Genomic DNA, 100,307 nt, shown 5'->3' with positions numbered 1-100,307 from the left:
ACGCCACGTATTTTGCGCAGTACGGGCCCCATCGAGTGTTCTTTGGGAATCCTTTCATTGGAGAGGTAGTTGGCTTTGAAGAGATATCTGATCGGCATTGTCGTCTTTACTTTGCGGATGCAATTCTTGGAATTTTGGATTTGTATACGAGTAAAGTGTTGAAATACCAGAGGCTATTGTATAGAATTGACTAGTAAAAGTGTAACCCATGTGAGTGATCTAAAGTGTTACCGATGTGCCTTTTCATACAGAAATGGTTCCCGTTATGCGGGACAGATTGCCTATTATGGGAATCCAATAGGCTTAAAGGCGACTATATTTTTCGCGAAAAATCGAAAAAAATGAGGGTTAAATTTTGTTGAGACATAAGGAGACCAAGCCTCTGGAAAGGGCTTTTTTAGGAGTAAGAGTTGTATCGAAGCGATCGGGAAAACTACGTCCTTCTAAAATGCGTCTGGTGGATCTCGAGATCGTTTTTGGTAAAAATATCCATCAATCAAGGTGTATTTCTTTTTCAGTTCTTTCTCTTTGTTAGATGCCTGGAAAGAATAAATAATTTTCGAAATCATTCCGTTTTTACACACTGGACAGGCGAGAGGGTCCTTTACATCAAACGAAGATTTGATGGCTTCTGCCCAAGTTGATTTTTGAACTTGGGATTCGACTTTGATCTTTCGTGCTGGTCGCACGTAAATTCCATAATAGCGAACTGATTTTTCGTGTTTGTTGGGCAAAAAGAATAACATGCGAGCAAGAAATTCATCGATTGGCATCGTTAGACTTTGATACGACTTTTCTTTGGTGATGGATTCGACGCTACTTTTATAACGAAACGTTAAAGTTTGTTTTTTGGAATCCACTGTTTGGATTTGACTATTATGAAAGAGTCCAAAGGCGATGTACTCAGCGATCCGAAAAATTGAATCGCTTTTATCAATATTGATCTTTTCAAAATAGACATGGAATCCTCGCGGATAACTTTTTATAAAAAATGAATATTCATCTTTACTTAGAATTTTTTTCTTAAGCAAGTATTTACAAACCGTCTTTTGCCAGTCGAAACGCATTGTTTTATAAGGTAAAAAGAATATCTGTTTGATTTCGTCAGACTTAGGGTTAACAAGGTCTCTGGTGGCAATCGCATGAATATGAGGATTGAAGTTTAAGTGATTTCCAGCTTCGTGAAGTGTGCTTAGAATTCCTGGTTTGAAATTTTTATCTGCCTTGCTAATCACTTGAAGTCGTTTGGTATATATCTTTGCCGCGAGGCCATTTAAAAATCTTGGATTGACAAGTCTTTGAAATAAAAATTCATTCAGCCTCCGAGGTAAGGTAAAGACAATATGATAATGCGGAAGTTCTGCATTCAGAATTCTGGAAAGGTGGATCGACCAACCAAATATTTTTTTGCGATAGCAAGAAAGACATAATCGACTTTTGCACGAAAAGGGAACAGCTAAAACGATTTTGCAATCATGACATTCATTCCATACAAAGCCTCGGTTGAATCTACCACAGGTGAGAAGTTTTTCCGCCTCAGCCAATTTCCAATTCGGAATTTTGCCAAATTTGGATTCGAATCTTTCGGAGTAACTGGCAATAAAACTATTAAAATGTTTTTGCCAGAGTGCCTTATATTCTGATTCACGAGTGAGAGCTGGTGTATAGGATCGCTTTGCTTTTTTGGAAGAAATGAAAATTGGAAACCTCAGAGAGAAGATTCGCTCTCTTATGAGGAAGGGTTGAAAATAAGAGTTATTTCCAAAAAAATAAATTAAAAAGTGCTTAAAATTTCTATTTGATGAGTCCCGTTAAACTTGAGGGGCGTTTTACAGTAATATTAGGGTCTTCAGTTGCCTGCGAGAGGGATAGTAAGGGCGCGTTAGCGGTCGCTTTGCGACCGAAGCCCTGGATAGCCCGACCCTTATTTTTTAATCTAATGTTTTGTGAATTCGAATAAATTCAAAGAAGAGAATCGAATTTTAAGGGACTCGCCCCGAAGAGGTTGTCCTTAACCGCAAGGGGAGGCACTTCTAAGGTGAAACTCGTGAAGAGGGTGAAGTCGTAACAAGGTAGCCACAGAATATTTTCCGTAAGAAAATATTCTAGCAGTTTGTAGTGAAATAAGCGTCCTCCTCCTTTTATAAAGGAAACCAATTACCTTTCGTTAGAATTGTTGTCACGCTACGTTGTATTTTGTAAAAGTTAAGGTTGGAAACAACCTAGGTCTTTAACCATTGTTCACTCATAAACCTCGCAATTACTTGCGGGGTTTTTTTATGTCTGAGGAGAGGTGGCGTAACCAAAAAGAATAAACTTTAACCAAAATCTGATTATATTTAAATTAGAGAGGTGAATTTAACGGGTTTGGTTTATACAAATATAAAATTATCGAATCAAGTATTTACGCTTCATACAAAGATCATTTGTTCTGCATTAGTTGAAAGCGGAACTTCAGTCTGATTCATTCCAGATCGTTGCTTAACCGAATTCAATTTGAAAATCGCAATGCTTTGGAGTGAATCCAGAAAACGCCAATATTCCCATGGCCAAGTTTAAGTGAGAACATTAGCAATTCCTAAAGCATTTTCCAATATAAGATGAAATCAATGATCCTTATTAGAATGGATTCCAAATGAAAAACGGATTCGGTGATCAACTGGGAAGAAGTTTCCTCTTATTTATTGGGAAGGTTACGACAAGAAGCCAGACTGGGAAAAAGGGAAAATTTCGAATTGTATAAAAAGATTTCCTCCTTTTTACCTAAAGATCAAACTGAGTTTGTTCCGAAAGAAAATTTACCTCATCCTCGTAGACTGAATGATTCCTCCTACTCGAGACACATTCCCCTCATCGGAAAATTCAGCAGAATCTTCTTTGAATGAGATTCCTAACACGATTTCATCCTTTGAAAATCAAGATGGAATATCGGATCAATGAATGACTAGAGACATTTCTCAATGTCCTCCACCCCCATGACCACCTCCGCTTGAACCACCACTTCCACCGCCTGAAGACGAATTACCTCCACCAGAAGAGGAACGACCACCACCTCCAGATCGATTACCCGACCGAGAAGAATTACGGTTTGAAGATGAATGATTGTCTGAATCACATTTCGAATGACAACCAATGTAAAGGATTGGACAGGTTAGATTCACTTGACTTGAATTTGTAGAACTAGGTTGCAAAGTGATTAGATAACAAAGCGCTTGGTCTGAGTCGCATTTCCTTTTACAGCTTTCTGATGAATGATTAGTAAACGTGTTGGAACAATTTAAAAATAACAATAGAAATCCTAAAGAAATGAATAACTTAGTTGAGAAATTTAGAGTCTTCATTTTGCACCTTTTTCTATCAATAACCGAACAATCTCTTCCTTTTCTGAAAGGAGAATTTCAGATAAAGCGGTATGACCTTCATTTGTGGCTAAATTAGGATTTGCTCCTGCATCAAGTAATATCTTTACAATTCTAGGATAACGATTATAGGCTGCCATCATTAATGCGGTATGCCCGTTTCTCGTTTTTGCATTTAAATCTACATTCACGTAGACTAATAGTGATACAATTTCAGTGTGACCTTCTTTTGAAGCAATCATAAGAGGTGTTAGTCTTTCAAACGTATCTTCAGGTGAGTTAATATCGTAACCTTGTTTGATAAGTTGTCTGACTCTTTCCGTATTTCCAATCGCAACCTGGTAATACAAATTCTGAAATCGATCTTCTGACCTGGTTTGTATATTAGCACATTGAATTGTCAAAACGAGAAAACTGAGTGCAAGGTAAATTGTTCGTTTCATGTTTGCATTTTCACATGATAGAAACCAATTTCAAATAGTGGTTTTCCGCAAATGTGGGGAACTACTAAGTGTCCCTTGAACGGATGGATATTCTTTTCGTTTTCTACTACAGATTCCGATCGATCATGATTCCATTGCATGAAATCAAAAGTTTAGCCAATTTAGGATTCGAATTTTTCGCGGTAAATGGCAATAAAATTTCTAATTAACTTGAGGGTGCGGTAGCGGTCGCAAGGCAACCGGGGCACTGGATAAACCGACCTCAATTGACTGAAATAGTTCCGCATAAGGCTCGTTACAAGTTCGAATCGTGTGGGTTTCTTGGGGGTTCGCCCTTATTTTGGAACATTCACTTCCTTTTTAAAGTTAAATGTATATTCTGCGTAGGTGTTACGTGATCTGTCAGGTGGGGGAGGAAATTCCCACGAACTGATTTCTTTTTGGATACAATTCAATAGTAATTCTGATGAGAAATCGGATTGGATGAGCTCTACTTTTGTTGCGTCACCATCTGGTTCGATCTGCCAATCGAATTGTGCTTTGCCTTCCTCGATTTTTGGTTTTGTTTCTAGATATAAATTATAACAGATTTGAATCTGTCGTTTGTGTTTTGTAATGGTTAAGTTCACTTCTCGTTTGTGGTAAGGAGAGAGTCCTCGTTTATCCACTTCATTGGAAATTTGTGCGTATTCGTTTCCGTTTGAGATAGGACGAAGGAAAATGAGATACACAAAACTTAAGACAATAGTTGTCATCGAGACTAGAAAAATTTCTTTTTGGTATGGAATTAGTTCTTTCATTTATTTTCTAATAAAAACATAGCCTGCACCAGAATTAGTAGCTAAGTTATTTGTACTCGCAGTAGGTCCATTTGTAATTGTGTTTTGATTGCTGTCCTCTTGGTTCGCTGACACAATCATGGTATCACCTGAAATGGCAACAGCATAGCCAAACTGATCGTCTAGACCTGGATTCGGTGGTTTGATGTAGGCTCGGTGGAACCAGTTGGACCCAGATCGTTGGAAAACATAAACAGCACCTGCATTGGTGATAGAGTTATCTTCACTTGCAGTTTGTCCATTCGTAACCGTTGTCTGGTTACTATCTTCAAAAATGGCTCCGACCAAAATTGTATCACCCTCAATCGCAAGTGAGATACCAAAACGATCATCTGACCCTGTATTGGGGGCCTTGAGGTAGGCTTGGTGTGTCCATGTAGAACCGATTCTTTGGAAAACATAAGCAGCGCCAGATAGGGCAGCTGAGTTATCCGTACTTGCAGTTTGTCCATTTGTAATCGTTGTTTGGTTACTTGATTCAGCAAATGACCCGACCACAATCGTATCCTTTGAAATGGCGACACGCTGACCGAATTGATCGTTTGCTTCTCCATTGGGTGCTTTTAAGTAAGCTTGCGTTGCCCAAGTCGAACCCGTCCTTTGGAATACATAGGCGGCACCCGAAATGGATGCAGAGTTATCGCTACTTGCACCACCTCCGTTTGTAATTGTTGTTTGGTTGCTATCCTCTAAATTTGCACCTACTACAATCGAATCTCCTGAGATGGCAACAGAAATTCCAAATCGATCCTCTGTTTGCGCATTTGGAGCTTTGAGATAGGCTTGTTCTGCCCAAGTTGTGCCAGTTCGTTGAAAAACATAAGCGGCCCCTGCATTGAGAGCTAAGTTATCGATAGTAGCAGACGAACCATTCGTGATAGTTGTTTGGTTGCTATCCTCGAGAAATGCCCCGACAACAATCGTATCTCCAGAGATGGCGACAGAAATTCCGAACTGATCATCCAATCCCGCATTGGAAGGTTTGAGGTAAGCCTGTTGTGTCCAAGTGGATCCGGACCTTTGGAAAACATATGCGGCACCCGAATTTGATTGGCTGTTATCGATACTCGCACTACTTCCGTTCGTAATTGTAATCTGATTGCTATCTTCATAAATAGAGCCAACAACAATCGTATCTCCTGAGATAGCTACGGAGGCTCCAAATCGATCATCTAATTCTGCGTTTGGTGCTTTTAGATAGGCTTCCTGAAGCCAATTGGAACCCGTCCTATGAAAGACATAAGCCGCTCCAACAAAACTTGATGAGTTGTCGGAACTAGCAGTAGATCCATTCGTAATCGTCGTCTGATTACTTGCCTCTCCAGAGGCTCCAACGACGATCGTATCACCTGAAATGGCAACAGAAGTTCCGAAGAAATCACCTGGATCTGCATTGGATGCTTTGAGATAGGCCTGGGCTTCCCAAAGTTTTGGTGCATTACTGACACGGAATCCGCAAAAGGGAATTGGAGTTTCCGAAAGGGAGGATAATAAAAGGGTTGCCATATAACTCTTTGATTTTTGATCACAGGGGTTATTCAATGTTAATTGCTTGCAACCACCGTAAGCTAAAAAAATCAATAAGCCTACGGTCCATCTGACCAAGGAACTACGAACTGCGAATGGCCCTTTCCCCATCAAATTACTCAAATTTTTTTCCCTTAAATAAAATTCCTAACATACGTTAGAAAAATCCAATAACTATTATCAGGTCAAGCAAGTTTTTTACCTGCTATCACTAAATTGGTTACCAATTTTTCAAAATTTTGTCAGGTTCTTAAAATTTTCAAATTCAAACCTATCAACTTCAAAGCGAAACTGTTTTTTTAATACTAGTTGCAGGAGAGTATCGGAGGTGAGACTGTTTCACCTCCGTTTATAGCGGAAACCAATTACCTTTCGTTTTAGATTGTTGTCACGCTACATTGTATATTGTAAAAGTTCCCTTCGACAAACTCAGGAGCCGCTAACTAGATTTCCGATGCCATTTGGCATTAGACCAATCCCAAGAGGATTTTTGTAAGGGTTGTCTACGATCAAGCCCCAATTCCAGAAACGATTCCCTGATAATGCTTATTACCTTTTTTGGAGTTAGCCTGATACTTACCTTCAGAGAACCTTGCTATAACTTCGCTACATAAGAAAATCGGGTATCCTCTACCCGAATTGTCTCAACTAGAAGAACGCATAATCTCTTTTTTTGTGAGGTAGAGACAAAATACGCCTAATGCCAATTCAACGGTCATTGCCAATAGTAACGAGTAAGCAGGAAGCCCATCTAACAGGATGCTAAAGAAACGAGAAATCCCATATCCTACCAATAAAATTCCGGCACTTGTCAATGAGGCCTTTACGATTTGAGTTATGTAAAAACTTAAAAATAAAGCAATTCCCGAAAGAATGAATACTCCTCCGGGAGCTCTGATTTCACTTAGTAGATTCGGATTTTTATTCAAGTGAATCATATTCATTTCAAACAAAATTTCTGGAATGAACAAAATCGTTCCTCCGATGGAAATGAGAAGGATTCCGATTGCTGTTATTAATAATTTATAAAAATTAAATTTACTCATAAAACTCTCCAGTTAGTATTTTGTTTTTACCTTTCATTTGATATCCAGGTAACTTCTCGATTGTATTGGTTCGAGTTGATTTGTTTTAGTATGAAATCAACTAGGTCTGCTTTTGAAATTTTGTAAGCTAATTTATATTTTGGTATATCTTCCGTTCGGCCATGTAGGTATTGATTCGTCAATGGACCATCAAAAAAATTTCCGGGTCTTATGATCGTGAAATCGAGTCCACTTTCGGTGATTAATTTTTCTTGGCCTAAATGGTCTTTGAATAGATTTCGTAGGAGTATTGGTCCAAGAACCCATCGATATAAAAAAGGTAAAAATGGAAATGAAGATCCTACACCAAATGAAGATAAACATAAAATTCTTTTTACACCTGTTTCTTTCATGGCTTTGACAATGTTATTAGTTCCGATTGTTCGAATGAGGCTTTTATCCTGAAGGGGTGCCCCTAAAAGACAAATCACTAAATCATGATTCTGAATTCCTTCCTTCACATCTAAGTAATTGGTTACATTTCCATGTTTATTTTGGATATGATTGTTTGGATGCAATGATTCTAGATTTCTGCTAAACCTTGTTACCTGGTGATCACCCGTTGAAAGTAAAGGGAGAAGGAGTTTTCCAATCCCTCCAGTGGCTCCAAATACGATTATTTTCATGAACTGCTCCTAAGCTAAAATTGATAGAGTCAATTCTAACTTAAGAACCTCTTTAAAAATTGGACAAATCCGACAGAGTTTACTTTTTTCTCTAAATTCCATGATAGCGAACTAACTTTTCGCGCACTGAGTCTATCGAAGTGAGTTTGATGGGAAGAAAAAAACATACGGGCTAGAAATTCATTAATGGTCATTCATAGGCTTTGCTATGACTTTCTACAAATGAATTTCTAGCGACCAGGAAAGATCAAATAAGATCTATTTTTAAATCTTGGATTAGACCCGACTGGAGTTTAATTTGATACTCAAAATGCAAAGGACTACCTTTGAAATTCCCTGTGGCTTTTACTTTCATCGTGATTTTGTCTGAAGTTTCCTCAATATGCGTTGGCTCCGTATGAACCTCATACTTCATCTCTCTGAAATTCTTTTCGATGGCTTTTTTCCCAACGACAGTTTCCTTTTCACCAATGTCCGCATAGATGGCGTTCTGTGTGAAGCAGGATAGATACATTTCCACATCCCTCTCGTTAGACGCCTGAATCAAAGTCTCTGCTATTTTCGGAATTTTCATTTTATATATGCTCCTTTTATAAATTCTTTAAACCGTCGGGACTGTCCCGCCATCGATGACGTATTCGGCTCCATTTATGGATCCCGCTTTGGCCGACGAGAGAAATGCGATCAGTTCAGCTACTTCTTCTTGTTTGGCGGGTCGTCCGATCGGTATGCCGCCCAAAGCATCCATCACACTTTGTTTAGCTTCTTCGACGGTGATTTTGTTTGTGTTCGCAATTTCCTCAAGCCAAACGTTTGAGGCATCGGTTCCGATCCAACCAGGAGACACTACATTTACGCGAATCCCTTTGGGACTAATTTCCTTAGACAAACTTTTGCTGTAATTTGTAAGGGCAGCCTTCGCAGCAGCGTAAGGAATTGTTGATTCATATAAGGGAAGGATTCTTTGAATACTGCTGACGTGAACGATGGATCCGCGGCCCTGCTTCAACATTTCTGGCACAAGCAATCGATTCAGACGGACCGCGGGGAAGAGATTGAGATTAAGGGATTTTTGCCAGTCTTCATCAGATAATTTGCTGAACCCACCCGCAGGAGAACTTGAGCCGCCGACAACATGCGCGATGATGTCGATGCCGCCTAATTGTGAGAGCACCTCTTTTGCGATGAGATTTGTTCCTTCGGCAGTAGCGAGATCTGATTTTACGAATATCACACCTTTGGGTAGCTGATCCGTTGTATCACGCGCAGTTGTCAAAACATTCGCTCCAGCTAGTGCGAAACGCTTAACAGTGGCAAGGCCGACTCCGGCGGTGCCTCCTGTGACTAAAACTCTTTTACCTTCAAACTCGGACGATCTCACTTCGTATGGGTAATTCATATACCCTCCTGGTTGTTTGATTCACCTGAATCAAGTTTTTAATATAGATCAATATCAAAACCCACATTAATTACTGGTCGCTTTGTGTAAATTATTTAATATCGATCTATATCATAAAAACTCATCCGTTGAGGATTTTTAGTTTTTCGATGATACGGGAAGACAGCAAGAGGTCCACATGAAGACAAAAAAAGGTGAAAAAGATAAGTTACGCGTGGCCATTCTTGACAGTGCAATACGCTATTTTAAAGAAAACGGAAGTGGTGCTTCTGGTATTTCAGGAATCATGAATCATGCCGGTCTCACTACGGGGGCACTCTACAGTCATTTCAGCTCCAAGGATGAACTCTTTGGCGAAACTATTTGCCGCGAACTTGAGAAGCTCGAATTTCAGCTTTCTCAGACTTTCAAAAAAGAAAAAAAGAACGCACTTAAAGTGATGATTGAAACCTACTTTGAGGAGGAGCGCTTAGTTGAGGTCGGCGACGGTTGTGTTTATACTGCCTTAGGCAGTGATATGCACAGGAGCCAGGCCAGCTACCGCGCACGTTATGAAAAGTATACGGAAAAAGTTTTTCAACTTTTCGCCGACTGCATTCAGCTTCAATTCCCCAAGGAAAGTGCTGAAGCCTGCTATGAGAAGGCAATGGTTCTTTACAGTGGCATGGTCGGCGCAATGACTATGGCTCGCACAACAAAAAATTTGAAAGTTGCTCATGCGATCCTCGCTGCTGAGAAAAAACATCTGATACAAAGTTTCGTTGCCAAAGAGAAATGAATTGCTAAAACGATTTTGCATTCATAGCATTCGTTCCATACAAAGCCTCGGTGAGTTTCCAAATTGGGATCTTCCCGAATTTGGATTCGAATTTCAACGTATCATTCGAGATAATTGAATCAATCTGATTTTTCCCAAGGGATTTATATTACGATTCGCGAGTAAGGGCAGCTTATTTTTTGTCCAAACTATCCTCGGAAATCTATAGCTCCTTTTGCGAGAGGGATAGTAAGGGCGCGTTAGCGGTCGCGGTTAGCGACCGAAGCCCTGGATAGCCCGACCCCAAATTCCTGATAAAATGATATCTGACCAGAAATCATTTTTGATGATGAATCAAATCTTTGGGGACTCGCCCAAAATCACCGCATAACCTAATGGAGGCACATCTAAGATGAAACTTTTGAAGAGAGAGAATTCGTAACAAGGTAGTAACGGAATATTTTTCAAAGAAAATTTTCAGTAAAAAAAATATTCTAGCAGTTTGTTGTGAGACCTGGAGTGTCTCCTTTTATAAAGGAAACCGTAACTTTCGGTTGAGATTGTTGTCACGCTACGTTGTATTTTGCGAAAGTTAATCGGAAAAATTAAAAACATTAACTGTTGTTAACTCTCTAATCTCGCGTCAGCATGCGGTTTTTTTATGTCTATAGGTATAAAGTGGGGAATGTTTATGTTACAAGCGCGAGTCCACCAAACGACTGCTCTTTCGGAAGCGACCAAATCGGGTCATACTGAGATTGTGAAGTTGTTACTCGCAGCTGGAGCAGAGGAGCCTTCTCGTTAGGTTCCTTGTTTAATAGGTGGTGGGCTCGCCCATAAAGATTGGGAACGAATGACGGAGGCACGGGTGGATCTTCGTCGGTTTTGTTCGGTTTTTTAGTGGAGGTTATGATTGCGATGAGACATAATGCATGCGGGAATCTACAAACCCCCACCCGAGTTAGGGTGGAGGGGAGTGGCTCGTGGGATGTCCGAAATTTCCCTATAACGCTAATCCTTTATTTCTGATACAAACTTTCCGATTTACAAAAATTTATTCCAAAAGAGTTCGCTTTTTCTATCTAGATTGGTTCCAGAAAGATCGGTAACAATGGTGAAACTTCTGTTCCCGTGTTTTTTAAATTTTCAATGTTTAGAGATAAAAAGAGAATACCATTTATCATTTGTTCATGATAGAAGGAGTGAAATTTATGGGTTTAGCCGTTAGTTGAGACCAAGGTAAAGGTATAAATGAAACAATCATTAGTTGAAGAGATTTTGATAACAAGAGAGATGAAAAACGAAAAGACAGTGGCTCTTGTTCGATTTGTTTTATTTTCGGTCACATCCATGATGGATTTTTTATCTTATCTTGGATGGATCAACTATACAATTGTGACTCCCAATTTGATAACAGTTACATTAGATTTTGTATTTCTAATGTTTGCTGGTATCGTCTTATACTTTGTAAATTTTTTACCTTATCAACCATACTTAAAATTTTTCACTATTACTTTAGATTATTTTATTATTGGGCTTATGATCTTTTTGGATCCAACAATTCAGAAAGCCAATGGTCTGATATACTTTATTGCTATGACTAGCGCAATTTTTATTTACCAGTTCAATCAATTGAGACATTCAAAAACAGGCACAATCTATGGAGCTTTTTTGGCTTTTGTTTATTTTTTGGTAATATCCATCGGGTTAGGGGAAGGATACCCATTCGATATTGTTCCAATGATGATTGGACTCGGAATGATCCTTGGAGTCGGTTATGTGACAACTGTTTCGAATATTGAAATGGTGAAAGAGGCCAATGCAAAACAAATGATGGAAAGATACCTACCATCCCAACTCGTTAGTGAATTTTATAAAAATAAAGCTCAGCTAGAACCAGGTGGAGAAAATAAGGAAGTGACCATTCTTTTTTCTGATATACGATCTTTTACTAAATTTTCAGAACAAAGGTCTGCAGAAGAAGTCGTTCAATTTTTAAATGAATATTTGTCTCGAATGACAGATGTCATTTTTAAATTTAATGGGACCATTGATAAGTTTATCGGTGATGCGATTATGACTGTATTTGGAGCTCCTTTTAAAAATGAGGATGATGCGCTTCGAGCAGTCAAAACAGCCGTGGAAATGATTCGTGAATTGGCAAAGTTGAATCGTAAGATGGATCTTGGCAGTGATAATTTACTACAAGTTGGCATTGGAATCCACACGGGAGAGGCAATTGTAGGAAACATCGGTTCCGATCGAAGATTGGATTACACTGTGATAGGTGACAATGTGAATTTAGCCTCTAGAATTGAAGGATTGACGAAACATTACGGCTGTTCGATTCTTATATCAGAAACAACATTCAAACAAATCGAAGGTAAATATGCAAGTCAAGATGGTTTTGAGGTCCGAGAAATTGATCGAGTGATAGTGAAAGGAAAATCAAAGGCAATTTTAGTATATGAGGTTGTTGTTTTGTAAATGAATAAGTCAGTGGATACGTAATTGCCAATAGGGGTAATGCCACTTCACTCTGGATAGTTTAGACTCATGAAGAGTTTTTTAATTCATCATTGTAATTCAAATCATCGAAATATTTTTAGAAGTTGGAAATTTTTTATTCTATTATTTTAAAAAAAATGTTTCGATCGTATGTTGAATTTTTGGAATAGAATCCAGATTTTTGGGGACTCACCCAAAATCACCACATAACTTCAGGAGAGGTACTTCTAAGGTGAAACTCGTGAAGAGGGATGTAGAACCTGGCTGCATGAAGAAACGGACTCATTGAAACTTTCTACTTAATTCAGTCTTTTAACACGGGATAAACTCTATATGCAGGGAAGATTCTCTGATATACGAGAGAAACTATACAACTAATGGAATTCCGTGATTGGTATCATCCGTTAAAATTTCAAATGCAGCACGTGAGGATGTAGTCAACACATCTTCAATTATTTTTCCATCTGAGTTTTTGAACTTCACTTTGATATTGCAAGAAGCAATTTTTGAATTCAAACAATTCTTAATTCCCCCCGGTGGGTTATAATATTTCAAACCAACAAAATCATTTTCATTTGCTTTTATCCAACCCGTTATCTCAACATCCTTTGTTGATGAATTGAAATGCCAATTAAAATAGTTGAAATCTGCTTTTGCTTTCAATGCTTGCGAAATACCGTTCAATTTAAACTCTTGTCCTTTATGTCTAAATACCATAACAGTCATAAACGGAGTCCAAATGGGGCCAAACTTTAATCTCGCGGTAGCAACCTCTAAAAAACTTTCAGGAGAATTATCAAATCCTGCAACCTGTCCCCAAGCATAATGGTCGGTATGTTTTACACCCCAATTATGATTCTGGCTTCCAACCCAATTGTTAATTTCAAAAACTTCGTTGTTTACTTCTACTGTTCCTGTAAACACATCCAAAGGTTTTCCAACTAATAATTTTGCTTTAGGTAGTGAGGTTTGATACAAATTTTCAGGAAGAACTAGTAATGGTTTTTCACCTCCACTGTAATTCAAATTCCATTTAATTTTTCCAGAAGCAGTTTCAACAACACCGCTTAAGGCTGTCTCTGTTAAGATGGAGTCGTCAATCGAAACATTCAATTCATCCGTAGAAAAATGTGCCTTTGAATAGGGAATTTCCTTCTTTACCGCAACATGTTTTTGGGTTATCCCATCAAACCATATGACCCAAAGCTCAGCTATTGCTTTTGTAGCATCTCCTTTCGGGGAAAAGATTGTGTATCGGATCCAAAACGCCTTTTTCTCGATAGGATGGTTTGCCCTTACAAAATAACTTTCATAGTGGCCATTTAAACCATTCGAGTTATAACGGATTGTGTTTACTTCATTCATCTGCAACTAACGATAAAATGAACCACTTAGGAAACTGAAAAGAATTTAAAACGATATGGACACCAAATTCAGGGAAGATTTTCGATATTCGCAACACAATTCCCATTAAGGAATCCAGCGGATAGAAGTGGTGGACAAATCTGCAAAAGACGATGAAATTCAAATAGAAAAGAAGATTTTTATGAATAAAATTAAAATAGCTTGGTGGTTCAGTCTTTTTGTCCTTAGTGCTGTCTGGATTGTTACCGACCCTGGCATTTTCACTACTAGGGAAGTCATTCCTCTAAGAAATCTTTTGGTTCAGTATAGCGGAATTTTGGCAGTGGGCTGGATGAGCCTTGCCATTTGTTTGTCGGTAAGGCCTAAGTTTTCTGAAACCTGGTTCGGCGGTCTTGATAAGATGTATCGCCTTCACAAGTGGCTAGGAATCAGTGTCGTAGTAGTAAGCTTCTTCCATTGGTGTATGAGTAAAGCTCCGAGGTGGGCTACAGAACTTGGACTGCTTGTGCATCGTAAAAGAGGTCCGAGACCCCACGCTACCAATCAGTTCGGAGATTGGCTCTCAAGTCATCGCGGTTTGGCGGAGACTGTTGGTGAATGGATGTTTTACGGGACTCTCATCCTCATCGGGATTGCGCTGTTTAAAAAAATATCATACAGATCTTTTTATAAAACTCATCGACTTTTTGCTCTGATCTATCTTGGACTTGTTTTTCATACCATAATCCTGACAAAAATTTCCTACTGGATTTCGCCAGTGGGCCTAGTCATATTCCCTCTGTTGGTGGGAGGTGTCGTCTCCGCTTTCCTATCGCTCTTTAAGAAAATCGGGGTTCTTCGGCAAGGTTATGGCAAAATCGAAAACATCGAATATTTTCCAGGTGTCAAAGCACTCGAAGTTGTGATCAAAGATATTCGGGGATGGGGTGGGCACAAACCTGGTCAATTTGCTTACGTGACCTCTCAAATTGAAGAGGGACACCACCCCTTTACAATCGCTTCCTCTTGGAAAGAAAACGATGCCAAGATTACTTTCATCATAAAGGAGTTAGGTGACTACACAGGAAGTCTCAAAGAATCGCTTCATGTGGGTCAAACAATGTGGATAGAGGGACCTTACGGTTGTTTTACTTTCGATGACAATTGTCCCATTCAAGTCTGGCTCTCAGGAGGTGTCGGAATCACCCCATTTATTGCAAGGATGAAATATCTCTCCGAAACCAAAACCTCTACTACACAAACCATTTACCTTTTTCATTCGGCTGCCCAAGCAGATGAAGGTGCATTTGCAAAGCTGACGGCCGATGCAAAATCGGCTGGGGTTCACCTGCATATCTTCGTAGATGTCCAGGGTGATCGTCTGAGCGGAGAAAAAATCCGCGAATTGGTAAAAGACTGGCGGGAGTCTAGTTTCTGGTTCTGTGGACCTCTTGGACTTGGAAATGCGTTGAAGGCAGATTTTGCAAAAAAAGGAGAGCCCATTAATCAACGGTTCCGCCAGGAACTCTTCGACATGCGTTAGTCGCTTAATGCAAGGCAATGTCTCCTCGGATGATTGCCAGATGATTTTAATTTTGGGAATTTAACTCGGGATGTATCCAATCGATTGAAATTTAATTTTGATTCGAAAGTAAAAAACAAGTAATGCAGTTATGCATTGTCCATCTTTGTGACAGCATCGTAAAGAGGTGCGTTCATTTCTGGATCAATGATGTAAATGATCCTTTGTGTACTCGAAGTATGGCCTGCGAGGTCAATTACCGCTCGGCGTTTGTCCATACGAATTTCGTTGATATCAAAATCGGCAATTCTGTATTTAATCCCTTTTTTAAACAAAGGTTTGATGGTGCAGATCCTTTGGATCTTTGGTCGAGTTTGGAAGCGATCGACTTCTAGTATTTTGCATATATCAAAATGAACTTGTTTTTCCGAATCAATAGAGGCAGTGATGACGTAATTACCTACGTTGATGATATTTTGATTATTGGTTAAGCTTGCGCCGACATAATCAAGTAAGTGACGAATGTTTCGATTGCTGTAGGAAAAAAACGAATCATTAACAATCATTTTCAAAGCTGTTGCAGAACTGAATGCTGGACGCCAAGGTTGGTTGGTTGTTAAACTTGCATATTCACTAGCAAGGGACAAAATTGCGATATCTTCTTCAAAATTGACAGAGTTTACATTCGATTCTTGGATTCGAAGTTGTGCATCAATATCTGCCACAATCATTTTTTTACTTGGATCTTTGATGAACTTATCCCTGATTACCATAAGTTTTCTAAAAACAGTATTATTGTCAGGGAAGTTATTGTTAATTGCATTCCCTCGAAACGGTCGATGGTGGTTCAAAACAAGCGTTCGAATCTCTTGTGTAATTTCTGGTGCTGCAAGAGTCATTAAATAACTGATAATTGGATGTTGTTGGATTGTATTGTATTCTTCTTTGGTCAAATTAGGTTTGTCTGGAAGTAATATTTTTGAATAACCAATATCTGCCAGAAAACTAGCTGTCATTACAGAAAGATGGTCTTTTTTATTAGGTTTGTTATCATTACCTACACCAATCTTTTTGGTTCGGACTTTCATACCCATAGCAACAATCGTTCGTTTGGTCATTAACTCAGATTCCACTGGTACACCAGCATGATTCAAAATTTCTAATATATTAAAAAGTCCTGATTCAAAATCTGGATTGTTTGTGAAGTCATCTAAAACTTTTCCGATTGATTTGTGAACTCGGATTGCATGATCCGAGTTGAACGCTTCTTTTTTTAATTCTAAAATCAGTGATTCGGTCTGTTTTGCAAATTCAGTTGTTTTGTCTGGATCAAAGAGTTTTGTGTTGCGAGGGTCTGTGGTATCTCCCGATGTGACTCGCAATTGTTTTGAGTCAGAGGTAAGGCAATAGGCTCCTTGCAACTCAATCTTTAGAAGTTTACCAAAATCATCTTCCGTTGCATTTTTCTTTTTTGCCATGATGAGTTTGCCAGTTCGATCATAAAGATCGAGTGGGATTTGTTTGCTCTTACGATAACTACTTAAAAGATCATCATTGAATTCAAATTTAGCAAGTTGGTCAGTGGTAATTAAAGGAGTATCGCTCAAATTATATAGTCCAAATACAGTGTGATTATCTGATAATATGAGACGAATATAATTGGAATAGGCTAACGTTTTGCTCCTTTTTATCGATTTAAAAATAGCTCTATTACTAATCAAAACTTCGCTTTTTCATGAAAATTGGTGTTGGGAAAAAGGAATTTTCATGGTTGGAGTTAACTTCTTGTTTAAGGATTGAAAAAATCAAACGAATGATAATCACTCCATTAGATTTACTACTTTCCTAATGGTAGATTAATGTTTGATCTATTGAAAAGCTAAACTGTTTTCAAAACAACTGGGAATTAATTATTAAACAAAAAAAATGAATCACCTTAGATTTAAAATGACAGACGCAAGTTCTATTCTATCATCACAAGATTGAAAGTAGATTTCTTAGACGTTCTAATTCTTTCCTCGCGTCCAGTAATACCTCATTGCACCGATGAAGGCAAAGAATCCGCAGACAAAAACTCCTGTTGTAGAAAAAATCCCAACTATATCTTTTGCACTAAAAACGTCGTTTGGATGCGTGCCCAGTTGCGAAAGTAACGGATTTAGTATCCCAACCCAGAGTACAAATACAAACATGAATGCTGCGCCGCGGCCTGCCCAGCGGCGTATGATTGCAGGATCGCTTGGTTCGATTTTTCCTCGGACTACTAGATAGTCGAATAAAAGGCCTAAGGTCGCACCTAAGAATAACCCTTTGATTAGTCCCAGTATTCCAGAGGTAGTGAGTAAGGAAATAAATGATAACACGATGAGAAACAGGAATACTAGAACGATTGTCAGTAAGAATGGTCCTCCCACTCGCGCACCTGGCAGTGCCCCCGATCCTATTTCTATTGAAGAAAAGGCACTGGCAAATCCGCCAAGCCCTGCGATGACTTCTGCTCCTAACGAAAAAAGAATACTGAGAATAAGTACAAAAATCCAGAGTTTCCGGCTCATTCGCTGATTTCATGACTTGGATATAATTTCGCAAGCACTTTCATAGTATTGACAGAAGTCACAATTTAGTTGATTACACTTTCAATTAATCAAATTGCTTTCTCCAATGAGAATCTTTTCAAATTAAACAGGGAAGCTTCTAGGATAACTTTCCATTAAGGAGTTGAATTTATGATTTATATTGTGTGTTTGTGAAAATTTTAGTTTTTTAACAAACTAAGCTTTAATTTCTTAGGATCATTCTGATTCGTTGGAAAGATCTTTTTCTTTCTAAATCGATCTCAGAAAGTTTAATCGAATTGCCGAATTAATTGAATGTGTTATGATCCTTCAATACAAGTATTGAACTGGCTAAAATTATGAAAAAAATGATTCTCTTATTGTTTTCGGTCTTTCTTATTTCAAATTTATCTCTCCGTAGTGAAACGATTCTACTCAAGTCCGGAGAAAAATGGGAAGGTTCCATCCTTGCTCAAGACAAAGATTCTGTGACGATCAAACTCGCAGACGGTAGCAAAAAAGTATTTTCAAAGTCTGTAATTCGAAAAGTGTCCTTTGCAAAGAAACCCGATTCCTCAGCTCTTAAAATCGAACCTCAGATTTCGGAAAAGGAAAAGAAAATCAAAGAAGAAAAGGAACTCGCAGAAAAACAAAAACAGGAAGAAGAAAATCTCAAAACAAAAGTAGAATTACATAAAAAAAGGGAGGAACAACTTTCTAATGCAAAACGACATTATCTGGAAGGTTCCTTGGGAGTTGGAAGTGGCGAGAGCCAATCAGAGCTCCGCCCTTTTTTCCAAACCATTCAGGTAGCGGGCCTTCTTTTTAGCAGCGGTGGTCAAGCCGAGTTGCAATCCACTCCATACAAAACTAAAAACCACAGCGGAACGGCACGATTGTTTTATGCTTGGGACCGGTTCACCATCGAGATACGTGGTACGGAAGCCAAAGGGAAGTTCGATGTCGGTGGCTTTCAGACGCTTGCTTACGGAAGTGGGAATGGCTCTTCTTCCACTTCAGACAAAACTACCAATGTTCTTCTCGGAAACGGCGATACAAAGTTTCAAAAACTTTCTTCTAGGATCGGATTTACTCCTTATCCGCATCCGGTTTTAGATCTTCAAATATTGGGAGGTTTGGAAAGAATTTGGACAAAAACCAACCAAGAAGTTGATAGTCTCGGAGGGATTACCGCCACAGGAATCAACCCCAATCGAGTGAGTTATCGTGATACTAGCAATTCACTTAAAGGTTATAGTTTAGGAATTGGATTCGAATGGAAATTTTTAGAAAGATTTACTCTGCAAGGGCAGATTTTGCATTTGGATATGCAAGGCCCATCCTCGTTTCGGAGCAACGAATTTCGATTGGATTCCGCACCTTTTCGATACAATCCGTACGGCCTAGACTATCAATGGAAATCTACAGGAACCGAAGTGAATGTGAAATTCGTAACGAAGGTCAAAGGTGATTTCAGTTTATTCGTGGAAGCGAGTAACATGACCTTAAATAACAAATTACAATCTGGTTATATCACGGAAAACGAAGGTGGGGGAAATACGGATCCGTCCCAAATCTTACTAAAAGTGTATGGGCCTCAAATATTAATTCCGATGTTCTATGATTCGAAGACAATATTGAGTTATGTTCAAGTTGGCGCAAATTATCGTTTTAATTTTTAGAATCACAAACTTGTTTGAAATAGTATGTAAATCCAAACTAGGAATCAAACTATTTCAAATATTTTCACTCATTGCGGAATCCTATTGGATATGAATTTGGTCACCTTTTTCCTGTTAATTGGAAAAAGATTCCTTTTCGACTCTCCATTTTTCTGAGGCTTTTAAAATTTCTTCAGCAAGCATTGCAAGTCCAGGTCCTGATTTTTTACGATAACATAGATAGAATTTCCTTTCTGCATTCCATTCTTCGAATTTAATTTTCCGCAGTTTTGAGCCAATGGAATACTCTGATAAAAAACCGATCCCCAGTCCCGCTTCCAATGATTTGATCACGGATTCAACACTTCTCAGTTCCATCGCTATCTTAGAACCAAATTCTTTTGAAAAAGATTTTATCTTTTTCTCCACTGCTTTTCTAAGAGCCGAACCTGGGTGGAAAAATACAAAGGATTGTTTTTTTAAGTCCTCGATTCTAATTTTCTTTTTTAGAAAAATAGGATGGTCTTTTGCTGCGCAAGGAACGATTTGATCAGATAAAAATTCTAGAACATTCAAACTAGGTTCTGTTATGGGGCCAGTCAAAATCCCAAGATCTACTTCTCCCTTTAATACGGCGTCTTTGGTTTCCCTATCATCTCCCTCTCTTACGGAAAGAGAAAGTTCTGGTCTTTTTTTTAGGATTTCCTTTAAGATTTGAGGTAGGATCCAAGCAGAGACGGTCCCACCAGCCGAAATAGAATAGGTTCCTTTTAGTTCTTTTTCCTTAGAAAAGCCGTTTTTTATTTCTTCCCATAATTCCTTCATGCGAACAGAATATTGATAGAATCTTTCACCTTCGTGTGTTAGTCGAACTGACCTTCCTCCTCTTTCTAAGACAGTGACTCCTAATTCCTTTTCTAATAGAAAAATCTGTCTAGAGAGTGCTGGTTGTGTTAATCCTAGTCGAGATGCTGCCTTTTGGAATGTGCCTGATTCTGCGATTTCTAGAAAGTAAATGACCTGTCTGAATTCCATACGACATATAACTTTTAGTTATACATTTTATAAAACCAATTTATTTGCATTATATCAATTAATTTGATACCTTATTTACCAAGAGGGAAATATGGGACAAACTCTATATGACAAAATTTGGGAAAGTCATCGGATCTTTGATAATTCAGACTCTGAATCTATTTTATATGTGGATCGTCATATCTTACATGAAGTGACTTCTGCCCAAGCATTCGAAGGACTAAGAACTAAGAAGAGGGATGTAAGAAGGAAGGATCTCACTTTTGGAGTTGTGGATCATAATGTTTCCACAAGAGATCGTAAAAACAGAGATGCAGCAGGACCTGTCTCACGTTTGCAGATTGATACAATGGAGAAAAACTGCAAAGATTTTGGAATCCGTTTGTTTGGTCCGGAAGATCCCGATCAAGGAATTGTGCATGTAATCGGTCCTGAGTTAGGATTCACAACTCCTGGATCAGTGATTGTATGTGGAGATTCTCATACAGCAACACATGGAGCATTCGGTGCTTTGGCTTTTGGAATCGGAACTAGTGAAGTAGAACATGTACTTGCGACACAAACCTTAAAACAGGCGAAAACAAAATCAATGTCTGTTCGTTTTGTTGGAAAACCTGGATTTGGAATCACTGCAAAAGATGTAGTTCTTGCACTCATTGGGAAGTTGGGAACCTCAAGGGGAAGAGGATACACTTTAGAATATTCTGGTGAATGGATTCGTTCTCTTTCTATGGAAGGGAGGATGACTCTTTGTAATATGAGTATTGAAGCAGGAGCCAGGGCAAGTCTTGTCGCACCAGACCAAATCACATTTGAGTATTTGAAAGATAGAAAGTTAGTTCCTAAGGGAGAAAGTTTTAAGGAAGCTATCGAATATTGGAAAACATTTTTCACAGATGAAGATGCTTTTTTTGATGAGAAAATTGAATTAGATATTTCTAATATAGAGCCCCAAGTCACATGGGGAACCAATCCATCTCAGACTTTATCCATTTTGGGAGTTGTTCCTAATCCAAATGAATTTCAAGAGAGTCGGGCTCGAGAGACAGCAGAGAAAGCCTTGGAGTATATGGATTTAAAACCTGGAACTCCAATTTCGGAGATCAGAATTGATAAGGTATTCATAGGCTCTTGTACAAATGCACGGATAGAGGACTTACGATTAGCTGCAGAAGTTGCGAAAGGAAAAAAAGTCCATCCAAGAGTGCAAGCTTTGGTAGTCCCTGGTTCAGGTTCTGTCAAACGTCAGGCGGAAGCAGAAGGTTTAGATCAAATTTTCAAAGAAGCTGGATTTGAGTGGAGAGAGCCTGGCTGTTCCCTTTGTCTTGCGATGAATGACGATGTATTAAAGCCGGGCGAAAGATGTGCATCCACTTCTAACCGCAACTTCGAAGGAAGACAAGGGCGAGGAGGAAGAACGCATTTAGTCAGTCCTTCGATGGCAGCCGCCGCAGCAGTGAACGGAAAATTTGTAGATGTGAGGACATTGACATGAACGTAAACAATTGGACAATCCATACAGGAGTGGCGGTATCAATCCCAAGAGAGGATATTGATACGGACCAAATACTTCCTAAACAATTTATGAAACTCATCGATAAAAAAGGTTTTGGAAAACATTTATTTTTTGATTGGAGGTATTTAGATTCAGAAGGAAAAATTCTAAGTCCTGAATTTGTTTTGAACCAGGAAAGATTTAAGAATGCGAGTGTACTCATCGCTGGAAAAAATTTCGGCTGTGGTTCGAGTCGAGAACATGCACCTTGGGCTCTTTCTGATTTTGGATTCCGAGCCATTTTGGCTCCCTCCTTTGCCGATATATTTTCCATTAATTCGGCAAAGAATGGAATCGCTCTTATTCGTTTGAAAAAAGAAGAAATCCATTCTATAACTGAATGGATTTTAACAAATCCTGGATCTCAAATTAGGATCAATTTGGAAAATTTAGAAGTACAAGTGGGAGAGAAAACATTCTTTTTCCATTTGGATTCTGCATCAGTCAACCGGATCCGGAATGGTTGGGATGATATTGAAAGCACTTTAAAAAATGAAAGAGCTATCTTAGAATTCGAACGGAAACGAAAAACGGAAAAATCATTTTTGGACGTGTATTGGTAAACATCTCTTAGAAATATTTTAGCAGTTTGTAGTGAGGGTGGAGCGATTTTTGAATATAGCCCGTAAAACAATGCCGAATACAGTAAGCTGAATGGGTATAAATATCATGTCCCATTGAATTTGCGTTAAACTGCTGACATAGGGACCCTTGGGTTCGAACGGGGGCAAAATCGGATACCATGTAAGCACCGTTAGAGTTGTGACCACGAGTGTGTCCGCAAAACCAAAATAATAGTGGAGAAAGTAGCGTTTTTTGTGCAAGTGATAGAGGACAAACATGAGGATAAGACTCAAGGGTTCAAGGAGCAGGTATTGTAGGCTATCAAAGGTTGGAAGTGATAGGAGTGCTAAGCGATAAGCAGCGTGACAATAGACCCATTGTAATGGTGAGGACCGAAAGATAAAAAAACCGCGATCAAACAGAGTTGTCTGGAAACGTTCTTTTGCCATTTCCTGAAGTAACCAGACAAGTAGACCAAGACATACAAAACGACTAAGAAACCCGCGATAGGTGCCGCCATCGGGAGAAAAAACCATGGCAAAGATATTCGCCACCACAGCAAAGTTGATATAACGAGAAAACCAAACTAGGAACCTTTGTTGTTTATCTTCGGAAAAACTTGCAAAGACAAGCACGGCGCCCAAGCCAAGGGGCAGAAGCAACATAAGCTTGATAAAACCCATGATTTTGATCGGATTTTGATGAGTGTCATAGGTAAATTGAATACCAGCTAACAGAGAAATGGTCATCACAAGCAAAAAAAGAATGGATTGGCGATAACTTGCCAAGTAACAAACAAGTGCTACAGCTAGAATGGCAATTGAGCTGTTCCAAAGGAGTAAAGTGAGATGTATTCCCAGTTCGCTATTCATAATTTAAAAATTTTGGCCTGACTGATTCTTGAGGTCGATAATAAATGGACCCAATTTTTCTTTGCGAACATAAGATACTTCCAGTGTATGGATTGTTTGCCAGTTGCTGAATGCTGATAATTCCGGAGCTGATTTTTTCCACCCTGCCATTGATTCAATTTTGTTTCCTAATACATCAGAATTTTATCGGTATGTTTTTTCATTTTTACCTTGACTTAATCCAAAGATTAGTTATTGATTGATCAATAAATGATGAAATCGAAAGAAACTGAGAGAAATACGACACAAACCAGAAAGACGGAAATTCTCACGGCTGCCGTAAAGGTGTTCTCCTCCTTAGGTTTTTATAAAGCGACAACGGCAGATATAGCGGAAGCTGCTTCTATTTCGCAACCGTATATTTTTAAATTTTTCAAATCAAAAGAGGAACTTTATTTAGCGGCTTTGGAGGAGGCATTCAGAAGGATTCACTCCGCCTTTGAGAATATCCCAATTCTAAGGATAGGTTTGGACCTGCAAGGGGAGATGATTGTTGCTTATGAACAATTGATGGCAAACTTTCCAGAAGAAATCCATCTGCAAATGCAAGCCTTTGGGATTTCCGAACCCTCTATCCGAGAGAAAACAACGGAATCCTTTGCGAAATTGTACGAACTCGTCGTGAAAAAATTTCAGAAAGCTGAAATTCCCGACCCTGAGTTCACAGCAAAAGTATTTCTCGCCAAAGGAATCTTTTGTAATCTCACTTTGGTTTTGAATTTACCTGAGATAAAGTTCTGATTTTTTTTAAAATTTTTGTGATTGATTGATCAATAAATATTGGAGATGGAAATGGAAAAAGCGTTGGTATTAGGAGCAACAGGGGGAACGGGAAAAGCGCTCGTTCAGGAATTACTCGCAAGAGGGATTGGAACCATAGCCTTCGGCAGAAATCAAGGTGCCTTGGAGTCTTTGGCAAATGAATTGGGGAATCCAGAAAAGCTGGAATTGGCATTAGGTGATGTTTTTCAGTGGGAATCGGTTCGAGAAGCAGCAAAAACAGCGGATATCATTTTTCAAACAGCAAACGTTCCTTATCATGAGATGGCCGACAAATCTTTATTACTAGCCGAGTCCGTAATGAAAGCGGCACAGGCAAATTTCCAAAAGATTGTTTTTGTCGACGGAATCTATGTTTATGGACCAAATCCTGGTTATGTGGTTGAGGAATCATACCTAAGAAAGCCGAACTCAAAAAAAGGAAAAATTCGAATAGAGATGGAAAAACTAATTTTTTCCTCCAGCTGGTTACAAAGTAAACCTCTCATTGTTCGATTACCGGATTATTATGGACCTACAAGTAAAAATGCTTATTTGAATCCTACTTTAGAAGGTTTAGCTTTTGGAAAACCCTCTTTGTTTATTGGGGAAACAGGTGTTAAACGAGAATATATCTACCTTCCGGATGCAGCCAAAATGATAGTGAATGTAGCATCCAAAGAATCCTCTTATCGAAGAAATTGGAACTTACCCGGACAAACCATTTCTGGAAAGGAAATCCTTAAAATTGCTAAACAAATTACAGGTAAAAAAACATTTTTGATCCCTATTGGAAAAAAAACTTTAATGATCGCAGGTATCTTTGATTCTTTTTTAAGAGAAGTAGTGGAAATGATGTATCTAACTAAAGATCCATTGGTTTTGAGTGGAGTCCAGTATGAAAGAGAAATTGGTACCATACCACAAACTCCTTTTGAAAAAGGACTTAAAGAAACATTTGATTTCATTCGATCCAACAAAAAATAAATAAAAGTTGGTCCGGTTTGTTCCTAGATAAACAAATCGGATTTTTTCTTCATTCTTGATTCTTCGAAATACCTAAAAAACTGATTTGAAAAGTAGAAAGTATCTGCCTGCCATTTGGCGTTTTTCTTAAAAAATCCGATCTAAAAACAAAAAAAAACTCATTTTTGTAACATTTTAGAAAATCGGAGTAATTCCAAAGAGTAATATAAGAATTCCTCTCTATGTTTTTGTTTTCTGCGCTAATCCGAGAGAAGTAAAAAGATTCCGAGAGTATGAAAAGGATGGATATTAATGAATGAACTGGCGTTAGCTTTAAGTACTCTGAAGGAAATTAAAATAGAGGAAAGTTTTAATATACAAGAGGGAGAAAGGAAACGGTATAAATATGCTGAAGGAAAGGGGTGGGAAATTTTACTAATGGTATGGGGGAATAATTCCCAAACACCCATTCATGACCACAATGGAAGTAAAGGTTGGATTAGGATAATAAAAGGAAATTTAGTTGAGCGATGTTTTGATAAAAATCCAATTTATCAAATCGAAAAACTTTTAGGACTTGGTACTGATTCTTATATAGATGATAGTATAGGAACACACCAAATTGTGAATCCTTTTCAGTCCGTTGCGGTGAGTTTACATCTTTACTCACCTTCAATTTGTAATTGTAATGTATATGATGAAAATTCTAAAAAATGGCAAATACAAAATTTAGTTAACCATTCATTTGAGGGAAATTTTGTAAAATGAAAAGTGACTCAACAGTGTTACCGGATGTTTTTCGAATTTGTTTTGAGCACTATAATAAGGCTAAAAATTTACCTACAGGAAAAATAAAAAATCCGAATGAGATTTTAAGAGAATTCGATTTTGAGATAAAAAAAAATCCGGCGGATGCAGCTGAACTATTTAAGGATATGCAATTATATCTTAAGTTAACTCCCAACACACTAACACCAAATTTTCAGAATCAGCTTTTTTCAGGATTAAACCAGTATGCATTGGCAGGAGATTGGCTTACTTCCGTGACAAATACAACAATGGCTACCTTTGAAGTTTCGCCGATGGGAACTTTGGTCGAAAAAAAATTGATAGAACATATGAATCGTTTGGTCGGATGGGAAAATGGGGATGGGACTATGGCGACAGGTGGATCCAATGCAAATATGATTTCTCTGTTAGTCGCAAGAAACAAAATGTTTCCTGAAATCAAAAAAGAAGGCCAATTAAATAAAAGGTTAATTATATTTGTGTCAGAAGATGCGCATTATTCTTTTGAAAAAGCCGCAAACATTCTTGGTATAGGACTAGACCAAGTTAAAAAAATAAAAACAAATCCAAATGGAGAAATGGAGCCGAGTCATTTGGAAGAAATGGCCAGGGTAAGTCTTTCAGTAGGAGAGTGTCCATTTTTTGTCGCAGCAACTGCGGGAACCACAGTGCTTGGATCATTCGATCCAATCGATCGTATCCACGAAATATCAAAAAAATTTAATTTATGGCTTCATGTGGACGGGGCTTGGGGAGGGAGCGTTCTTCTTTCTTCAAGACATCGCCACCATTTAAAAGGAATTGAAAATGTAGATAGTATGACCTGGGACACACATAAGATGATTGGCACCGGGCTCATGAGTTCCTTTTTTCTTACAAAACATAACGGTATTCTGCGTTCGTCACATAATCATGGTGGTGAAGATTATATTTTTCATGAATCAGAAATTGCGGAATGGGATAGTGGACCATCTTCTTTGCAATGCGGTCGGAGAAGTGATGCTTTAAAAGTATGGTTAACATGGCGTTCGTTAGGTGACATTGGGATAGAAATACAAATTGATAATTTATTCGCAATGGCTATAAAAGCGAAGGAAATGATTTTGGAATATAAAGAGTTAGAGCTAATGTATGAACCTTCTTCATTGAATATCTGTTTTCGATATCGATCTGTAAGTGATGTAAATACTTTAAATAAAAAAATTCGACACCGACTGTTAGAGGAGGGAATTTTTTTTATTAATATTGCAACTAGAAAGAAAGAAACTTTTTTTCGCCTTATCATTGTTCATCCAGATTTGAATGAAACTCACCTTTATAAACTGTTTTCAGACATCATCCGGCTAGGTAATAAAATTAAAGAAGAAACTGAATTTTGTATGCTCAAAACATAACGAGAAGGAGGGTCACAATTAAATGAATTTATTCGTGAAGTATTTTGTTTTGGTTTGTTTTTGCACACCGTTATTGGCAGAGGAAATAAACACTACTTTTATTGGAAAATTAGCAGTAGATGGGTATGATGTTGTTGCCTATTTTAAAGAAGAAAAACCCGTTAAGGGAAATTCTAAATATCAATTCCTATGGAGAAATGCAGTTTGGAAATTCTCAACTGAAGAGAATTTGAATTTGTTTAAACAAACTCCAGAGAAATTTGCCCCGCAATACGGTGGATACTGTGCATTTGCAATGAGCGAAGGTGAAAAATATGATATTTCACCAGAGGTTTGGGATATTACTGAGGGAAAACTTTATTTAAATTATAATAAAGAAATTCAGGAACAGTGGATCAAAAATAAAAAGGAATTAATCATCAAAGCTGATCGTTATTGGAGAAAAGATGGTAAATAAAGTGATAATTATTTTGAAAACCATAATTTCTATGATTTTCTTACAGACACTATTCTTTAAGTTCAGTGCTGCACCTGAATCGGTTTATATATTTTCTTTGATTGGGATGGAGCCATACGGAAGAATCGGGTCTGGGGTTGCAGAATTTTTAGTAGTATTATTATTGGTTTGGCCACAAACCACTGTGATTGGAGCCTTCGCCTCCCTTTTCATTATATCAGTAGCACTATATTTTCATATCACAATACTCGGAATTGTTGTATTGGATGATTATGGATTGTTGTTTTTTTTGGCTCTTGTTGTGTTCATTTCATCAATTTTGATTTTATATTTTAAAAAAGATGAAGTAGTTACTTCGGTAAATCGTATATGGAAGAGGAATGGAAAACGATGAATTTTTTTTGTTTCGGATGTTTAGCTAAATTAAAAAGGGCTTCCTTCTAAGTAAGATGGCGTATGTATTTTTTACTTTATTTGAATAATGCTGATACTATTGATAGTATGCATCTTATGACACAAGAAAAGGAAACATACTCTCGCTTGATGGTGGAGGCGCAAGCTGGCAATTCTGAAGCATATCATAATTTGCTGAGTAAAATTAGCGATATTCTTTCTGGTTTTCTAGCCCGTAGAATTTATTCATTTGATGATAGGGAAGATGTTTTGCAGGAAATTCTTATTGCTATCCACAGGTCTAGACATACTTACCTTCCCACAAAACCGTTTCATCCTTGGATGTATGCAATTGCAAAAAATATACTTTATAAATATTATAAAAAAGTAAATCAACAATACTCCAGGTTTGTTGAAATCGAAATGAACCAATTGGTTAGTAATAAAGAAATCCAACCAAATGAAAAAGAAAAGGCAGATAAGATTTTGCTTTTGATTCAGGAATTACCTAAGAAGCAGAGAGATATTATCTCAATGTTGAAAATCCAGGGATTAGCAGTAAAAGAAGTTTCTTTAAAACTTCGGATGTCGGAGGCCAATGTTCGGGTCATTGCTCATAGAGGATACCAAACTATAAGGATAAAGATTAATGATGAAAACTGATGTTTTAATTGATAGACTTAGTGCAAATTTGGCACCTGTTAGGCGAGTTTTTCCGATTTCGGTAGCATATTGTTTATGGATTGGCAGTTCGTTACTTATATTAATTTCATATATTTGGTGGCGTTCTGATTTTTTCCGAATGATTCACATCCCCATATATATATACGAATTAATTCCGGCCTTCTTGGTTTTATTAATATCTGCTTATAATGCAATTCATACAAGTATTCCCGGAAATAGGAAAATCCAATATTTGTCTCTTGCCCCCATTTCGTTTTTAGTATTATGGATGTGTTTGTTGCTTTTTAGATTTTTTACTGGGATAACCTCAGATATACCAATATATAATTATCATACATGTATCAGAGATTTTCTGCTTATGAATTTGCCAACTTCGATCGGTTTGATTTATATCATACGAAGACGATACCCAATGTCCAAAAAAAATATAGGTTTTTGGATATTTACTGCGAGTGCAACAATGAGTGCTCTCGGAGAGGCATTTCTTTGCCCAAATGAAGCAGCTTCACACTTGATTCTAATACATTTGTTTCCTGTTTTCGGTTTAAGTTTATTGGGGATTTGGATCGGTAATTTTGTCTTTCATCGCGAGTTGGACTCTACGTTCTAGAAGTTAATCGTATGAACATACTTTTTTGTAGGTGGGAGTGTAAACAGGGAGCGAATAATGGAATATTGTAATACAGATAGGAAACTAGGATTAAGTCGTAAACTTGTGGTTAGACTTGCAAAAAATCAAAGTGAAATAGAAAACACTTTGGCCCTACGATATAATGTTTTTAATTTGGAGTTGGGGGAAGGTCTTTCTGAATCTCGAGAAACTCAGAAAGACCAAGATGAATATGATTATTTTTGTGATCATTTAATAGTAGAAGACCAAAATAATAATAATTCGATCGTTGGGACATATAGAATATTAAGAAGTTCTGTTGCAAAAAAAACAATTGGGTTCTATTCTGAAAATGAATTTGATTTGAGCAATTTATATCTTTTAAAAGAAGAAATTGCCGAAGTTGGTAGGAGCTGTGTTCGTAAAGATTATAGGGATGGGTCTGTAATATCTCTTCTTTGGTCAGGATTTGGCCAGTATATGAATAAACATAATATCCGTTATCTTTTTGGGTGTGGTTCGATTCATTCTATTGATCCAATTTTAGTTTCTCAAGTTTATGCTTTTTTACGTGAAAATGGCGCTCTCGTTCAGAAAGAATTAACAGTTTATCCCTCCCCAAACCATCAATTGCCTGGATTTGACTCCAATTATCATATCAATAATTTCGATTCAATTCGAAAACAGATACCCCCTTTGATTAAGGGATATGTTCGGTTAGGTGCCAAAATTTGTGGATATCCTGCTTTGGACAAAGGATTTGGAACCACCGATTTTTTTGTCCTTTTTGATAAAAATACAATCGATTATAGATATGGAACACATTATCTACGTTCAATGGAATTATAAATTGGCCAATAGAAGTTACATTAATAAACATTTATTTGTATGACATTCTCACATAAATTTCCCGTTCTATCCGAATCGAATGGCGAGCCAAAAATTCAGGCATAACAAATCCTTGTTTTTGGTATTCTGCAAAAACCAATGCTTTGGCATTATCTAAGCTGGTTTGGTCTTTCCAAGTGGCTACGGTAACGAATTGGATGTTTCCGTTTTTTTCACAAATGTAGGCTTCATCTCCCAAAAATCCATCTATGGTTTTGATAAAGTCGCGATTGACTTTCACTCGTTCTAAAAAAACTTCTTTTGCTTCTTTAGGTAAATCGAATCGATCGATAAGAATTTGATTCATTGTATCCTCTTAAGCTTTTTAGCTTCTAAAGTTTGGTTATCGAATAGGATACAATAACCGCGGGATTAAAAATTGTAAAAAATCAGAAAAAGAGGTCTTCTTACCAGTTTTGTGGGTGTTGGAAAAAAAACTTTGGTGAATCGCCCGTATAGAGTTTGAATTCTTTGTTGAAATGGGATTGGTCAAAGTAACCAGCACCGTAAGCTAGATCTGTTAAGTTGGTTTGTTCCGAATAAGCCGATATCACTGAACGAATTCTCAAAAGATTTGAATAGTGTTTCAGAGTCGTTCCTATCGAATCTTTAAATTTCTTTTCTAAGGAATCTAAACTAATCGGTAACCCTTGTTTTAAATCTCTGATTTTAATATTTCCATTTGATTTCTGAATTTTCAAAAGAGTTTGTCGGAGGATCGGATCTACCATTCTTTCCTTTTGATTTTGAAGTAAAAAATTCTCGATTAAGGAAATTCGCCCAATGTCGGATTTACAACTAAACAGTTGTTCTTCGGTATTTCGTAGTATCTGTTTTGGAATTAATTCTTCTAAACTAAGTGTTTTTCCATAGAAGTCTGAAATTGGTTCCTTAAAAAATGCACAAGCACCAATTTCTGTAAGGATGACAAGTAGGGCGGAGGAGTTTTTGGAATAAATGATCTTTCTTGCTGATTTTCTAAATCCCGCAATGCCAGCCCGAGGTAAATCATAAAGGTTATTTGATTCGAAGGAACGGAGAGTTCCTTTTAATTGAAATGATAATACAAGATGGGGGTTTGGTAGAATCCGGTTTTCGATTCCATTTTCCGATTCGATAATTAGGTATTTTTGCACGTAAGGGAGTAGTTCTGGGGAGGGGAAATAACTCAGGATTTTCATTGGCAAAGGCTGTTTTCTGAACTGACGCTGTTCAAAATATATTCAATTCAAATACAACAGCAACTAGTTTTTTCTAGGCATATACTTTGCATCCGAAACCAAGATGAAAGTGGATCTAACAACATATCTTAATGGATGGATTCCAATCCTTAGTAAATTTCTTTCGTTTGACAAATTATAGGTTTATCTCTATTCTCATTTGTGGAAAGAGAAAGAGTTAAGCGGATTGAAGCACTATCTTACGCAAGTTTTATTTGTATCCTTATTTTTTGTTAGCAGTCTGATTGTATCCTGCAAGTTTCCGAACTTAGAAAGTGGCTGTGATCCGAAATCGGACTCTTTTCGGGATTTTTACCTAGCACGGATTCTCGTGGATGATGATCGGGAGTATTGCGGTTCCGTTGCCCCTAATCGTTCTATTTGCGAAATGGACATGCTTGCAATCATCCAACCAAGGCGTTGGAAGTATGTCTCGTCGGAAATAAAAAAACAGGCCTTACTCGGATCCAACGGAGTCAGTTTCACGACTTTTACTCCTTCCTATACAGGCGCAGCAAAATGGTTAGGTGGTATCCTAACTAATGACCAAAAAATCTTCTCCATGCCTTATAACCAGTCTGATATTCTCGTCATTGATCCAGACACACATACTGCCTCAGGTTTCCCTACTGGGGTCAGCGGGTTGGCACAATGGGAAGGTGCTGTGCTCGCACCGAATGGCAAAATTTATTCCATTCCAAGAGATGCTGACCAAATCCTTGTAATCAATCCGGAAGCAAATCAAAGTTATATGATCCCATCTCCGGAAACTGGAGCTAATAAATGGCGAGGAGGGGTGCTTGCACCCAATGGTTTGATCTATGGGATCCCCAATAGCTCTAACAAAATTCTTGTGATCGACCCACAAACGGACAAAGTAAGAACCATCCCATCTCCTCTGGGACTTGGGAATATGTGGGAAGGCGGTGTTCTTGCACCTAACGGTAAGATTTATGCTTTTCCTGTTGATATTGATTATATTTTTGTCCTAGATCCTTTTTCAGAAAGAAGTTACGTGATCCCTTCTCCAATAACGGGTTTAGGGAAGTGGAGGCATGGAGTCGTTGCACCTAACGGTAAAATCTTTGCCATTCCTTCCAATGCCGCAGAATTTTTGATTATAGATCCCAATACCGATTCGATGAATTTGTGGGTATCACCCGTTGTTAATGCTGCAAAATGGCGTGGTGGTATGTTAGCTGCTGATGGTAAAATTTATACAATCCCTGCAGATATCAATGAATTCATCTCTTTTGACCCAGACACTCTAACATCTACCACATACAACTCTGGTATTTCAGGCGGAAACAAATGGGGAGATGGAGTTTTGGCACCTAACGGGAAGATATATACAATCCCTCATACAACTGATCAAATATTAGTCATCGATCCCGGTACTAATGGTAAGATCTGTGGCAATTTATTACGAAGTAGTTACTGGAATGTTTATTAATAGTATCAAAATTGATTCTTTCTAAAATTCAATTGACACTCCCCCTAAATCACATACAAAATCAGTATGCGATGGAAGGCATCTGAATTTTGGAAAAATGCATCTCCTAATGAATTATTAGATTTCTTCCAGTCTATCGAACAAGGATCAGATCTGAAATCTTTGGCTGACCATATGTTAGCGGAAGAAGAGTTTTGTGATTTGGTATTCGAGTATTTATGGCTTCTTCGCTCAGAAGAAGGTTCAAAACGGTTTTTGAATGATGATAACTTAACACCGGAACTTCTTATGAAGTTTATCTATTTTGGATATGGTAAACAGTTTTTATCAGGTAACTTCGATTCTAACGCCTATTTTTTACAAATCAGATCTTTATTTGATTCCGCACAGAGTTTGCGGATATTGTCTCTCGCTGAAGAAATGGACCGCGATCCTACACTAAAGATCCATCTTTTATCAAATTTAGATCCACAGACTTGGGAAGCTTACTTCGATATATTAGAAGGAAAGAATATGACAATGCAGGCCTTACTTGGAATTTTTTCGAATCTTCGCGAAAATGAAATTCGTAAAATACTTTTGAACAGCCATACTCTGTATTATTATTTACGTATGATGATGGTTTCAGGAATCAAAAAAGGTGTGGATCAAACCGAAAAAGAAATGGAAAATCGAGTTCGATTGGAATCAATTTTGGATTCGATACATGTATGGGAAACATTCTGTCAAGGATTGGGAGAAAGATTCGATTTTAAATCTGAAGCAACTTTATCACCTAACAAAAGAAATCCGGATCGGTTGTCGTTAGTATTGCGAGAATTAAAAAAACTTCCAGCTCAAGACAGAGGAGATGTTTTGGTATACATGCGTGGGAATGGGGCCGTATTAGATGTGTGGGAGGAAACAACGATTCTGTCCGCACTGGGTAATTTTGACCGGGTGGGTAAATACTTCTAAAATCCTTTAATTTTTAGGTTTTTCTTTCGTACTTGCCCTTGTGTTTTTTCGCTATCGCTGTTTTTTCTATAATTTTACATCTAATTCGAAATACAATTTTGCATAATCTATCGTTTCTTTCGTCTTCTCCTAAGTGTTGAGGATCGCAAATGCAAGTATTGGTTTATGAGTTTTGGAAAAAAAGTTCACCTCAACATGCCAAAGATTCTTTTGAGTTTCTTTTAACGGACCCTAATCTTCAAGACTATTTAGAAATTCTTTTCGAGGTGGAAGAGCTTGTTGAGTATTTCTGCAGTTATTGTTGGATACTTAGAGAGGAAGATGTTTTAAAAGAGTTAATCAACCACAAATTTATGCCTTCGAATCTAATCTGTAAGGCTGTCTATTATGGTTTTGGAAAATATATCAAAACAGGAAATATCACTCCTGATTATTATTTTTCGATATGGGCCAAAATTATTAATTCAGAGAAAAGTTTAGAGTTATTGCTTTCCGAACCTCTCGTGGGAAAGGATGTCACTTTTCAATTAAATTTACTTAGTAATTTGAATGCAAAACAATGGGAGGAGTATTTTGAATCTTCGGGAACAACGGAACAAAATACGGATTCTTTCCTTCGTATATTTGAGAAAATTGATTCTATTCATTGTAAACGATTGTTATATCGAAATCCAAATTTGTATCAATACTTGCGAATGTTAGTTGTGTTTGATCAAAAAGAGTCTGTTCCTGGTTTTTTATTTCAATTGGAAAGTAATCTAAAAACAATTCATCGATGGGAGGAGTATGCAAATAAAAAACTTAAAGAATTTTCTCCCAAAGACGAAAGAGAAAAATCGCCAAGTCGTCGGAATGTCAATCGGTTGGCAGATATTCTAAGAGATGGCCTTTTTATTGCCGATGTTTCCGATCGATTGGACTTTATCGAATACTTAATGATTCGTGAAGTCATTGTTGATGAACAAGAAATGGACATTATTCGCCAATTTGTAGGGTTATCAGAGACAAATTCAAATTTTGAAACAAAATTTTCCTCTATCTTGTATTGTTCCCTGGATTTACCTAAAACAAAAATTGTTGGTACTTTGGAAGGTCACAGTTCCAAAGTGAACCCAACATTGATTTGACGGAACGGACCAGGTTGTATTCCAGTTGGTAGTCTTCCGGAAACATATTGTTTGTCCTGGATGTTTTTTGCGTTAATAAATACTGACCATTTATCAGGGGATCGATATCCTAAACTAGTATTCCATAGTTCCACTTTCGGTATGATCCCTTTATTGCCATCTTCTGATTCGTCTTTTGTGTTTAATAAATCAGAATATTGTTTTCCAATGTATTGGTATTCCAATCGACCATAATATCCTTGTGGGGAAGAGACACTTACGGCTGTTGTAATTGTTTCTTTTGGTACGTAAGGTAGATAATTTCCTGTTGTATCGGTGGGTAAATACTGATAGTTATTTACCGTATATGCAGGTAAAAACTCTACAATCTCTTTTCCGTCACTAGTTTGTGATACAGGAAATGGATTGAAACTTCTGGTTTTTGCTTCAATGCGAGAGTATATTAGTTCGATGGGGACTCGCCACTCTGATTTTTGCATTTTTGCAGGATCCCAAACAATAACAGATTCTCCTCCAGTATGTGTCGAATAACCAGTATTTGCTGGTCTAATTCCATATTCTCCGCCCACTTCATTTACGTTAATGATTTGGTCTCGGAAATACATTTTGTATCCAACAAGTTCAGTATACAAATAGGAAGTAAGATCACCCCTGATTCCCGTTTCATAGTTTGTGGAGGTTTCTGGTTTTAGGCGGTAGTCATTACCTTGCGGACTGAATGAAGTTCCAAAAGTTGGCGGTGAAAAACCTTTGTGAACACCGGAAAACCATATAATTTTTTTTGTAATATCATAGGTGATTCCAAGTCCAGGTAGGATGATTTGAGTTCTCGATTCGCTAGAACTTCTGCGGTTAACGGATACATCATTCGGTAATACTGCACCTAATCTGTAGTCTTCGGCTGTTGCTTGCCTTCTTGTCGTAATGGCTTTTTGTCTTACTTCTTCATAACGCACTCCTGGTATCAATTTCCAGTTTTCGGAAAGTTGGATTCGGTCCTGAAAGTAGGCCGAAAATGCTTCAATTTTTCGTTCTTGTCTATTAAGATTAAAATTAGGAAGGGAAGGTTGTACTAGATTGTTTGCCAAGGAATCTTCTTGAATGATTGTTTTGGAAAGATAACCCAAAGGATCATCTGTCTTTTTTACATTGGTTTGCGTTAAATTGTTTTCCCCATGAATTCGAACACCAATGTCTGTTTCATGTTTGAGTCCAAAGGTAGAAAATTTTGATTCAAGTTTGGTTTCTATACCACCTACCATAAACGATTGATCGCGACTCGTAAAGGAATCTCTCATATAAATGGCATCACCCGGACGATTTCCGATAATACCCGGTGAATAGGTACGGAGTGTATCTAAAGGAGCATTTAGATAACCACCAGTAGTCGTTTTTCCAGATATAAAATCTTGGCGGGCCCAATTTCTTTCTGCTTGAGAAAAATAGCCACGAATGATAAGCGTATGGTCATCGGATAGTTTCCAATTATGAGAAATAATCGATTGATTTCTATTCAATTGTTTTTCATCAAATTCAGCAGGATTGATTTTCGGATCTAAACGAAATAATCCTTGAGATAAACCTAAATAAGTTGATTGTGCATTTTGGACATGATACCCTAATTTAATTGTTGTACTATGGTTTTCATTCCAATCTTGAATCCATTTGACATTTCCCTCTGTAACATCAAAGTTTTGATAATTTCGAAATCCATTTCCTTGTTTTCTCAGTAACGATACTTCGAAAGCACTTGATCCAAAACTTTTTCCATAAGAATTATAAGTGGAGAGGTAGCCGTTTTCTCCTCCTACGTTTTTTGTATAGAAGGTGGATTCAGCTGGCGGACGTTTGGTGACAAAGTTGACAATCCCTCCAATTGTATTTGGTCCATATAAAATGGATCCTGAACCTTTGATGATTTCAATCCTTTCCATTCTTTCAATGGAAGGGGAATAATAACTTTCGGGTTGGCCATAAGGAGAGAGGGATGTTAAAATTCCATCTTCTAAGATAAGAGTTTTTCTTGACTCTTCGTTACTCACCCCCCTAAAACCAATGTTTGGTGTAAGGCCAGCCGCATCTTGGAACCGAACACTAGCACCAGGAGACCTTCGAAGTGCTTCCATCGGATCTGTGGGGGAAGCTTCTTCGAGATACTTTTTGTCGATAATGTAAGCTGATCCTGGGATTTTTTTTAGGTCTTCTTTTTTATTCCCTATGACATGAATCCCTTCACTTTTTTGAGGTTTTGATTCTTGTTCTTCTGTATTGTTTTGGGCTAGGATATCTATGTTACTAGTGAACATTAGGAAGAACAGAACGAATGAGCGTAAGTTTCGAAAAATCATCGAATGAGTCCTTTTAAGGGAAAGAAGTTTATCTTGATCTTGGTTAGATCTTCGTTAGGTGAAAATAGGGGGCGAGCCGGTTTGCCATTGATAGAAACGTTTGACTGGACAAATACGGGTACATCCTTTGTTCCCGATTTTTCGTATTCCTTTTGTTGTAAGTAATTTGCAAACTGCACGATATGTTCGGGTTGGATGGTCATCATTCTATATTGGTAATCTGTTAGTATTTCTTTGGGGTCAATGGGTTTGTTTTGAATCCAGAAAACTGCGGAACCAACTTTGTCTGCAACCATCACTTGCCAAGAATATTTGATGGCTTCCTCGGTCCAAATCACTTGTCCAGGATACAGTATATGTCTAAACGGAATCGTAACCTGTAACGTAAGATAGGTGATTAAAAGATACTCTTTGAAACCAAGTATATCTTTTACTGGTCTCTTTTTGAAGTCCATTTTTGGATTTTCTGTTTCGACCTTTATCTTTTTTATTTTCTCAATGATTGTTCTCGGCCAGTCTGGTGCAAAAAATATCAAAGAAGAAAGGCTCATCACAATCGGAAATATTCCTATTGGAAACAAAAACGATGTAAAGGAATGGAAAAAAAGAACAACAAACCAAGCTGGTAACCGAAATCGTTTTGTGCAGAGTAAAATTGGAATGGATAAATCAAAAATAACTCCAATCCAAGAGAAAACAAATGCAGTAATAGGAAGACCGAGGATGGGATCAAGTAGGGGAAATTTTCCTTCCGATTGGTACAACCAAAGTTTTAGTGGAAGTGCTTCAAATAACCAGTCCGGTTGGAGTTTGGCAATCCCTCCAAAAAAATACACAAGTCCCATCTGCAAACGAAAAACATACAACCAAAGTTTTGGAATAGGATTTGTGTTTTGTATCCAATCTCGCCATCGTAAGGTTGGGTAGTTGGATTTACTGACAGGTGATAACCATAACAAAAAACCGAGAAGAGACACTAAATAATAATGATTCAAATAGATAGTTGCATCTGAAAAATGAAACCATGTAAATCCTATCGTAAATACTAATAGATTGATTCTTAAATAATATCCCAGAAAAATTCCAAAGGCAGTTATAAATAACATCCCAAATAAAAGATAAGTAAATACCGGAGGAAGTGGATGGATCCATTCCCAACCAAAATGTTTAAAGAAAAAGGTTGGTTTGATGAAGTAAGTATGAATCCACCCATAATAGAAATATCTAAAGATCAGAATCGTCGTTGCAAATCCGTATCCAATTCGGAAAAAATGGAGTGAAAGCGAAGGAACAGGTTGTAACAAATGTTTAATCGCCATCGTTCGAACTAACTCCGATGGTTCCACCTAGTGAACTGATCACTTCTGTGCTAATCAATATTCTTAGTTTTTTAAACTCAGCTAACATAAGTTCCACATCACTGTTACCAGTCGTAATTGCATTTTGGAATGTTCCATATTTTGATTTTAAAGAGGTAACAGATGCAGTTGTGACTCGGATTTGTTCTTTTAGTCTTGGAACTACTGTTTCGCTTCGGAGGCCCAGAAATTTATAAAACCCCGCTTCTCCAATTTCTGAGAAACCTTGGAGACTTTGCAAAAGAGAATCCAATGATAAGTTTGCATAAGGTGTCTCTACTTTAGTGATATCTTTTACACCTAGGTTGGTCGCTCGTAATCCGGAAGGTTCTGCAATTTTTATATCAACGATGGTATTACAAAAAAATACCATCTGGTTTGTGATTTCCGTGAGTCCGTCTTTCGTATTGGGATAGTCACGACTACCCTTTCCGGCATTCGTAAAGGAAAAATAGAAAGACGAACTTCTTGATTTATCCCATTGAAAAATCAGTAATCCCGTCTGGTTTTTTATATCTTGGATGAGTTTTGTTAAGTATGTTCTTCGATTAACATCAGCAAAAGCTGTGTTGGTTGTGGCGACATTATCTTTAAAAAGTAAATATTCAACTGCATCCAAACCATCCACTCTTAATCCATTTGGCGCTGAATTTGATGTGATTTTCGATTCAATGGATGTTGGGTCAATAGGGAAGGCTCTGGAAAAACTATCCAAGTACAAATAGACATTGTTAGGAATGTTAGCCGGTCCAAAATACGCCCACTCAATTTGTTTGTAAGCTAAATAGGTTTCGGTCCAAGTGTTTCTGACTAAAGTTAAATTAGTGGCATCAGGGTTTGCTGTATAGGTTGCGGCAGAGGTCTGTAATGATGAAACTTTATTATCTAAGTTCGTATACTTGGGAATGATTAAGTTGTTAGAAATATCTAACAACAGGTTTGATGTTGTATATGTTTTTAGATACGTATCTACCAATCCTAAAATTTGTGCTTTTTTAGAAGCATTGTCTGATGGACTTCCGCAGTTCAACAACAGAATATAGAAACCGTAAATTAGAAATTTAGTATGGAATTGTTTTGGTTTCATAAGGATTTAAGGAAACTAATTACCTTAGCCCGTGATAGTTTTGGTAACTGTTTGTATTTGTTTTTAATTTGTTCTGCTTCGCCACCATGCCATAGAATGGCTTCTTGGACACCTCTCGCTCTTCCATCATGTAACAAAAGTTCGTGGCCATTAACTCGTTCAACAAGACCAAGTCCCCAAAGTGGAGTGGTTCGCCATTCATTCCCGGTTGCTAAAAAATCGGAACGGAAGTCACTCAGTCCATCTCCCATATCGTGTAAGAGTAAATCGGTATATGGTCTGATTTCTTGGTTAGCAACTTCACTTATCGAATGGTCTCCCGTTTTAATTCTAGGAATATGGCAGGAAGAACACCCGATTTCTATAAACAGTTCTTTTCCTTTCCTTACTTCATCGTTTTTCCAATTCCTTCTACCTGGAACACTCACCAAACTTGTATAGAAAGTAACTCTTGATAAACGATCACTTGAAATTTCTGGATTAGTTCCATTCCCGGAAGGACTTGCGGTACAAACAGTTTGTCCTGTAGCGCAGTTTTCCGTTGGAAAAACGGGAGTTGTGAGTCCAATATCGCCGAGAAAGGCACTGGCATTTTGATGGTTTAAATTGGGTTGGTTTGCCTTCCATCCGAACCTTCCGATAAATGCTTTTGCTTGTGTTGTATCCCAAACAAGGTTTGGTTTTCCTGAAATTCCGTCTCCATTTGAGTCTGATACATCTGCAAAGGACCGAATGGTAGATTCGGGAATGGCTTCGAGTAACCCAAGGCCTGGAACCATTGGTGCGGTTCTTGGAGAAATAAAATAAGTGCCGGCAGCGTTAGTTGTTGGGTGGTAAGGTTGTCCCGGATTTGCCACGTTGATTTGAGTGGCACCACCTCCGACATTCCAAGTGATCGCATAACTTGGCTTACGTAGTGAGTAAGTTTCACCATCGGGAAAACTTCCCACCTCTTCGGTATAAGTGATGGTAACGGTTCCTTCTTTTGGGATCTGTGTTCCCGTTCCGTATTCTAAAATTCCTTCTGTATTCAGTTGGGTTCCAAAATTAGTCATAGCAACGGGGCCTCCCGTGGTTGGGTTTACGCCGGCGGCGCTCAAACGAATGAGCATAGAGGCAAGACTCGTTCCATCAGCCGGAGGTCTACCGCGTCCATCTTTAACATGGCAACCTTGGCAAGAGCGATTGTTAAATACTGGCCCAAGCCCTGCCACAGAAGAATTTCCAGCAGGAAGCCAAGTTCGATTGAAGTTAGCGTTTCCATCTTGGAAGTCAATGGAGCGTTTTGAATCAACCACATTTGCAGCTTCTAAATCAAAGGCAGACTCAGTGGAGTCAAAGGTGGTAGTGTCTCCACCGCTATACTGTTCACAAGGATCGTTTAAAAAATCTCCCGAAGAACAGGAGGAAGAGGATAAAATGGCAGCAAGGATAAGAGCAGTTGTCGTGTCATCGTTCGATTTTTTTTTGCAATTGAAAACGAGAAAGAGAATAGAAAATAGGATAAGGTGTTTTGACTTCATTTTTTTATATTTTTGTTTATTGGAGAACTAAACCATCGTCCCCAATGGAGAATCCAAAATTAGCAGCAGACCTTTGGAGTGCTTTTGCTATTTCTTGAACTGCTGGTTGGATGTTGTATCGGAAAATTTTATAATCGTCACTTTGTGTCGAATTGACAGTCGCAATCATTGTATCAAAACGGCTCGCAATGATGGAACTGTTACAAGTTTGGTTCAAAGAAGCAGTCTCTTGAAATTCATTCAGGCAAAATCGTTCTGCTGTGACTATCCTTTCACCGATGTAATTTGACTCACCACCCAGTAGATTTTTTAAACCATAACCGCTAATGGTTTTAGAACCAGTATAAGAACCATGAAAAAGATTTTCTAATCCTTTAGCATCATAGTAAAAATCAGCTTTGGTATTGTCGGAGAAACAAGAATGTTCTTCTTCTTGTTCACCACCAAACACTCCAGTCATCCTTTCACCTCCCCATTCTCCACCAGAAAATCTGGCAATCCCACGAATGACATTTTCAAAGGATGTGGAACTAACTTTGAACTTAGTAACATAGGTAGTGGAATGCGAAGGATCCCAAGCATTTTTCAACTGAAGGAGTTGGCTCTCCAAAATCTCTGTGGCATACAATAGATAGGCGGAACGTTTTGCAGCTGCATTTCCACTTCCATTGGCTGTAGTAAAGTTGGCTTCAGTGATCGAAGATCCTGGTGTAGCATTGCCTGCTGTATCGGGTCCCCACAGAAGGTATTCAATGGCATGCCAACCCACAGAAATATTTTTGGCTGTATCCCCATCGGGGCAAGTCCCACCAGTACAATCTCCTCCATTGGCATCAATTAATCCTTGTTTTGTGATTGTGTTGGTAAGGATCACTGTATCAATGTATCCTTCATCTAGAGGCCATGCGTTCATCAATGGCTCTAGTTCCACACCGTTTGTAAGCGCCGGGTTGTCGATGGGACCTTTGCTAAAACGAAAAACTTCCGTTTGTAAATAACTACGTCTGGCCTTTCTCCATTCCGTTTTTACGGCCGATAGGGCAGCCGCGGTTGGCGAGGCTACGGTTGTGAGGGCAGTTACCTTTTCTCGAAGGGCCACCACGTCTGTATATGCATCACTGTAGTTTTGGAAGGCAATTTGGGAGTAGGTATCTAAAAAAGCGGACTGGCTTGGAGCATTCGCCGCCAAGGCTAAGGCCGCCGCCAATAGATTTTTTTCAGAATTATCTGTTTTGGGAGTACAATCGCTCAGCAAAAGGCCGAAGGATAGTGCGGAGGTAAGAATTCGCATCGATGTCATTGGGGGAAGTTCTCCTTGCGAGTGAGATTAGTTCTCATTATTATTTAAACAACGTTCATCTAGGGGCCTTTCCGTGCAAATGGTTTTATTTGGGTTTGGGTTGATATATATCAGGAACGTTCGTTCTGATCATTCAATGAACTTTGTTCAAAAAATCTCAGTGGTTCGGAAATAAATTATTTGACACTCGTTCAAAAAGCCACAATTCTATGGCAATTGTTTAAAATATGTTAAAAATGTTTCGATTGGGAGGAAATATGAACGCAAATAAAATATTCGGACTGGCATTGTCCTTGGTTTTCGCAGGGTCTCTCTCTGCACAAACCCAAAGCCAAATGTTCCAACGTGTGGGTGCCGTAGGAGATTCCCTGAGCCAAGGTTTCTTTGGTGTTACGGTTGAGAAAAAAACACAAGATTGGGCTTACCCCGTTCTTGTCAGTAAACAAGCAGGAGCTTCCATCTCTTACAATGTTCTGAAAGGACCATTCGTAAACTTAGAAGACGTGCTCAAATGGGATTGTGGTATTTTCTGTATCGCAGAAAGTATTATCGGTGGCAATGCATCTACAGTTTCTTTACCAACGCATGCAGGGATTACCGGAGCCGAGTATACATCTTTACTCAAAACTTCTGGTAAATGTGAAGACATCAACGCCACCAAACAAGCCAAAGAATGGTATTGGGCAAAATGGTATTGGTATACTTACCGTTGGGTGACTGTTGCTGATTGTCAAGAACCAGATAAGTTCCATAGATTTGGACTAAGAGATGCTGGTACACAAGCCCAAGTAATGGAAAAAGTAAAACCAACCTTCCTATTTGGATCGGCTGGAGCAAACCATGTTCTTTGTACAGCACTTCATACATCAACAGATTGTTTGGATGAAACAAGATTCAAAAGAGACATCCGTGAGTTTTTCCGCAGAATGTCTGCTATGGGAAGTTTACAAGGTGGAGTTCTTTTTACAGTTCCAAACGTAACTGCCATTGCATTCTTAGAAAACTACAAAGATCCTAATGGTCGTGCCAATTATACAGGACTCAAAGCATTCTTTAGAAATTCCGTATCTGATCCGAATCAAGTTCTTGATGCCAATGAGATCGCTACTATTTCTACTTTCCTAAATATGTTAAATAACGAAATCAAAGCACAAGGCGCCACTATGCGTTTTGCTGTTGCTGACTTACGTGTGATTTTTGACGACCTAAAGGAAAATGGAAGGCCGATTCGTAGTGCTGATGGTTGGTCTCCAGGAAACGCAAGAGCCAATTGGCCACTTCCTAACCAACCAGGAGTTTTTGGTTTAGATGGCGTTCACCCTAACATGTATGGCCATTCTCTATTTGCAAATGAATTGATCAAAGCGATTAACACTCGTTATGGATATTCAATTCCACAAGTAAGTGAATACACTGCTTGGTATTATGATACCCTAAATAGAAATCCAGTGGATTTGAAAAAATTCCTGACAGAAAATATCTTTGGTCAGGCGATTTCTTGGGTAGTGTCAATCTTTACATAAGAGGTTAAACGATGAGTAAACGGTTTATAGGTATCATTTCGGTTTGTGGATTTCTGTTAGTATTGTTTTCATTTGTTGTATGGAAGTTTTCTTCTCATAAAACAAACAAACAGACAGATGTCGTCGATTCCGATTTCGGGAATTCAGAAAGTCACGCTAAATCGTTGTTTGACGATCCAGAGTTTGCCGAAGCTCCCAATCCAGAAGAATTGGAATTGGCGCAAGCTGAGGTACTTTGGCCGTTTGCTTTGGAGAAAAAACCAAATCGTAAGGAAGAAATTAAAGAAGAATGGAGAGAATTTGCGGCAAAATACCCGAAAAATTTCTACATTCCTCGTGAAATCAGAACCCGTATGACGGAAGCGGAAGAAAAGGAACAACTCGAAATGTTAGATTCTTTTACTGCGATGGACGCAAGTTTTTCTGCATCCATTTCCAAAGAAAAATGGTCAGACAAACCTTCAACAGAAGAGCCTGGTGCAAAGGAAAAACCCGCAGCGAAAACCCAAAGGGCTTATTTCGATTTTAAGATCAATGAGTTAGAGTCGAGAATCCAGATGGTTGAGTATTGGATGGAAAACAAACACCCCGCAGGAGAAGTAAAACAATCTGCAGAAAGTGACTTAAAAACTTGGAAACGCGAACTTACCACTTTGAAAGAAGTGAGAAACCAAGTTCCTAATTCATAGTTTTTTCCTTTTTTGCCACTCGGCCCTGGTTTCTACCAAAGAGGACAGTTTGTCCTCTTTTTTTTTGTCCATTCCCAAAACACCCTTCTCTTAGAAATTTCTCTCTGTGTTTGCCACAACACCAATTTTCCTAACGATTCCTAAATAGTGTTTATATTGGTTTAATTCATTTAAATGAGAAATATTCTATTTTTTACGTTAGTTATTTCCTCTTATGGGTGTGTGATCGCGGGAACAAACGTTTGTTCTATGAGATTTTCTTTTCCAGAAGTTAGAAACATTACATCTGTTTTCGAGTGTCCTAAAGAGAAAAAACTTTGTGATGATGGAAGTCGAAGAAAAAAAATCGATCGTTTCATTTGAATTAAAACTTGTAGGAAGATTTTTAAATTTATAAATTTGTCTGGCATGCAAAAGTATTTGTTTTTGGTTCCTTTTTTTTTCGCCCTCACTCTCATTTTGAATTGTGATCCCGTTCCCCCGAAGGAAGATTCAGGTTCTGCCGAGGAAATTGTGTCAGAAGAACAAACCACAAAAGAACTGTTGGAAAGTCTGGATTCTACTGACTCCTTCACTCGCTCTCAGGCTGCTGTCCAATTGGGGAGTCGAGAAGAAAGATCCGCCATACCCAAATTAAAAAAACTTTTATCGGATAAGGAACCTGGTGTTCGCGCAGGTGTCGCCATTGCACTCGGAGACCTAAAGGACAAATCGTCTGCTACAACAATTGCCAATTTAATGTGGTCTGATCCCGAAAATCCAAAGGATGTTTATTTGGATGCGCTCACTCGGATGAAAGATCCATCAGTGGGAAATAGAATCTATCCTTTGTTAGACGATTCAAATGCGACCCTTCGGTTACAAGTTGTAGATGCCTTGGTGCAAATAGGTGCAAATTCGGTTGGCCCTCAAATTTTGAGTTTAGCTTCAAAAAATAAAGATAGAGAAAAAGACAAAACTTATGCCATGGCCCTTGGAAAATTAAAAATTTCGGCGTCAGAGTCTTATATACTTCGACTCACCCAAATCCAAGACGAGTCCCCAACCCTTGCAGCTGCATACCTTGCACTTGGCAGAATCAAAGCAAAAAAAGCAAATGATGTACTTGTGAAAGCGCTAAACCTTCCTTATAGCAAAGGAAAAGAAAATGCATCGATGGCTCTCATTGAAATTGGAAACCCTTCTGTGGTTCCCAAAGTATTCCAAACCTTGCAGTCAGACGATGCTGAAACCAAACTTTATGCAACAGATGTTCTATGTTCTATCCCATCCAAAGAAGCGGCGCAGTTAGCCTTTGGTCTGTTAAATGGAAAGGATACAAAAAATTGGGGGAGTGCTGCAAAGATTGTTGGTCGTCAAAGGTATAAAGAAGCAAGACTTCGCATTGAGGAGTTGTTAGAAAAAGACACCACTCCCGAACGAGACAATTTTGCGGAAGCTCTCGGTTGGATTGGTGATAAAACTTCCGTTCCAGTGCTTAGAAAGATTTTATTATCGGGAGCTACCGAGGGACCTTATGGTTCTGCCTGGGCACTAGGAATTCTTGGTGCCAAAGAAGCCGTTCCCGATTTGATCAAGGCCCTGGATAAAGGAGATGCAAAACTTATGGTCTACGCATTAGAAGCCCTTGGTTCGATTGCAGATCCCTCTAGTTTGCCAAAACTAAAAGAACTACTTTCGGAAAGACCCAAAATGGCTCCGCAAATTCTTTCCACAGTGGCTTTGATTCCCACAGAAGAGGCACGTCTCATCATCGAAGAAGCAACAAAGTCTAAGGATGCGGAAGTTTACCGACCAGCTATGGAGGAAGTTGCAAAACGCAAAGATAAAAAATCCGTTCCACTTCTATTAACGTTTGTGAATGGAGATGATTCCGAAAAACGCAAACTCAGTTATTATGCACTTACTGCTGTTACAGGACAAAAGTTTCGGACCGCAAAAGAATGGAATCACTGGGCAAAAGGGAAATAAAAATTACTTTTTTTCCTTGAGTAAGTTAAGTGATCAGCATAAAATTTGTTTGAAAAAAGGGAGAAAAACATGGCAGTTGCAAAAAAGAAAACTAGTTCCCAAAAGCCAAAATCTGGTGTGAAAAAAGTGGAATATATCGGTTCTCCAACTCAAAGTATCACTCCCTTTCTTATGTTCAATGCGAACATCGAAGAAGTTGCCAAATTCTATAAATCTATCTTCAAAAAATCTAAATTCCTCATCGTAAATCCCACACAGGCAGAATTCATTTTGAATGGCCAAAAATTTTTTGCCTTTAATGGAGGGCCTGGGTTTCAATTCAGTTGGGGAGTTTCCTTTATGATTAGCGTGGAAACACAAAAGGAAGTTGATTATTATTGGAATGGTTTACTTGCCGATGGTGGTAAAGAAAGTATGTGCGGTTGGCTTCAGGACAAATTTGGTATGTGGTGGCAGGTCACACCAAAAATTCTTTTACAACTGATTTCCCACCCGGATCCAGTGAAGGCCGAACGAGCCCAAGAGGCTATGCTTAAGATGCATAAAATTGACATCGCTGCCCTTAAGGCAGCAGTCGTTTAATTGAAAGTATACTTAAATCCTAGCAGAATGTGAACCGTTTCCTTAAGTAAGACACTTACCGAAAAATCCTCTGGCCACTGCCATTGGGATCTCAGTTGGCAAGTGTAGTCGGGTATTACCCCGAAACTTCTTCTTGGTTTTCTTTCCCTTCTGATTCTGCAATCATGGCATCCCAGTCTGGAAATGGATCTTCGAGGGATTCCCAAACTTCCGGCCCTGCTTTGTATTCATCATCACTTAGCAGGCATTTGTCGAGAGAGGTTCGAAGTTTTTTTTCATCCATATCTCTACCAATGAGGACTATCTCTTGGCGTCGATCACCCCAAGGTTCTAACCAATGAGCTTTCAAATTTTCTAATACATCAGGATCATCTGGGATATCCTCATCAGGGATACTGGCCCACCAATACCCTTCCGGTTTGTAAGAGGATAGGTTTCCTGCTTGGGAATAAAGAAGAACCCAGTCCATTTTACTCGCTAGCCAAACAAATCCTTTGGCACGAACCACTCCTGATTTTTCAGAATGCAGCCATTTGTAAAAACGCTCTGGATGAAAGGGGCGTCTGTTTCCATACACAAAACTTTTGATTCCATATTCTTCGGTTTCGGGTGTATGTTCTCCACGAAGTTCCTTTAGCCATAAAGGAGACTGGCTTGCTTTATCAAAATCAAATCTGCCGGTGTTTAGAACTTTTGCCAACGGAACTTTGCTATAATCTGTGGGGATAATTTCTGCATCTGCGTTTAAGGATCTTAAAATAGTTAGGAGTCGATTCTTTTTTTCATCAGACAACAAACTGATTTTATTGACGATGATGGTATCGCTAAACTCCACTTGGTCCACAAGTAAATCCACAATATCTCTGTCATCTTCCTCTCCGGCACCTAATTCCCGTTCTCTTAAAGAATCAAGGCTTTGAAAGTCTTTTAAAAAATTTACAGCATCCACTACCGTGATCATTGAATCCAATCGGACAAAATCAGACAAACTCACACCCTTTTCATCTTCAAAGGTAAAAGTTTCGGCAATGGGAAGTGGTTCTGAAATACCAGTGGATTCAATCAGGATGGAATCATACTTTCCGTCTTTGGCGAGTTTGGTGATCTCAATAAGTAGGTCTTCGCGCAGTGTGCAACATATACAACCATTGGACATTTCGACTAATTTTTCATTGGTTCGACTTAAGCTGCCGCCGGAAGCAATAAGCTGCGCATCGATATTGATTTCGCTCATATCGTTCACGATGACGGCTACACGCAAACCCTCTCGGTTGGTGAGGATGTGATTGAGTAGGGTAGTTTTACCTGCTCCTAAAAATCCAGAGAGTACGGTTACGGGTATTTTTTCTGTCATCGGAATTTCCTTAATGCAATATAGTTGCATTTGTTTTAACCAGGAAATTCTGTCAATGATTAATGCAATTTTGTTGCGTTTGTCCTTTAGGCCTTTCCTTAGGGTACATTCCTCCTTACTTTTCGGAATTCCTTGCAATTTCGCCCCATATTAAAATTCTTTCGCTATGCAACTGGATCCGTATTACCTAAAGGCCGCCAAAATCATCAATTCCATTCGGTCTACTCTCTTTGTTCTCTTTGTTATTGGTGTTTTTGGGAGTTTTGGCTCTATCCATAAAGCGCAATTTGTTTTGATGCTGATCATCGTATTTCTTTACGGTTTAATGGCCTTAATCCAATTTCTACTTTTAAAAAAGGGTAAAGAACCCTATGCATTCTGGTTTGTTTTGATTGATATTCTGATTATTGGTTCGAATACGATAGGACAAAGTTCTATGCAATTGGATATCGTAGCTGCGGCTATGAAGGCAGGTATAAATTATTCCATTGCTTTTTATATCATTTTGTATTCCGGTTTTCTTTTTTCATCTAAACAAACATATATAATTGGTACGTTATTAACTTTAGTGCAAATTGTTTCTCTTGTTTTGGCAGGTGTTACTGGAATAGAATTTGTTGATCGAAAAGATATGCATAAATTTGCTTATTCGGTTTCTTTGCCGGTAGAAACTGTAAAAGTTTTTTATTTGGTTATGGCAACAGTTGCGGTGGCTAAAATGGTTGGGTTACTTACTTCGATTCGGGATGAAGCCATTTTAGGGAAAAAAACTTCAGAAGAACATTCGAAAGTTATGGAAACACAAAAAGGGGCTCTTGTAGAAACCGGAGAAAGTTTAAACCAATCAGTTGCTTCTCTTAAATTATTTGCTGATGATTTGAATAGCCTTGTTCAAAACCAAGCGGCTTCCATTGAAGAAATCTCTGCTTCTTTAACTGAGATTTCGCAATCCACAGAGAATTCTTTTTCCTTTGTCAAAGACCAATACAAGAGAATTGAGACATTAAATGAAGAAAGCCAAACCTTAGAAGGAATTGTAAAATCGGTTCGTGGGGAAATTGATATTATTTCGGATCAAATCAATGAGTCTTCTAAGTTTAGTAATTTAGTAACAAATTCCATGGAAAACTTAAATTCTATTTTGAGCGAAGTGAGTTCTAGCTTTCAAAAGGTAGAAGATGTAAACCAAATCATGAAAGAGATCGCTGACCAAACGAATTTACTTGCTCTCAATGCTTCGATTGAAGCAGCAAGAGCTGGGGAACATGGTCGCGGGTTTGCTGTTGTGGCCCAAGAGGTTGCCAAACTTGCAGACAATTCTGCATCAAACGCTAGTATCATTTCCAAAACCATTCTCAAATCAAAATTGGATTTATTAAAAGGAAATACTTCTGCGAAAGAAGCAAACGATCTGGCACAAAACCAACAAAAGGAAATGACAAATATCCAAAATAAGGTCATTCGTTTTAATGAGAAGTTTGTCGACTTGCAAAGATTAAATGCTAGAGTTGTAGAATCACAAAAAGAATTAAAAGACCTTTCTTCTCAACTGGAGACAATTGCCAATGAGCAGTCACTTGGAAACAGGGAAGTGATGCGGGCAGCGCAAAGTATTGAAAATGCAGTTCAAGTAGTTGCAGAGAATACAAGGGTGCTTGCCGAACATATTGAGGACATCCGAACTCTCGCCAACCGGATCCGTTAGTCCTTGTCTAACACCATTAACTTAACAGGGTTTGGTTTCGTTCAGAGGGGAAGGTGGGAAAATTATTTGTAATTCTTATCCCTAGTTTGATCTTTGAGTGAAAGTCCTGCTTAAGGAGCGACTGTATGATTTCCAATAACTATTTTAACGATAACGATGACCTTATTGATCATTTTGATTCTCTTACCCCTTGGAACGAGGTGGTAGACCAATACGAACAAGGTTTCGAAGATTTTGCAGAATACCAAAAATCGGGAAAGGAAGAACTCGCCTTTGCTCCGGGAAACTATGAAGATGCCATTGAATTTTACCGTTCCACTTTAGAAGCCGGTGGGGATATTGCCGGAAACGACATCTCTCAAATTTCCAAACAAATGGACGAAGAGGGACTCAAATACAAAGACGGGCAAGTAGGATTTCCAAAAGTTATGTTGGATGTGGTTGAAAAAATAAAATCCGCAGGCCTACTTCCTTACGGAATCCACAGACATTATGGTGGACTCGGCCTTCCTTCTGTCGTACAATCAATGTTATCCGAATGTGTCTCTCGAGGAGACGGGTCATTAGCGATCACTCTTGGCTGTATGAACTTAGCAGAAACTGTGGAACGATTTGGAACAGAAGAAATGATCCATGACTTTGTTCCGAAGATGGCAGCCGGTGAACTTTGTGGGGCAATGGCACTCACAGAACCAAACTACGGATCTGACCTTCCTAACTTACAAACCAAAGCGATCAAAGGTGAAGACGGAACTTGGAAGATCACAGGAACCAAACGTTTCATCACACATGCTTGCGGGTTTGGATCAGCACCTTCTATTATTTTGACACTCGCAAGAACAGGAACCACAACGAGTGGAGCTCGCGGACTCTCTTTCTTTTTAGTTCATTCTAAGGATGTATTTGTAGCTTCCATTGAAAAGAAAATGGGACTTCATTGTTCACCAACTTGCGAAGTGGTTTTTGAAAACAGTCCCGGAACTCTTATTGGTGAAGAAGGGAAAGGCCTTGTAAAATACTCCATGGCCATGATGAACCAAGCTCGCCTCAACATCGCTGCCCAAGCGATGGGAATTGCCACGGCTGCTTACTTCGAAGGTAAAAAGTATGCAGAAGAAAGAGTTCAATTTGGAAAAACCATAAACAACATCACGGCTGTAAAAAAGATGTTGGAAAGAATGGAACGAGAAGTGGCTGCCATGCGTTGTATTTTATACGAAGCAAGTTTTGCTGTGGATCAGTATCGTTGGAAAGAAGAACGAGGAAAGATGAAAGGCCTTACAGAGAAGGAAATCAAAAAAGATGAAACCTTCAAAAAGTGGGAAAAACTTGCCTCACTCTTCACACCACTTTCTAAATACTATATCACGGAAATGGCAAACCTTGTGGCTTATGATTCTATGCAAATCCACGGCGGATCTGGATACACAGAAGATTATGATGTAGCGCGACTTTACCGTGATGTGCGAATCACAAATATTTACGAAGGAACGACCCAACTCCAAACAGTTGCTTGTATCGGCGGAATTGTTTCTGGAATGACTGAAACGGGAATATACCGTGAATACTTAAAATCGGAAATGGCGACTTTCGCTTCGAGCCAAGGCCTAAACGACCTATTCAAACAATTTGAATCGGTTGTAGCAGAGTTTGCAGAAATTGATTCCACACCTCTCCGCGAAGAATTGGCTTTTGAAGTGGTAGAGTCTGCAGCTCGTTTCCATAACAGTTTGTTACTCGAAAGAAGTATTGGTCGATCTAAAGTAGAAAGAAGAAACTATCGTAAGTCTATCGCTGATGCCTACATTCTTGATAGTTCAGCTACCTTAGCTTCGAACCTAACAAAGATTCGTGGAAAGAAAAAAACACCAGTCACTGCATAAACATGTAGATACAAATCCTCTTCTTCCTTGTTACGCTTGTTTTATGGGAGAAGGGGAAGGTGTAGAGTCTTCTAACCAACCTGACACTAGGATCTCTTCTCCCTTTTTATGGAGGGGAGATTCTTATCCCTCCATCTTAGATTCAGAAACTCCTGACCACTTGGATCGGATTCGTGATTTAGGAATCCCTTATATTTTCGATATCCACACTCATTTTTTTCCTGAGACCGTGATGAAACTGATTTGGCGGTGGTTTGATAATGTGAACTGGGCCATCGGCTACCGACTGCCTGAAAACGAAAGAGTAGGCCGCCTCCATCACAATGGGATCAAACGTTTTACCACTCTGAACTATGCGCACAAAGTCGGAATGGCTTCTTCTTTAAATGACTGGACCTATTCCAATTATAAAAATTGGGAAGGTGCGGTTCCTTTTGGAACTTTTTTTCCAGAGCAAGGTGTCCTTGGTTATGTAAAGAAGGCTGTCGAAGTTTACGGATTCCGCGGTTTTAAACTCCATTGTGAAGTATCCAAACTCAATTTAAACCGGCCAGAGCTTGCGGATACATTCCTTTATTTGCAAGAAAAACAAATTCCCATTCTCATTCATACGGGAACTGCACCACTTCCCGGTGAGTTTACCGGCATCGAATTTTTTAAACCATTCCTGGAAACTTATCCTAAATTACGTGTGATCGTTGCCCATATGGGAGCAAGTGAGATCTCCGCCTATGCTTCGTTACTTGATGCCTATCCTAATTTGGGACTGGATACCACTATGGTGTTTGTGGACTTCCTTGCGACCGGGAAAGCCGAAGATATGGACAAGGCAGTTTCCTATTTGGAGAGGTATCAGGACCAAATTTATTTTGGATCAGACTTCCCTAATATCCCTTATAACCTAAACCATCCCATCACCCGGCTTTTGAATTTACCAATTAGCGATTTCGCCAAACAAAAAATTCTCTGTCAAAACGCAGAAAACTTATTTTTTAAATGAAACGTGGTTGCATTTGCAACAGTGTTGCAAATGATAGTCCCACAGAGGTATTTATGAAATTTGCCAAACTTTTTCTATTTTCTACCATCCTTCTCTCTGTAATGAATTGTGCTGAACTCTTTCAGTCTAAAAAAAAGAAAGATAACACCAATGCTTTGTTAGCTGCTCTTTTTGTTGCCCCTGGTTGCGGTTCTTCTGCGGTCTCCGATGCTTCTGGAAATGGAACCCGATATACTTTTACCGGATGTTCTGGTGATGTGACTACCACTCTAAGAGCCTTTGGTTTTACTGCAAATGCAGTTACTTTTGGTGGCGGATTACAGGGAACAAGTGCTGGATCAACAATTGTCACGAATGCTTCTAGTTTATCTGCAACGGGAAATGACTCTAAAGCGGGAATCGAAATCACTTACATTATGAACCAAGCAGATTCCACAGTGGATGCTATGATCCAAACCACCCCTAGTTTTGCCGGCCCAGGAGTGCAATTGTCTCCTACTGTAGCGCAATGGTTGGATGGCGCGATTGCGGCCCCTTTCCTTACTACTCCTAGTAGTCCTTGGAGTTCTTCTGTCGGAGTTCCCAAAACTGTCTGTTTGGAAGTGCATAAGGAAAATTCCAATGGTCATATTTTTGGATGGTCAATTCCATGTAATTTAGCAAATCGTTCCACTTATGAATTTGAACAAGAAGATGCAACAATTACTGGTGGTATTACGGATGGCCGCATTGGCTTAAAGATCAATAAAGCAGTAATCCAATCAATCACCATTTATACATCCGTGCTTGGATTAAGTAATTCGATTCAGTAGAGACTAAATAAAAGAACGTGAAACCAAACTATCGTTTTTCTAAAATCCAAATGGCGGGAGTTTTTCTCTCCTTGTTGTTATCGGCTTTTCTTTTTGCCCAGTCCTCAACTTGGGAAAAGGAATTAGACGACACAAGTTCGTCTAACAAAAAGAATACGAATACTGGTTCTAAATCCAATGTTTCAAGTTCTGATTGGGAAGCGGATTTAGAGAGGGATTTACAAGACCAAGAAAAACGAGAAAAGGGAACGGAAGGCAGTCGGGGAATTTCTTCTCCTGTCCAGTCAAACCAACAGATCAACAGATCGGCACAAAACTTGATGATGGATGCTTATGCCGCCATTGACATTGTGGGTGCTTGGGATCGGAATAAACCCCGAGGCACTGGAGAACGAATTGATAACCAACTCGACATCCGCACCGCCGAATTCGGGTTTAACGGGGCAGTGGACCAATGGATGCGTGGAAATTTTGTCGGAGCAGCTCACGGGGAAAACGGTAAGTATTTTTTTGAAGTCCACGAGGCTTGGGTTCAGTTTCCTTTTTTACCTTTTAATACATCTCTCAAAGCCGGTCAGATGTTTATTGATGTGGGCCGGTTGAATAAAATCCATGCGCATGATCGTGCCTTCACGATGACTCCTATTGTCCATGAAAAATTTATCGGATGGGAATCTGCGATTGATACTGGGGCAGAGTTTAGTATTCTTTTTCCTTGGAAGTTTATTACACAAGAACTTGTATTAGGTGCAACTAATGGACGAAAGTGGGGTCACTCTCACGATGGTGGGATACAAAAAAATAATCCTTTAATGTACGCCCATTTAAAACATTTTTACTATTTTGGTAACAACTGGGGCACGCAATTTGGATTTTCCGGAATTCGATTTGAACCTACAACAGAAAGAAAAAACCAAAGGTTGTTGTATGGAATGGATGCTGTGTTACGTTGGAACCGTTCCGATTTAAGTGAAATTATGTTAATGGGCGAAGGTTGGTACCAACAAGAAGTGTTCCCTTCTAACTTGGATCCAGTCACATTTCAAAAATTTAAATCTCCCACTAAGGACCAATGGGGTGCCTACGCATTTTTGGATTTTAAATTCCACCAATTATGGTCTGTGGGAGTTAGGTATGATTATTTTACGGATAAGTCCCTTGTTGATCAAAATGGGGATCCTGCTAAAAATGCCATTGAGGCCCAATCCTTACAGATGACATTCCATAGTTCTGAATTTGGAAAGGTAAGAGGGTCTTTGGAAAGAAGATTCATCCAAGACTACTCAAGAACTTCACAGGAAGAAGTCCGAGAGTATCGTTTTTATATCCAAACAGTTGCAGTTCTTGGCTCTCACCCAGCCCATAGTTATTAAAACAAAAGGTAAGTTATGTTACAGACAATGTTCTCCAAACCATTCTCCCGATTTTTTATCTTTGGTTCTTTTCTTTCAATATTTTTTACCCAAACCCTCTCGGCGAAGATAACACTAGTCACAAGCCTTCCTGATATCAAATACATTGCCGAACAAGTTGCAGGAGACAGAGCCGATGTTTCTGGAATGATTCGAGGAATGGATGACCCGCACTTTGTGATGACAAGACCCGACTTTCTTGTGAAACTCAGTGAAGCTGACGTACTTTGTGTGATTGGTCTTGATTTAGAAATTGGTTGGATTCCTTACCTCCAACAACAATCTCGCAATATCAAAATCCAAAAAGGACAACCTGGGTATTGTGATACTTCCTTTGGAGTGAAGATCCTTGGGGAACCAACGGTGATGATGGACCGATCTATGGGGGATATGCATATTTATGGAAACCCGCATTATTGGAATGATCCCATCAATGCCATCCAAATGGCCCAAAATATAAAAAATGCCCTGACTCGAGTGGATCCTTTGAACGGAGAATACTACGAAGGAAATTTTAATACCTTTAAAAAACGACTGATCCAATTGACCAAAGAAGAAATGAAAAAGATGGAACCTTACTTTGGCCTAAAAGTGGCCGTTTTCCATGACCAATTTGTTTATTTAGCTTCTCGATTTAAATTTAATGCCAACTTAACCATTGAAGAACGTCCGGGGGTTCCACCTTCTGTCCGTTATATGGACCAGGTCATCAGTTATATGACAGCGGAAAAGATAAAAATTATCTTGATTGGTCCCTATCACAATCCAAAGTATGCTGAGTATGTATCGTCAAAAGTAGCGGGTTCTGTGGTTGTCACAATGCCTGTTTCCGTTGGTAGTAGCCCAGAGGCTCTTACTTACGAAGACACACTCCGGTTGATGTTACAAAAAATACGTGATGCAAGCGACAAAACCAAATAGTATAGAAGGCTCCAATACCTTTATCCATACGGATGCTTTATCCGTGGGTTACCGCAAGGAATTTCCTGTTGTATCAGACATCCATTTACATATCCATTCCGGCAAAACCTATGCCCTTGTGGGAGGAAACGGTGCTGGTAAAACCACCTTATTCCGAACCTTAACCGATCTTTTACCTCCTCTTTCTGGATTCATTTCTTTTTCAAAAGAAATCACCACATCTTATGTACCACAAGCCAAACGTATGTCTTTGGAATTTCCATTGCGCGTGTTAGATGTACTCCTCATGCCAAAAAACATTGGACTCAGTTTTCTTCCCAAAAAAAAATTTTCTGAAGAAGACATGGCTCTTATCGAGAGAACGGGTGTTAGTTCTATTTTGAAAAAACAAATTTCTCTTTGTAGTGGGGGACAATTACAAAAAGTCCTCATCCTTCGTTCCCTTCTTACTAAAGCCAATTTAATTTTTTTGGATGAACCTATGGATTCTTTGGATCATAATGCCAGAGAACTTTTTCAGTCAGTTCTCTCTGAATACTTAAAAGAAGGAAATCGTTCTCTATTTTTTATCACTCATAGTTTGGAACATGATTGGGAATTTGGGTTTGATGAAATTTATGAAATAGACGAGGGAAAACTCTACAATATATCTAGCGGAGAAAGGCCTCCGAACTGCCACCACCATGACTAATATCCTTTCTAGTTGGACTTTATTTTTACCGCAGATGGTCGTGGGTAGCCTTGTTGGGGCACTTTTATCGGTTCTTGGAATTCTAATTGTGCTGCGAGGGATGACATTTTTTGGAGTAACCCTTTCCCAAGCGGTGACTTTCTCAGTCGCCTTATCCTTGTTTATGGAATGGCCTGGCGAAATTTTTCCGATTGTATTTTCGTGTATTTTGGTATTTCCGCTTTTGTATGTAAGAAAACTACGAGGGATGAAAGAAGAGGTGATCCTCGGCATTCTCTTTGTATTTTTCTCTGCTGCCTCTCAGTTTATGTTGGCCCTAGGTGGGAATGTACAAAACCATTTGATGGCGGCATTTTTTGGAGATATTTTAACTTCCCAAGTGCGGGCCGATTCGTTTGGAATTTATATCGCAGTTTTCTTTTTTATTCTGTATTTGAGTTTTTTTAGAAGGTTTCTTTTTATCAGTTTTGATCGGGACGAATACAAAATCCAAGTAGGAAATCCTCTTCCTTTTGATCTTTTGTTTTATATCATCCTTGCGGCTTCCCTTACTGTGGCTGTAAACTTACTTGGAACTTTTTATAGCATTGCCCATTTAATTTTGCCAGTTTTTGCACTTCTTCCTCTCATTCGTTCTTTAAAACTTCTTACCATTGTTTGTGCTTTGTTTTCTGTATTTGCTACCATTTCTGGTTTTCTCATCTCCCTCATTGGAATCGAACGAAATGGAGAACTCATATATTTTCCTACATCCTCTAGTATCATTCTTGTACTTTGTGTTTTAGCTTTTTTTATCCACCTCATTCGCTTTCTTACTACTTCCGTTTTTTCCCAATCTGTCCGATAGATATTCTGTGGAACTAATCCCCTGCAATACCTGCGGACAAAACCGCTTCCGTCCTATTTATACAAAAGAAAGCCCTCTGGGTGAATCTTTTTCGATCGTCTCTTGTGAGTTTTGTGGGCTTGTGCAAGTGAACCCACAACCGAACTTCGTTGACGTAAAAAAATACTATGATGATTCTTATTTTACCCAAAGGACAGAAAGAGGGTATGACAATTATTACTCCGACAAATTACGTTCAGAGATCTCGCGGGTTTTTCAACTTAATCTAAATGATTTGGATTTTTTTTCCTGGGAGAAAAAACGAATTTCTGAGTTACCACCAAAAACCAACCTTTCTTCTTTGGACATTGGATGTGCTGCGGGTTATTTTGTGGCTTACCAAAAGGATCGAGGATATGATGCGTATGGAATTGAAATTGCGGATGGGCCCGTCCGTTTTGCAAGGGAAAGATTAAAACTAAATATCTTCCAAGAGAACTTTCTGGATTGGGATTCAAATTTCCAAAACAAATTTGACCTCATCACTCTTTGGGCTACCATCGAACATCTGCACCAACCAAAAGAAACTTTGGAAAAAATTAAAAGCCATTTGAAACCGGGAGGAGTGCTTATCCTATCCACCTGTCGGTATGGCCTTCTTGCTAAACTAGCGGGACTTAGGTGGAGATATTTGAATGTTCCCGAACATCTGTATTACTACTCTTATTTAGGTTTAAAAAAACTACTTTTGTCTTTAGGTTATCTTCACCCAGTTTCGTTTACTTACGGGAGTGGAATGACAACTCGTCCCGGAGCCCGATTTTTTTTCAAACTCCGGAAATGGTTCATGGACCGTTTCGTGAAATGGTTTCAGTTAGGTGACATGATGGTTTATATGGTGCAAAAGTGAATTATCCTTCGAGAGACTTGAGTATATCTTCTACACAGAAGGCAACGACTTCGTCTAGTTCAGCAGTGGCATCCACAAAGATGGTAGACTCAGGTAAAATTGCCAAATAGTTCTGGTAGATACGAGCTTGCTCAGAATCTTCATCAAACACCTCTTCGGCACCACCACGACTTGTCCTGCGTTCCAGTGCTTCCTCTGGCGAAAGGTCTAAAAAGTACACTCTGTTCGGTTCTGGAAATCCTTTATCTTCATTTCTGTATAAAATATCGGCAGCATGTTCTTCGTCCCTACCTTGATAGGCTGCTGTCGAAAAATAATATCTATCTTGTATAACGGATTTACCACTCTTTAACGTTGGTAAGATGACATCGTTCACAGAACATTCACGATCCGCAATGAAGGTTTCAATTTGTTCTTCTTTTGATAGTTTGAGTTTCCCTTGTACAAACTCTCTAATCTTTTTTCCGTGCACACTGTCTGTTGGTTCTCTATGCCAGAGGTTCGGGATGGATTTTGTTAGGAGCACTTCAGAAACCAAACGGGAGACGGTGGTTTTCCCGGAACCATCGATCCCTTCAAATACGAAGAACTGATTATTTTGGGGCATATCCCCTCCATTTTAAGAAAGGTCGTTTTTTCCTCGACTTATTTACTAAACTCGGCAATTTAGTCTAAGGAGCAAAAATATGAAAAAAATTTCGTCTATGCTGATCATTGCTTTTTTGGCTGTATTTATGATTAACTGTGCCTCTGAAGAAGTTAAACAAACACCAGTTGTGGAAGAACCAAAACCTTCTAAAAAGCCAAAATTGGATGAGTCATTCAAAACAAGAGCTAGAGACATTAAGTAATTACTACTCAAAGCGGAAGCCATCCTGGGCAACTTGGGTGGTTTTTTTATACCATTTTGCTTAATCAATAAGCAGCAATCACATTTTTCCACATCCCTTGTTCCTGATTGCCTATTTAACGTGCATAATGCAGTGATATTCCCTACAATGCCTACTGGTACCGATCTTGCAATAAAAGACTGTATCCATCTATGATTACAGAAAGAGAAAGTCATAAATTCCTCCGAGATTGGAAAGACTGGTTGTCTAGCGGAACCTTGGTTCCGGTTTTCCAACCCATCCTTTCCTCGGAATCCACCGGTATTTACGGCTACGAACTACTCGGGCGTCTTTCCACACCGGAAGGGCTGTTTAGTCTTGGAGAATTCTTTTTATCCCAAACCTTTGGTTATGATGAAATCTTTTTTCTCAAAAAACAAGTCGATGAAGAAATTCGTTTAGCTGCCTTACAAAAATTCGCAAAAGAAGCACCTCCCGAAACCAAGTTATTTTTAAATATTTCACCGAACGTAATGTACCATGCCCTCCTGCAAATGGAAACGGATCTCCCTCAAACCATCCAAATGGTTAGGGAAGTGGGCGTGGATCCAGAACGGATTGTCATTGAAATAACGGAAGAACGGTTTCCACACAACCTAGAACTTTTGCGACCCATCCTACAGTTGTACAGGCAAGAGGGATTTTCCATTGCTGTTGATGATGCTGGTTCCGAAGCCAGTAACTTAGACCGGATTGGGCTTTTCCATCCAGAAATTATCAAAGTCGATTTACAGATGTTACGAAGATCCACCTTCTCACGTAACTTCAAAGAAATTTTGCTCAACTTATCTAAGTTAGGTGAATCTCTCGGAAGTAGTCTTCTTTTTGAAGGTATTGAATCGGAAGATGAACTTTATAACGCGCTCAACTATGGGGCCAGATACATCCAAGGATTCTATTTTGCCAAACCAGAACCTTATTTTACCAAACGGTTTGAATACCGAATGGAAATGCAGTCTTCCTTACAGTACTTTCATGCTCGCAAACAAGGGGAGATGAATCGTCAGATTGAATGGGAGACCATCTGGAAAGACAAACTTTCCGAAATCATGATGGGGTTTACCGAAGAGAATGAAATTTGGGAATGGAAAGGTGGTTTTGAAACTAGTGTTTTTGGTGATGGGGATTTTTTCCGGATGTACATCACAAATCCTCTAGGTTTTCAGGTATCTCCGAACTATTCCAGGGACAAGACGGGAAAAATGGAACCGGACTATTCTTTTTTGGGCAAAAACTGGTCTTTTCGGCCTTATTTTTTTGAACACCTTCACAAATCCAAAACCAGCCGAGACGCATGGACTCTTTCCCAAATGTACCATGATATTTCGGAACGGATGATGTTACGGACATTTGCGAGGAACCTTTCCGAAAATCTGATTTTATTTATCGATGTTGTAGTTTCTCGATCCTGAAAGGTTTTGCGAAAAACAGTCTCTGGCCGGAACCTGGCAGGAGCTATGGCAAAAATACAATTTTTGCAATTACCTGTACCTCCACCATCCTACTATGCTGCCACTGGAAATGTTCCTTTAGCAGCTGCTAGTTTGGCAAGTTGCCTAGAATCCAAAGAAGATCCAATCCTTGGACTGAGTCCCTATGTGGTTTCCCCAGAAGATACAGATTCTTTGGGAGACCGGGAGCTCATTGACCACATCACGAAAGAAGGTCCCGATTTTTTAGGACTCTCGCTCTATTTGTGGAATACCGAACGTAGCCTTTTTATCGCAAAAGAAGTTAAAAAACGAAATCCAGACACAACCATTCTTATCGGTGGGCCCGAGGTAAACGAAGACAATCCTTTTGTTCTTGGAGAAGGGGGGTATGACATTGCGGTATCGGGCGAAGCAGAACATAGTTTTCGTAATCTGATGCGCACCTTACTCTCTAAGTCTTCTTTGGAAGGTTTGGAAAATGTAGCGTATCGAAAGGAAAATGGAACACTCACATCCTTTGGAAAACAAACAGCAGCAGACTTCCCTTTGACAGACTTTCCTTCTCCTTATACAACGGGACATTTACAAGTGGATCCCAAACGTTCTACGTATTTAGAAACCGTGCGGGGATGTAAGTCACAGTGTACGTATTGTTTTTATCCTAAATCTTCCCAGAACCTCCGCACCCTAGACATTCCAGAAACCATCAAACTCATTTCGAACTTAAAAGAAAAGGGCGCTCGGGAGCTCGTATTTTTAGATCCCACCTTCAATCATAGACCGGGTTTTGAAAATTTTTTAGATGCGGTTGCGGAAGTAAATTCTGATGGTAGAATGTCCATGTTTGCCGAATTACGTTCGGAAGGTGTGACTCCGAAAATAGCAACTAAACTTCGTAAGGCGGGTTTCACTCGTGTAGAACTTGGGCTCCAATCGGTAAATGAAGAAACACTGAAACGTGTGAAACGTTACGGCAGTCCTCACAAAGTAGCGGAAGTGGCCAAGATGCTTGCGGGTGAGGGAATGGAGTTACTTCTCGATCTCATCATTGGACTCCCTGGTGACAAACCAGAGGACGTCGAACGGGGAATCCATTTTTTTTTGGAACATGGCTTGGGGGAATGGGTGCAGGCCTTTCCTTTGTCCGTTCTTCCGGGTACTGCCATGCGTAAGGATGCCGAAAAAGAAGGGCTTTCCTTTATGCCAACACCTCCTTACCGCATCCTCCAAACTCCGACTTTTAGTCAGCGCGATTTGACAGAGTCCTTGTTCTTTGCAGAAGACTTACTCGAAAGGCGTCTGGATGAATTTCCACGACCATTTTTATGTGCTGCCTTACCTAAAAAAAACGATCGTTTTGATTTGGTTTTAACGGGTTCGAACCAGTCCACTCCTGATGTAGATCCAATTTGGGAAAGACATTGGGCTAATATGTCAGGGAGTCGTCATCACAGTGTATGGTTTCATACGGAGGATCTTTCTAATGACCTCACTCGCATCCTGACTCTGATTCATGAACGTATTACCGCAGAGCCCTTTTGTACGATTGATTTTGTTATCCCTTTGGTCTTTCTTCCAAAACCTAAAGAGATCGAACAACTTGTATCCCTTTTCGAAACCCAAAGAAATTCCTATCTTTCGCGTACATTGGCTCACAGAGGAGAGAACCTCCAACACCGTTTGGTTTTTGTTTTCGATGGGAACCATCGGGAACTAAAAAATTGGCGAGATGAGGAATTGGATTCCACTTCCTTTTTAATTTACGAAAAAATCCCTACGAATAGAATCCGAAATTTAGATCCATCCAAAGAAGCCTTCTACTTAATCGAAGGGGAAGAAGTGGATGGAACGGACTTTGTTTTTCTAAAAGAAAAAATGGATCCAGAAGCCATTACCTTTTCTTCCAGAAAATTAGAAGAGAAGTGGTCCGTGGAAGTTCTCGGTTACGGCGAACTTTAGTTTACGATTTGTTATTTTGTTTGCGGAAAAATTCTACGTTTTCTAAAAATCTTTTTTTCTCACCAGTCCGAGAAGAGTGACCGGCAATCGCAAGACCTACAGTTAGGTGGCCTTCTTCGTTTCTGGTAATGGTTTTGATCGTTCCAAACGCAGTGAGGGGAGACTGCATTTTAAAGAAAATATCAAACTGGAATCCCGAAAGTTTAGGAAGGCTTTTGATTAAGTCGGGATGGTCTACGATTACCTTCAGACCCCCTTCCGAAATATCGATCATCGGAAATTTTCCATCGGATTTGATCATATTCGAATTGCGGATTCGGTCCACCATTTCGAAACAAATTGTTTTCATCTCCATTGCTTTGAGTAAATCAAAGGTTTCTGTTTTACTTTGCATTTGGATATAACCGATTGGAATGGACTCTTCATCATCGTTTAGATAGAGAATGGGAAGGATGAGTTCTGATTTGATTTTTTGGTTTCGTTTGTTATTGATTTCTTTATCTATATCTTCTTCGATTTCTTCTGAAAATACCAGAAAGTCTTCGTTAGGTGATGTTTCGTAACATTTCCTATCTGTGGCATCTTCCAATAACAGGCCTTTTTTTGTTTTTTTGATTTGGCGGATGATTTCTGAATCTTCGCTAGAGTTAAAAGTGGCAATTTTGATAAAATCGACTGTGTCTTTTAGTTTAGTTTCATAGTCCTGAAAGTTCACTTTCACGGCAGTGGGTATGTGGAACATGTCCGTTTCGATTTTTGCCTTACTGGAAACCACATTGGTGATCCATGCAGCCCCTGGCGGAACAGGGATTCTCGAACTTTCCCTATCTTTTTTGGCAATGGCAATTTTGTCTAAATGAAGAACGTATTGAGATTCCGCCTTTTCTTGTTCGACGGTGCATTCCAGATGGAGGTATCTACCTAAAATTTTATAGAGAGTCACTTTCTGGCCCACGGATAGGGTCAAGGGGGGACGTACGTTGATTAGGACTTTGTTCCCATCCGCAGAAACTTTTTTTAGAAAACAACTTTCCCCGGAATGGATATTGTCTTTTAGACTTAATTCTTGGTTTAATAAAAATTTCGTCAAAACATGGAGCTTTTTTTCTGTGTCGGAAAAAACGTCCAAAGATCGCTTACTTCTTTCTAGGGTTTCCATAAAAGGTCGTATTACTTATTATTATCGGACGAAATTCTCCTGAAATTCTCTTGCAAGGAGAGTTTTCTTACCTAAAGTAGAAAAAGGAAGGATAATTATGTCAAATCACCCCCTACCAGGATCGGAGCTTCTCGACGGAGTCAATGGACAAGAGCTCTTCTCGGTCAACATGGGACTCACTTACCGCGACTTTTTAGTATTACCCGGTTTTATAGACTTTAACCCTAGTGATGTAGAACTAGAAACCAAACTTTCCAAAAATATTTCACTCAAAAGGCCACTGATGAGTTCGCCCATGGACACAGTCACTGAGTCAGAGATGGCGATTGCACAAGCGCTTATGGGTGGAATCGGAATTATACATTATAACAACAGTATTGATGAACAGGTGGACCTTGTTCGCAAAGTAAAACGATATGAAAATGGATTCATTAAGGATCCCATCCTTCTCTCACCTGAACATACGGTTGCTGATTTAGATGCAGTTAAAGAAAAATATGGATTCAGTGGAATTCCAATTACTGAAAACGGAACTGCCGGATCTAAGTTAGTTGGTATTGTTACCAACCGCGATGTGGATTTTGAAAAAGATCGTAATACCAAACTAGGTAAGGTGATGACTACGGAACTAATCACCGCAAATGTTGGGATTAGTTTACTAGAAGCAAACGATATTTTAAGAACTAGTAAAAAGGGAAAACTTCCCATTGTAGACAAACAAGGGAAACTAGTCGCACTTATTTGCCGTAGTGACCTGAAAAAAAATAAAGAATTTCCTCAATCTTCAAAAGATGACCAAAAACGCCTTAGAGTGGGGGCAGCTCTTTCCACCTTACCTGAGTCACGCGAACGAATGGCCGCCCTTGCCGGTGTTGGAGTTGATGTCATCATCATCGATTCAGCACAAGGAAACTCTAGTTACCAAATGGAAATGATTCAATGGATTAAATCAAATTTTCCAAATATTGATGTCATCGGTGGAAACGTGGTTACAAAAGCACAAGCGGCAAACCTAATCGCTGCGGGTGCAGATGGACTTCGGATTGGAATGGGTCCCGGATCCATTTGTATCACACAAGATACAATGGCCGTCGGTCGTGCCCAGGCCACAGCCGTATTCAAAACTGCCGAGTATGCACAGGCACATGGAGTTCCCGTGATTGCCGATGGAGGGATTTCCAATATTGGAGATATTGCCAATGCTCTTGCGATTGGTGCTTCCATGTGTATGATGGGTTCTATGTTTGCAGGAACAAAAGAAGCGCCGGGTGAGTATTTTTATGAAAATGGAATTCGTCTAAAGAAATATAGAGGAATGGCAAGTTTAGAAGCAATGAGTAAGGGTGGAGATAAACGATATTTCTCTGAATCACAAAAGATCAAAGTAGCACAAGGTGTTTCTGGATATGTTGTGGATAAGGGTTCTGTTCTCAATCTCATTCCCTATTTGGTGCAAGGGCTAAGACAAAGTTTTCAAGATATGGGATTTCGAAACATCCAAGACATACATAAAGCTTTGCGGGAAGGAAAACTTCGTTTTGAACGAAGGACAGAATCGGCCCAAGCACAAGGTAGTGTTCACGGATTGTATTCTTATACAAAACCTTCTATGCGCGCGGAATAAAAGTCATACATGCGGAAAATTTGGATTCTATTACTTTTTATTAGTTTTTTTTCGATAAAGGCACAAGGGTCACCTGATACCAGTTTGTCGGCACAGGAACTTTTAGCAAGACTTGACCGAGAAATGGATTTTGGGAAGGGTCTTGTTAAAGGGACTTACGTCCTCATTCGTAGAAATGGAACTTCGGAAACTTGGAAAATTAATCGGTTTTTCAATGGAGAAGATGCTCTGCTTCTTTTCGACAGAAAAGGTAGAGGATTAGAATCCAAACTTTTAACCAAAGACGAAGGGGAAAATGTATTTTTCTTCAATGTTCTCAGTGCTAAACTCTTTCGAAAAACAGATGATGAAAAGTATGAAGCACTGATGGGGACTGGATTTTTTTATGTAGATCTTTCTGGGTATTCCTATCAGGCCAACTACAATCCACTCGTGAATGCGGACTTAGAAATTGGTGGAGAAGTATACTACCGAGTTTCTCTAAAACCCATCCTTCCATACTTTTATAAAAAATTAGTTTTACTTGTTGGTAAAAAAGATCTAAAACCTTACCGCGTCGACTTTCATGATCGGGATGGAATTTTATTCAAAACCTTGAACTTAAAATACGGCCCCGTAAAAGTAAAAGAAACGTCTGGAAAGGTAGAAGAAATTCAAAAAGCTTCTCGGCTCGAGATGTTAGATTTGAATACAGGTAGTATCACGGTTTGGGAAATTCAAGAAGTGGATAAATCAGTGAACCCTGATGCTTCTTTGTTTGCAGTTGATAACTTAAGTCGTTAAATCCTTGTTAGAGCCTGGACTCATTCTCTTTCGCACGGGATTTTCACCAAAATCTACAATCGTTCTTTCGCCGGAAGAATTGGCTCACCTTCGGGCCTTACGACTGAGTAAGGAAGAAACAACCATCCAAATTCGAGATGGAGTTGGTGGTCTTTATGACTACCAGTTCTCCCCTCATTTAAAAGAATTAAAATTTTTAAACGAAACTCATATCCCAAGGAAAACTGAACGTAAAACGGTAGCCATTGCCCTTCCTAAAGGGAACCGGTTTGATTTTTTTTTACAGAAGGTAACAGAGATTGGTCTTGATGCGGTAGTGTTTCTTGTTTTTCGCCATTCCATTCGCAAAGAATTCAACTTGGATCGTGCTGAAAAAATAGTCAAAGAAGCGGCCGCCCAGTCCAAACAAACGGAACTACTGACTCTATCGATTGAGTCGGCGAATGATTGGATGAATTCACATAAAGATAGTTTGGTGGTCTTCCATCCGAATGGGTCAGAGGTTTTTCAAACCAACCAATTGATTAATAAGATTCCTGTGATTGGACCCGAAGGGGGATTTCATACCGATGAGGAAGAATGGATGGAAAAAAATCAGATCCCTAGGCTCACACTTCCCGGTGGGGTGCTCCGTACGGAAACAGCAGGCATTGTTGCCGCCAGTTTCCTTGTGTATGGAACTTAAATATTAGAGAGAAAACTTTTGTTTACTATTTGTTAGTAAGTAAAAGTAAAGTTGTCGAAAGGTTACAATTGGTAGAACAAGCGCTAAAACAAGCGGATGCTGCCGGGTAATTCACCCCAGTCACGTCTGGATACTTGGCAGCACAGTCTGCATTACAAGCGTCTAAACTTCCTCCCGTACAACTAATTAGGAAAGTAAACAGGTTTCTTTCCAGGGTTTTGTCTTGTCTTTTTTGACAAGATGTAGAGAAGATCATGACAAAACACAATACAACCAAAACTAACAAACGATTCATATTCCTAAACTCCGTTCTCCCTGCATTTCGTCAATCGGTTCGTAAAAATCTTGACCCTTGTGACTTTTCCTATGCATTGGATGAGATCCTATTATGTCAGACGGTCCTAAAAAGGTTTTAGAAAAAAAAGCGCACGGAGAATTTGAATTCACCGCCTATGGGGAATTTTTGTCCTACTTTCACGCCCATATTGATATTTTCAAAAAACTCCTCAAAACTCGCAAAATGGATCCCGCCAAAGTAGAAGAGGTCGCAAAACAGATCAAATCCTACATGACAGGGAATATCAAAAAGACCGATCAGTTTTTTGAACACCTACCTCAATTCGCAACCATGTTAGGTGTTCCGCAAAGTGAAGTTTCCACTTATTTAAATTCTAATTTTATCGAAGTTCTGAATAAAGTACAAGAAAAACTAAAGGTCCAGGAGTTAGACAAACTCACCAATGCACCTGCTCCTAGTTTTTCCTCTGTAGCAGAAGAAATCGTAGAACGATTGCAAGTCACTCACCCCGCAGATTTTGTGTTTGTACAAAAAGGGATATTGACCGTCCTGGAAAACCCACTTACGGGAGAGATCATTGAACCCAAAGGTCTTATGGCAGAATCTGCGAAAGCTGCCCTCGCAATTCCTTCCAGTGCAGAATCAGAAAAAGAACCTGTTTCACTTACCGATGCTTTGGCCGTTGCCAATGCACCTCCTGTAGCCGTTGCCAAAAAACAATCCCTCATTCCCGACAGAGATAAATCCATTCTGTTGGAAATTGTAGAGAACTTCGCTGAGTCTCTCACTGGTGAGGTCTTAGAAGTAAGAATAGGTCCAGACCCCAAAGACAATCCCCTCCCAGAACCAACTTCAAAAAATGCACCCTCCACCTCTTCGGAAGAATACGAAATTGAAGATTTGGAATTTGATGATTCTGATTCTTCTGCGGGTGGATCCAATGTTTCCAATACTGAGGATGATGACTTTTCCCAGGACATTGATGTTGATTTTGAAGAACCTGAACTTGAAACGCCGATAGATCCCAATCTGGTGCGATTAGAATCTTTTAGTGTAAAAGAATTTATGGACCTTGTGCAGACCATCACAGGATACCAAACGAAAGCTGACCAGGTGGGATACCAGAACTGGTTACGTGGTCTTTCTGAATTTGAAAAGGCAGTGGTTTCTTTACGCACCCAAGTTCTCAAAGAACAAAAAAATGAACCTGTTGATTGGAATTCTTTATTTCAAATGATGAGTTCCAAATCCGATTTAAGCCGTGAGGTTTTAGTAGGGATTGTTAAAAAATTAAAAAACTTTCAAATCGTCAAACTTACGTTAGATCGTATGATTCAGGAATTTAAAAAAGGAAGTCCTGAATTTATGCAAATGGTAAAGATGGCTTGGCCTCATATCCAAAAAGCATTTTTCGAAGTTCCCAACTACAACCAAGTACAAACAACTTTGAAAGGAATTTTGTCTCGAGTGAATGATGAAAACCATAAGAGAGATTTTTCTAAGATTTTCACTATGGCGCTCAATTTTATCCAATCCAAGTTTCAGGTATAGCGAATGTTAGAGGGGAGATTCTCTCTTCGATTCTTTAATGTTTCTCTCAAAATTGGAATTTCCCTAATTCTATTTTCCTATCCCATTTTTTTGATTCATCCAGAATCAAATTCTAAAGTCATTGTGGATCCCTTATTACAAAAACCTTGGATTCCCGACGCAGAAGAGGAGGAGAATCGCAGTTTTCATCGATTCCTTTCTGAATTCAAAAACAAACAATCTACGGTAAAAAAAAAAGATGCACACGGCCGGAACTATTTAGTCTCTCCTTCTGGACTGATGCGTTTTCTTATCGATGATGAATACTACAAAGAATTTCCAGTAGAGGACGAAGCCGATATTGCTGCCAAAGAACTAGAGGCATTGTATGCGGTTCGTAAAGAAAAAGAAGCGGTATTTCTTGGAAAAGGGATCCATCTCTGTTACCGATTGAAGTTAGAAACCGAACCTGGTTTTTTTCCGAATTGGCTTGTTCGTTCCAATGAAATTACCAACAAGGCAGCCAACGAATGGTCAGACCAAACCATCCCTTTAGATTTGGTGAGTGAACCTTTTGGGTGTTATGTTGGTAAATCAAAATCAAAAGACCAACTGGTTTTAGAGTCCGAATCCTTTCGTTATCGAATTCGTTTTTCCTCCAAACTTCGTTATGAGGGATTATTTGGAAATCGACTGGGAATTTATGGCGAAAACAGAGATTCTATTTATCGGATGGTACGTTTTGTACAGTTTCTATCTAATTATTTGCCTGCGGGCCAAACGGAATGGGATGAGGCCTTAAAACTACAAACTTCTGGTAAAAAAAAGAAAAATCTTCCAAAAATCATTTTGTCCATCGGATCTAGCTTTGATAAAACTAGGCCACTGCGTGATTCCAAAAATTATTACCGATTTTGGGACTCTATGCGTTCTCTTACACCCACCCAAATTCGAAAACTTGGTTTTAAAAGAACAGAATCGAAATCTGAATATTTGAGTGAGTGGACGGAGGTAGATGAAATTGGAAATACAGTTGAAATGGAAATGAAAGAGTATTATCTTTATAATGCGCCTCGTGGTTATTTTCTTTCCTTATCGTATCCCAAAAGGGAAAAGGAAACAGCAGACCTCTATTGGCAAACCATTCGCAGTTCATTTGAAGTAAAGGAGTAATGGATGTTTGTTGGTTTCGTTGAAAATCAAAGTCGGAAAAAACCGGAACCTAACGAAGAACCCGCTTCTTCTTTTTTTATCTTTTGGACGGGACTTTCTCTTATTTTGGGATTTGGAATTTTTTTACTGCCCTTTGGGGCTTTCTTTGCGCTTTCTATTTCTGTTTGGGCGGTCCTTATTTTATTTTTACCTATTTTGTTTTTAGGAATCCAACTTTCTCGGAAAACCGGTCTCAAAATTCTATTAGCTGTTTTTTTATCCTTACTTGCAGGAGGAAATTCTGTTTTGTTTTTGGGAGATTCTATTGGTTATAGTTTGGGGATCACTGCAAAAATGGAAGTCCTTCCCGAAGAAGTTTTCCTTAACCTTAACTATCGTTATTTGTTTCTTCGAGATTTTTATTTGGATGATACTGATGCCGGAGAGTTTCGTTCACCGCTTCTCGTTCGGCGTAGGTCAGGCGGCTCTGTGTATGGACCTGTGATTCGATTCCAATACAAAAGAATTCGTTCAGTCTCTGGTAAGGAAATTAAACCTTCGTTATATGCCATTTGTTACTCTAAAGAGGATACAAAATGTCACCTTTCTAGTTTGTTTTCGGGTGGAGTTGTCTTACGAGATCCCATTTGGGATGGGGAGGAGTTACCCTTAGCCAAAAACTCAGTGTTTCTTGTATGGCGAGGGTCCCTGGATTCTGAATTTTTTACTAAAGGGATTTTTTCTTTTCTGTTTTTTATCTTTCTTGTTATGCTATGGGCTCTTATCGTTTATTTTCCGACTGGGCAGGAGTAATATTTCTTAATCATTTCTTAATGACTTAATCTTATCCCTTAAGCCACTCACCCTTTACCTTAAGTGTATTTCATGAGAGAATTTACTTATGGTTGAGTTACTCTATTTTCCCTTTTTTGTTGGGCTACTGATACTAGTTTCACCCTTTGTCGGCTACTATATGGCTTTTGTATTGAATGCAAAAGTTTTACCCTTGGAATCTACATTCCGTCGGTTTTTATATTCAGGCGAACCTCCTTCTCAAACTCCAAAACAATATCTAAACAGTATGGTAGTGTTTCATCTTTTTGGAGGTGGGATTTTATTTTTAATCCTAAGATACCAAAATTTTTTACCAATGAATTCACTCGGTATTCCGGGAATGGATTGGGATTTAGCACTAAATACAACAATTTCCTTTGTTACAAATACCAATTGGCAAGCCTATTCTGGTGAAAGCCAACTCAGTACTTTTTCACAGATGGTGGGACTCACCCCGCAGAATTTTCTCAGTGCTGGCGTTGGAATATCTATATTAACGTTTGTCAGTCGGTCCATTGTAGCTTCTTCGGCACTTAAGTTTGGAAATTTTTGGCAGGATTTGTTTCGTTCTACTTTTTATATACTTCTTCCCATTTCGTTCTTTGTCGCCATTCTCCTCGTGGGTCAAGGTGTCATTCAATCGTTTCAGGAACCAATACAAACTTTGGGATTTGATGGACAACCGCAGACCATTCCTATGGGACCTGCTGCGTCGCAAATTGCGATCAAACAAATCGGAACTAATGGAGGAGGTTTTTTTGGTGTGAATAGCGCCCATCCATTTGAAAATCCAACTCCCATATCCAATTTCATTCAAATGTTTTCGATTCTCTTTTTGCCAGCTTCTTGCGTATTTTTATACGGCAAAATCACAAATTCATTTCGCCATGCTTGGGTAATTTTCTTTGTGATGTTGGCTTTTTTTATACTAGGTTTTGTTGGTGTTTTCTATTCAGAATGGAGCCACCCCGGTTTTTGGGAAGGCAAAGAAACCAGATTTACCTTAACAGAATCCACCCTTTGGTTATCGTCTACAACAGCTGCATCCAATGGGTCTGTTAATTCCATGCACGATAGTTATTCTCCACTAGCGGGAGGGGTTGCCATTTTTCAAATGATGTTAGGTGAGATTATCTTTGGCGGAGTGGGAACAGGTATGTATGGAATGTTTTTATTTCTCATACTCACAGTGTTTTTATCGGGACTCATGACCGGTCGCACACCTGAATATTTTGGCAAAAAAATTGGAAGTTATGAAATCAAATGGACTCTTTTTGGAATCCTTGCTCCTACAATTTGTATATTAGTCGGAACAACGATGACTATTTTTTTAGAATCGGGTTATAACGCAAAAGGTCCACATGCCTTATCTCAAATTTTGTATGCCTATAGTTCGGCTGCAGGTAATAACGGTTCCGCTTTTGCAGGGTTTTCCGCTGACACCATCTGGGGAAATTTGTCTCTCGGGTTCTCAATGTTAGTCGGACGTTTTAGTGTGATTTATGCAGTGGTTTTAGTTGCGGGGAGTTTAGGCGGAAAAGTCACAACCAAATCTACCGATGGAAACTTTAAATTGGATACATTGTTATTTGGAATATTAGTTTTCAGTGTGATTTTAATTGTTTGTGGTCTATCTTTTTTTCCAGTTTTAGCTCTAGGTCCCATCTTGGAACAGCTACTCATCGGGAAGGGAATTTTCTTTTAAGAGGAACGTATGATAAATTCAAAAAATATGATATCTAAAGAGCTTTTGAGTGTTTCTTTCTGGAATGCAATGCAAAAGTTTTCTCCCAAAAATGCATTTTCGAATCCCGTAATGGCCACGGTTTGGATAGGTACTTTAATTCTATTTTTACAAATTCTATACTATTTAGGATCGGGGATTCCATTTCATAACGAACTTCCCATCTTCTTTTGGTTAGTTTTAACTTTGTTTTTTGCAAACTTCGCAGAGAGCGTAGCCGAAGGTAGAGGTAAGGCGAGGGCCGATAGTTTACGAAAGTCAAGATCCTCAACGATATCAAAAAAAGTAGAATCGGTGGGAGATAAAAACTTTATCGAAGTTCCTTCGAACGAATTAAAAATCAACGATATTGTTTTTGTGGAAGCAGGGTTTACAATTCCTGGTGATGGGGAAGTGATTTCTGGCATTGCCAGTGTGGATGAATCTGCGGTGACAGGAGAGTCTGCTCCGGTGATTCGAGAGAGTGGTGGAGATAGGTCTGCTGTCACGGGAGGAACCCGAGTGATTTCTGATCATTTGTATATTAAAATTACAACGAAACCTGGGGAAAGTTTTATTGATAAGATGATTAGTATGATTGAAGGAGCCTCAAGGCAAAAAACTCCCAATGAAGTCGCGCTCGGTATTGTTCTTTTTGCTTTAACTCTACTTTTCTTTTTGGGTGTATTATCTTTAATTCCCGTCGCCAACTTTGTAGGAAATCAATTAGGACAAAATTGGAATTTTCATTTCTCTGTATGGCTCGCATTATTTGTATGTTTGATCCCAACAACAATTGCTGCCCTTCTTAGTGCCATTGGAATCTCTGGAATGGAAAGGTTAATTCGATACAATGTCATAGCCAAAAGTGGAAAAGCAGTGGAGGCAGCAGGCGACATCCATGTTTTATTATTGGATAAAACTGGCACTATCACATTAGGAAATCGCGAAGCCCATAAATTCTATCCTTCCGAGGGTATTACGGAAGAAGAGTTGGCAGATGCCGCCCAACTTTCTTCACTTTCTGACGAAACTCCTGAAGGAAGATCTATCGTCGTTCTCGCCAAACAACGATTTGCGATTCGCGAAAGAAACTTAAAATCATTAGAAGTGAGTTGGATTCCATTTTCCGCATCCACTCGGATGAGTGGAGTGGAGATATCCGAAAATGGTAAACAAATTCGTAACATTCGAAAGGGTGCCATCGATGCGATCCGAAAACATATCGAATCGTTAGGTGGAACTGTTCCGCAAACCATGTTAATGATATCGGATGAAGTTTCAAGAAAGGGAAGTACTCCCATTCTTGTTTCCGAAGGAAATCAATTGTTGGGTATCATTGAGTTGAAAGATATCGTGAAAGGAGGACTCAAAGAACGATTTGCCTACTTGAGAAGGATGGGAATTCGAACGGTGATGATCACTGGTGATAACCCTCTCACTGCGGCAGCCATTGCAGCGGAAGCTGGGGTGGATGATTTTATCGCAGAAGCCACTCCTGAGGCAAAACTAAAACGAATTCGAGAAGAACAAGCTAACGGTTATTTGGTTGCCATGATTGGTGACGGAACCAATGATGCACCGGCCCTCGCACAGTCCGATGTGGGTGTGGCAATGAATACCGGAACACAAACGGCAAGGGAAGCCGGTAATATGATTGATTTGGATAGTAATCCAAGTAAACTCATTGAAATTGTAGAAATTGGAAAACAACTCTTAATGACAAGGGGGGCACTCACTACATTTAGTATTGCTAACGACATAGCAAAATATTTTGCTATCCTTCCTGCTTTGTTTTTACCGTTAGCTCCGTTAAACATCATGCAGCTTTCCAACCCTGACAATGCGATCCTATCTGCTGTGATCTTCAATGCCCTTGTGATCCCGGCTCTCATTCCTTTGTCACTTCGTGGTGTGAAATATGTGCCTAAATCACCAGACCAAGCTTTGCTTAGGAATTTTATTATCTATGGAGGTGGAGGAATGATATTTCCTTTTTTCGGAATTAAACTCATCGACTTAATTTTATCTGGAGGTTTTTTATGAAATCGAATGAAACAGCAAACCAATGGGAAATTACAATTCGATTTGGATTTTTATCCTTAATTTTTTTGGGTTTTCTGTATCCGTTAACAATCTCTGGATTGGCGAAATCGTTTTTTCCGTTTGAAGCAAATGGTAGTTTGTCTGTCGTGGAAGGGAAAGTAGTTGGCTCGGAACTTTTAGCGCAAAAAGTATTATCAAAATCGTTGTTTCGCTACCGTCCGAGTGCTGCGAGTTATGCGACAATACCAAGTGGGGCTTCTAATTTAAGTCCTTCTAGTCTAGATTTAAGGAACTTAGTAGAAGATAGAAAACATGAATTGGAAACCGCGGGGATCAGTATAGAAGAATGTTTGGAGTTGGTTTATGCATCTGCTTCTGGGTTAGACCCGCATATAACAGCACGTTGTGCTTATGAACAGGCCAAATCTATCGAAAAGAAAGTAAAGATTCCCCTGAATCAAATAAATGAATTGATCCTGAAACATACAGAGTATCCACTTTTTGGTTTTATCGGACGCGAACGAGTCAATGTCACAAAATTAAATCTATCTTGGAGTCAAATGATTCATGAATGAAGGAAAACGTCCAGAGGACTTTCTCTCAATAGCCAACCAAGAAGAACCAAAGAAAAAAGGCATCCTGAAAGTTTATTTTGGGATGTCTCCTGGTGTTGGTAAAACCTATGCTATGTTAACGGAAGCTCATCATTTAAAAGAAGAAGGAGAGGACATACGGGTTGGTATAGTCGAAAGTCACGGAAGAGCAGATACCAAAGCATTGGTTGACGATCTTCCGTGGATACCGCTGAAAAAAATTGAATATCGGGGAAAAGTATGGGAGGAAATGGATGTCGAGAGTATCCTAAAAGAGAGACCAAGTTATGTGTTAGTTGATGAATTGGCTCATACTAATATTCCGGGATCAGTGAACAAAAAAAGATACCAAGATATTTTTTCATTACTCGATGCTGGGATTCATGTGCTTTCGACCGTGAATGTCCAACATTTAGAGAGCCAGGTGGATTCTGTCGAAAAAATCATTCAAAGCCCTGTAAAGGAAACTATCCCCGACAGTATTTTGGAACGTGCCGATGAACTAGTATTAATTGACATTATTCCTGATGAATTATTGAAAAGATTGTCTGAAGGAAAGGTGTATATTCCAGAAAAAGTTGATTCTGCGAAGGAAAATTTTTTCCGTAAAGAGAATTTAACGTACCTTCGGGAATTGTCTCTTTCTTACACGGCAAAATATGTAGAAAAAAGAATGCCCCAAGGAAGAGAACGGATTATGGTCGCCATCTCTGCGAGCCCCCATTCGAAAACGCTCCTTCGAAATGCAAAAAGATTGGCCTTGGAGAGAAACTCCGAATTGTTTGCGGTGTTTTCAGAAAATGAAGAGGATAGAAATTTGGATTCCGCCAATTCGATTCGATCGCATATTCGTTTTGCAAAAGAACTAGGTGCAGAAGTAGTCCACTCCTTCGAATCAGATCCTGTGGTAGGAATTTTGGCGGCAGTTCAGGATAAACGTATCCATCGTTTGGTGATCGGAGGATCTAAAAAACGTTTTTTCTCAAGTTTATTCCAAAAAAACATATCTGCAAAGATTATAAAACAACTTAGAGATGTTGAAATTATCATTGTTCCTTTTTCAGATGAAAGATCGTTTCACTTTGACTTTTATAAAAAATTAATTCCTTCTTCTGGAATTCGGCAATACGCAGCTATTTTTGCTCTGACATCACTTGTTACCTTATGTAATCAATTTCTACTAGCTTACATCGGGTATTGGACTATTTCGATTTTGTATTTGTTTTATGTAGCTGTACTTGGAATGTTTTTTAGCCGGGGCCCTGTGTTGCTTGCGGCAATTTTATCGGCCTCCTTTTGGAACTTTTTATTTATACCACCTCTTTATACATTCTATATTTCTAAATTAGAAGATGCATTGATGTTTGTGATCTTTATGTTGATTGCACTGATCAATGGAGGCCTAACCGCAAGACTTAAAAAAAATGAATCGAAACTTAGATCGCGAGAAGAGAAACTCTCGATTCTCTATGAGCTCACCCAGAATTTATCCAAGACATCCTCTGCTGCCGAAATTATTAAAACAGGAGATTCTTTTTTTAAACGAATTTTTCCTTTTCCAGTAAATCTTCACTTTTATCAAGGCGGTGAATTCACTCCTAGTATTCCTGATTCTAAGGATTTAGCTGTAGCCTCTTGGACTATTAAAAATGGAAAACCAGCAGGTATGTATACGGATACTTTGTCTTTATCAAATACAACTTTCTATCCACTTCTATCACCTGGTGGGATCACGGGAGTGATCAATGTGAAACCGATTCAAGAACCTAGTTTGGAACAGGAAATCCTTCTAAATACAGTTGCTAACCAAGTGGCCTTGGCACTGGATCGAGATACTTTGTCAGAGGATTCGAGAAAGAATTTTTTGTTAAAAGAATCGGAAAAATTATACAATCTTGTTTTTAATTCTTTGTCGCATGAACTAAAAACTCCACTAACTTCGATTAGAGGATCTGCTTCCGCATTACTTGATCCCGAAATTGACGCAGATCCTGTGGCAAGAAAGGATTTACTGGAAGAAATTCAGGAAAGTTCTCTTGTTCTCAATTTACTACTTGGAAATTTATTGGATATCAGTCGGATCGAATCGGGATATTTAACTTTAAAGAAAGAAAAGGTTTATCCTTCGGATATCATTCAAGATTCGATTTCCTATTTGGGAAAAAACAAAACGAATCATTCGATAAAAATTAATTTGAATGATTGTGATTTTCCCATTGAACTTGATCGGGTTCTATTTTCACATGCGATTTTTAATCTTTTGTATAATGCGTGTTTGTATACTCCGGCAGGTACGACGATTTGGATTACATTACAAAAATCTGGGGATAAGGTTCAATGGACAGTGGAGGATAACGGAAATGGTCTTCCGGTAGATTCCTCTCGTATCTTTCAGAAATTTTATAGGGGAGAATCCTCTGGAAAAATTGGTACAGGACTTGGTCTTGCCATTTCTAAGTCGATCATTGAATTACACGGCGGAACCATCGAAGCGATGAATCGGAAAGAAGGAGGGGCGAGCTTTATCATTGACATACCTTATGATGCATAGTATAGAATGATTATGTTTAAGGAATTGATACTTCTAGTAGATGATGATAGTGCCATTCGGAAAATGCTGCGCATTGCTCTGGAAGCGAAAGGTTATCAAACCATAGAAGCAATTTCTAAAAAAGAAGCCATTGAGTCCGTTGCCTTAAACTCACCCAAATTAGTTTTACTTGATTTGCAACTTCCTGATGGGAGTGGGTTGGATGTGATTAAAGAAGTCCGAACCTTTTCTGAAATTCCATTTATTGTTTTATCTGTGATGAGTTCAGAAGAAGATAAAATTGCCTTACTCGATTCAGGTGCTGATGATTATATTACCAAACCCTTTAGTATGGGGGAACTATTAGCCAGGATTCGCACTGCTTTACGTCGCCTACCCGTAGAAGAGACACCATCGAATTGGGAAGGAGAAAACTTAAGTGTCGATTTTGTAAACTACCAGGTCATTAAAAATAATATCCAGATTCGGCTGACCCCAACGGAATTCCAAATCCTTACCTTTCTCATTAAAAATTCCGGTAAAGTGATTACTCATGATGTATTGATTAAAAAAATCTGGGGAGACCAAGCACTCAATGAAATGAATTCTTTGCGAGTCCATATCACACAACTCCGAAAAAAAATTGAAGATTTACCAAGTAATCCACACTTCCTTGTAACTGAGCCAGGTATCGGTTACCGCTTCGTTGGTAACTAAAATAAGAAAAATCTAACTATAGAATATTCTTCCTGAATCAAGAAATGGTGAATATCTTCTTAATCAATTCTTAAGGTAAAACAGAAAACTATAATCTCCCAAACATTGTAAGTAGTCTCGAATTATGTTAATTTGATACAATCATGTTGAATCAAATGAGTGTATTGCCTTTTGTGAAAGTTATATGCAGAGATCTTTCAAAATTTTCTCTCAATATTGTTGTTTTGGTTTTTTCTGTAACGTTTTGGCCGATAGCGGCAGAAGAAACACCATCGAAAGAAAATGTCCGAAGTGCAGAACCTATTCCTAAAACCATAGTTTTGCCAAATTCCATTCAGTTCGGTGGGTTTATTGATTCTTATTATATGCACAATAGGAATCTTCCTAAAGATACAGAAAGGAATTTTACTACCCAGGCCGTACGTAATGGAGAGTTCAATGTAAATTTAGCTTATGTAGAAGCAAAGGTAGAAGAAAAAAATTATCGCGGCAGGTTGGCGTTCCAATGGGGAACTTCGGTAAACGCTAATTATGCGGCTGAGGTAACAACGGAAAAATACTCCAATCAGAACTCGGTAAAAAACATACAAGAAGCATATACCGGATTTAAAATCGGTAAGGATACATGGATTGATGCGGGAATATTTTTTGGAAACATTGGATATGAATCTTGGATTTCCCAAAACAATGTAAATTATACAAGAGCTTTTGCTTTGGATTATGTACCTTACTATTCCTCGGGGGTTCGATTGAGTCACAAATTCAGTGAGAAATTAAGTGGACAATTGCAAGTATTGAATGGATGGCAAAATATCACTGATAACAATAAGGATAAGTCTTTTGGGAGCCAGATTAAATATCTGTTTAGTCAAAATCTCATTTTAACACTCAATCAGTTCGTAGGAAACGAAGCTCCAAACAACGAAAGAAAACAAATGCGTTTGTATCAAAATACAATTTTGGAATGGGTTTTGTCTGATAGATTCAGCTTGGTAGGTCAGTTTGATGTGGGGGCACAAAAAGCAAAACAAAATTTTGTGTATGAACCTTGGTTAAGTGCTTATGATCCAAATCATGGCGATTATCGAGAAACAGCATCACATGTTTATCGGCAGTGGTATCATGGAACGATTTGGGCCAGTTTCAAAATCACTCCAGAATACAGATTGAGTTTTCGCATAGAACGTTTTTATGACCCTTTACAAGTAATGGTAAATACCGGAACACGTAACGGTTTTATGAGTAATGGATATACGACAACATTTGATATCCTGACCTATGATCCTGGTTTACTTCGCTTTGAATATGTATATCGACGATCAGCCGATTCTGTGTTTGCTTATAGAGACAATCAAACCTCCAAAAAGGAAGATTTTTTTCTTGTAGCATTTTCAATGAAATTTTAATATCCGGGGAGTGGAAAACTTTTGTTTACTTTGAATAAAAGGGGAACCTTTCCCCCCTCTTTAGGGTCTAAATTCTGTTCATAGATGTTTCTCCTTATGATACCCGCAGGGAGGGGTCAATATCCCTGATTTTCTTTTTTTTCTTTCCAAGACACTTCCCTGTTTTTAAATTCTGTCATGTTTGCAAAGCGCCAGCTTTTTCTTTTTCTCTTCCTTTCCTTGTTTTTGGTTCGTTCGGATGATTCTCAATCCCTTCCTGCAACAATAGAATTTTTCACCCCCAATGGATTTGTCAAACAGCCCAAACAAGTGACCGTACGGTTCACAAAACCCATGGTTTCTCTCGGGGACATCCGGCCAAAAATCGATATCTTTCAAATCAAGTGCCCCCTCCCCGGAACAAGCCGGTTTCTTGACTCAACCACCTGGGTTTATGAATTTGAAAAAGAACTTCCGGGCGGTGTGGAATGTTCGTTCCAACTAAAAGAGGGAACCAAAACTTTGAGTGGGGAGCAGGTCCAAGGGGAAAGGAACTTTTCCTTTCATACGGGAGGGCCTTCTGTCCAATATTCCTCTCCTTACCAGGGATCTTCCATCGCAGAAGATCAAATTTTTGTTTTACACTTAGATGCAAAACCGGATCTCGCATCTTTTCAAAAGTATACTTACTTTCGCTCGGAAGAACTAGGAAACCGGATCCCGATTGTCCTTGTGACAGGTTCTGAAAGAAAAGCGATCTTAAAGTCTACGGGAGATACGGATAGGGACGAAACAGTTCTTATCAAATCCAAACAAACTTTTTTACCGGAAAGACAAATCCAATTGGTACTCGGTAAGGGAACAAAATCCATTTGGGGTGGGGAGATCCGAGAGGATGAAGTTTTGTCTTTTACGGTGCGACCTGTATTTTCTGTCCGGTTTACTTGTGAGCGTGTAAATGCAAAAGCAGATTGTATTCCTATCCTCCCTGTTTCGCTTTCGTTTAGTTCGGCGGTCTCTCGTTCCTTATTACAAAAAATCAATTTAGTTTCCAAAGACGGAAAGGAATACCCACAGTCTCCAATGGCGGAAAGGGGAAACGAATTTTATGAATGGGTGAGTTTTCCTGGACCCTTTCCCGAAAACAGCGAATTTGAAATTCGGATTCCAGAGTTAGAAGATGATACAAACAGAAGTTTGTCGAACCAAGCGTCCTTCCCTTTAAAATTTAAAACGGATGAGTTCCCACCCCTTGCTAAGTTCGGAGCTAAATTTGGAATTTTAGAATCGAAAGTTAAACCTGCGTTACCAGTCTCAGTTCGTAATTTAGAAGCCAATCTTCCTATGAAATCGATTTCTCTCGGGGTAGGTGGTAAAAGCCAAAAGACTATGGATATTTTAGAGATCCAAAAATGGTTCCAAATCCTTTCCTCAAGGGAACGCGAACAATCTGTATTTCAAAATCCACCAGCGAACACGAGTATCACCTCTTTCTCTCTTCCCAAACCCAATGGGAAAAAACCAATGGAAGTGGTGGGAATCCCCCTCGAAACACCTGGGTTTTATGTGGTAGAACTTGCGAGTGATATCCTCGGGAATAGTCTTCTTGAAAAAAAAGGAAAGATGTATGTCTCGAGTGCTGCCCTTGTCACAAACCTCTCCGCTCATTTCAAATGGGGCAAAGATACAAGTCTTGTTTGGGTGACAAACCTTGACCAAGGGCTACCCGAAGCAGGAGTCCAAATTAAAATTTTGGACTGTAAGGGAAATTTACGGGGAGCAGGGATCACGGGTAAAGACGGGAGTATGCTCTTTGGAAATTTAAGTTTCCAAGAGGTTCCCTACTGCGGTTATCATGAGTTAGGTTCTGGACTTACCATCTTTGTTCAAAAAAATGATGATATCAGTTTTACCTCAAGCACCTGGGACAAAGGGATCGAAAGTTGGCGTTACCAATTGCCAAGTACAACTCTCGGTTCTTCTAAAGAAATTAAATCCATCGTTCTTGACAGAACCTTATTTAAAAAAGGGGAAACAGTCCACCTAAAACATGTTCGGCGTGGTTTCGGAAATAAAGGCCTTATGCCCGCAGAACCCAAAGACTATCCATCGCAAGTCATCATCAAACACGAAGGTTCGGGCGAAGCCTACCCATTGCCTTTGGTTTGGTCTTTTCCGGGACACTCTGAATCTGAATTCAAAATTCCCAAAACCGCTAAACATGGGGTGTATATCGTATATTATCCTTATTCAAATGATGACTCGAGTTATGGGGAAACGGTCGCACAGTTTCGAGTGGAAGAATTCCGTCTTCCCGTAGTGAAAGGAAATATCCAACTTGCAGGCAGTAAACAAGAGTTAGTCTCTCCGAAAGAATCTAAAGTTTTATTTGGGCTCGAATACCTATCCGGGGGAGGTGCCGGAAGTTTTCCCGTCAAAATTCGTTCCCAAGTGGTGGCAAGCCATTACTCGCCGAAAGAAGAATACTCTGCTTTTTCCTTCTCCCCGGAAACAATAAAAGAAGGAAAGTGGAAGGCCAGTGGGTATGAGGAAGAAGAGGCAGAGGAATCCAAACCGGCAATTCTTTCTACAGCTTTAAAAACTGATGATAAGGGTTTTTTACAATATACGTTTAGTGGATTAAAACCCGTTTCAGGTTATGGAAGTTTTCAAGTGGAAATGGAATATTCCGATCCTTCCGGAGAAATCCAAACCGTATCTAGAAGTTTTCCCGTTTCCCCTGCCGAAGTGCATTTGGGAATTTTACCGGATGGTTGGTTGTTTACAGAAGATAACGTCAAACTTCAGTTAGTGGCTCTGGATTCAAAGGACAAAGCACTTAGTTCCCAGAAAATAAAAGTCACAGCCTACAAAAGAGAATTTTATTCCAACCGCAAACGTCTTGTGGGAGGATTTTATGCCTACGAACATTATGAAGAAGTCACAAAACTTGGAGAATTCTGTGAAGGAAAAACAGACTCCAAAGGGATACTCATTTGTGAAGGAAAATCGCCTAGCGTGGGTGATATTGTATTTCTTGCAGAAACCAAAGATTCAGAAGGAAATCTTACAAGTTCTGGATACAGTGTTTGGGTGAGTTCCAAACAAGAAGCTTGGTTTGATGTGAGTGATCACAACCGAATGGACATCCTACCCGAAAAACGTTCTGTCGATGTCGGAGAAACCATCAAAGTACAAATTCGCTCACCTTTTCGGGAAGCAACGGCCCTTGTCAGTTTAGAACGGGAAGGTGTTTTGGATTATTTTGTGACACCGGTCTCAGGAAAAGATCCTGTGATCTCCATTCCTATCAAAAAGGAATATGCACCTAACGTATATGTATCGGTATTTCTTGTGCGCGGTCGGGTGGGAGAACCAAAACCCACGGGGCTTGTAGACTTAGCAAAACCAGGTTACCGATTTGGCCTAACCATGTTAAAAGTGGGTTCCAAACCGTACACTCTGTCCGTAGCAGTGAACCCTGAGAAAAAACTCTACCAAGTAAGAGAAACTGCCAACGTAGAACTGGAGATCAAAACCTCTGATGGAAAACTTCCTTTAGAATCCACGGAGGTCACACTCGCTGTTGTGGACGAAGCACTCCTCGAACTTTCACCGAACCCTACCTGGAACCTACTTGATGTGATGATGGGAACAAGGCCTCATTTGGTGGGAACCTCTACAGCTCAGTCACAAATCATTGGGAAAAGACATTTTGGCCTAAAGGCAAAACCAGAAGGGGGCGGGGGCGGAAAACAATCCACTCGTTCTCTTTTTGATACCTTACTCTATTGGAAAGGAAAAGCCATCGTGGGAAAAGATGGAAAACTAAAGTTTAGTTTCCCTTTGAATGATTCCCTAACGAGTTTTCGAATTGTAGCCGTTGCCACTTCGGGAGCTAAAGAATTTGGAACTGGGTTTGCCAAGATCCAAACCACACAAAAAATCCAATCCTTTTCTGGAATTCCACCAGTGGTCCGGTTAGGTGATACTCTTCGTCATGAAGTGACTCTAAGGAATGCCGGCGAAATAAAGGAACAACTTCGTTTGCGCCTTTCTGTGACGGATTTAAAGAATGGAGCGGATGTAAAAGAAGAGTTAGAAACAAAATCAGCTATTTTGGGTTCAGGGGAAACCAAGGTTGTTTTTTGGGATTTAACGGTTCCAGAAAACACCACCAAACGGAAGTTCCATTTAGAAGTGTCTGCACCGAATGGCACTGTTCTTGATCAAATCTCTGTGGAACAGAAGGTTTTGCCAGTGGATTCAGAAAGGGTCTACCAAGCGGGACTCTTTTTATATGAATCTCCCATCAAAGAATCGGTGCAAGTGCCAGAGGGATCTAAACCAAACTCTGGTAAGATGGTTTGGAAAGCCTCTCCTACGATTCTTACAAGCCTTAGCGGAATCCAAACCTACTTTCAAAACTATCCTTACTATTGTATGGAACAACGTGTTTCGAAAGCCATCGGACTCAAATCGGAAGCACAATGGAACGATGTGTTCAGCGACTTAAATTCCTTTTTGGATTATGATGGGCTTGTGAAATACTTCGCTCGAATGGAACATGGAAGTGAAATTCTAACCGCTTATGTCTTGACATCGGCAAGTCTCACAAATCAAAAAATTCCCGAGGATTCTTTGGCACGAATGATGGCAGGACTACAAGGGTATTTAGAAGGTCGTGTGAGTGGGGAGCGTTATAAATTTGGGGCAGACTCTGTAGTTCGAAGGATCATTGTTTGGGAAGCCCTTACTAGATACCAAACGTATGAGTGGGAACAGGTGCGTCCTATTTTCGACGGAATTGAATTTTTACCGACAGCTTCTCTCGTTGACCTGGCTGAAATTTGGGGAAGAGTGAATGGGGGAGATAGTTCTGTGAAATCTCGCCTGACAAGCACTCTGCGCTCAAGACTCAATATCCAAGGTTCTGAACTTGTGGTTGCTGATTCTAGTTTCACCAACCCTTGGTGGATTTTGGGAAGCCGTGATTATACCATGGCGAAACTTTTACTTTGGGCATTTGCAGAACCAAGTTATAAAAAAGATATGCCTCGGCTCATCAAAGGGTTTATCAAAATGCAAAAACGGGGAAGTTATGATACCACCCTCGGCAACGCGTATTCTATTTTGGTTTTTGACCGAGTGAGTAAACTTCTGGAATCAGAAAAAGTCACTGGTGGAAAATTAAAAATCCAATCGGCAAAAGAAACGTTAAGTTTAGAACCTAACGGAAAACAAATGGTAACACAGACCATTGGAACTACGCCGGAATCTGTTTCTGTGAGTTATGAAGGAAAAGGAAAACCTTGGGTGGAATGGTCTGTGAATTCGATCCTTCCTTTAAAGGCTCCGATCTCTAGCGGATACCGGTTGAAACGAACTTTTGAGCCGATCCAAGTGGCAAAACCAGGAATCCTTTCGAAAGGTGATACGGTTCGAGTGACCATCGAGATCCAAGCGGACTCAGATAAAACTTGGGTGGTGGTAGAAGATCCGATTCCGCCGGGATCCCTCCCTCTGGGGCGAGGTTTTGGCCGGGAGTCTATCATCACGCAGGAGGGGAAGGCGGGTGATACTTCCTACTACTTAAGTTTTGAAGAAAAGACCCTCTCCCAGTACAGAGCGTATTTTGAATATTTGCCAAAGGGAACTCATACCTTGGAACATAGCTTTCGGTTGAACCATTCAGGGAATTTCCAAATGCCTGCCACAAGGGTTGAGGCCATGTATTCTCCCGAAACGCATGCGGAATGGCCGAACGAAACTGTGAGGATTTCGGAAAACGGGGACTAGGAAAAGTTTACGGAATCGGGGGTTCTGGAATGATGACTCTAATGGGTCCGAACCAAGCCCCTCTTTTCCCAATCCGAATCCTTAAAATCTCCCTTTGGTTTACGGTTTTTTTTTATTTATTTTTTTTAATCTTTAATACAAGTTTTACCATTATGGGAGTCGATGTAGGTGACTTCCTCAAACAATACTTAGGTGCTTTTTTTGGGGTTTATCTCTCTACCACCTTCAAAGTTTTTTCGGTTTCGCTTTTTTTGCACCTCGCTCTCTTCTCTCTCGTTTACTTGGTTTACCATTTCCTAAACCGAAAAGAAGTATCTGGGTATGTTTTATCACTTTCAGTTCTCGTCATAGAATGTTTGGCCCTTTGCCAATCGATGGTTAGTTTTCCACAAATTTATGGTGAGTTCTTTTTCTTTCGTTATCCTTCATTTGCCTCCTTTTTATATTTTTTAACCGACCATACAAGTCCCGGTTACTTTAGTTTGGTTTTGGGCTCTCTGCTTTTGGGATTTTTGTTTCTCCTCTTTTGGCAAATTTATCTTCACAAATCCAAAGAAAGTTTTTTTGCGCTCGTCCATGTGCTAGTCCTTGGTCTTGTTCATTCCTCTGGATATTACCTGGTGGGAATTCTTTATTTTGTGATTCTTTTTTGGCAAGGGAAACAATACCAGAGGATTCATATCAAGTCCTATGGACTGATACTTTTCCTACTCGTATTTATTTATTTAGTACCTAGTGTTTGGAATCAAATTGAGGCTCTCACTCATTCGAAAGAAAAAGGAAAACCTCCCATTTTTATTTTATCAGCGGACTCTCTTCGTTATGATAAAATTGGATTCAAAATTGGTGGTAAAAGTATCACACCAAATATTGATTCCTTTTCCAAAGATAGTTTTGTATTTCACGACCACCATACCACCATTCCACGCACCTTCCCTAGTTGGGCGGATCTTTTGACCGGACAATATTCCATGAGTCATAAGGTCCGCGATATGTTCCCCTCTCCGGAAGAAAAACAAAGAATTGGATCGGCCTCTTTTCCTACCATCCAACAGATGTTACATGGATTGGGATACAGGAGTTATGCGGTCGGTAGTTTTGCTGCTGATATTTTTCCCCGTGCTAACTTCGGATTTGATGAAGTCCTCGCACCAAACTTTAACGCGCGTATTATGACAGTGCAAAGGACTGCGGAATCACAGTTATTCCTTTTGCCTTTTTTAACTGGCTCTTGGTTTTCTGGGGGTATGTATTTGGAGGAAATGGACGGACTGTCCACATGGGGAGATGGGAGTCGTATCCTCGACCGATTTCGTTCGATCACCAAAAGAGAAGGGAATTCACCTTACTCGGTAACTTACTTTTCCAGTGTCATTCATTTTCCATACACACCCGCTTATCCTTACTACAAATCATTTACAGATCCTGATTACTATGGGAAGTATAAGTATTTAAAGTTTGTGGATCCTACAAATTCGGCCGTTCCCAATGCAGAGGAAACTAAACAAATTCGTGGACTCTTTGCTAGTGCCGTATATGCATTCGATGCTGAATTTGGTGAAATTATTTCGGAACTAAAGGCACGAGGGATTTATGACGAAGCCATCATCATTCTCACCGCCGACCATGGCGAGGCTTTGTATGAAGATGTCCATGGACAAGGGCACGGCGAACACTTACGAGGGGAAGCGGTAACGCATGTACCTTTACTGATTAAATTTCCCAAGTCAGGCATAGAAACAAAAACAGATCACGATTTTTTTGGAATCACATCCAGTGTGGATATCTATCCCACTCTGATGGAATATTTTGGAATATCCGCCAAATCAAAGTTTCCTGGGAAGTCACTACTGCCGATCCTTGGAAAAACCGATTGGGAAGAGGAGAGGTCTGTTTATGCGGAAACCGGGATTTGGTTTTCTGATACGGGTGACCACTTCTTTCAAAAACAAAGGATTCCTTATCCCAATATCTTAGCTCTCCACCAAGTGGTTCCTGAAGAAGACTACCAGATTATGATCACAGATCCCATCTACAGAGAAACCATTGCTTTTTCAAAACATAGATCGATTCAAAATTCTAATTATAAATTAATTTATATTCCCACACGTCAAGGTGTGGTCTTTGAGTTGTATGATCGAAAAAAAGATCCTCTCAATAGGAAAAATCTTTATCCCCATCACCCCGATGCAGCAAAATTGAAAGATATTTTGTACAAAACGGTGATCCAGTGGGAAGATGCGACTCTCGCAGGAGAGTATTTAATACCAAGTTCTTTATCAGAAACTAATGAAAACTAAATAAGGAAAAAGAGGAAACTATGCCGCAACGTAACGACTTAAAATCAATTTTGATCATCGGATCCGGACCTATCGTCATCGGGCAGGCATGTGAATTTGACTACTCTGGGACTCAGGCAACTAAAGCTCTCAGGGAAAAAGGAATACGAGTCATCCTCGTAAATTCAAATCCGGCTACGATTATGACGGATCCCGATCTTGCCGATGCCACTTATATCGAACCACTCACGGTTCCTGTTTTAGAAAAAATTATCAAAAAAGAAAAACCAGATGCCATCTTACCAACAGTAGGTGGACAAACTGCTTTAAATTTAGCTTTAGCACTTCATAAGGAAGGTGTTTTAGAAAAATATAATGTCGAACTTATTGGCGCTAAGGTTGAGGCCATTCGTAAAGCAGAAGATAGAGATCTATTCAAACAAGCGATGGAAAAACTCGGGATACGAGTCGCAAAATCCTTTATGGTATCCGACATGGATGCCGCAAGGAAAGCTAAAGATGAAATTGGATTTCCTATTATTATTAGACCTGCATTTACTTTAGGTGGAACTGGTGGTGGAACTTGTTATGAGGAATCTGAATTTGAAGAAATTGCCCAACAAGGCCTTTCAGCATCCCCCATATCACAAATATTAGTTGAAGAATCTGTCATGGGTTGGAAAGAGTTTGAGTTGGAAGTAATGAGAGACCTCGCTGATAACGTAGTCATCATTTGTTCTATCGAAAATTTAGACCCGATGGGTGTTCATACAGGAGATTCCATTACTGTAGCACCACAACAGACGTTAAGCGATAAAGAATACCAAAGACTTCGTGATATGTCCATTGATATCATCCGAGAAATCGGAGTGGAAACAGGTGGATCCAATATCCAGTTTGCTGTGAATCCCGAAAATGGTGATGTCATCGTCATTGAAATGAACCCGCGTGTTTCCAGATCTTCTGCATTGGCATCGAAGGCAACCGGATTCCCGATCGCAAAAATTGCGGCTCTTTTATCGATTGGATATACTTTAGATGAGATCAGAAACGATATCACTCGAGTCACACCAGCAAGTTTTGAACCATCTATTGATTACGTGGTGACCAAGATCCCAAGGTTTGCCTTCGAAAAATTTCCAGGTTCTGATAATACCTTAGGTGTTCAAATGAAAGCTGTAGGGGAAGCTATGGCCATTGGTCGTAACTTCAAGGAAAGTTTTCAAAAAGCACTTCGTTCTTTGGAAACTGACAGATTCGGTTTTGGAAGTGATGGATATCTAAAAGAACTTTTAGAATGGGAATCTATCCCAAAAGAAGAAAGAAAAACCTGGCTTACCGCGAAAGTGAAACGTCCCACTGACAAACGAATATTCTATGTAAAGATGGCTTTTGATTTTGGGATGAGTGTCGAAGAAATTTTTGAGATTTGTAAAATTGATCCTTGGTTTCTCTATCAATTTGAAGAGTTATACCAGTTAGAAAACAGGTTTCGTAAAGAGGGAAAAGCCATCATTGAAGAAATGAAAAAGGCAGGTTTTTCCAACCGCCAACTTGCTTTCCTTACTAAAGAAGAACAAATCCTGGCCCAAGTTCGCAGTGGTGCTGCTATTGAAATTACCAAAGCCAAAGTAGAAAAAACTCTTCGTGAAGAAGAGGAATCTATTGAAAAATACTTAGAAGAAAAGAACATTCATCCAGTTTACAAACGGATTGATACTTGCGCCGGTGAATTCGAAGCCTTTACTCCTTATATGTATTCCTCTTATGATGAGGAAGATGAATCTGATGTAACTTCTAAAAAGAAAGTAATGATTCTCGGTGGTGGGCCCAACCGAATTGGACAAGGGATTGAGTTCGACTATTGTTGTTGCCATGCTTCCTTTTCCCTACAGGAAGCAGGGGTGGAATCCATTATGGTCAATTCCAATCCAGAAACAGTTTCTACCGATTATGATACTTCGGACAGATTGTATTTTGAACCTTTAAGCCTTGAAGACGTGATGGCAATTTTCAAAAAAGAAAAACCAGATGGCGTCATCGTTCAGTTAGGTGGACAAACTCCTTTAAAACTAGCGAAAGAATTGGAAAAACGAGGAGTTCCCATTCTGGGAACAAGTCCAGATTCCATTGACCGTGCGGAAGATAGAAAACGTTTTGCTGAGGTTTTAGAAAAACTCAACTTAAAGTCACCTGATAATGGAATTGCTGCCTCCAAAGACAAAGCAAGAGAGATTGCAAGAAAGATTGGATACCCTGTTCTTGTGAGACCATCTTACGTGTTAGGTGGAAGGGCGATGCTCATAGTAAACGAAGAATCTGAACTAGATAAATACATGGAAGAAGCAGAAGAAGTGTCGGAAGATCGGCCACTTCTTGTAGATTCCTTTTTGCAAGATGCTGTTGAAGTGGATGTAGATGCACTTTGTGATGGAAAGGATGTATTCATTGCGGGGATTATGGAACATATTGAAGAAGCGGGGATTCACTCAGGTGACTCTGCTTGTGTATTGCCGCCACAGAACATTTCACAACGTATGTTGCAAGAAATTGAAGAAGCAACGTATCGTTTGGCTTTAGAATTAGATGTGAAGGGTTTAATCAACGTTCAATATGCTATTAAAGACGAAACTTTGTATGTATTAGAAGTGAATCCACGCGCTTCAAGAACAGTTCCTTTTGTTGCCAAATCAATAGGAATTCCTGTAGTGAAAATTGCAGTTCGATTGATGTTAGGTGAACCTTTGGCTTCCTTTAAACTAGGGAAACGTTTTTCTGCACCTATGATTACAGTGAAAGAAGCAGTTTTGCCTTTTAGTAAATTTCCGGGTGTGGATACAATCCTTGGCCCGGAAATGAGATCCACTGGGGAAGTGATGGGTGTTGCTTTGACAAAAGGGGAAGCCTTTGTTAAAGCTCAGATTATGGCGGGTGAAGAACCACCGAAACACGGAACCGTATTTGTGACTATCAATGATAAAACAAAAAAAGAGTTACTCGAATCGGTTCGTTCTTTATCTAACTTAGGTTATAATATTATCGCAACAGAAGGAACACATAAATTCCTTTCTGATAACGGAATTCTATCTAGTAAAATTAACAAAATTTACGACGGATACTTCCCGAACGTGATTGATTATATCAAAGAGAAAAAAATCCATCTGATCATCAATACTCCTCTGTCAAGAGTCACACGTGAAAATGCTTTTACGATTCGCCAAGCAGCGATTAAATATAAGGTTCCTTGTTTGACTACGGCGCAAGCCGCCAAGGCATTGATCCATGGTTTGGTGGAAATGAAGGACAAAGGATTTTCAGTGAATTCCCTTCAGGAAATTCACGCAAATCACAAAAAAGTTTAAGTAAAGAAAAGAGGGTTTAGAAAGTTTAACAGATTTCTGTTAGATTTCTAAGTCCTTGAGTATCGTTTCGATTCGATTTCGGTTCACTCCAAAATCCGATTTCCCTAACCGAGAGGCAGATCGGAAGTGAAGGAGTTTATTTTTCTCATCGAAATAGAATTCTACGTCATCTACATACCTCAAAAGTCTAGATGTAAATTCTGCATAAATGTAATTCGGATTTTCCTCTATGATCTTTGTTCGAGGAGAAACTTCCAACCTTCCTCTCAAAACCAAATAAGCATCTTTTAGGGATTTTTTATAAGGAACTGGGTTACGGTAGTGTTCTTTGTCAGTTGGGTTGGCAAAACTGCTGACGCAGTTAGGTGTCTTTGGACAGTCGGCCAATCTCTCGGATTTGATTCCAAGGGAGTCTGGCCTGGTTCCCGTACAGTTGAAAAACAATGCGAGGAGCGTTGTCCCGAGGAGGATATGGATTTTCTGGTTCATTTGATACCTATCTTTTTAGTTTCAATCTATTCGACGGTTCCGGTGAGCCTCTATGTCAAAAATCGAACAGCTTTCCCTTTTACTTCTCTGCTTTAGTCGGTCTCGGGGTTTTGGACCCCTTTTCTCGCTTGAATTTTCCCATCCTCGCTTCGTACTTGTGCCTATTCCCTTAAATCCGAGTGACCTGGGGAAGATGGACTAGGGGAAGGACGTAGACATTATGGAAAGAAATCGGGAAAAATGGGAATTCATTGCAGTTAAGAAAAAAAGATGGACAAACTGTGGTAAAAGTAATTATTTAAAACGATCGTTCGGTAAAAAGCAGGACTTTCTCAGATGCCAAAGATAGTCGATCACGATTTGTATCGGGTAGAGCTTTTGACTAAGTGTATGCCTATTTTTGTGGCCAAGGGAGTTTCTTCGGTTTCGATGCGCGAGTTGTCTAAAGAGCTCGGGGTTTCTACGGGAACTCTTTACCATTACTTTCCAACGAAGGAGATTCTCTTTGCCTCTATGGTAAGGCAGGTTGTGGCCATTGATGCCAAAGAGATTACAGAGCTTTCAGAAAATCATTCGGGGTTAGCGGACATTATGAACTTTGTTGGTTCGCGTGAGACTCATTTTATGAATCTGATGTTACTCGCGGTGGACGTAAAAAGACAACTCAGTGAATCGACAGAACTAACACAACTGGTTGAGGATTCTTTTGCAGCTTATCGAACCGCTTTGGACCGATTTTTTCCTGCAGATGCAAGTGTCATGAGTGGAAAGGCTTTTTTGTCTTTTTTTCTAGGAGCTTTGTTTTTGAAAAATAAAGCGACGGAAGAAACTGGTTGGCCTGCACTTTTTGAAGGTTTGGAGAACTTGAAGGTATTGTTTCAAAGCAAAGAATAAGGAGGTGGGTTTATGACTCTCACCAAACGACTTAGCTTTTTACTCTGTTATGTTTTGCCGATTTTGACAGTATTTGCAGAAGGCATCGGGGGACTTTCTTATTTGATTGTCCCTATCACAGTCTTTCTCATTTTGCCAGTCCTTGATTTATTTCTTGGGAGAGATACTTCCAATCCAACCGATACCAATTTTTTAGAATTACAAAATGATTCTTATTTTCGATATCTGACAGAAACCTGGGCCTATGTTCAGCTAACATTTGTGATTTGGTCTGTATATCAAATCGCTTTATTCCCTCACACCACTACAGAGTTTCTATTATTTGCAATTGCTGTGGGAATCGTAACTGGTGGGGTTGGAATCACTGTTGGCCATGAACTGGGGCATAAAAATACTCGTTATGAACAATTCCTTTCGAAAGTGATTTATATGACTGTTTGTTATATGCATTTTTATATAGAACATAACCGGGGCCATCATACCCATGTTTCTACACCGAACGATCCTGCCTCCTCCCAAAAAAACCAATCTTTTTATCGATTTTACCCGCAAACGGTGTTAGGTGCTTACAAGTCCGCTTGGGAATTGGAGAAAAAACGTTTGTCCAAGTTGGGACTCGGAGTTTTACATTACCGAAATGAAATGGTTTGGTATACGGTCGTTACGATTCTTTTTCTAACGAGTATGGTTCTACTCGGAAGTTATTTTAGTGGGCATCAAGGAATTCGTTTGGATATTCTCGGGTTTTTACTTTTACAATCCTTTGTTGCCTTTTCCCTTTTGGAACTGACAAATTATATCGAACACTATGGTTTGAAACGAAACGAAGTTACTAGTGGTAAGTTTGAAAAGGTATTACCCATCCATTCTTGGAATCAAAATTACTTTGTATCCAATGCTCTTCTTTTTCAATTGCAAAGGCATTCTGACCACCATGCCAACGCAGGGAGACGTTACCAAGCCCTTCGTCATTTTGAAGAGGCCCCTCAATTGCCCTTTGGTTATGAAGTGATGATTCTCATCGCCCTTTTTCCTCCTCTTTGGTTTTCGATGATGAATCCCATTTTGGAATCTTGGGAAAAGAAACAATCCACAAAGTGATTATCCGTTCGGTAGTTAGTATCTTTAAAAACGAGGGTATCTAATCTAACGCCTCTTTTAGTCTCACGAAGAAATACATTCTTCGTGAGCTGTCGGAGGCCCTTTGCGTTTATTTAGATTCTGATTCTAAAAGAACAGAACGTTTGGTTCTTAGAATCGAAAAAAGTAGAAATAACAAAGCGGCTACACCCAAATAAAAGAATCCAGACGCCAGATAACCAGAAATAGGTGGGTATAAAATGCTGAAACTAAAATCGGGATTTTCTGATTCGGGAAGTAGAGTTCCTAATTTTACCTCACTATTTTTGAGTTCATCACCAGAAGGATACGAGTAAGAATCAAAACTTGCCGGCCATTGGTAGGGGTTTCCATAATAGAGTGAATATCCTTCTTTGTCTCCATCTACGTTTGCAAAAAAGTAGAGTTCTTCTAGTGGTTGCACTGTGACTACATTGGTTAGGTGGAGTGTTTCATTTTCCCCATCATAAATTTGAATTTCGAATTCCGAACTAATGGTTCTTGAGAGAGGAACTTCTGTATAAACACCTTCTGATTTGTTATGGCTGACGGTCCCTTCAAATACGGTATCCCATTCCTTTTTGTCAATTTTTCCGCGGACAGTGACCCTTCGTTCCCAATTTCCTTCTTCGAATTGTAGTTTTAGAATTTGGAATGCTGATTGTGATTCATTGGGAAACAAAAATTGACAATGGTCTTCAGCAAGGATGGGATTTACTACGGTATGAGATTTTTCATAGTATAGGTTTTTGTTTTGTTTAGCACGAAGGGCAGTGGGGAATTTTAAATCAGAACCTGGCTCTGCTTCCAATCGAAGAAAACGGTGTTTTGTCCCTCCCAAATCAATTTCTCCCGAAGATTGGCTTCCATATTTATAAAGAAAAACTGTTTTTGAATCTAAAAAATTATCCGGGTTGTCACCTAACTTTAGAGTGATAGAGGTTTCATAGTCATAGGCACTGGAGACCGAAAGTTTTGTGTAGTTCATTCCTTCTGGCAGTTTTGGAAGTTCCAATACATAGATTTCTAAATCGTCTTTTTTAGAAAACAAAAGTTCTGGTTTTACTTTTTCTGTGTTTTTGGAAATCTCTTCGGCATTCTGGATATGGTAGGGAACAATCTCTCCATTGTGTGTGATGCGGAGGTCTCCATAAAAAGAATGTTTGTAGATATCTTCATCTAACATGAGTTTTACAACTCCGTTTGGAGAAAGATTGCCAGTAATCTTCAAATCCTTTTTGTATTTAAAGTTTTGAACTGCAAGGGGACGACTTGTTACTTGTGTTGTGATCGAAATAAAAAATAGTATGGGGAGTAAGTATTTAAGCTTCATTTTGTTTCCTTTTTGAAATGATTGTATAATGTTCCTGTGACGATCAGAGTCACACCTAAGAATAAACCTGCCAAAATTCGATATCCTAAACTCAAATTCCAAAAATCATAAAGATAGAATTTGATAATGACAAGAGCAAGAGAACCAAATCCTACATAGCGGAGAGATTGGATCTTTTTTCCAAATCCGACGGAGAGAGCCACAAGTCCATACAGAATCAAACTGAGTGTGTAGAGGAATAACTTCTTCTCTTCTGGAAAGCCAAGATAAATTTCTACAAAGGTTCCGAGTAACCAATACGGATAAGCGGCATACAAAAAGATTTTTGAGAACTCAGAGAACTTTCTACTATAGAGATAGGAAAGAACCAAATACACAGACCCTGTCGCAAACACCAAAAACCTTCCATTGAGAAATGGGATTTCGTTTTGGGAACGGTAGGTGAATGCAAAAATATAAAACAGGGCAAAAAACCAAACAGGGAAGGCCGCCCAGTACATATAAAGTTGTTTGGAATAGGTGGAAGCAATGGTGACAAGGAAGGCAAAACTGATAAGGCTAAAGGCCAAAAGTTTTCCTGTGGTTCCAATCACAATCAAACTGACGATAAAGGGAAGGCCGAATAAACCAATCAAATCATAGATTCTTTTTTTCTCTAAACTAAGTTTCGTTCGTCTGAGAGAACGTTCATACAATCCATAAAATAGAATGAGTAACATTGTGAGAAAAAATGGTTTTGCGACCGGATAAAATATAGAGAAAGCCCAAAAGGATTGAACAAATCCGAGACCCAAGGTAAAACCAATGGTTATTAGAGTTAAGATTGGTTCCTTAGATTTAGTTGTTTCTAAAGTCTGAAACTCTCTCAACAAAAATAAAACAAAAACACCCATTTGGAAAGTGATTGGAAAAAATGGTTTGGCATCTACCAAGTTGTCATTAGCCCAGCCAACAAAGATTAGGTGGTTTGCCGCAAGAAGGAGTAACGGGATTACTTTCCAACCAGTATCTTTCCTTACCCAAAAAAATAGAACATTCCATAAGAGTAAGTATGTGAAGAGAAATGGATAAGAATTCTGACCCGTAGAAAGAAGGATCGGGACAAGAAAGGCTCCAAGGGAAGCAAATCCAAATAACACTTCGCTTTTCTCTGCATGGGCAATGGCTACCGCAGTCAAACTGAGGATGAGTAGGCCCACAAAACAGGTTTCTGTAGAATACAAATCATACCACAAATACCCGGAATAGTAAGCAGAAAAGAGGACAGCTATCCCAAGTCCCAATAGGCTTGGGGAAAGATAAGGCCTTGTATTTCTGACACGGTATCCATAAATCAGGATCGGAATGGCAGAAACGAGGCCTATCCAAATGCGAACGGATTCATTGATCCAATACTCTTCAATGGCTAAATAGAAAAACCATATAGATGCAAGTAGAAGGGAAAACACCCCGAGTTTTACAAATAAGTTTTCACCGATCCATTGTACAAACCAATTGGGTCCATCATTGAATGGAACTTCTGTTTGGTGGATTTCAGTTGGGATTGGTTTGGAAACAGGGGGAGTTGGCTGTTTCGGAGTTTCGGGACTTACGAGAGACAAAACTCTTTCTTTTAAAAAAGAGAGTTCCCTCTCCATAGATTGAATCCTTGAGAGGATTTCTTTAGTTTCTTTTTCTTCCACGGTGGAAATGGTTCATATCCATGGACAGAGGGGAACTACTTTTTATTCTGGATCGTTCCACATTCCATTTTCACGAATGAGATCAATGAGTTGGTCGGCAGCTTCCTCTTCAGAGACACCTTTTTTTACAATTTCTTTCCCTTTGTAGAGGTGAACCTTACCAATTCCCGCACCGACATACCCAAAATCGGCATCTGCCATCTCACCAGGACCATTCACAATACAACCCATAACGGCAATCTTCACACCTTTCAGATGTCCTGTCCTTTTTTTGATCATGGCAGTGGTGGATTGTAAATCAAACATGGTTCGACCACAAGAGGGACAGGATATATATTCTGTTTTTGTTAGGCGAAGTCTTGTGGCTTGTAAAATATCAAAACTTAAAATGAGTGATTCTTCTGGTTCCCCATCCCCGTAAGACAAACGAATCAGATCGCCGATTCCATCCAAGAGACTTCCTCCCACTTTGATGGAAGATTCGTAAAGGAGTTGTTCTTTATCGTATGAGTGAGTGACAAGGGCAATGGGATAGTCTGATTCCCTTAAGTGATAGGCAAGTTTTCGAACCGAAAGTAGATCTCCATTTTTGACTGAAAAAAGTAAGTTTTCTATCTTTCGTTTTTTTGCTTCCCTAACAATTTTTTCTGTTAGGTGGATGTCCTTTGCATCGATACTCCATTCCACACAACGTTTGTCTTTGGCATAACGAGTCACAAAATCCAAAAGGTCATCCCATGATTCTTCTGATTCTTGGAAAAATAGATTGGGATTTATGACCCACTTATGCACTCGGTAAAGGTCTTCTGCCAAACTATCATATTGGTAAGTCAGTTCTTTGGATAATTCCACCGACACTGGGAGTGGAAAAGAACCGCGGCGAACCATGGTGCCAAGAGATAACAAATCCAATTCGGAATTGATCATAAAGTGCAACATTTCAGGAATACGGCCTGATTTGGTTTCTCTTTGGATGAGATTTAAAACTTCCTCTGCGGATTCTGATCCGAAAAAAGGAAAACAGATTTCGATTCGAACAGGAGATGAATCCCCGAGTTTTGTATCACCAAGGCTAAGTTCTTTGGAATAGAATCTAGAGTATTGGAAAGGATCACGAAATTCTGTATAGATTGTTTCCTGATTTGTTTGCGAAGTGGCGGTAAACGTTTCCGGTGTTAAATCCATTCCCTTTCGAAAGGATTCGTTGTATTTACGGACGAGTTCCTTTGCTACGGGGATTTCATGTATGGCATCTTCTGTAAGGGATACGCGAATGGTATCTCCGAGTCCATCTTCGAGTAAACTTCCAATTCCAATGGCAGATTTGATCCTTCCATCTTTTCCATCCCCGGCCTCTGTGACTCCTAAGTGAAGTGGATAGTCCATTCCCAAATCGTAAAATCTAGAAACTAACATACGATAAGCTTGGATCATTACTTGTGGATTGGATGCTTTCATAGAAACAACTATGTCTTTGTAGGAATTTCTTTCTGCAATGCGGATGAATTCTAAGGCCGATTCTACCATCCCGAGTGGTGTGTCACCAAACCGGTTCATGATCCTGTCAGATAGGCTTCCGTGATTGGTTCCAATCCGCATGGCCACTCCTAGTTCTTTGGAACGAAGGACTAGGGGGGTGAATACTTCTTCGATTCTTTCTAATTCTTCATTATAATCTTTATCTGTGTATTCGATGATTTCAAATTTTTTTTTGTCTGCAAAATTGCCTGGATTGATCCTTACCTTTTCCACCCATTCTACGCACTTCAGTGCAACTTGCGGAGTGAAATGGATATCTGCCACTAAGGGAACTTTTAAACCTAACTCTTTCATTCGTTTGCGAATGTTTGGTAAATTGTCCGCATCGGCTTGACTTGGCACTGTTAGGCGAACGATTTCTGAACCCGCTTTTTCTAAATCGGCAATTTGTTGGATACTCGCATCCGTATCTCTTGTGTTAGATGTGATCATGGATTGGATCCGAATTGGATTTTTTCCTCCAATTCCGACAGCACCCACCATCACTTCGCGTGTAGGGCGTCTTTTGTAGTAAAATGGCGATTCGTTATATTTGGTGCTCATTTGAATCTTATGTTCTCATTATCTAGAAAATTAAATTCGAAATTTTGGGCAAGCAGTATGAAAAAAATCTGATGGTTTCAATTTCCATCCTCCAGGGACCGAAAATCTATTTAGGAAGATCACCTCGAGTTTTAGACACGATGAATACTGAAGTAAAACAAGGATTACAGCGAAAATACCGGGTGCAGGTGACGGTAGCGATTTACCGTGTGGGAAGTTTATCCTATAAAAGTGAGATCCTTGCTCCGGCTTATTATGACAAACGACAAGAAGCTAGGGATCATATTCGCCAAGAAATTAGAGAAAGATTAGCACATTCCAAATTCTTCCGATCCACTCGTTTGGACTACGACCTGGTTCGTTATACAGAAGAGGGGAGTTGTAATACCTACCTTCGTTACAGCATACAAGACTCGGAAACTTGATTCCTCAAAAAAAACTACACGAATGGTATTTAATTCATAAAAGGGACCTCCCGTTTCGAAAGAAAAAACAAGCTTATCCTATATGGGTTTCCGAAGTGATGCTTCAGCAAACTCGTGTTAATGCGATGTTGCCTTTGTATGAATCGTTTATCAAAAGATTTCCCACACCAGAATCTTTAGCTTCCGCAGAAGAGGAGGAGGTGCTTGCCCATTGGAAAGG

Annotated in this window: 82 protein-coding genes and 1 pseudogene (1 of these 83 cut by a window edge); 55 read left to right on the top strand and 28 right to left on the bottom strand. The window is 39.3% G+C overall.

Annotated elements, in window-relative coordinates; translation table 11 throughout:
- A pseudogene (locus LEP1GSC199_RS20890) lies at window positions 1–194 on the top strand (IS481 family transposase); the annotation flags it as partial.
- Window positions 195–443: 249 nt separating this feature from the next.
- On the opposite strand, the gene LEP1GSC199_RS10280 reads toward LEP1GSC199_RS20890, so the two are convergent.
- The 8 genes from LEP1GSC199_RS10280 to LEP1GSC199_RS10240 form a co-directional block, all read right to left on the bottom strand.
- Window positions 444–1,601 carry an IS91 family transposase gene (locus LEP1GSC199_RS10280; RefSeq protein ID WP_083901943.1) on the bottom strand — a complete coding sequence of 386 codons (1,158 nt, stop codon included), beginning with the start codon at window positions 1,599–1,601 and terminating at the stop codon, window positions 444–446.
- Between the two features lie 1,736 nt (window positions 1,602–3,337).
- On the bottom strand, window positions 3,338–3,802 hold the full coding sequence (locus LEP1GSC199_RS10270) for an ankyrin repeat domain-containing protein (RefSeq protein ID WP_002981321.1): 465 nt from the start codon (window positions 3,800–3,802) through the stop codon (window positions 3,338–3,340).
- Between the two features lie 335 nt (window positions 3,803–4,137).
- The gene (locus LEP1GSC199_RS10265) at window positions 4,138–4,602 is read right to left on the bottom strand and encodes an AgmX/PglI C-terminal domain-containing protein (RefSeq protein ID WP_002981249.1); all 465 of its coding nucleotides are present in this window, start codon (window positions 4,600–4,602) and stop codon (window positions 4,138–4,140) included.
- The gene (locus LEP1GSC199_RS10260; RefSeq protein WP_002981487.1) at window positions 4,603–6,147 is read right to left on the bottom strand and encodes an FG-GAP repeat protein; all 1,545 of its coding nucleotides are present in this window, start codon (window positions 6,145–6,147) and stop codon (window positions 4,603–4,605) included.
- Between the two features lie 665 nt (window positions 6,148–6,812).
- On the bottom strand, window positions 6,813–7,214 hold the full coding sequence (locus LEP1GSC199_RS10255) for a DUF4345 domain-containing protein (RefSeq protein ID WP_002981429.1): 402 nt from the start codon (window positions 7,212–7,214) through the stop codon (window positions 6,813–6,815).
- Window positions 7,215–7,240: 26 nt separating this feature from the next.
- Window positions 7,241–7,879 (bottom strand): NAD(P)-dependent oxidoreductase, encoded by a 639-nt coding sequence (locus LEP1GSC199_RS10250; RefSeq protein ID WP_002981407.1) that lies wholly within the window; start codon window positions 7,877–7,879, stop codon window positions 7,241–7,243.
- Window positions 7,880–8,126: 247 nt separating this feature from the next.
- Complete coding sequence (locus LEP1GSC199_RS10245; protein ID WP_002981525.1) at window positions 8,127–8,453, bottom strand: nuclear transport factor 2 family protein; 327 nt, start codon at window positions 8,451–8,453, stop codon at window positions 8,127–8,129.
- A 27-nt stretch (window positions 8,454–8,480) separates the two neighbouring features.
- A complete protein-coding gene (locus tag LEP1GSC199_RS10240; protein WP_002981300.1) occupies window positions 8,481–9,278 on the bottom strand; it encodes an SDR family oxidoreductase in 798 nt (265 codons plus the stop codon).
- Window positions 9,279–9,456: 178 nt separating this feature from the next.
- On the opposite strand from LEP1GSC199_RS10240, the gene LEP1GSC199_RS20545 reads away from it, so the two are divergent.
- The 3 genes from LEP1GSC199_RS20545 to LEP1GSC199_RS10230 all read left to right on the top strand — a co-directional run bounded on the left by LEP1GSC199_RS20545 (window position 9,457) and on the right by LEP1GSC199_RS10230 (window position 12,522).
- Entirely contained in the window at window positions 9,457–10,056 is a 600-nt protein-coding gene (locus LEP1GSC199_RS20545) for a TetR/AcrR family transcriptional regulator (protein WP_002981352.1), read from the top strand.
- Window positions 10,057–10,726: 670 nt separating this feature from the next.
- Window positions 10,727–10,840: an ankyrin repeat domain-containing protein gene (locus LEP1GSC199_RS21455; RefSeq protein ID WP_168222688.1), complete on the top strand. Its 114-nt coding sequence runs from the start codon at window positions 10,727–10,729 to the stop codon at window positions 10,838–10,840.
- A 446-nt stretch (window positions 10,841–11,286) separates the two neighbouring features.
- Window positions 11,287–12,522: an adenylate/guanylate cyclase domain-containing protein gene (locus LEP1GSC199_RS10230; protein ID WP_002981492.1), complete on the top strand. Its 1,236-nt coding sequence runs from the start codon at window positions 11,287–11,289 to the stop codon at window positions 12,520–12,522.
- 387 nt (window positions 12,523–12,909) lie between these two features.
- On the opposite strand, the gene LEP1GSC199_RS10225 is transcribed toward LEP1GSC199_RS10230, so the two are convergent.
- A complete protein-coding gene (locus LEP1GSC199_RS10225; protein WP_002981447.1) occupies window positions 12,910–13,908 on the bottom strand; it encodes a hypothetical protein in 999 nt (332 codons plus the stop codon).
- Between the two features lie 181 nt (window positions 13,909–14,089).
- On the opposite strand from LEP1GSC199_RS10225, the gene LEP1GSC199_RS10220 reads away from it, so the two are divergent.
- Window positions 14,090–15,430: a ferredoxin reductase family protein gene (locus LEP1GSC199_RS10220; RefSeq protein ID WP_039926545.1), complete on the top strand. Its 1,341-nt coding sequence runs from the start codon at window positions 14,090–14,092 to the stop codon at window positions 15,428–15,430.
- A gap of 128 nt (window positions 15,431–15,558) precedes the next feature.
- On the opposite strand, the gene LEP1GSC199_RS10215 is transcribed toward LEP1GSC199_RS10220, so the two are convergent.
- Together LEP1GSC199_RS10215 and LEP1GSC199_RS10210 are read right to left on the bottom strand one after the other, a co-directional pair.
- Window positions 15,559–17,016, bottom strand: a complete 1,458-nt coding sequence (locus tag LEP1GSC199_RS10215; protein ID WP_002981506.1) for an HD-GYP domain-containing protein — start codon at window positions 17,014–17,016, stop codon at window positions 15,559–15,561.
- Window positions 17,017–17,415: 399 nt separating this feature from the next.
- Entirely contained in the window at window positions 17,416–17,964 is a 549-nt protein-coding gene (locus LEP1GSC199_RS10210) for a hypothetical protein (RefSeq protein ID WP_002981518.1), read from the bottom strand.
- 359 nt (window positions 17,965–18,323) lie between these two features.
- Between LEP1GSC199_RS10210 and LEP1GSC199_RS10205 the strand changes: the two genes are divergently transcribed.
- A complete protein-coding gene (locus tag LEP1GSC199_RS10205) occupies window positions 18,324–19,646 on the top strand; it encodes an LA_0442/LA_0875 N-terminal domain-containing protein (protein ID WP_002981190.1) in 1,323 nt (440 codons plus the stop codon).
- Between the two features lie 114 nt (window positions 19,647–19,760).
- Here the strand turns inward: LEP1GSC199_RS10205 and LEP1GSC199_RS10200 are convergent, their stop codons facing one another.
- Window positions 19,761–20,660 carry a LysR family transcriptional regulator gene (locus tag LEP1GSC199_RS10200; RefSeq protein ID WP_002981296.1) on the bottom strand — a complete coding sequence of 300 codons (900 nt, stop codon included), beginning with the start codon at window positions 20,658–20,660 and terminating at the stop codon, window positions 19,761–19,763.
- Window positions 20,661–20,751: 91 nt separating this feature from the next.
- On the opposite strand from LEP1GSC199_RS10200, the gene leuC reads away from it, so the two are divergent.
- The gene (gene leuC, locus LEP1GSC199_RS10195) at window positions 20,752–22,155 is read left to right on the top strand and encodes a 3-isopropylmalate dehydratase large subunit (protein WP_002981504.1); all 1,404 of its coding nucleotides are present in this window, start codon (window positions 20,752–20,754) and stop codon (window positions 22,153–22,155) included.
- Complete coding sequence (gene leuD, locus LEP1GSC199_RS10190) at window positions 22,152–22,778, top strand: 3-isopropylmalate dehydratase small subunit (protein WP_002981312.1); 627 nt, start codon at window positions 22,152–22,154, stop codon at window positions 22,776–22,778. The genes leuC and leuD overlap by 4 nt, the downstream gene beginning before the upstream one ends.
- A gap of 18 nt (window positions 22,779–22,796) precedes the next feature.
- Here leuD and LEP1GSC199_RS10185 read toward each other — a convergent pair whose 3' ends face one another.
- Entirely contained in the window at window positions 22,797–23,651 is an 855-nt protein-coding gene (locus LEP1GSC199_RS10185; protein WP_002981606.1) for a hypothetical protein, read from the bottom strand.
- Window positions 23,652–23,900: 249 nt separating this feature from the next.
- Here LEP1GSC199_RS10185 and LEP1GSC199_RS10180 point away from each other — a divergent pair, with 249 nt between their 5' ends.
- From LEP1GSC199_RS10180 to LEP1GSC199_RS10140, 9 genes are all read left to right on the top strand, one after another.
- Window positions 23,901–24,431, top strand: coding sequence for a TetR/AcrR family transcriptional regulator (locus LEP1GSC199_RS10180; protein ID WP_002981470.1), 531 nt, complete (start codon window positions 23,901–23,903; stop codon window positions 24,429–24,431).
- Window positions 24,432–24,482: 51 nt separating this feature from the next.
- Window positions 24,483–25,436: an SDR family NAD(P)-dependent oxidoreductase gene (locus tag LEP1GSC199_RS10175; RefSeq protein WP_002981390.1), complete on the top strand. Its 954-nt coding sequence runs from the start codon at window positions 24,483–24,485 to the stop codon at window positions 25,434–25,436.
- A gap of 291 nt (window positions 25,437–25,727) precedes the next feature.
- Window positions 25,728–26,183: a cysteine dioxygenase gene (locus LEP1GSC199_RS10170; protein ID WP_002981457.1), complete on the top strand. Its 456-nt coding sequence runs from the start codon at window positions 25,728–25,730 to the stop codon at window positions 26,181–26,183.
- Window positions 26,180–27,598 (top strand): pyridoxal phosphate-dependent decarboxylase family protein, encoded by a 1,419-nt coding sequence (locus LEP1GSC199_RS10165; RefSeq protein ID WP_002981332.1) that lies wholly within the window; start codon window positions 26,180–26,182, stop codon window positions 27,596–27,598. The genes LEP1GSC199_RS10170 and LEP1GSC199_RS10165 overlap by 4 nt, the downstream gene beginning before the upstream one ends.
- Window positions 27,599–27,620: 22 nt before the next feature.
- Complete coding sequence (locus tag LEP1GSC199_RS10160) at window positions 27,621–28,055, top strand: YHS domain-containing (seleno)protein (RefSeq protein WP_002981631.1); 435 nt, start codon at window positions 27,621–27,623, stop codon at window positions 28,053–28,055.
- Between the two features lie 13 nt (window positions 28,056–28,068).
- Window positions 28,069–28,449 (top strand): DoxX family protein, encoded by a 381-nt coding sequence (locus LEP1GSC199_RS10155; RefSeq protein ID WP_198288774.1) that lies wholly within the window; start codon window positions 28,069–28,071, stop codon window positions 28,447–28,449.
- Window positions 28,450–28,511: 62 nt separating this feature from the next.
- On the top strand, window positions 28,512–29,111 hold the full coding sequence (locus LEP1GSC199_RS10150; RefSeq protein WP_051999751.1) for a sigma-70 family RNA polymerase sigma factor: 600 nt from the start codon (window positions 28,512–28,514) through the stop codon (window positions 29,109–29,111).
- Entirely contained in the window at window positions 29,098–29,742 is a 645-nt protein-coding gene (locus LEP1GSC199_RS22295; RefSeq protein WP_039926508.1) for an NrsF family protein, read from the top strand. The genes LEP1GSC199_RS10150 and LEP1GSC199_RS22295 overlap by 14 nt, the downstream gene beginning before the upstream one ends.
- A gap of 57 nt (window positions 29,743–29,799) precedes the next feature.
- Window positions 29,800–30,591 (top strand): GNAT family N-acetyltransferase, encoded by a 792-nt coding sequence (locus tag LEP1GSC199_RS10140; RefSeq protein WP_002981216.1) that lies wholly within the window; start codon window positions 29,800–29,802, stop codon window positions 30,589–30,591.
- A gap of 31 nt (window positions 30,592–30,622) precedes the next feature.
- On the opposite strand, the gene LEP1GSC199_RS10135 is transcribed toward LEP1GSC199_RS10140, so the two are convergent.
- Together LEP1GSC199_RS10135 and LEP1GSC199_RS10130 are read right to left on the bottom strand one after the other, a co-directional pair.
- Entirely contained in the window at window positions 30,623–30,937 is a 315-nt protein-coding gene (locus tag LEP1GSC199_RS10135) for an antibiotic biosynthesis monooxygenase family protein (protein WP_002981482.1), read from the bottom strand.
- A gap of 100 nt (window positions 30,938–31,037) precedes the next feature.
- Window positions 31,038–31,811 (bottom strand): helix-turn-helix domain-containing protein, encoded by a 774-nt coding sequence (locus LEP1GSC199_RS10130; RefSeq protein ID WP_002981242.1) that lies wholly within the window; start codon window positions 31,809–31,811, stop codon window positions 31,038–31,040.
- A 226-nt stretch (window positions 31,812–32,037) separates the two neighbouring features.
- Between LEP1GSC199_RS10130 and LEP1GSC199_RS10125 the strand changes: the two genes are divergently transcribed.
- The 3 genes from LEP1GSC199_RS10125 (at window position 32,038) to LEP1GSC199_RS10115 (ending at window position 35,387) form a co-directional block, all read left to right on the top strand.
- The gene (locus LEP1GSC199_RS10125) at window positions 32,038–33,303 is read left to right on the top strand and encodes an NHL repeat-containing protein (protein ID WP_039926540.1); all 1,266 of its coding nucleotides are present in this window, start codon (window positions 32,038–32,040) and stop codon (window positions 33,301–33,303) included.
- 66 nt (window positions 33,304–33,369) lie between these two features.
- A complete protein-coding gene (locus LEP1GSC199_RS10120; RefSeq protein WP_002981672.1) occupies window positions 33,370–34,260 on the top strand; it encodes an LBF_1199 family protein in 891 nt (296 codons plus the stop codon).
- Window positions 34,261–34,409: 149 nt separating this feature from the next.
- The gene (locus LEP1GSC199_RS10115) at window positions 34,410–35,387 is read left to right on the top strand and encodes an LBF_1199 family protein (protein ID WP_002981455.1); all 978 of its coding nucleotides are present in this window, start codon (window positions 34,410–34,412) and stop codon (window positions 35,385–35,387) included.
- On the opposite strand, the gene LEP1GSC199_RS10110 is transcribed toward LEP1GSC199_RS10115, so the two are convergent.
- From LEP1GSC199_RS10110 to LEP1GSC199_RS10090, 5 genes are read right to left on the bottom strand one after another with little or no spacing between them, the layout of a single operon-like run.
- Window positions 35,354–37,693, bottom strand: a complete 2,340-nt coding sequence (locus tag LEP1GSC199_RS10110) for a TonB-dependent receptor family protein (RefSeq protein WP_002981423.1) — start codon at window positions 37,691–37,693, stop codon at window positions 35,354–35,356. The genes LEP1GSC199_RS10115 and LEP1GSC199_RS10110 overlap by 34 nt on opposite strands.
- Before the next feature lie 38 nt (window positions 37,694–37,731).
- Entirely contained in the window at window positions 37,732–39,054 is a 1,323-nt protein-coding gene (locus LEP1GSC199_RS10105) for an HTTM domain-containing protein (protein WP_002981568.1), read from the bottom strand.
- Window positions 39,044–40,180, bottom strand: coding sequence for an imelysin family protein (locus LEP1GSC199_RS10100; RefSeq protein ID WP_039926506.1), 1,137 nt, complete (start codon window positions 40,178–40,180; stop codon window positions 39,044–39,046). The genes LEP1GSC199_RS10105 and LEP1GSC199_RS10100 overlap by 11 nt, the downstream gene beginning before the upstream one ends.
- Window positions 40,177–41,703 carry a di-heme oxidoreductase family protein gene (locus LEP1GSC199_RS10095; protein WP_002981649.1) on the bottom strand — a complete coding sequence of 509 codons (1,527 nt, stop codon included), beginning with the start codon at window positions 41,701–41,703 and terminating at the stop codon, window positions 40,177–40,179. Before LEP1GSC199_RS10095 ends, LEP1GSC199_RS10100 begins: the two co-directional genes overlap by 4 nt.
- Before the next feature lie 16 nt (window positions 41,704–41,719).
- Window positions 41,720–43,003: an imelysin family protein gene (locus tag LEP1GSC199_RS10090; protein WP_002981592.1), complete on the bottom strand. Its 1,284-nt coding sequence runs from the start codon at window positions 43,001–43,003 to the stop codon at window positions 41,720–41,722.
- Window positions 43,004–43,230: 227 nt separating this feature from the next.
- On the opposite strand from LEP1GSC199_RS10090, the gene LEP1GSC199_RS10085 reads away from it, so the two are divergent.
- The 4 genes from LEP1GSC199_RS10085 to LEP1GSC199_RS10065 all read left to right on the top strand — a co-directional run bounded on the left by LEP1GSC199_RS10085 (window position 43,231) and on the right by LEP1GSC199_RS10065 (window position 47,768).
- Window positions 43,231–44,526, top strand: a complete 1,296-nt coding sequence (locus LEP1GSC199_RS10085) for a hypothetical protein (protein ID WP_002981441.1) — start codon at window positions 43,231–43,233, stop codon at window positions 44,524–44,526.
- A gap of 11 nt (window positions 44,527–44,537) precedes the next feature.
- The gene (locus tag LEP1GSC199_RS10080; RefSeq protein WP_002981513.1) at window positions 44,538–45,215 is read left to right on the top strand and encodes a hypothetical protein; all 678 of its coding nucleotides are present in this window, start codon (window positions 44,538–44,540) and stop codon (window positions 45,213–45,215) included.
- 408 nt (window positions 45,216–45,623) lie between these two features.
- Window positions 45,624–47,186, top strand: coding sequence for a HEAT repeat domain-containing protein (locus LEP1GSC199_RS10070; protein WP_002981594.1), 1,563 nt, complete (start codon window positions 45,624–45,626; stop codon window positions 47,184–47,186).
- Between the two features lie 69 nt (window positions 47,187–47,255).
- Window positions 47,256–47,768: a VOC family protein gene (locus LEP1GSC199_RS10065; RefSeq protein WP_002981329.1), complete on the top strand. Its 513-nt coding sequence runs from the start codon at window positions 47,256–47,258 to the stop codon at window positions 47,766–47,768.
- A 115-nt stretch (window positions 47,769–47,883) separates the two neighbouring features.
- On the opposite strand, the gene zigA is transcribed toward LEP1GSC199_RS10065, so the two are convergent.
- Window positions 47,884–49,122, bottom strand: coding sequence for a zinc metallochaperone GTPase ZigA (zigA, locus tag LEP1GSC199_RS10060; protein WP_002981575.1), 1,239 nt, complete (start codon window positions 49,120–49,122; stop codon window positions 47,884–47,886).
- Between the two features lie 166 nt (window positions 49,123–49,288).
- On the opposite strand from zigA, the gene LEP1GSC199_RS10055 reads away from it, so the two are divergent.
- From LEP1GSC199_RS10055 to LEP1GSC199_RS10015, 9 genes are all read left to right on the top strand, one after another.
- Window positions 49,289–50,827, top strand: a complete 1,539-nt coding sequence (locus LEP1GSC199_RS10055; RefSeq protein ID WP_002981660.1) for a methyl-accepting chemotaxis protein — start codon at window positions 49,289–49,291, stop codon at window positions 50,825–50,827.
- A gap of 125 nt (window positions 50,828–50,952) precedes the next feature.
- Window positions 50,953–52,710 (top strand): acyl-CoA dehydrogenase family protein, encoded by a 1,758-nt coding sequence (locus LEP1GSC199_RS10050; protein WP_002981392.1) that lies wholly within the window; start codon window positions 50,953–50,955, stop codon window positions 52,708–52,710.
- A 43-nt stretch (window positions 52,711–52,753) separates the two neighbouring features.
- A complete protein-coding gene (locus LEP1GSC199_RS10045) occupies window positions 52,754–53,710 on the top strand; it encodes an amidohydrolase family protein (RefSeq protein WP_002981214.1) in 957 nt (318 codons plus the stop codon).
- 53 nt (window positions 53,711–53,763) lie between these two features.
- Window positions 53,764–54,522 (top strand): hypothetical protein, encoded by a 759-nt coding sequence (locus LEP1GSC199_RS10040; protein WP_002981381.1) that lies wholly within the window; start codon window positions 53,764–53,766, stop codon window positions 54,520–54,522.
- A 17-nt stretch (window positions 54,523–54,539) separates the two neighbouring features.
- Window positions 54,540–55,895 carry a TonB-dependent receptor gene (locus LEP1GSC199_RS10035; protein WP_002981571.1) on the top strand — a complete coding sequence of 452 codons (1,356 nt, stop codon included), beginning with the start codon at window positions 54,540–54,542 and terminating at the stop codon, window positions 55,893–55,895.
- A 15-nt stretch (window positions 55,896–55,910) separates the two neighbouring features.
- Window positions 55,911–56,855: a metal ABC transporter substrate-binding protein gene (locus tag LEP1GSC199_RS10030; protein WP_002981409.1), complete on the top strand. Its 945-nt coding sequence runs from the start codon at window positions 55,911–55,913 to the stop codon at window positions 56,853–56,855.
- Entirely contained in the window at window positions 56,833–57,546 is a 714-nt protein-coding gene (locus LEP1GSC199_RS10025; RefSeq protein ID WP_039926504.1) for a metal ABC transporter ATP-binding protein, read from the top strand. Before LEP1GSC199_RS10030 ends, LEP1GSC199_RS10025 begins: the two co-directional genes overlap by 23 nt.
- On the top strand, window positions 57,539–58,393 hold the full coding sequence (locus LEP1GSC199_RS10020; RefSeq protein ID WP_002981458.1) for a metal ABC transporter permease: 855 nt from the start codon (window positions 57,539–57,541) through the stop codon (window positions 58,391–58,393). Before LEP1GSC199_RS10025 ends, LEP1GSC199_RS10020 begins: the two co-directional genes overlap by 8 nt.
- A gap of 7 nt (window positions 58,394–58,400) precedes the next feature.
- Entirely contained in the window at window positions 58,401–59,282 is an 882-nt protein-coding gene (locus LEP1GSC199_RS10015; RefSeq protein WP_002981282.1) for a class I SAM-dependent methyltransferase, read from the top strand.
- A gap of 1 nt (window position 59,283) precedes the next feature.
- Here LEP1GSC199_RS10015 and tmk read toward each other — a convergent pair whose 3' ends face one another.
- Window positions 59,284–59,889, bottom strand: a complete 606-nt coding sequence (tmk, locus tag LEP1GSC199_RS10010) for a dTMP kinase (protein ID WP_002981314.1) — start codon at window positions 59,887–59,889, stop codon at window positions 59,284–59,286.
- A gap of 79 nt (window positions 59,890–59,968) precedes the next feature.
- On the opposite strand from tmk, the gene LEP1GSC199_RS21450 reads away from it, so the two are divergent.
- The 3 genes from LEP1GSC199_RS21450 (at window position 59,969) to LEP1GSC199_RS10000 (ending at window position 63,564) form a co-directional block, all read left to right on the top strand.
- Window positions 59,969–60,133 (top strand): hypothetical protein, encoded by a 165-nt coding sequence (locus LEP1GSC199_RS21450; protein WP_002981258.1) that lies wholly within the window; start codon window positions 59,969–59,971, stop codon window positions 60,131–60,133.
- A 191-nt stretch (window positions 60,134–60,324) separates the two neighbouring features.
- A complete protein-coding gene (locus LEP1GSC199_RS10005) occupies window positions 60,325–61,584 on the top strand; it encodes an EAL domain-containing protein (protein WP_002981542.1) in 1,260 nt (419 codons plus the stop codon).
- A 45-nt stretch (window positions 61,585–61,629) separates the two neighbouring features.
- Entirely contained in the window at window positions 61,630–63,564 is a 1,935-nt protein-coding gene (locus tag LEP1GSC199_RS10000; RefSeq protein WP_039926502.1) for a B12-binding domain-containing radical SAM protein, read from the top strand.
- A gap of 1 nt (window position 63,565) precedes the next feature.
- On the opposite strand, the gene LEP1GSC199_RS09995 is transcribed toward LEP1GSC199_RS10000, so the two are convergent.
- Window positions 63,566–64,723, bottom strand: coding sequence for a DUF1577 domain-containing protein (locus LEP1GSC199_RS09995; RefSeq protein WP_039926499.1), 1,158 nt, complete (start codon window positions 64,721–64,723; stop codon window positions 63,566–63,568).
- A gap of 97 nt (window positions 64,724–64,820) precedes the next feature.
- Here LEP1GSC199_RS09995 and guaB point away from each other — a divergent pair, with 97 nt between their 5' ends.
- The 3 genes from guaB to LEP1GSC199_RS09980 are packed head-to-tail and all read left to right on the top strand — an operon-like array spanning window position 64,821 to window position 67,815.
- A complete protein-coding gene (gene guaB, locus LEP1GSC199_RS09990; RefSeq protein ID WP_002981664.1) occupies window positions 64,821–66,347 on the top strand; it encodes an IMP dehydrogenase in 1,527 nt (508 codons plus the stop codon).
- A 9-nt stretch (window positions 66,348–66,356) separates the two neighbouring features.
- On the top strand, window positions 66,357–67,130 hold the full coding sequence (locus LEP1GSC199_RS09985; protein ID WP_002981639.1) for an outer membrane lipoprotein-sorting protein: 774 nt from the start codon (window positions 66,357–66,359) through the stop codon (window positions 67,128–67,130).
- Between the two features lie 4 nt (window positions 67,131–67,134).
- Window positions 67,135–67,815, top strand: a complete 681-nt coding sequence (locus LEP1GSC199_RS09980) for a 16S rRNA (uracil(1498)-N(3))-methyltransferase (protein WP_002981267.1) — start codon at window positions 67,135–67,137, stop codon at window positions 67,813–67,815.
- 25 nt (window positions 67,816–67,840) lie between these two features.
- Here LEP1GSC199_RS09980 and LEP1GSC199_RS09975 read toward each other — a convergent pair whose 3' ends face one another.
- Complete coding sequence (locus tag LEP1GSC199_RS09975; protein WP_039926497.1) at window positions 67,841–68,110, bottom strand: hypothetical protein; 270 nt, start codon at window positions 68,108–68,110, stop codon at window positions 67,841–67,843.
- A gap of 93 nt (window positions 68,111–68,203) precedes the next feature.
- Here LEP1GSC199_RS09975 and LEP1GSC199_RS09970 point away from each other — a divergent pair, with 93 nt between their 5' ends.
- The 12 genes from LEP1GSC199_RS09970 to carB all read left to right on the top strand — a co-directional run bounded on the left by LEP1GSC199_RS09970 (window position 68,204) and on the right by carB (window position 92,063).
- Window positions 68,204–69,664 (top strand): hypothetical protein, encoded by a 1,461-nt coding sequence (locus tag LEP1GSC199_RS09970; protein ID WP_002981651.1) that lies wholly within the window; start codon window positions 68,204–68,206, stop codon window positions 69,662–69,664.
- Between the two features lie 3 nt (window positions 69,665–69,667).
- On the top strand, window positions 69,668–70,816 hold the full coding sequence (locus tag LEP1GSC199_RS09965; RefSeq protein ID WP_002981413.1) for an LIC10775 family protein: 1,149 nt from the start codon (window positions 69,668–69,670) through the stop codon (window positions 70,814–70,816).
- A 3-nt stretch (window positions 70,817–70,819) separates the two neighbouring features.
- Window positions 70,820–71,608, top strand: a complete 789-nt coding sequence (locus LEP1GSC199_RS09960; protein ID WP_002981557.1) for a hypothetical protein — start codon at window positions 70,820–70,822, stop codon at window positions 71,606–71,608.
- An 88-nt stretch (window positions 71,609–71,696) separates the two neighbouring features.
- Entirely contained in the window at window positions 71,697–73,334 is a 1,638-nt protein-coding gene (gene kdpA / locus LEP1GSC199_RS09955) for a potassium-transporting ATPase subunit KdpA (protein WP_002981323.1), read from the top strand.
- Window positions 73,335–73,343: 9 nt separating this feature from the next.
- Complete coding sequence (kdpB, locus tag LEP1GSC199_RS09950) at window positions 73,344–75,398, top strand: potassium-transporting ATPase subunit KdpB (RefSeq protein WP_002981460.1); 2,055 nt, start codon at window positions 73,344–73,346, stop codon at window positions 75,396–75,398.
- Entirely contained in the window at window positions 75,395–75,973 is a 579-nt protein-coding gene (locus LEP1GSC199_RS09945; RefSeq protein WP_002981268.1) for a potassium-transporting ATPase subunit C, read from the top strand. Before kdpB ends, LEP1GSC199_RS09945 begins: the two co-directional genes overlap by 4 nt.
- On the top strand, window positions 75,966–78,542 hold the full coding sequence (locus tag LEP1GSC199_RS09940; RefSeq protein WP_002981192.1) for a sensor histidine kinase: 2,577 nt from the start codon (window positions 75,966–75,968) through the stop codon (window positions 78,540–78,542). Before LEP1GSC199_RS09945 ends, LEP1GSC199_RS09940 begins: the two co-directional genes overlap by 8 nt.
- 12 nt (window positions 78,543–78,554) lie before the next feature.
- A complete protein-coding gene (locus LEP1GSC199_RS09935; protein WP_002981462.1) occupies window positions 78,555–79,238 on the top strand; it encodes a response regulator in 684 nt (227 codons plus the stop codon).
- 143 nt (window positions 79,239–79,381) lie between these two features.
- Entirely contained in the window at window positions 79,382–80,644 is a 1,263-nt protein-coding gene (locus LEP1GSC199_RS09930; RefSeq protein WP_002981285.1) for a porin, read from the top strand.
- A 177-nt stretch (window positions 80,645–80,821) separates the two neighbouring features.
- A complete protein-coding gene (locus LEP1GSC199_RS09925; protein WP_039926494.1) occupies window positions 80,822–86,422 on the top strand; it encodes an alpha-2-macroglobulin family protein in 5,601 nt (1,866 codons plus the stop codon).
- Between the two features lie 41 nt (window positions 86,423–86,463).
- Window positions 86,464–88,722, top strand: a complete 2,259-nt coding sequence (locus tag LEP1GSC199_RS09920; RefSeq protein WP_002981620.1) for a sulfatase family protein — start codon at window positions 86,464–86,466, stop codon at window positions 88,720–88,722.
- Window positions 88,723–88,742: 20 nt separating this feature from the next.
- Window positions 88,743–92,063 (top strand): carbamoyl-phosphate synthase large subunit, encoded by a 3,321-nt coding sequence (gene carB / locus LEP1GSC199_RS09915; protein ID WP_002981316.1) that lies wholly within the window; start codon window positions 88,743–88,745, stop codon window positions 92,061–92,063.
- Between the two features lie 39 nt (window positions 92,064–92,102).
- Here carB and LEP1GSC199_RS09910 read toward each other — a convergent pair whose 3' ends face one another.
- Complete coding sequence (locus LEP1GSC199_RS09910) at window positions 92,103–92,552, bottom strand: DUF1499 domain-containing protein (protein ID WP_002981385.1); 450 nt, start codon at window positions 92,550–92,552, stop codon at window positions 92,103–92,105.
- Window positions 92,553–92,942: 390 nt separating this feature from the next.
- Between LEP1GSC199_RS09910 and LEP1GSC199_RS09905 the strand changes: the two genes are divergently transcribed.
- Window positions 92,943–93,446, top strand: a complete 504-nt coding sequence (locus LEP1GSC199_RS09905; RefSeq protein WP_002981602.1) for a TetR/AcrR family transcriptional regulator — start codon at window positions 92,943–92,945, stop codon at window positions 93,444–93,446.
- A 12-nt stretch (window positions 93,447–93,458) separates the two neighbouring features.
- Window positions 93,459–94,547 carry an alkane 1-monooxygenase gene (locus LEP1GSC199_RS09900; protein ID WP_002981294.1) on the top strand — a complete coding sequence of 363 codons (1,089 nt, stop codon included), beginning with the start codon at window positions 93,459–93,461 and terminating at the stop codon, window positions 94,545–94,547.
- 109 nt (window positions 94,548–94,656) lie between these two features.
- On the opposite strand, the gene LEP1GSC199_RS09895 is transcribed toward LEP1GSC199_RS09900, so the two are convergent.
- The 3 genes from LEP1GSC199_RS09895 to ispG are packed head-to-tail and all read right to left on the bottom strand — an operon-like array spanning window position 94,657 to window position 99,662.
- Entirely contained in the window at window positions 94,657–95,898 is a 1,242-nt protein-coding gene (locus LEP1GSC199_RS09895; RefSeq protein WP_002981627.1) for a hypothetical protein, read from the bottom strand.
- Entirely contained in the window at window positions 95,895–97,580 is a 1,686-nt protein-coding gene (locus LEP1GSC199_RS09890) for a DUF2339 domain-containing protein (RefSeq protein WP_002981226.1), read from the bottom strand. Before LEP1GSC199_RS09890 ends, LEP1GSC199_RS09895 begins: the two co-directional genes overlap by 4 nt.
- Before the next feature lie 42 nt (window positions 97,581–97,622).
- On the bottom strand, window positions 97,623–99,662 hold the full coding sequence (ispG, locus tag LEP1GSC199_RS09885; RefSeq protein WP_002981464.1) for a (E)-4-hydroxy-3-methylbut-2-enyl-diphosphate synthase: 2,040 nt from the start codon (window positions 99,660–99,662) through the stop codon (window positions 97,623–97,625).
- Window positions 99,663–99,802: 140 nt separating this feature from the next.
- Between ispG and LEP1GSC199_RS09880 the strand changes: the two genes are divergently transcribed.
- Entirely contained in the window at window positions 99,803–100,087 is a 285-nt protein-coding gene (locus tag LEP1GSC199_RS09880) for a hypothetical protein (RefSeq protein ID WP_002981211.1), read from the top strand.
- Window positions 100,084–100,307 carry the 5' portion of an A/G-specific adenine glycosylase gene (gene mutY, locus LEP1GSC199_RS09875; protein ID WP_002981449.1) on the top strand. 853 nt of this gene lie beyond the right edge of the window, so only the first 224 of its 1,077 coding nucleotides appear in the window; the start codon lies at window positions 100,084–100,086; the stop codon falls past the right edge of the window. The genes LEP1GSC199_RS09880 and mutY overlap by 4 nt, the downstream gene beginning before the upstream one ends.

This window comes from Leptospira vanthielii serovar Holland str. Waz Holland = ATCC 700522 (genome assembly GCF_000332455.1).
GTDB classification, from domain to species: domain Bacteria; phylum Spirochaetota; class Leptospiria; order Leptospirales; family Leptospiraceae; genus Leptospira_A; species Leptospira_A vanthielii.
The sequence above is the reverse complement of the archived record's forward strand: the minus strand, read 5'-3'. Positions and strand labels throughout refer to the sequence as shown.

Bases quoted from the DNA above. Each gene is read 5' to 3' on its own strand.
- LEP1GSC199_RS10270 (WP_002981321.1), bottom strand. From the start codon at position 3,802: ATGAAACGAACAATTTACCTTGCACTCAGTTTTCTCGTTTTGACAATT.
- LEP1GSC199_RS10265 (WP_002981249.1), bottom strand. From the start codon at position 4,602: ATGAAAGAACTAATTCCATACCAAAAAGAAATTTTTCTAGTCTCGATG.
- LEP1GSC199_RS10260 (WP_002981487.1), bottom strand. From the start codon at position 6,147: ATGGCAACCCTTTTATTATCCTCCCTTTCGGAAACTCCAATTCCCTTT.
- LEP1GSC199_RS10255 (WP_002981429.1), bottom strand. From the start codon at position 7,214: ATGAGTAAATTTAATTTTTATAAATTATTAATAACAGCAATCGGAATC.
- LEP1GSC199_RS10250 (WP_002981407.1), bottom strand. From the start codon at position 7,879: ATGAAAATAATCGTATTTGGAGCCACTGGAGGGATTGGAAAACTCCTT.
- LEP1GSC199_RS10245 (WP_002981525.1), bottom strand. From the start codon at position 8,453: ATGAAAATTCCGAAAATAGCAGAGACTTTGATTCAGGCGTCTAACGAG.
- LEP1GSC199_RS10240 (WP_002981300.1), bottom strand. From the start codon at position 9,278: ATGAATTACCCATACGAAGTGAGATCGTCCGAGTTTGAAGGTAAAAGA.
- LEP1GSC199_RS20545 (WP_002981352.1), top strand. From the start codon at position 9,457: ATGAAGACAAAAAAAGGTGAAAAAGATAAGTTACGCGTGGCCATTCTT.
- LEP1GSC199_RS21455 (WP_168222688.1), top strand. From the start codon at position 10,727: ATGTTACAAGCGCGAGTCCACCAAACGACTGCTCTTTCGGAAGCGACC.
- LEP1GSC199_RS10230 (WP_002981492.1), top strand. From the start codon at position 11,287: ATGAAACAATCATTAGTTGAAGAGATTTTGATAACAAGAGAGATGAAA.
- LEP1GSC199_RS10225 (WP_002981447.1), bottom strand. From the start codon at position 13,908: ATGAATGAAGTAAACACAATCCGTTATAACTCGAATGGTTTAAATGGC.
- LEP1GSC199_RS10220 (WP_039926545.1), top strand. From the start codon at position 14,090: ATGAATAAAATTAAAATAGCTTGGTGGTTCAGTCTTTTTGTCCTTAGT.
- LEP1GSC199_RS10210 (WP_002981518.1), bottom strand. From the start codon at position 17,964: ATGAGCCGGAAACTCTGGATTTTTGTACTTATTCTCAGTATTCTTTTT.
- LEP1GSC199_RS10205 (WP_002981190.1), top strand. From the start codon at position 18,324: ATGAAAAAAATGATTCTCTTATTGTTTTCGGTCTTTCTTATTTCAAAT.
- LEP1GSC199_RS10200 (WP_002981296.1), bottom strand. From the start codon at position 20,660: ATGGAATTCAGACAGGTCATTTACTTTCTAGAAATCGCAGAATCAGGC.
- leuC (WP_002981504.1), top strand. From the start codon at position 20,752: ATGGGACAAACTCTATATGACAAAATTTGGGAAAGTCATCGGATCTTT.
- leuD (WP_002981312.1), top strand. From the start codon at position 22,152: ATGAACGTAAACAATTGGACAATCCATACAGGAGTGGCGGTATCAATC.
- LEP1GSC199_RS10185 (WP_002981606.1), bottom strand. From the start codon at position 23,651: ATGAATAGCGAACTGGGAATACATCTCACTTTACTCCTTTGGAACAGC.
- LEP1GSC199_RS10180 (WP_002981470.1), top strand. From the start codon at position 23,901: ATGATGAAATCGAAAGAAACTGAGAGAAATACGACACAAACCAGAAAG.
- LEP1GSC199_RS10175 (WP_002981390.1), top strand. From the start codon at position 24,483: ATGGAAAAAGCGTTGGTATTAGGAGCAACAGGGGGAACGGGAAAAGCG.
- LEP1GSC199_RS10170 (WP_002981457.1), top strand. From the start codon at position 25,728: ATGAATGAACTGGCGTTAGCTTTAAGTACTCTGAAGGAAATTAAAATA.
- LEP1GSC199_RS10165 (WP_002981332.1), top strand. From the start codon at position 26,180: ATGAAAAGTGACTCAACAGTGTTACCGGATGTTTTTCGAATTTGTTTT.
- LEP1GSC199_RS10160 (WP_002981631.1), top strand. From the start codon at position 27,621: ATGAATTTATTCGTGAAGTATTTTGTTTTGGTTTGTTTTTGCACACCG.
- LEP1GSC199_RS10150 (WP_051999751.1), top strand. From the start codon at position 28,512: ATGTATTTTTTACTTTATTTGAATAATGCTGATACTATTGATAGTATG.
- LEP1GSC199_RS22295 (WP_039926508.1), top strand. From the start codon at position 29,098: ATGATGAAAACTGATGTTTTAATTGATAGACTTAGTGCAAATTTGGCA.
- LEP1GSC199_RS10140 (WP_002981216.1), top strand. From the start codon at position 29,800: ATGGAATATTGTAATACAGATAGGAAACTAGGATTAAGTCGTAAACTT.
- LEP1GSC199_RS10135 (WP_002981482.1), bottom strand. From the start codon at position 30,937: ATGAATCAAATTCTTATCGATCGATTCGATTTACCTAAAGAAGCAAAA.
- LEP1GSC199_RS10130 (WP_002981242.1), bottom strand. From the start codon at position 31,811: ATGAAAATCCTGAGTTATTTCCCCTCCCCAGAACTACTCCCTTACGTG.
- LEP1GSC199_RS10120 (WP_002981672.1), top strand. From the start codon at position 33,370: ATGCGATGGAAGGCATCTGAATTTTGGAAAAATGCATCTCCTAATGAA.
- LEP1GSC199_RS10115 (WP_002981455.1), top strand. From the start codon at position 34,410: ATGCAAGTATTGGTTTATGAGTTTTGGAAAAAAAGTTCACCTCAACAT.
- LEP1GSC199_RS10110 (WP_002981423.1), bottom strand. From the start codon at position 37,693: ATGTTCACTAGTAACATAGATATCCTAGCCCAAAACAATACAGAAGAA.
- LEP1GSC199_RS10105 (WP_002981568.1), bottom strand. From the start codon at position 39,054: ATGGCGATTAAACATTTGTTACAACCTGTTCCTTCGCTTTCACTCCAT.
- LEP1GSC199_RS10100 (WP_039926506.1), bottom strand. From the start codon at position 40,180: ATGAAACCAAAACAATTCCATACTAAATTTCTAATTTACGGTTTCTAT.
- LEP1GSC199_RS10095 (WP_002981649.1), bottom strand. From the start codon at position 41,703: ATGAAGTCAAAACACCTTATCCTATTTTCTATTCTCTTTCTCGTTTTC.
- LEP1GSC199_RS10090 (WP_002981592.1), bottom strand. From the start codon at position 43,003: ATGACATCGATGCGAATTCTTACCTCCGCACTATCCTTCGGCCTTTTG.
- LEP1GSC199_RS10085 (WP_002981441.1), top strand. From the start codon at position 43,231: ATGTTAAAAATGTTTCGATTGGGAGGAAATATGAACGCAAATAAAATA.
- LEP1GSC199_RS10080 (WP_002981513.1), top strand. From the start codon at position 44,538: ATGAGTAAACGGTTTATAGGTATCATTTCGGTTTGTGGATTTCTGTTA.
- LEP1GSC199_RS10070 (WP_002981594.1), top strand. From the start codon at position 45,624: ATGCAAAAGTATTTGTTTTTGGTTCCTTTTTTTTTCGCCCTCACTCTC.
- LEP1GSC199_RS10065 (WP_002981329.1), top strand. From the start codon at position 47,256: ATGGCAGTTGCAAAAAAGAAAACTAGTTCCCAAAAGCCAAAATCTGGT.
- zigA (WP_002981575.1), bottom strand. From the start codon at position 49,122: ATGACAGAAAAAATACCCGTAACCGTACTCTCTGGATTTTTAGGAGCA.
- LEP1GSC199_RS10055 (WP_002981660.1), top strand. From the start codon at position 49,289: ATGCAACTGGATCCGTATTACCTAAAGGCCGCCAAAATCATCAATTCC.
- LEP1GSC199_RS10050 (WP_002981392.1), top strand. From the start codon at position 50,953: ATGATTTCCAATAACTATTTTAACGATAACGATGACCTTATTGATCAT.
- LEP1GSC199_RS10045 (WP_002981214.1), top strand. From the start codon at position 52,754: ATGGGAGAAGGGGAAGGTGTAGAGTCTTCTAACCAACCTGACACTAGG.
- LEP1GSC199_RS10040 (WP_002981381.1), top strand. From the start codon at position 53,764: ATGAAATTTGCCAAACTTTTTCTATTTTCTACCATCCTTCTCTCTGTA.
- LEP1GSC199_RS10030 (WP_002981409.1), top strand. From the start codon at position 55,911: ATGTTACAGACAATGTTCTCCAAACCATTCTCCCGATTTTTTATCTTT.
- LEP1GSC199_RS10025 (WP_039926504.1), top strand. From the start codon at position 56,833: ATGCAAGCGACAAAACCAAATAGTATAGAAGGCTCCAATACCTTTATC.
- LEP1GSC199_RS10020 (WP_002981458.1), top strand. From the start codon at position 57,539: ATGACTAATATCCTTTCTAGTTGGACTTTATTTTTACCGCAGATGGTC.
- tmk (WP_002981314.1), bottom strand. From the start codon at position 59,889: ATGCCCCAAAATAATCAGTTCTTCGTATTTGAAGGGATCGATGGTTCC.
- LEP1GSC199_RS21450 (WP_002981258.1), top strand. From the start codon at position 59,969: ATGAAAAAAATTTCGTCTATGCTGATCATTGCTTTTTTGGCTGTATTT.
- LEP1GSC199_RS10005 (WP_002981542.1), top strand. From the start codon at position 60,325: ATGATTACAGAAAGAGAAAGTCATAAATTCCTCCGAGATTGGAAAGAC.
- LEP1GSC199_RS10000 (WP_039926502.1), top strand. From the start codon at position 61,630: ATGGCAAAAATACAATTTTTGCAATTACCTGTACCTCCACCATCCTAC.
- LEP1GSC199_RS09995 (WP_039926499.1), bottom strand. From the start codon at position 64,723: ATGGAAACCCTAGAAAGAAGTAAGCGATCTTTGGACGTTTTTTCCGAC.
- guaB (WP_002981664.1), top strand. From the start codon at position 64,821: ATGTCAAATCACCCCCTACCAGGATCGGAGCTTCTCGACGGAGTCAAT.
- LEP1GSC199_RS09985 (WP_002981639.1), top strand. From the start codon at position 66,357: ATGCGGAAAATTTGGATTCTATTACTTTTTATTAGTTTTTTTTCGATA.
- LEP1GSC199_RS09975 (WP_039926497.1), bottom strand. From the start codon at position 68,110: ATGAATCGTTTGTTAGTTTTGGTTGTATTGTGTTTTGTCATGATCTTC.
- LEP1GSC199_RS09970 (WP_002981651.1), top strand. From the start codon at position 68,204: ATGTCAGACGGTCCTAAAAAGGTTTTAGAAAAAAAAGCGCACGGAGAA.
- LEP1GSC199_RS09965 (WP_002981413.1), top strand. From the start codon at position 69,668: ATGTTAGAGGGGAGATTCTCTCTTCGATTCTTTAATGTTTCTCTCAAA.
- LEP1GSC199_RS09960 (WP_002981557.1), top strand. From the start codon at position 70,820: ATGTTTGTTGGTTTCGTTGAAAATCAAAGTCGGAAAAAACCGGAACCT.
- kdpA (WP_002981323.1), top strand. From the start codon at position 71,697: ATGGTTGAGTTACTCTATTTTCCCTTTTTTGTTGGGCTACTGATACTA.
- kdpB (WP_002981460.1), top strand. From the start codon at position 73,344: ATGATAAATTCAAAAAATATGATATCTAAAGAGCTTTTGAGTGTTTCT.
- LEP1GSC199_RS09945 (WP_002981268.1), top strand. From the start codon at position 75,395: ATGAAATCGAATGAAACAGCAAACCAATGGGAAATTACAATTCGATTT.
- LEP1GSC199_RS09940 (WP_002981192.1), top strand. From the start codon at position 75,966: ATGAATGAAGGAAAACGTCCAGAGGACTTTCTCTCAATAGCCAACCAA.
- LEP1GSC199_RS09935 (WP_002981462.1), top strand. From the start codon at position 78,555: ATGTTTAAGGAATTGATACTTCTAGTAGATGATGATAGTGCCATTCGG.
- LEP1GSC199_RS09930 (WP_002981285.1), top strand. From the start codon at position 79,382: ATGTTGAATCAAATGAGTGTATTGCCTTTTGTGAAAGTTATATGCAGA.
- LEP1GSC199_RS09925 (WP_039926494.1), top strand. From the start codon at position 80,822: ATGTTTGCAAAGCGCCAGCTTTTTCTTTTTCTCTTCCTTTCCTTGTTT.
- LEP1GSC199_RS09920 (WP_002981620.1), top strand. From the start codon at position 86,464: ATGGGTCCGAACCAAGCCCCTCTTTTCCCAATCCGAATCCTTAAAATC.
- carB (WP_002981316.1), top strand. From the start codon at position 88,743: ATGCCGCAACGTAACGACTTAAAATCAATTTTGATCATCGGATCCGGA.
- LEP1GSC199_RS09910 (WP_002981385.1), bottom strand. From the start codon at position 92,552: ATGAACCAGAAAATCCATATCCTCCTCGGGACAACGCTCCTCGCATTG.
- LEP1GSC199_RS09905 (WP_002981602.1), top strand. From the start codon at position 92,943: ATGCCTATTTTTGTGGCCAAGGGAGTTTCTTCGGTTTCGATGCGCGAG.
- LEP1GSC199_RS09900 (WP_002981294.1), top strand. From the start codon at position 93,459: ATGACTCTCACCAAACGACTTAGCTTTTTACTCTGTTATGTTTTGCCG.
- LEP1GSC199_RS09895 (WP_002981627.1), bottom strand. From the start codon at position 95,898: ATGAAGCTTAAATACTTACTCCCCATACTATTTTTTATTTCGATCACA.
- ispG (WP_002981464.1), bottom strand. From the start codon at position 99,662: ATGAGCACCAAATATAACGAATCGCCATTTTACTACAAAAGACGCCCT.
- LEP1GSC199_RS09880 (WP_002981211.1), top strand. From the start codon at position 99,803: ATGAATACTGAAGTAAAACAAGGATTACAGCGAAAATACCGGGTGCAG.